Here is a 115,343-nt window from a genome sequence, read left to right on the forward strand (position 1 = left end):
GCTCGTTGCGATTGTGGTAAGTGCCTATGTTCCGGGGCTTGGTACATCCTTGGGGTTCGCAGAAGGCACGTTCGCGGTTGGTTCGCTAAACGCATTTGGTAATTCTGTCTTGGTTGGTTCTGTTGACGGCTTTGTGTCAGGTGAGTTCGATCTCGGAGAAATCCTTGAAACCGCGGCGTTTTCGGGCGCCACCGCTGGGCTCACAGCAAGCATCAATTTGGATGACTTTATCGGCGAAATCCCCAAAGATAGCCCGCTCAATTATGCACTGATCAATGGGTTCGGAAATGATGACGTTGCCCAACTGACCATGGGTGGCATTTTGGAAGGCGCCTTGGATGGAGCGATTTCTTCCGGTTTGAGTTCAACCGTCTACGGAACCGATTTTGCGGATGGGTTCTCAGCGAGCCTGCTTCAGACTGTCACTCACTTTGCTTTGGCAGATGCTCAGTTTGAGATCGGTGATTTGGGTAAAGGTATCGAAAACTGGGAAGGATCAGCGGGCCATATGCTGCTCCATGCGCTTGCTGGCTGTGCCGCTGCTGAGACACAAGGTGCTGATTGCGCAGCGGGCGCAGTGGGCGGAATCGCGCAGAGCGTTTATTCAGGAACGCTGGGAGACTTGCCTCCGGAGGAGAGGGCGCAGGCGCTTGCAAACTCTGAAGTCATTGGTGCGTTGGCGGGGTTTGCCTTCTCAGGTGGTGAAGCAGACAACGTAGCGGTGGCTTCAAGCGTTGCGCGAAGTGGTCTGAAAAACAACTACCTATCCCACGATCAATGGGCTGAACTCACTGCGAAAATAGAGAGCTGTGAGGGTGATGCCTCCTGTGTGGAGGAGCAGCTGCTCGAGTATACCGCCACATCAATGGCGCAGAACCTAGAGCTGAGCAGCTGTATCAGCAACAGCGACATTGCCTGCGTCCAGGGTATACTGGATGATTTGCGAGATTTGAGATCAGTTTCCGCTGACACCTTCAATAGATTTGAAGAAGCTCTGTTGGACGCGGGCTTTGATGTAAGAGACAACGCACTCGTCGAAGGTCTGCTCGGCCTGGATGATCAGGGCCTTTATCAAGGCTACGTCATTTCCTTCAACAAGGGTAACTTTGATGGCACCTTGTTGGGTGACTATCACGAGTTTGCGGCAGCAAATTGCTCCGTCGGCACGGATTGCCTGAGATCGTTTTCCAAACACAGACAAGAGGAGTTTGAAAACGGCGCAACGGCACTGATGATCGCAGGCGCGGCCCCAGCGCTGGTTGGTGCTGCAATTATTGCAGGGCCAGAAGTTGTTGCAGCACTCGCAGCTTGCTCGTCCAATCCGCTCTGCTTCACCAATCTGACCGCGGCCGCTGGTGAAGTCGGGCTGGGCTTAAGCGGTGCCACCGCAGGCCAGACCTTCTTCACAGCAGCAGGTAGTACAGTTGCAGCGACGGGTGGGCGCCTGATGTTGCAACATGGCGATCAAATCATCGCAGTGTTTGATGATGTCGGAAACATCTTCAGACCGGTAGCGCAGAAAGCGGATGACAACGGACGCTTCTTGGTCACAAATATTGATGGAGCCATTGGGTACCTTGACGACGGAAGCCAGTTTGTACCTAGCGCTACAAATAATGCACCAACCGGTGGTTTCGGACCTATGCGGCGTTCGGTCGACGATCCCAACTTGGATGCAATTTTGGACTCAAACTACGGAAACGTATCTATAAATGGTGCTCGTGTTGGAAACGGCGGCACTGCCGATGCACTCAGATATGAGAATGCAACTGGAGAGCTGCTGTCTCCAAGTGGACATCGCCAAAAAGCGATAGAGCTCAGAACTCGGCTTCAAACCTATGTAAGGAGAGCGACTAATAGTCCCAATCCAAATAGTGCGGGAACCACGTTCACACAAAGGGACATCGATTATGCCAATGAGCTGATAAGGGACTTGGACAATGCAATCGGAAACTAAAGCTTTTTCACATTTCATCGAACTTTTGAAGTCGAGCGGCGTTTTGTCTGCCGATGAGGTTGATGAAGCATTGGCCTTCTTAGACGGCGTTTGTGGGGTAGTTTCCGAAGGAACATATACTTTGGGTTATGAAGGGCTAGCACGATGCATCGCCAAAAAACTGTCATTTGACGAACAAAGGGCATTTATCGAAAGGCACTTTGAAGAATTGGCGAAAGATGCTGATGCTAGGTACTTTTTTGCACAATCACTTGTTGATAGTCCGACCTTGCAACAAAATGAGCGCATAGAATTGATAGGTTTGATGCCTAGCAACTATCAACCGTTTTTGCTCAAGCGCTTCTCTCTATAAGCAGCATGGGTTTTCTTCGTCATATCATTGGTTTGATCATTGCACTGCTGTTCTCTGCTTTGGGCGCAGTAGCCATGCCAATGATGCCAGCAGCATTGCATCAGGCTGAGTTTTTCCCGCATCAAAAAACTGTCGTAGCAGACCATTCTGATGTTCACTTTGCAGCGCGTGCACCGCCAGTGGCGGTGGCTAATATCGTATTCATAGGCGCTTCTGTTGCTGAACATGGCAACAGTGTCGTCACGCATGGGCATGAAGCTCATGTGGTGAGCTTGGATTTTATTGCGGATTTTGAAGCTACAAATAGGGGACCGCGTATCTCGATCCGCGATCACTATGAGCATCACAACGCGATGCGTACAGATGTGGTCGGTCAGTTGGAAGGACAGGGCTAAACGGTTTCTCGTCGCGAGGTTTCATTTGGTAGTTCTTGCGGTTCGGGGCGCTGCCGTCCTGATATTATCTATGAAGCTCCCGATGGTACGGTTGGTATCATTGAGATTAAGACTGGGAATGCAGACCTAACGATCCGACAGAGTGAAATATATCCGCAAATTCGAAATGGTGATGCTATACCTCGTGGGAAGGTGGCAGAAGCCTTTGGTTTGGACGTGGGTATCCCGCTCAAAGATCAGGGTTACCCGAACGGTATTCCAATTGAGATTCGAACTTTTCCAGGGGCTGGGCAGTGAAAACTACTGAAGCTACGAAAATTCTAAAGAAACTGGGCTGGTCAGCCAATACGGATGAGGTGGGTGACAAGTACACGCTATATCGCCTGCCAGACCGTTCAGTTCAAATCGTCTATGGCATTCGCAAAGGTGGACAAGAACAGGAGTTCGAGTCGACGCTATCACTAACTACAGAAGCCTTTTCGAATATCTGTTCAAGCATTCGCGTTCGTGGCGGGAGTTACACTCCCCTCGTTCGTAGCAGAAAGGGATTGTATTATCATTTTCCCGAAATCCTTGAAGAGCATGTGCGTCAGGCTTCAGAGGAAGCCATTGCATGGGCGAAGGAGCAAGACTTGGATCGAGCGTTGCAAGAGTATGCAACATTGCCGACGACTGCGCCGGGTGCGCGGCCTGTCTGGCATCTGGGGGCGTTGTCTGTGCTTGGTGATGTTGAACGGTTGAAGTTCTATCAAGCGAGTTTTGAGTCCGGTGATCGCCTTGGTTTTGTGAATTATGTGACCAAGGATTACTTTGATCGTGCTGTCGTTTTGGCTGAGCAAAGCGCGGCAGGTGTTTGATCACTCCGCCGCCGGTTCCTCTTGTTCCACGTAGCTTGGCATGTGGATTGCACAGAATTTGCTGCCTGACTGGCTGTTGATGATTTGTCCGTCTGCTTGGCCGCACTAATAGGCGTCATCGTCTTGGGTGCTGAGGTGGACTGAGCGGTCGAAATCATTTGCTCTGATCTGGCCTGCTGCCACAAATAGTTCAGATGACTTCTTAAAAAGCTTTGATCGTAGTAAGTACCGTTTCTTTGAAGCTGATGGCGCAGTCGAACACTTCGATAAACACGGATCGGAGTTGACGGGCGTGTTTGGCAGATCATCGTACAATATGAAGAACTTCTTGGATGATGCACATCACACCATACAGAATGGAACTTACGTGCCTGAAATGAATGGCTTTGTCCGATTGATTGGTGGCGAAGGAAGCGCAAAATACGCGTTTGTCTGATTGGACAGAGCTACTGGTAATTTGACAACGTTCCATGTCAAAACAGCAAGAGAGCTAGCCAAAAAAGCTCCAAGCTTAGGGATAACCAAATGAGGATCGTTTCAGAGGAATGGCTGTCAGAGCCGTCAAAAGAAGCGGTTGTAACACTGCAATCAGACGACCTATTCGTTGCAGCTTTTTCTCACCCCTATACAATGACGCTCGGTGTTACGGTATCTGATCCGTTGCATGTTTTTGATCCACTATCTGTTGTCAGATCAGATACGCACGAGCCATCAATAACTCGACAAAGCGATAGTTTGGCGCATGAACTAACGGCCAAAATCGAAGATAGGGAAAAGGGTCTGATTTCAGTAGGCGGCTTCAAGTTTGAAATTGAGGAACCACTACCATCTGATTTGTGCAATGGCGAAATGGTCGACATCGTCTGCAGACGCATTGATCTTTGGTAGGCTTCTGGTCACCGTTCCAACTCCTTTACCACGTTGATCAGCTCCAGTTCGATGGTCACGCGTTCAACCAAATCTTGGAGTTCTTCGTGGGCATTGTTGAGGTTGACTGCATGGCTTTTGCCGAAGTGGGAGGTGCTGATGAAGCTGGTGAAGATAGTTGTTGTGACCGCTAAATACTAGGCAAACACACGGGCTTTCTGCGTCTTATCATCAGCTTGATCGCTGTATTTCTGTTCTCAGCCTTGAGCGTAGTAGCCATCGCGATGTGCCACGGATCACCGAGCGCTGGCTTTCCGAGCTCGAAATAAACGTGCCCTCGCGCGTTTTTGACAACAACGCTTTGTATCCGCACCATGTCTGGTTCCCAAATAGCACTGCTCTCACCACTAACCGTTACAAAAGATCGGCGTGCAGCCTCAATGCAGTCCTTGAGAACGCCGTTTTCCGAGGAAACGGCGCTCCACAAAGCGCAGCGTAACGCGCGAACACTGGATGATCTCTTGCATAACTTGAGCAAGATATCTGTCCAGCAAAAGCACGTGTCCTCGCATTCCAGTCAGCGAAACGACTCGAATTGCAGCAATCGTAAGTGCGTGGCATCCCAGTTTTGAATTAACGGAGCAAACGCAAACAAAGGCTCAATACAAAAAAATGAAAAGTTGTTTTTTGCAGGCCTTCTATGTTTCGATGGCTCTCGCACTTACAGCAACATCAGTGCAGGCTAGGTCAATAATACTTGGAGCCGGTTATGCTGATTATTCAAACAGCAATGGCAACGATCAGGCTATTTTCTCGCTGGAATACCAGCATCATCCGTTCTATGAGAACACCCAATTTAGCGCTGGCTGGGGCACTGCTCTGACTTTTGACGTCGATGGGGACACCCATATCGGTCTGGGCCTTGTGGGCGTCTACTCAATCTCGGACCGTTGGGTTGCAGAGCTCAGTGTGATGCCGGGCTATTACAACGCTTCGAATGATGACAACGAATTGGGAGGTAATTTCCAAATTCGCAGCCTTTTTGGAGTAGGTTTCGTTCTGACTAACGGAAACAAGATTTCCCTAGCCGTGGCCCACAAGTCAAATGCTAGTACCAAAAGCTTCAACCCGGGTGTCAACACCATGTTCCTACGCTATCACCTCGGCTTCTAGCACGAAACCAACCATCGATAATAAGCAGTAAAAACATCGACTATTTCAAAGATACGCAGGCAAACAGATTTCTCGAATTCAGCCACGCTTTGGATCAAACGCGTATCAATTTGAAATTAATCATTCACAGATTGAAGCTCTTTGGACGAGACCACCCGTTCTACGGTTAACTCTTAACTCTCAGGCCAGTAGTAAGGTTCAGATAGCCCATATGCCTCAATCGCAGCCTCGGCATTCGGTACAGCAGACAGGAGGTTGCATCGCTGAAAAGTTGCTGTGGGGTTCTTGCTCAGTATTCCAGCGATGATCGCTACAGGTTTTCCCTGTTGGTAAGAGGTGAGCAAATAAAAATCTTCCCATGGAGACCACTCAGGGTCGGTAATGTCTTTCAGCAGTAAAACCGACGACGTTGAAGGAAGAGCTTTGGCCTTGTCATCAGGGATCAAGGCCCCATTTCCAGTTATACCCTTTGTCTTAGCTCGCCCTTCTGACCACGATGCTGGACTCTGAAGTTCTATCAGGATCAGCTCGACAACGCTGGGACACCCTGTCCCACCAATTTTGGCGGGCTCCAGAGCCAATGATTTGGCAATATGATCCGGGCTTTCTCCTTGCTTGAGCCGCCTGGACAAGGTGATACAGATACCCTCAATCTGATGTTCAAGTTCACTTCCCTGGCTCAGACCTCCCCAGTAGGATATCTCACACGGAATGAGTGGTTGTTTCCACGTATAACCTACTGAAACGTCAAATAGACACTCGTTGTTTACTTGCAGACGTCTTATTTCACAGAGCCGTTGTGACGAGAGTTCTTTCTGTCCTAAGCTCACTCCATCACCTTCACTACTGCAAATTGTCCGAACCAGTCATCTCATGCCCTGTTTCCGCTGGAACAACTATAAATGCCCAGGACTGTTGGGCTTTTTTCGCCCGTCGCCGCAAGGCGTTCGCTTGGCGAAGCGACCCGCTCCAAGCCCAGGATCGGCCGTCGGTGGTCCCCATTCCCGACATATGCAGGAAAAGTCGGCTGCCTGGATCGTAGAGGCGAACGCGGCTTTGAGAACTTCTATTGAAACCGGACATACGCGTGGCGTTTTTTCCTGGCTGCATCACTGTTCACTCCAGCCTATCCTATTCAAAACATCTGACCCTGAAACGAACCAATCAGACCGGGCTCCGTGTCTCTGCATTCAATTCTCCCTTCAGTGATCGCAGTATCCAGGTAGGTAAGACTAACTGCTGGTTTGTTCCCGAGAGGCAGATGCCAGTTGCCCACCACGGCGCTCGTATACGCAAGATATGCAATTGCACTAGCTGTACACTGTAGACCGCATTCCGACTTAATGGCTCCAAGACTCCACAGACACTCAGATCAAACAGAAAATTGCTTAGGCAAAGTCCGCAAATCTACAACTGTGTTTCAGTGGATGCCAAAAACTTGCGTAGTCCCGCTTAAGTGTGAGGCCACCGAGACGCATGAAAGAGTGCGCGCCGTAAGTGAGTTTCAATCGATTTTAATCGGAAAACCACACACCTGTACGCTATTAAGCATTACAACAGGTCTTCATTTTCCGCAGCTTTGACTAAACTCAAGCCCAAGGGGATGTTGGGTACTACTTCGACTATCAACTCGCCATCATTAGCCTTTAGGGTTTCATAATCCGCAAAACCTGCTGGGCGCGGTTGGATTGTTTGGTTTTAGACGACTCCACTGTTACATTCACGAACTGTAGCAGTGTTAGACGTTGATGATGCCAATGTCTGTTGGCCCATTTCGTTGAGTGGAATGGCGGTCTGCATCCTTCAAAATAACCACAACGTTGGGCCAAATTGGGCGGGCAGGATTTCAATCGGATTTTGTTATCCACACATGACATCTTCAGATATCGGCTTGTTGATATGCAACTTAGCTCGACATCGAGTTTACAAATGAGGAACGCTGCGTGACTAGATTGATATCCCGCTCTAGTTGCAGAGTGGCTCTTATTTCGCTGAGTGGTACAGCCCTGGTTTCATGGAAATTCCACGTGGGTTACGTTTCAACAAACAACCTAGGGTCGAGGCAAAGGGGCGTGTTTGGAGCGGCGAGCCGATACAAACTGTCAACAAGCCACACGAAAGCGGCATAGTCGCCGGCGAAGACTTTCAGTCAATCGCTCTGGAATTGAAAATGAGTACAAGCGTTCTAGTCTGATCGCTGCGCTCATGTTCACCATTTCCGAGAATAACAGTAAGGTGTTCTGCGTTGCAAAAGAACATAAGAAATCAATCACTGACTGTGTCAAAGTTTTTGAAAGTATTGGCACATGATGGGCGGTTTAGAACTCTGTGCTTTCTGATGAGCGGCGAAAAGTCAGTAACTGAGATTTGCGAAAAGCTATCCCTCAAACAAGCGAACGTGTCACAGCAGATTTCAAGACTGCGGAATGAGGGTCTGATATCTGGACGTCGCGAAGGTAGATCGATTTACTATAGTATCATCGACGACAGGACCCACCACATCGTCAGAACCGTTATTGAAGTGTTAAGTACTGAGAGTAACGGTAGTAATGAAATCTGATTAATCGCCGGTCTTGGTCCAGCCGGACCGCAGTTCAGATTCAAACAACAGTCCCTGCGTTAGTAAACTGATCGCAGTTCTTACGACAGAACTGATCAGAAAGCTCGAGAGCAACTGCAAGGTAACAGCGAATTGCACCCGCGAGTTCTGCAATTTCTCCTGAAAGTTAAACTTTAGCACTCGCTACCCAAGCGAATGCCCTGCTACAACATCATAGATGGTAACATGCTCGTCTGGATCGAGGTCATACTTACTGTCTTCGGGATAAAGCACCGCGCGTTCGAGGTCAGGGCCCGAATAGGCTCTTGCTGCATCGCGAGAGCACCAGAAAGTTACCAGTACAATCTCCACCGCATCTTCAAGTGGTCGTCGATAGACATGTGAACCCAAAAACCCTTCTACATCTTTAGTATCCGACACACCTGTGACATCAAGATATGCGAGAAATCCGTCAGCTTTGTCATGAGGACATCTCGCTTTCCATTCGCGAGCGATCATTGGCTTCAACTTTCTTATTGCGGTATGTGCACAAGAGCATCAGAAGCAAAGTTCCAATACCCTAGCAATTCAGTATCCGAAAAAGGCTGGAAACTTCTGTTGGTAACAGTGCAATCCATTGAACCTTCTCCAACGACGCTATCGGGACAACGGCATGTTTCAATTCTTTTCAAACCGGTCCCAAGCGTCATCTAGTTAGTTCGATTCTTTCGATTGATTGCCGAGCTTACCCTGCGCCTTCGAACAGATAAGTTGCAAAAAACGGCAGTCGAAAGTGTCGCCTTCAGAGCTATTGATCGAAATGCGCTTTGACAATTGGCGCGATCTGCTGCGCATGAGTCTTACCAATGTCGTGATCGCCGCCATCTACGACGTGGAGGACAGACTTGGAAATCAACCGCTGTAGATAGCTTCCAACAGATACCGGACTGATCGGATCATTGTCTCCCCAGAATAACAGAGTTGGTATTTCCAATGCTTTCACTTCATCGATTAGGTTTAGTCTTACATCCTCTATCCACAATACAGCTTCCGGGAAGGCTTCCCGGTACTCAGTTCTCCAGTTACTGGCTCCGAAATCCTCCATTGGAACACCAGCAGACGTCACAAAAAGTGCTAAACGTTCTACAATCCCAGGGTTGTTTGCAGCGAGTAAGATAGCGATAGCGCCGCCTACTGACTGAGCAACAATATTTACCGGCCCGTCGATATGACCCTGCGCAAGAGCAACTAAATCCTGAAAGTTCTGTACCTTTTCATCGTGAGGCTCATTTCCCAACCCTGGCCACGACAAAAGAGTCTTCTTGCCATCCATTTCGTCAGCAAGTGGCTTCCAGAAATCTGAACTGCCGCTCGCGCCTGGCAAAAAAAGTGTGTGCATAAAATCCTCAGAAACAAAGGTAGTCCGACATGTACTGCATCACTTTTTTGTATGTTACGTTTCGATGCCCGCCGGTGCCGCGCAGGTATTGCAGGTCTTTTACAAATTGGCAAACGGTAGGATGCAGCCACTCATGTTGATCAAGTAACAAGCACTTGAACATCAATCATATTCAAGGCCCCCCAAGTCCCTCCCATCCAGCTTATGCAAAAACTTGATCGCCAACAACCTAAGAAAGCTCCTCGAACCGACACCCCCCGACACCTTCTATCGTCGCCTACCGATTTGGAGCACATTTCCAATAGGCATTAGACCACAATCAAGCGGGATTAAGCTTCTGAGACCCTTGGATCTTGCAGGAACTGGGCCCTGCTAAAATTTGGCGACAACTCAGCGGTGTGACTAATATCTATAAGCAGGACGCGCCCGATTCCATTAACGTTCATCGTTCAACTATTGGCATCTGTGGCACCAAAAAACAGCGCATCTAGAAATTCAAACCCAACCTGATTCACGCTGCAAAACGGTCTATTTTTTTATAATGTATTTTAAATGTGTTACGTGGAGCTGACCCAAGTCAATACTCTAATATTGAGCTGTGACAATAGCCAAGGATTGACTGCTTCCTCCCAAATTATGGCGCAATTTGGGTATTTTCATGATTTTTTGCTTTTCGTGTTTTTTAGGTACTTGGGCCGGGATACCTATTGCCAAATTGAACGCACGGAGAACTTGACTTGGAAATTATTGACTTTGGCAATTTCGAACTGGACCAACAACAATCCGGAGTAGCACTCTTGCGGGAGATATGTCGCAAGTTCGGGTTTCTCTATGCCAGCTATACACACATCGAAGTTTCGAAAAATGTCGTGCATGTTATTTCGACTTTCCCTACCGAGTGGCGGCGGCACTACATTAACCACAACTTGATGAAGGCGGATCCGATCATTCGATACGGAACGAATACCATTGTGCCTCTCGATTGGGCCATATTCTCAAACCAGCCAGAATATGCGTCTTTCTTCAAAGCAGCCGCAGACTTTGATGTGGGATCTAGAGCGCTTTCCATCCCGGTAATAGGCCCACAAGGCGGAAGGGGAATTGTCACCGTTACCGGAAACCACGAACTCAATGCATGGGATGCGCTAATTGCGTCAGCACTTTCCAAACTACGTCATGAGGCTCAAACCTTGCACTTGATGGCTCTTGAAACAATCGACACTGCAATCAGCTTCTACGACAAACCACTCTCATCGGACGAATTAAAGATTCTTCGCATTGTGGCCTCGGGCTATACTCCAAAAGAAACGTCAATCCGGCGTGACACTTCCCAACGCATCATAGATATCCAAATGGAATCGATCATGACTAAGCTGAAGAGTCGTTCGATGGCGCAAGCAGTTGGACGAGCTGTAGCTACAGGGCTGATCAACTGGACAGAACTTTTTACTCCCACAGACACAGAAGTTTTCAACCTCAATACAACATCTAAAGACACCCTTCCCGACGTAGGCGACTAGGGCCTCTGAACGCTGTCGCCATGATGTCTCTATGGCAATTTATCGGAAGGCTATTGAAATTTACCCTAATAAAACAAGAATATCTGCGTTTCGGTACTGCAGGTTCTGGAAGAAAACCCAATTGGGACCAATTCCCGCTCAAAGAGTATAAGCAGGTCTGTTTCTTGGTCTCAAAACCATTCAATGCGTGACCCTGCTAGTAAATCGTTAATCGAAAAGTGCAGCTCGGCCCACGCTAAGGTCCCACTAGACATAGCCATCACGATCTTGTTGAGAAACGCTGAAACGCAGGCAAAAAACCTCTTATTAATAACGTCTTCAAGAAAAAAACTCCTTAGAGCAAAGCGACAAGGGGACTGTCCAAGCTTCATCACAACGTTCGCAAAAAGTCCCAGCTAGTGTCCCTAGTTGAGCCTGGTCTTGCTCAGTCCCGCGCAAAAATGCAAATCAGTTTCACAATCGCCATAAAAAATGTGCACCTGCCATCCATCAAGGCAGGTGCACAGTTGGCGAAAGAAGTTCTTCGCAGCCTCACCAATTTTCGGTTTCCAAGAAATGCTCGAGGGGGTCGTGAGCTCTTGGTTGGCCTGGTGGTTCTTCTTCTTGGGAGCCTTGCCAGGCTCCAGGTCGGCTCTCGGCCTTCGTGAGTGGCTGGTTGTCTAGGCCAGGAGAGCCGCAGGTTCGCGTGGAGGAGAAAACTGAGATTGCCCGCGGTCTTGGATGCTGAAAATCAGCGCTAAACCATAGCAAACTCCATCATCGTTTGTTTGCCGTCGTATCTCGTTGCCGCCCGGTTTGATCCCATACAGTCATTGAAAGTCTTTCCAGATAAGTTGTTGCGCCTACAACCAGAACAAGAACTCCCGCAGCATGTGTATTCTTTGAGAACATACGGCTTCCTTTCATTTGCGACTCTCACCGAAGGAGAGGGTGCAAACAAAGACGAGACACCTGAGAAAAAAGTTTCACCCAAGGTCATTTTGTGACGACTACCCTGCCGTTCAGAAGCCCGGCGTGAAACTTTGCCCGCCCAGCCTGCGTACAGTCTGCAAATGAAAATGGAGTTTTTGACGATGTTTCTCCAATCCAACGAGCGCCGTTGGGTGCGGCGGCAGACACTGACCACGCGCATGACTCACTGGCTTTGGGCAATTTGTTTGTTTTTTCTTTTGCTAACAGGTTTGCAGATTTTTAACGCACACCCTGTGCTTTACTTGGGAGATCAGTCTGGGTTCGAGTTTGACAATTCTGTTCTCACAATTGGCGCGAAGGATGGCCGGGGGTACGTTGACATTCTTGGCCTGCAAATCGACACGACCGGAGTATTCGGTCTGACGGAAAGTGGTGCGCGCGCATTTCCAGAGTGGTCAACCATTCCAAGCCAAACGGATCTTGCAACTGGAAGGGTAATACACTTTTTCTTCGCATGGGTTTTCGTGCTGACGCTGATAATCTGGCTCATTGGGGCACTGATAACAGGTCACCTGAAACATGATCTCGTGCTACGTCGTTCTGATTGGAAGAAACTTAAAACTGATCTGCGCGACCATCTTCGCCTCCGCTTTAGGCATTCGGCCAGATACGGGCCATTGCAACGACTGAGCTATGGCGCGGTTCTCTTTGGGATGTTCCCTCTCATTATCGCAACCGGGCTCGCGATGTCCCCTGGCATGAACGCGGCTTTTCCCTGGCTTCCAGAGATACTGGGCGGACGCCAAACCGCACGCACAGTGCATTTCTTGGCCGCATTCGGTTTATGCGTTTTTTTTATCGTACATATCGCGATGGTTATTCTTGCAGGGCCATTGAATGAAGTGCGCGCCATCGTGACTGGCTGGTATCTGGCGGATACCGAGGAGAGCAAAAATGACACAGAGTAGACTGACACGACGCCGGCTAATTCGCTCCGGCGCAAGCATACTTGCAGCTGGGGGTTTGTCCGGGTGCCAGATCCTAGACGGTCTCAGCTCGTCGGACCACATACTGCGCCGCTTCATGGAGCGCGCAAACGACCTAACGTTCGCCATGCAGCGCGGGTTGTTGGATCGGGACGCTCTTGCAACAGAATTCAGCCGTGCCGACATTCGTCAACCGCAACGACCCAACGGTGTAACAAACCCGCAAGATGACGAATATATTAGCCTGAAGGAAAGTGGTTTTGCAGATTACCGCCTGCAGGTAACAGGGCTAGTAGATCGCCCAGCGACTTTTTCACTCGCTGATCTGCGCGAAATGCCAGTGCGGCACCAGATCACGCGCCATGATTGCGTAGAAGGCTGGAGCTGCATCGCTGAGTGGTCTGGCGTGCCACTGTCTCTCATTCTGGACAAGGTCGGTGTCGACAGGCGCGCCCGTTACGTCGTGTTTCACTGTTTTGACACGATAGAACGCACGCTTGCAGGCACGGTTCAATACTATGAAAGCATCGACATGATCGATGCCAGGCATCCACAGACGATTCTGGCTTGGGGAATGAACGGTTCGACTTTGCCGGTACCAAATGGCGCGCCACTCAGAGTACGGGTCGAGCGACAGTTAGGATACAAAATGGCAAAATACATTAAGTCTATAGAATTGGTAGACAACCTTTCGCCATACGGACGAGGAAAGGGTGGCTACTGGGAAGATCGCGGGTACGAATGGTATGCTGGCATCTGAGCAGCAACTAAGTCGCACCTTTTGCAACCTTCTCAGTACAACTTCCGTATTTTTCATAAACACAAAAACTCAGTGGTAAAAACAAAAAAGACGCATTTTATGAGATGGTTGTTACGATGCCTGCGGCGGGGGAAAAAACCCCCTAACCGATCGCCTGATGTCCCGGCGCTGGCGCCGCTTACGCATTTAATCGACTCAGCCGAACCTGCACCCGACCTTTTAGTGCAGATAGAAAAGCGCATTGACAAAAGCGAAATGAAGCGGCCCACCGCACGCAACCGCCTTCCTCTGATAGTCGCTGTTGTGGCGGTAGCAGTGCTATCTGTTGTAGGCACCTATATGCTTGGACCAAAGCGCCAAAGTATTGAAGTACGCTCACACTCCACGATGGAATGGGTGCCGTTGGGATCGGTTACGCTGCACGGAACAGCTTTGCGCTCTTTTGTGCGCGGAAAGTGTGAAGGACATACCCATTTCTTCATCACCATGCATGGTATTTCTGTTCTTGATACCGCCAACTCACCCGAAAAAGGCACTGCGCTTCTACGACCTGAAGAAAAAATTTTGATGGAGTGCAACTTTTGATGACCGGCGTCCGTTGTGATATAAAAGTCTATATGGAGAGGGCCTGTAGTGGAAGTTACCAAGCTGGTGCCCAAATCACAGCGAACCGGGGGCGTAAGAAAAAGAATGGGGACGGCCGAGCAGTCCCGGGTGATGGCGGAGCTTCTGGCAGGATGCGCAGAAGGAGATCGGCTTGCCTTTCGAAGGTTTTACGACCTCAGTGTGCGTTACGTGTTCGGTGTGGTTTTGGCGATCCTCAAGGATCGCGACATGGCCTCGGAAGTCGCCCAAGAGACATTTGTTAGAATTTGGAAACGTGCGGATCAGTTTCAGGCCGATAGCGGTAATCCGTTGTCTTGGGTCGGATCCATTGCCCGCAACTGCGCAATTGACCGACTGAGAGCCGAGCGCGCACGCGGCTTTGTCGAATACTCTGACGAAGTGCCCGATATTATTACAAACCCTGATCCTGCAGTTCAAACACTAGACAGCATGGTGATCAGACGTTTGTTACTGGACTTGCGACCGGAATACCGGCAAGCATTATTGCTGTGCTATTTCCAAGGATACACCTACATAGAGTTGGCTGGCATCCTTGACATTCCAGTGGGCACAGCCAAAAGCTGGGTCCGCCGTGGGCTCGCAGCAATGAAGGATGCCATGATATGAAGAAGACCGATGTGGCATTGTCAGATAAGGAGCTTGACGCATTGATTGATGGCGTGGATCTCATCCGCAGCATTCCCGGCACCCATCCCGAACTCGCCGATGAGACGGAAATGCTGAGTTCGCAAATGTTTGCCCCACTCCTAAGCGCTTTGCCCGAAGTCGATCCACCTGAAGATCTCTTCGACAGCATAGACGCCGAAATCGACGGCTTGCTCACCGCTCCCGTGAAAACACAGCGGGCGCATGAAGGTGTATGGGAGCAACGAACAGACAAGGTGTGGAAGAAGATATTGGCCGAAGATGCGAAAACCGGTCGAGCAATGTACTTATTGCGATGCCTTCCAGGCGCTAAGATAAAACCACACATTCATGAAAGAGCCGAGCACCTATTTATTATCGAAGGCGAATTCTGGATCGATGGGAAAGTCTACTCGGCAGGAGACACACAGTATGCCCCGGCTAATACGGAGCATGCTGAGATAACCATGCCCGGAGGATGCTTAGTATTGGTCAGCGCTTAGGCGCTGATCTACAGCACCCAGACGACCCAGAACTCTACGCCGAACTACAGCTGTAGCGTTATCTGACGACACCTGACCCACTCAGAACAGTTCGGCACAGAAATTGCAGCCATTTGAATTGCAATTACAAGACTGAGCCGGGCACCCAACAATGTTCAAGTGCCCTGTGATACCCGGCTCCTATCCTTCTCCTGCCACTCAGCAAAACAATCGGCAAGAATAGATGCCATAGCTTCAAAATGACGCTGAGATCTATGACCCTCGCGCACGTCACACCCAAGCACACACTGCTACACAATCCGCACGGATAGGCGATCACCCTGCGCTAGCCTTGCAGACGCAATTGTCTTGACCACCTACAGCCAGCCTCAACCCTAAAAGGCTATTTTGTAGAAGAAGATACGGAATTTTTCAGTATTCCATTGTAGCAGTGAAACTTTTTCCTCGGTCATTTCGTCTTGATTTACGCAGCTATTGATGGCTCCACTCACAAGCGTCATCGCATCAGGGCTGAAACACCATTGCCGTAAGGCTCTATCCGCAGAAGCACTCTGTTTTTGCGACCTGCGTCTTATTGCCAAAAAACGCTCTGGCGAGGACACTCTATGAAGACGAAGAACGCGTTGTCGATCAGTACCAAACTGTTAACAGCATTTGTGGCTGCCTCCAGGCAAGTCCAAATTTCGTCGGCATATTTGAAGTGTTTGCCTCTTCGCTGCACAGAAGGAGGAAACATGACATGACAAGTAACCTATCAGCTGCAAAAATTGCGGAACACAGCAAAACACTGATGGAACGGGGAATTGAAATTCCGGGGATTGCGAGAAACGATTGGAAGTGGCTTCCCCATTTCTTATCAGGTGAGTCAAACGCTGAGATCGCGAAAAGCGTAGGGAAGAACGAGCGGTTTATTCGACATCGGTTGATGCGTATAGGCATCTTGAACGGAGCAGTAGGCAGGCAAGATCTCCGTCGCAAAATTTTCACCATAGGGAATTTTGCTGTTTGACTGACCAAGTAGTGTGACCAGCCTCCTCTGGCTGGTCCACTTACTACCTCGAAGGCTCAAAGGAACTCTTTAAGCAGGCAAGTGTTTTCGCGGTATCATCATAGTACCTTAAATGCCCGCGTGGCTTTCATCACTTGCACAGATGTTACGTGAACTCACCTATCGTGCGAACGCGCGATGGCTTGGTCCGCAGTGATTGACGCTTTCAACCGATGCTGACCACTCACCCTGTAAAACCGTGGGAATTTTCGGGAACAACTTACCGCGACATCCACAAAACCTTCGGCGGCACTTTCTCCGCCAAACTAATCAACGTTCCAGTGAATCACCGCGCCTGAGACATTAGATTCCGCCCTGGTGGCGTTATGGTCCACTGACGGCTCACATCACTTCGCAAAAAACATAATGATCTAAGTGCAAAGACTTCACCAAGGGTCAGTGATCTTTCTTGGAATGCTTCTGGACAAGACTGAAAAGGCTTCAATCCCAGAGCAGAAAGGTGATGCAAATGAAGCAAGCTGATCTTCGCTGAAACTTTTTCCTCTGGTGTCACGTCTTAATTGGCAGTCCCGAGCGGGATTGAAACAACAGAGAAAAGGAAACCTTATGTTCTCAAAGAAAGCACATCTTGCTGGAGCGCTCGTTCTGGCTGTAAGCGCAACCAGTGCACTTGCTCAAAACCCGGATGTTGGCGGTGCTCCAATGTTTGCCGACAAAAATATTGTTGAAAACGCTGTTAACTCCGCGGATCACACCACTTTGGTAGCCGCAGTAAAAGCTGCAGGTCTTGTTGACGCGCTCATGAGTGAAGGTCCGTTCACCGTGTTCGCACCGGTCAACGATGCCTTCGATGCGCTGCCTGCCGGAACGGTTGAAACCCTGTTGAAACCAGAAAACAAGGACACTCTCACAAAAGTCCTGACCGCACATGTCGTAGCCGGAAAACTGTCTGGCGCGGACTTGAAGAAGATGGCAGCTAAGAGTTCCGACGGTTTCGCACATCTGGACACCCTTTCAGGTGACGCTCTGTCCGCTCAGGTACGCGGCAACACAGTCTATGTTTACGATGAAAGCGGCAATGCCGGTAAGATCACTATTTCCGATGTGAACCAATCAAATGGTGTCATTCACGTCGTAGACGCTGTTCTCGTGCCTAAGTAAAGGCTTCCTTGATTGGATGAAGGCCACCAGTGTCTTCATCCAATTTTCCGCGGTTTAAAATAATCGATTTGACCTCCGACCCCAGCTACTGAGTGACACAAAAAGAACAACGGTCAAGAGGTCAGATGGAAATCTCTCTATTCTCTGATCGATAAATCTGGCGATCAAATTTCGATTTCCAACTTCATTTAAACTGCAACGTTGTCAACGGTTTGAAGTCAGCATCGTTTCGGGGACTTATCGATTGGAGTCTGGAAATCCAGTGCATATCAAACTCGCATTAGCCTCAACACTTACGGCCGCTCTTCTAGTCGGTCAGTTTTTCTCACCATTCGGAACGAGGTGTGAAAAACCGACCCGAACACCCTCTGTCACCACAGCACCATGGTCGACAAAACCAGTGGCTGATCAGATTTCAAATGAGCAGATAAATTCATTTCTGCAAAGTATATACGACGCGTTTGGACTGACCGGGGAAGAAGCGGTCTATGAAAAGCTCGCAGAGGCGGCGCACGGCGACGCGCTGGAGTATCTTTATCTCGAGCGCAACAACGCGACGGCGGGCCGCAGTCTCTACGAAGCCGATCAAACTATCCATCAAATTGACATTTTAAAAAAACAAGTCGTTCAAACCGAATGCAGCTTCACAGTCGACTTGACATGGCTAGTCGTCGGAGCCGTTGACCATGGCGAACATCTTCACTTGCGTGAAAACGCTTATAGCGCCGCGCTTTCCATCGCTCAGATCGAAGATGCTTGGCGGATTACCGATTTCGACTTGCAGAATGTGAACCGGATCACTGGTGACGAGACTTACCTGACCGAGGAAACCAATTGATGATCCGGGTTGAAAATGTCTCAATGCAATACGGTACCGGCGGGTTTAAGTTGAACGTCCCCGAATTGGAACTGGAAGCATCAGAACGTAAGGCCATCGTGGGGCCAAGCGGCAGCGGTAAAACCACGCTGCTGAACCTGATTGCTGGAATCCTCAAACCTGATCACGGACGCATAAGTGTCGCTGGAACAGATGTCACCGAACTAACAGAGGCAAAGCGCCGCCAGTTTCGGGCGACCAATATCGGTTTTGTGTTTCAGGACTTCGCCCTACTCGACTACTTGTCTGCGCGGCAGAACATCCTTTATCCATACCGGATCACGCCAGCTCTGACTATAGATAAAGCAGCCCGAAATCGCGCCGAGGCGCTGGCTGAGTCCTGCGGCATTGGTGACAAACTTGACCGCCACCCAACCGCGCTAAGTCAGGGAGAACAACAGCGGGTCGCAATTTGCCGCGCGCTGGTAACACAACCCCGACTGATACTTTCTGATGAGGCCACAGGAAATCTGGATCCCGAAAGCAAGGGGCGGATTCTGGACTTGCTGTTCGACCAGGCCACGGAGGCCGGAGCTGCCCTATTAGCGGTCACCCACGACCATGAGCTTTTGCCACGTTTCGAGAGCGTGATCGATTTTGCACAATACCGCGAGGCTTTATAGCCATGAACGCAATGTATCTCGCCATTGCTTACTTGCGCTATAATTGGGCGCGAAGCCTTATCCTTGTGATTGCAACTGCGTTGATCCTGTTTGTACCGATCGCAACGCAAATCCTATTGTCCACCAGCCAAAACACTTTGGTAGCGCGAGGTGAAGCAACGCCGCTTTTACTTGGCAGCCGAGGATCGCAATTGGATCTGACAATGGCAGCCCTGTATTTTTCGGATGAGCGGCCTAACCCCATCCCAATGCAAGAGGTCGAAGAAATTTGGGATAGCGGCCTGGGCTTGCCAATCCCTTTGCACACAACGTTTTCATCCAATGGTTTCAGGATCGTTGGTACAACGCTGGATTACTTTGAATTTCGTGGATTTGAGTATTCTAATGGACGCAGCTTGTCATTGCTCGGCGATGCTGTGATTGGTGCCGAAGTCGCAGAAAAACTGGCGAAGGACGTCGGCGACACGCTGATTTCGGCACCAGAAAATCTGTTCGATCTGGACGGAGTTTACCCGCTTGAGTTACCGATTGTCGGCATCCTCGAGCGCACAAATACGCCGGATGACAACGCGATCTTTGTCGATATTAAAACATCTTGGGTGATCCAGGGTATTGGCCACGGTCACGAAAGTGCTGTGATGGCTGCGGACCCGAGCGCCGAAACTGACGCAGTGGCAAATGCCGCGATTGTTCAGTACCAACGCATTACGCCGGACAATATCGAGAGTTTTCATTTCCACGGATCAAAGGACTACTTCCCGGCCACCGCTGTGATCGTAGTACCCGTTGACACACGATCGGCAACCATCCTCAAGGGCCGATTTTTGGATAGTGAGCACCCAACCCAGCTAATTGAACCAGCGATTGTAATCCAGGGTTTGGTTGATCGGATTTTCCGGATCAAGTCCCTCCTGGACGTGGTCACGGCAATTATCGCAATTGCCGCTGTGACCGGCATAGGCCTTGCTATTTTCCTTAGCTACCGTTTGCGAGCACGTGAGATAGCGACCGCCGTCAAACTTGGCGCGCAGCGCGGCATGGTTCTGCGACTTCTGACAGCGGAGACAACGACCCTACTCCTTCTTTCAGCATGTATCGCGGTTGCTTGTACCGCGTTCGTCTCTCGAAATGCCGAGACCTGGGTGAGCTGGCTCCTCTCGCTCGGCACATAACAAAGGAAGAACCATGAACCCGAATTTTCTATTTGCAGTATTGGCAGGCAGCATCGCGGCCACCCCTGCGGTCGCGCACTATGGTATGATTATTCCGAGTGATCCGATGATCAGTCAGGAAGACGGACGCAACATTTCGCTGACTATGTCGTTTTCGCACCCGTTCGAAATGGACGGGATGACACTGGACCGTCCCGAAGCGTTTACCGTTACACATGAAGGCAAAACCACAGATTTGCTGGGCGGTCTTCAGGAATCCACCGTTATGGATGATCAGGGCTTTACCCTCGATTTCCCATTGGATCGCCCCGGCACCTATGTCTTTGCGATGGAACCAAAGCCATATTGGGAACCCGCCGAAGACGCGTTTATCATCCACTATACCAAAACCTATGTGACCGCTTATGGCGACGATGACGGCTGGGATACTGAACTAGGGCTCAAGACCGAGATCGTACCTCTGTCCAAACCATTCGGCCTGTGGGAACACAACGTTTTCCAGGGAATCGTGAAAGTCGACGGCAAAGCCGTACCCTTCGCCGAGGTCGAGGTCGAGTTTCTGAACAATGGAACCGGTGTTACGGTAGCCGATGAGCTGATGATCACTCAGACGGTCAAGGCCGATGCAAACGGCGTGTTTACCTATGCCGCACCGTCAAGTGGCTGGTGGGGTTTCGCTGCGCTTAATACGGCCGATTACGCCCTGCAACAGGACGGTGAAGACAAATCCGTTGAGCTGGGTGCTGTGATCTGGGTTCATTTCGAAGATTGGACGGGCCAGTGATCCGCGCGATAGCAATGACAGGCATTGTCGCCGTAACCCCGTTTACGGCGACGGCTCACAAACTCATTGTCTTCGCCTCGGTGGAATGTGACGCGGTGACCGTCGAGGCCAAATTCCCAAGCGGCAAAATGGCACATAAGGGTGAAGTCCGCGTCTACGACTCAGAAAACGCTCCATTGACGACCCTGCCGTTGGGCAGTGGCGGCACACTGCGTATTCCGTTGAGCGGCCTGGAGCACACACAAGGTCTGGTGATCGAGGTCGATACCGGCGGACATGACAATTACTGGATTGTCACTCCCGAAGACATCGCAAGAAAATGCAGGAGTTGACGATGATCAATCGACTGATTTGCTCGCTCGTGATCGCTTTTATCGCCGTCAATGCCACACTGGCCTCGGCCGAGGATCGGCTCAGAGTAGTTGTAGTCAATTACCCACTACAATATTTTGCCGAACGCCTTTTGGGAGATACTGCAGACATCGTATTTCCGGTGCCGCCAGATGTCGATCCCTCCTTCTGGCGGCCGTCGATTGCGGACATCAGTACGGTCCAGTCAGCGGATTTAATTCTTCTGAACGGCGCAGAATTTGCGGCTTGGGTGAACCGTGTATCGCTTCCAAAATCGCGGATCATCACCACCTCTGAACCAATCGATGACCAACTCATTTTCACCGAAAGCATAAGTCACAGCCACGGTGAAACGGGTGAGCATTCGCATGAGGGCATTGCTTCCTACGTCTGGCTTGACCCTACACTTGCGATTGAACAAGCTGAACACATTGCAGCTGAGGTAATCGCCCGTAACCTCGCGCCCGCCGACGAGGTTCAGCTTCGGCTAGGCTTACTCCGTTCCGAGTTAAAAGCGCTCGATCAAAAAGCCAACGCTTACACTGGGCGATTTCAAAAGGTCCCATTGATCGCAACCCATCCAAGGTACCAATATCTAGGGCGACGCTACGGTCTCGACATAAAATCACTAGATTGGGAAGCGGGAGAGGCGCCAAGTGACACGCAAATCAAAGAGCTGCAAAAGCTAGCGGAAGAAACCGGTGCTCAGGTTCTGATCTGGGAGGAACAGCCGCCTGCAGCGGCCATCGATAAAGTAGCACAGATTGGTCTTCAGAGCGCCATTTTTCCCACGCTAGTGCACCCACCCTTAGACGGTTCATTCTCGGATTCCTTCGGACGGGCGATCGTTTCGCTGTCAGCCGCGATGTGCCGCCAAGACGCCGTAAGTGTTCAAGATAAACAAAACCTAGATGGCGAAGCGTCATGTTGAATCGATCTCTTCAGTGCCTCATCGAGGGCTTTCGTTTCACTTATTTCGCGAACAACTACGCCATCCGAATGTTTGGCCTCGTAGCCCAATCAGTTGGAGATAGAAGAAACCGTCTAGTGTCGCGCCGGATCGATTTTTTCTGTGAAACCCCGCGAAATAAGACCGCACATCCAGGCTCGCAGTTTTCCGCCAATTTAGGCCAAGCCCAATCGAAGCAAGCATACAAACGGCGACTGGACGAATTAGCAATCAACGGTGAAGAGTTCTGCGTTTGCTGTGCCGCTGAATCGAATTGTGGAACTCTCGATAAGCTCGTTCAATCGCGCATGCAACGCCCTCGAGGCTATCGCTTTTTGCCGGTGGTGCACGCGATGAGACAATTCTCAAACACTATAATCCCAGGAACTTCACTCTTGTGCAAAAACCTAAGCCGGATTTCGTTTCGAAAGCTACGGGCAGACCGCTCAGCGATTTCGACTCAAAATAACCTGACAACGCAACCAAAGCTCTAGTCTCGTCATGCCCAACATCACTGGTACCAACGGTAACGACAGCATTGACGTCACAAACGACAGCGGGACGTTAAACGGCACACCACAAGGAACTCCGATCGACAATATTCGTGCGCGTGGTGGCGACGATACGATCTCCGTTACCGACAGTACTATCGCAAACGACCTACGCGGCAATGGTGGTTCCGACAACATCGCCTTTTCAGGCAGCACAGTAACTGGAGTTTTGAGTAGCGGCGCCGACGCGGACACGGTCAGCGTCTCCAGCTCGACTGTCGGAAACATCCGGCTGGGGGGAGGAAACGATACACTGAATTTCATAAGTACCTCCGTCACCGGGGACGTTCGCGGTGGCGGCGGGACCGACACGTTAAATCTTCCTGTCGGCACAATGGTCGATGACAATACCTTTGGAACATTCGCTGTGGCAGCAAACGTCAGCTACAGCTTGTCGAGTGGCACGTTCACGTTGCCTTCCGGAGCAATAGTTACCTACACGGCGTTCGAAAACGGGACCGGCTTTCCGTGCTTTACTCGAGGAACACACATCGAAACTTTAGAAGGAAAAAAAAGCGTAGAGCAGCTCAAAGTTGGCGACACAATAGTGACACAAGATCGAAAAAATCAGCAGATACGCTGGATCGGTTCTCGCAAATTTGACGCAATTGATTTTCAAACCAATCCCAAACTGCGACCAATCCGCATTTTGGCCGGCGCCTTGGGTAACGGGCTGCCAACACAAACTCTTTCTGTGTCGCGTCAACACCGAATGCTGGTGCGGTCAAAAATCGCCAAACGCATGTTCGGTGAAATAGAAGTGCTAGTTCCGGCGATTAAACTCACTGCCCTTCCCGGTATTTCCATCGATGAAAACACCGAGAGCGTAGAGTACTTCCATTTGCTCTTTGACAACCATGAAATCATTTTTGCGGAGAACGCTCCTACAGAAAGCCTGTTTATCGGCCCGGAGGCAGTTAAGTCTCTGAATGCCGAAGCCGTTGAAGAAATTCACGCTATTTTCCCGGAAGTTGCCGACTTGGACTACAAACAAAATCCTGTCCGGTTCATCCCGCCTGGAAAGCTGCAAAAGCAACTGATCGCTAGGCATCTCAAAAACAGTCAGCCCCTCATCCGCAACAACATCCAGAGGATCGACAAGAACAAATAAACGTCAAAGACGGACCCCTTTCTACGATCTTACGCCAAATTCTAAGACAATCCAGTTCCAACAAAACATGAGAGCTCTTGATGTAAGAGACGAACGAAGCCTCAGAGCCGCGTTGCAAGCTTTAACTATGAGTGATGAGGGTAAGCAGAACAACTCACCAAAACCAAAGAGATTGACGGAATGCTCTAGTCGACAGGCAGCAACCGTGCCTGGAGGGCGTCTCGTGCTTGTCAGCGTTCAGGTTCTGACCCGAACTACCCAGATGATCCAGAAAGCCCCAGCCAACCACGGGCCGAAAGCTATCCGTCGACGCTTGGTCAAAACAGAAAAGATCAGCGCTGAGAGCGCCGCCATTGCTATCAGCGTTGGAAGATCGCGCCAGCCGAGCCAGGCGCCCGCAGCACTCAGCAGCTTGGCATCTCCGAGCCCGAGTCCATCCTGTCCTGTTCGAGCAAAATAAGCGCCACCAAGCGCTGCAAAAACCCCATAGCCCAGAAGGGCGCCGAGAAGCGAAGCGCCTGGCGGGGTCACACCAAGCCATAAGCTACTCAGCAGTCCGAAACTGACCAGCGGCAGGCTTGCCGCATCTGGAATCCGAAAGCTGCGAATGTCTTCTATGCATATCCACAAAAGCAGAAGTGAAATCAGACAGGTTGCAGCCCACTCCGCAGGCGAAACTAACGTCAACATTTATTGGTAATCCTGGGTCCCAATGGCTGCGTTCTGACCAGAAGATACGAAGCAATTCAAAAATCCGTTGCAGCTGCGAAACTTTTTTCTTGGGAACTTCGTCTTGATCTACGCAGCCCCTGATAGCGTCACCAAAGTTGTCGCTACAGGGCTGAAAAACCGTTGCCGTAAGGCGCCTATCGCAGAAGTTTTTTGTGAAACGACGTCTGACCGAGCAATTTGAGAACTGACGAGGACACGATATGAAAATGAAAAATGCATTGTCGATCAGTACCGCACTGGTCGCAGCGCTTGCGACGGTCTCTGGGCCCGTTCTAGCGTCGTCGCATCGCGAGGCGCCGGGGATCACCAAACACCCCAAACTGGACGGCACGGACTTTTACATGTTCCGCAGCTACGAGCCCGGCCGCGAAGCCTATGTGACCATTCTAGCAAACTACCAGCCGCTGCAGGTCGCTTACGGTGGTCCAAACTATTACACCATGGATGAGGACGCTGTTTACGAGATTCACATCGACAATGACGGTGATGCGATTGAGGATCTTACATTTCAGTTCAATTTCGAAAACCAACTGGCGCTAGGTGGAGCGGGTATCGGACTGCCTATCGGTGGCGTGAACGTTGCCATCCCGTTGAGGAATAGCAATACCATTACCGGACCAGTAGACGGGGATCTGAATGAGTCAGAAACCTACACTCTTACGCTAATCGAAGGCGATCGCCGTGACGGCACGCGCAGTGCGATCACAGATGCTGCCACACAAAACGCAACTTTTTTCAAGCCTTTGGACAACATTGGGCAGAAAACCTTCGAAGGTCCTGAAGGCTACCAAAACTACGCTGAGCAATTCGAGTACAACTTCAACATGCAGGGCTGCAACCTTCCAGGTCGCGTCTTTGTTGGGCAGCGCGCTGAGGCCTTTGCCGTAAACCTTGGCGAAGTGTTCGATCTGATCAATCTTGTTCCAATCGAGGGAGTAGGCATCACTCAAGACCGTGCCAATGACGACGTGGCTGGTCGAGTGAATGTCACGACGCTAGCTCTGGAACTTCCGATTGAGTGCATTGCAACGGCTAGCGATCCAGTAATCGGAGGATGGACAACAGCAAGTATTCCGCAAGCAGAGCTTGAGAACCCGGACCCAACTTACGAGGACACTTCGCGCGTTGGTGGCGCATTGACGCAGAAATCCCGGTTGTCGATGCCATTGGTAAACGAACTCGTAATCGGTCTTCCTGACAAAGATCTGTTTAACGCGTCCGAGCCGTTCGACGATGGCGAAAACTTTTTGACCTACGTAACCAATCCTACGTTCCCGGCAATTGTCCAGTCTCAATTTGGTGAAAATGGAACAGCACCTACCAATTTTCCACGTAACGACCTGGTAGCTGCTTTCCTTACAGGGTTTGAAGATGTGAACATGCCTGGGGGTGAGAATTTCAGGGCCTCGGAAATGATGCGTCTGAACACAATGCTCCCCCCGACGCTTCAAGTCGATCAGCAAACTCTGGGGCTTTTGGCTGAGGACGTTGCAGGCTTCCCGAATGGACGCCGCCCTGGCGATGATGTCGTCGACATCGTCCTGCGGGTTGCGATGGGAAGACTGTGTCACAATGTTCCTCTGGGAGCCGAACTAGAAGTCCCAGGAGCTGTCGAAGACACGGACACGGATAACGTTAGCTTGCGGCTCTGCTCACCTAATCAGGCTGCTGTAGGACTCACAGAGTTCACTGATGGCGCTCCGATTTCTGCAGGCGATTTGCAGAATGAGTTCCCGTACCTCAACACACCGATTTCGGGTTCTCCGAACAACTCTGGTGCACCAGAGCCGCAATTGTGAAACCCACGTCCGGAGAATTAACAAAATGTCTCTGAAACAACTCAGAACCTCAGGCACAGGCCTTCGACTGGCGGTCGTCTCCGTTCTACTTTTGGGGCTCGCAGCGTGTGACGACAGTGACGGCCCAGACGGAGAGTTCCTTATTAGTGAGCTATTCGACAGGGCGTTCAATCAAAACGCCAACGACACCCCACTAGCGCTCGTCAACGACGGACTGATTGTTGACCTGGAAAATGATCCCTTCAGCGTTGAAGGAATTAGAACTCAAGGTCAAACACTTCAATGACAACACAGCCGCCGCCGGTCATCCGGCGGCGGCTATTCAGTTTCCGGGAATGATTTCGACTTCTCCGCTTTCGCCGTCACGTAAGATTACCCGTTTCACAACTACTTTCGAAATGCCTACTTCGGCTGTCGCCTCTACAGAAAATGCGTCCGAGCTAAACCCAGACAGAGGTGGGAGAACAAGACCAATCGCAGCTAGGTCTGACTGGTCAATACTTCCTTTTGCGCTCCTACGTGACAATAGACCGTCAGCAGCAACATCATTTCGGAACATTGCCGACATCACAGTTCTGTCGGCCGCATTTAGGTTCAGATTATGCCTTACAGGCAGAGCCGTTACATGCGGTTTCAGTTTTTCCACAGCTGTATCCGATATCCCTTTCTGCCGAAGATCTTCCGGAGACGCGAGAAGACCATCTGCAGCAATAATGCGGACAATTTCCGCACCCAGAACCTTTGGCAGATCCAATTGAACAAGTAGTTCTTCAAACACACTCAGTTGAGTGGGCCCTCCCGCCTCTAACGAATTGAGATCGAACCGTCCGCGCAAGTCTTCGATTTCAATAGCGAAGTTTCCAAATTCAAACTGAGCAATTTTCTGCGCAGCCTGCGCCCACTCCTCTCCTTGATGATCGCTGTCTGGCGCATCGATAAGATCCCGACGCAATGCAATTGCGACTGAAGTTATGCCACCTTCGGCCAATGCACGAGCTTGAGATAAGTCCCGGGCCGTGGACAATCGATCAAGTGCACGGCCCTGACTTGAAAGCATAACCTGAACCAACCCTGCCCCTGCTGCAACGACAACCAGAACATTCAGAAGGCTGACACCCTGATCTTTCTTCCGCTTCATTGCGTAACCGGAGCTGGGAGCGAGATCAAACGGACCAAGTCGTCATTAGGCAACTCAACGACCAAGCCCTGGTCTGTATTTGAATGAAGAGCAAATTGTGTAGCCTCTTCAAGAACGACTTGAACGATGCGTTCATCGTCTGGCCATACGAGCTCACGACGCAGCCCATTGTCATCCGCCCGCCAAATTACAACATAGCTCTGCTCGACCAACCGAAGGCTACCTTGGTCTGTCAGTCCGACGCTACGAGCGGAACTAGTGTCCAGGATTAGCAACTGAAACGCGCGATCAAGCACCATGATATTATCGATCCGGCCCTTCAATCTGGCATCTTGGCTGACAACCCCATCCAAAAGGGTGAAGCCGGCAATACCAATCATGGCAGAGACCGACAATGCAGCCAGCACTTCGATCATCGTGACGCCAGATTGGCTGCAACGCCGGTTCATGCGACCCGAACGACTTCGTCGCCATTTATCCGTAAAACAGCCAGGCTACGTGAACAGACTCTATTAGGCTCGAAACGTGCAGCGCCTAACAAACCATCAATAGGCTTGCGCTGCGTTAGATTTGCGCCGCTGCCCGCACCACGAGCATACGCGACCGCGTCAACTGCCAGCGCACCGATTATACCTAATTCATCGTCGAGCTGTGTTCGAAAGCTGGTCGAGAGCTGGTTGAATTTCTGTGGATCTGGTCCGGTGAAACAAGCTTTGTCCAAGCGAGAAAATTGTGTGTCTGAAAGACCCGACCATTGTACTGATCCAATTGTTGTCACACCTGTTTCAACTGCTGCGACCGCCTGCTCCAAAACTGCCGAACTCGCACCTGGCACGTAAATTATGTCGGGAAGCTCACCCCCCCCGGCACTGCGAAGGGCCTCACCCATTCTGGAGGGATTGGTGTTTGCCGGAACGACGGGTAGAAGGGTTGCTCGGGACCCTGCAGACAAAGCAGCCCGGGACCTAATACCCAGCGGACCATTGTCCTCCAGTGTTGCAATTCGTCTTGCGCCCGAGCCGGCCGCATAGTTAAGCACCGCTTGTGCCGACTGTTCAGGCGTTACGCCAAATACCCAGGCCCCCTGAGTTGCCAAGCTGTTATCGTTAGAGAGAGTAAGAACCGGAACGTCGCCAGCGGTTTTCAGAACTGCGCTTGTTTGCTCGCGAAACAGAGGCCCAACTATCACGTCAGATCCAGCGGCAACAGCCTGCGAAGCGGCAGCAGATGCCATCTGAGCAGAGTCACCGGAATCCAATATATTGGTACGTGCAGTTGAGACGCCCAAATCCTCAGACAACCAAACTGCTTTTGCCATCCTGCGACCCAGTTCTGCCCGCGGGCCTGAAAGCGGCAATAAAGCCGTAACCCTTCGTTGCCCATCCAGCTTACTAACGCCCTGAGAAGGTAGACTAGAAGCACAACCGGAAAGAACCGGCAGGCTTGCAAGTGTAAGACAGAAACGTCGACGATTCAGGTTTGCAGCTTCATTCATGTATCTCACTCCGGTTTGTACTCTGAACAGGTCCAGGTATCAGCCCACCAGCGTATTGAGGTTGACGATCGGCAGAAGGATCGCGAGCACCAGAAGCATTACGATTCCACCCATTGCCAGCAGAACCAGTGGTTCAACCAGCCCCACCATAGTTTTGATCCTAGCCTGCAGATTTTGCGATTGATCATTCCAGAATTGCCCGAGCATGAACGGCAATCGACCACTGGCTTCGCCACTTGCAACGATGGTGATCATCATCGGCGGAAACTCTGGATGGGCTGCAAGCGCTTGCGAAAGGGACACTCCCTCGTGAACGTCATCCGCGACCTGCATAAAGCATGAACGCGCCTGGAGATTTCCCACTGTTGCAGTTGCAGCTTTAAGGGCGTCAGTCAGTGCCACGCCGCTTTGTGTTAAGGTTGATAGTGTACCCGTGAATTGGACCAGAACGATTTGCCTGGCTAGACCTACCCGCCAAAGCACGCGATGCCACATCACACGCACCGCCGCATTGCGTGACAATGCAACAAAAACACCGATTAGAACCGCAACGGCCAAAAGGATCCAAACTCCGAATCTCGAAATCGCGTCGCTCAGTGCAATCATCGTTTTGGTAAGTGGCGGCAAGTCAGCACCGCGCGCGGCGAAAACCCGGACAATATCTGGCAAGACATAAACCAATAGCGCGAAAATGACTGCGACAGATACCGCAACCAAAATCGCAGGATAAATCAACGCTAAAACAACTGTCTGACGGTGACGCCGCGAGGCATCCATGTGATCGGCCAAGTGATCCAAAACGGCGCCAAGTCGACCAGATTGCTCTCCTGATCGTAGTGACGTTAGATAAAACCGGTCGAACTGAGCTTGTTGCTGTTCAAGTGCCTTGCTGAGACTGCCGCCGTTCAAAATCTCAGTCCGTGCGGCACGGCAAAGTGCTGAAATACGTGGCGTCGTTTGGGCTGCAATCGCAGCTAGAGCTGACTCAATCTGCACACCGCTTGATATCAGTGTCGCCATTTGGCGGGTGAAGACCGAAACCTCTGCTGCGCTCAAACGAGTTGATCCGGACCAAATACGCAGGTCACCCAATTCAGGGACAAAGCGTGCCTCACTCACTGATAACGCCAGAAGATTCTTCTCACGCAGGCGCTCCCGAGCGCCAGAAATGTCAGGGGCGTCCAATACACCCCGGCGTGTTGTGCCAGCCTGATCGACGGCGCGATAACGAAATCTGGTCATCCTACACCATCTGCACCAGGGTCAAGGACGACCCTGGCCACCTCGTTTGGCGTAGTCAAACCTTGCCGGATTTTGCCAACTCCGTCGCCCAGTAGGCCAGTAGACAATCCACCTGCGGCACTAGACAACTCAGCTTCGCTTGCACCGGATGCAATCAGTTTTTCCAAGTCGGGCGTTACTTCCACAAGATCGTAAAGCGCCACACGCCCGCGAAACCCACTGCCTTCGCAAGCTGCGCAGCCGATACCGACCAAAACTGTCTCATCGGCTGCCATTTCATCACCGAGCATCGTGATTTCGGCCGGAGTTATATCTCGTGGCCGAGCACAATCGGGACAGACCCGGCGCACCAGCCGCTGTGCAATCAACCCCCTAAGCATAGGTGCCAACAAGAACCGTTCGATCCCTAAATCAATAAGCCTCGCAACCGTTCCGATCGCGCTGTTCGTATGCAGCGTCGACATCACTAAGTGCCCAGTCATTGCGCTTTCAACAGCGATCCGGGCCGTTTCACCATCGCGGATTTCCCCAACCATGATCACGTTCGGGTCTTGCCGCAACAATGCCCTCAAACCGCGTGCAAAGGTCAGATCTGTCGCAGGGTTTACCTGCATTTGTGCAATGCCGGGCAAAGCATATTCTATCGGATCTTCGATAGTCATAATGTTTCTCTGCTTGTCATTGAGCAGATCGAGACCGGCATACAGCGTCGTCGTCTTTCCAGATCCAGTCGGACCGGTCACAAGTACCAGACCATCAGGTCTATGAAGCAACCGCTCAAATGTTGCGCGCATCTTATCGCTCATGCCCAACGTTTCCACACCAGTTCGAGTCTGGTTACGGTCGAGCAGACGCAGAACAACTCGTTCGCCATGTTGTGCCGGTATTGTCGAAATCCGGGCATCCATATGAAACTCACCAACTCGTATGGATACACGACCATCCTGAGGCTTGCGTTTTTCAGCGATATCCAATCGCCCTATCACTTTGATTCTACTAATTAATTGTGGCGCAAGCGCGCGATTGGTATTAAGTGCCTCGCGCAGAATACCGTCGACTCTAAAACGGACGACCAGAGCACTCTCTTCGACCTCGATATGAACATCCGATGCCTGTGATTGGATCGCTTCCAGCAACAACGCATTAATAAGTCGCACAACCGGAGCGTCGTCGCGCTGATCCAAGAGATCATCAACCTCAGCTGCACTATCGGCCAGAGCTTCAAGATCTGCGCCCCCCGAAACTCCGGAAGCTTGCTCGGCTGCACCTGCCGCAGCACTGGCGCTGTCACGGTACAACTCTTCAAGTGCCTCTGAAAGAGCATTGGCAGACACGCTTTGAACCTTCAACGCATGTCCATTTACACGCTGCGCTTCGGCAAATGCAGTGAGGCTTGTCGGCTCTGAAACAAGGCAAGCATCACCCTTTAGAGCAAGCCCATTGGTACGCGAAAAGGAATAGGGCAGCGTTGTCATTGCGCATCCTCCACAACGAAACGGCCGCTAACAATACCCGGTTCAGGACGACGCGCTAGTTCAGCGCTGAGTATACGCACCCTATTCGGGCCAGTAAGCTCATCCAGCCATCCGACCAAATTGACAAACGCAACTTCGTTTAGCGAAATCGTGAGCGCTGAACCCTGAGGATCGAGGCGTTGAATATCTACACCAATCCGACCAGCGGTTTCAGTGACCCTGATAGGCAAAGGTGGCAGGGATTCATTTGCGGTTTGAGCCTGAAAGCCGCCTGTCGAAAGCTGATCCAACAAACCGGAGATTGAGTTTAGCTGAGCAATTTGAGAGCGGCTGGCAGCACGCCACTCAATTGCCGGGGACCCCACAAGAGTCCAGATCAAGACTACAGATACAGCGAACCCAGTTATGCTGATCAACCACGTTTCTCGCTCGGTTAGGCGTCGCATTACGCGCCCCCCGCGATTACAATTTGCATTTCGGCACCAGCATCGCTGCGTGTTGCCGCCCCACCAGTTGTTGACAAGCCAGCTTGTTGGAAGGCCGTTTCAACAGATTGAAGCGCCGTTAGGTCGTTTGCTTCGATCAACAAAGCAAGATTGCCGGATACCGCATCATATCTGAGTTCGCGAACAGTTACAGAAAATGTCGAAGGTAATGCATCGATTGCTTGAACTAATGACGACAACAGCGGCTCCTGCCTTTCACCCTTTTGAGCATACTCTGCAAGCGTGGTCGCGATGGTCGACATTGGGGCATCAGGATCGATGTTTAAGCCAAGACCTGATATCCGGTCCTGAACCTGAACCAAACGATCTGCTGCGATACGTTCCAAGGCAACTGCATCAGCCCATAATAAGCCGGTGTGAGAAACCCCCGCGGCGAGAAGAACAATAGCCGCAAAGCGGGCCAGCGCGACAAACCGACGGTCCGATCCCCTGCGAGAAGAACCGACCAAATCAACCGATAGCACACCCGCATCCAGCGGCGGGATTGCTTCTGTTTTGAATGTGGCGGTAACGCCTACTGGCAGCGAACCATGATACAATTCGATTTCAGGCGATCCGAATGCTCGCCAAATGTCTCCAAAAAGGTCAGGCCTCGTCGCGAGTCCAGCCCCATTTGCACAGCGCAAATGGACAGTGTCTGTTCCACACCAAACCGCCCAGGCATCTGCCCTTGAGGGCAATGGAACCCCCAATGTATCGGGCAGAACAGGCCCGGTCACCTTTTCATGTTCAAGAATCCCGCTCAACCTGTCGTTATTTATTGCGACGCACAACCAATCACCGCTGGAGAGTTGCGGACCCAAAGCCAAAGTGACCTGCTCGACAGGTTCCGCCAAATAGGGCTCGACAGCAAAGGGAAGTGCAGAACGACGCTGGCGTGCGGATTTCACCGGCAGAGACACCGGGAAAATCAGCGTTGCAGCCCCTGGAATGAAAGTCGGGGAGAAGGCGTCAGAGGTAACCGCCCCCATCACCCGATCACGCAGAGTTGGGTCTACACCGGGACTGCCTGACGTTCCCGAAAGCGGCACCAAGGCCACAGACCGTTCTGGATGGCGCTCTTCATGGTTCACGCTAACCTCTTGTTTTAGCATACTTTTTTTCCTTTACGGAACGAGTGAACGCGCCTATGTACCCGAAGATACGAAAGCCAGACAGGAAAAGTTTCATGACTAGATTCGCATCCAGAACCCAAAACTCACGCAAAGCTGATGCTGGCGTAACGCTAATAGAAATGATGGTTGTGCTCGTCATAATTTCGGTGGTTGCCGCTTTGATTGTGCCCAATGTCATTGGTCGGCCGGACGAGGCGCGTGTGACCGTTGCGCAGACGGACATGCGCACCGTGGCTAATGCTCTTCAGCTGTATCGGCTGGACAACGGAACCTATCCAACAACAGTCCAAGGCCTTAACGCTTTGGCAGAGAGACCAGTCAGCCCGCCACTTCCCAGATCATGGCCCATAGGTGGCTACTTGGCGGATGTGCCGTTGGATCCGTGGGGAACACCTTATGTTTATCGCGCAGCTGCCGGGCAGTTCGAACTTGTTTCGCTGGGCGCTGATGCGGCTCCTGGAGGAAATGGTGTGGACGCAGACATCCCAATGCGCACAGGCGAGGCGCAAGCTGGCTCGTGACCTACTCCCGCGAACAACGCAGGTCTGAAACCGGTGTAACGCTGATAGAGATATTAGTCGTCCTGGCGTTGTTTGCAATCGTCGCCGGCGCGGCCATCCTCTCTGTGCCATCACGTCAAGCATCGACGGAAAGCGATCTTGAATTGCTGACGCTGCAATACCGACTTGATGCGGCCATCGATCAAGCGCTTTCCGGCGGAAAAAGTTTTGGCATCTGGCAAAACAATGAAGATATCGTCTTACTTCATTTGGTTGACGACGAAAAGTGGGAGCCTTCTCCGGACACCCGCCAAAACTCTCCGAAACTTTTTGCCCGGTATGCCCGTATCACTTTCCATGTGGACGAAGACAAGGTGTTCGCTGTGTCGCCGGCATTGGCGCCACAAAGCGGGCGCGCCTTGCGCATCGAAGTGACCGACGGAGCCGATCTAAGCTTCGACGGCCTGCGCTTGATGCAAATCGGAGAGGACAACAAGAGAAATGCGACGCAAGACCGATAGCGGATTTAGCTTGCTCGAGGCGCTCGTCGCCATGAGCATTCTGTCCGTATCCGCTGCGACGCTGCTTTCAGCAGTTGAGGAACATACACGCGCTATTGCGGCGTACTCTGACCGGGCAACGGCCCGTTGGATCGCGGAAAATCGGTTAGTCGAATTGGGTCTCGGCCTAAGCGATCTAACAGACATTGTACAATCGGACGGTCGCGATTGGTGGGTATCAACCGTACGTTCCAACACCTCTGACTCTGAACTGAGCCGGGTCGAAATATCTGTCAGTCCAGTCAGTGAGCGCAATTCGGCTCTTGTCCGGTTGACTGGGTTCATTGAAAACGCGGGCGGTGCAAAGTGAGGGCGATCGCAGAATTACTTTTGCGTCTGGCTCTGGTTGGGCTGGCAGTTGGTTCGCTGGTTTACGCTGCCGTACCTGTAGCACGTCATTCGATGGGAATCGTGGTTTTAGAATCCACGTCTCCTGCAAGGCCTCTAAGCATCCCGGCAACTGAACGCCCAAATCTTGAAGTTCTACTACAAAAGTCTCCTTTTGGCCGGACCAACCTATCAAACACTGCTGAAACAGTACCATCCGGCAACTTGCCAAAGTTCGTCCTGAGAGGCGTTGTCCTTTCTAGCCAGACGGGTTCAACGGCGTTTCTTGAGATTGATGGAACCGTTGGCCTTTTTCGTGAAGAGGAATCGGTGACACCCACATTTGCCTTGTCCGATGTGGCCGCGGATCACGTGCGCTTGACCGGCCAGAACCAGACACTGACATTGTTCCTGAACGACGAAGATACGGCTCTTGAAAGCGATGAATCCGAAAAGAAAACCGAAGATCAGATCGCGCAAAAGCCTCTAAAGTACGTAGTGCCAACCAAGCGCGTAAAGTCTGGGCCTCCCGAGACTACGTTGGAGTACATTGACTATTGGCGCAAACGTATCCGCAAGAACCCTGGTGCGGTACTGCGAGATATTGGCCTGAAGCCTACTGATGACGGCTATGTCATCGCAGAGCAGCATAACATCGGTGTCAAACTGGCCGGGTTACAATCGGGAGACCTGGTGCGTTCGGTCAATGGCCAAGCCGTAGGTAACCCCGACGACGACAGGCGATTTTACGACCGAATTGCCGCCTCTGGCCAAGCCCGTCTCGAAGTCGAGCGCAATGGTCGGATCCTCACTTTTTCCTTTCCACTAAGGTGACAACATATGCTGTTGCGTATTCTTGCACTATTGCTGGCTATTGCCGCATCTCCCCCAGCGCTCTGGGCGCAGGAGGAGCAATTCACGATAAACCTGCGGGATAGCGACATATCGCTCCTGACCGAACAGATCGCGGATATTACGGGCCGTACATTGATTGTACCCCCAGACCTAAGCGGCGAAATTACAGTGGTGTCGGCAGACCCCTTGGACCGCGACGGCGCGTGGGAGCTGTTCCAGTCGATCCTCCGGGCACGCGGTTTTCATGCCGTTCAAAGTGGTATCGTCTGGCAAATCGTGCCTCTCGACACCGCACGGGCTGCAGCAAAAAGCGGCCAAAATGCCGAGACAGCTGGAAGTCAGGACTTTGTGACACGACTGTTCAGACTTGGAAACCTGCCTGCGACCGAAGCTGCCCGGGTTTTGCAACCACTTGTGGCGGCATCCGGTTCCCTGGAAGCCCTAAGTGAGCCAAATGCAATTTTGGTCACAGACACCGCCGAACGAGTTGCCCGCATTTTGTCATTGGCCAACGGACTGGACCAAGAACAAAATCGCACTTCACGCGTCATCCAGTTCCGCAATACCCAAGCCGGCGTCGTGGGCGCAGCTATTGCAGAAGTTTTGGGACCCAACCCGACCGGTGCAAGGTTGTCGGTAGATCCAGGCTCGAACACTCTGCTTGTACGCGGAACAGTAGCCGAGATCGAAGAGGTGGACACTCTGGCCCGCGCAATGGACGTACCCCCCGTTCCAAATCCGCAGATTGAAGTCTTTACGCGTGTTTTTCCGTTGCGCTTCGGTGAGGCCGAACAAGTGGCAGGTATACTGAACACCGCTCTGTCTTCTGGGGGAAACATAACCACTAATGCCGTCGCGACCGATCTGGAGCAAAACGGGCTGGATACAACTCAGACAATTTCCAACGGGGAAGCGGTCACTATTGCTGCGGATACAGCTCAAAATGCGATTGTAGCCCGCGGAACAGACTCACAACTGAATGAAGTTGCTGGCCTGCTCCAGAAACTCGATAAAAAACGCGCGCAGGTACTGATAGAGGCTGCAATTGTTGAAGTTTCAGGCGATGTTGCAGACCGGTTGAGCGTTCAGCTTGGCCTGAATGAATTTGCCCCACCTGGCGGAATTGTAGCTACATCTTTCGGCAATGGAGGCGCTGCGCTTGGTACACTCCTTGCGGCCCTTGGTGGTGGGAATGCAGGACTCGCTCCGACTGGTGGTACTTTTTCAATAGGTAATAGTGACTTCGGAATTCTGATCCAGGCATTGAATCAGACAACTTCTGCAAATTTGCTATCCACGCCCTCGTTAATGACACTGGACAATCAAGAAGCCTCGATTGTCGTTGGCCAAAACGTGCCGTTTCGTACGGGAACATTCGCCACGGATGGAAATAGCGTCGAGCCATTTACGACGATCGAGCGGCAAGATGTCGGGCTAACAATGAATGTTCTGCCGCGCGTCAATACAGGCGACACTGTACGTTTGGATATAAGCCAGGAAGTTTCATCGCTGGTAAATGCCAATGTCGAAGGCGCGGCCGACTTAATCACCAACCGTCGAGCCATACAAACAAGTGTTTTGGCTCAAAGTGGATCAACTATCGTCCTAGGTGGGCTGATTACCCGCGACAATCTGAAATCGTTTCAGAAAGTACCGGGTGCAGCCGATATTCCGGTCCTTGGAAACCTGTTCAAATCACGCAGCAGTAACAGCACAAAACGAACACTGTTCGTATTCCTGAAACCGACGGTGATGCGTTCGAATGTTTCACTGAAAACGACGTATGAAGAACGACTTCGATCGCTGGACCGCGCTCGCGGCACCCTTCCCCTCGAAGAAGGAACTCAAACGCAAAGACGAAGTGGGTCTGCACCTGTGAATCTTGAGTTAGGAGGTGTGTATTGAATAAAATTTCCATCAAAACCCAAGCGTATGACTTGGACTACCTAATTATGCGTGTAGCATTGCGGGACCGAAAAGCCTTTGATGCGCTTTATGCTCAAACCTCCGGAAGACTCTTTGCTGTTGCAGTAAGGATAATGAAAAACCGCGCCGAAGCAGAAGATGTGCTCCAAGAAGCATTTATCCGGATATGGCAACGCGCAGATACCTTCCGACCCGGCCAATCTGGCGCAACATCTTGGTTAATCACGGTCACCCGCAACCTGGCCATAGATAAATTGCGCGCAAGAAAAGAACCGCCTGCGCCAATTGAAATGGCGCAGAATATCCCGGACGGCAATCTAACGCCGGAAGCCGCCACCGCTGTGTCCGAAGAAAGAAGCCAAATCGAAAACTGCTTGGAAGAACTGGATAATCAACGTGCCGAAGCCGTGCGATCTGCCTACCTGGAAGGTTATTCCTATCAGGATCTGGCCGATCGTTTCGACAAACCGATCAACACAATTCGGACATGGCTGCGTCGAAGTTTGATTAGCCTTCGTGACTGTTTGGAGCAATCTGCAAGATGACTGGATTTACCATAGAACCTGATGAGTATGACGCGCTGGCGGCAGAGTATGTGCTGGGCGTTCTCAATTGGGAAGATAGACAACGCGCCGAACAGCTAATGCGGTCCGATACTGTGTTTTCTGACCAGATAGAAAAGTGGCAGGCAAGGCTTAAAGGACTGAATGATAGTTTTGGCCATCTAATACCGCCATACCGCGTTAAGACCCGCATTGACCGAAGCCTGTTTAACACACGGCGTTCAACTTGGATTTTCTGGGGCCGGTTAACCGCCGCTTCCACGTCGCTGGCGCTGGTCTTGGCGCTACTCGGCTGGCAAATCACCAACAACATAACTCCTGATCAAGACTTAATGGCCGAACTCAGTGGCGAGAACGGCTCTGCAGTTGTCAGCGTTGACCGGGATCTAGCCCAGTTGAATATCGTGTCCGAGCTGGGTGATCTACCGAGCGGGTCAGTTTATGAGCTTTGGCTTCTGCAAAACGATACACAACCTGTGTCTTTGGGAACCTTTAGTGCCAATGATTCATTGCCGCTTCGCGAAGAGCTCACAAACGGCGCTAACCTGGCCGTTAGTATCGAAATGGCTGGCGGGTCTCCAACGGGCTTACCAACAGGCCCTGTCGTCGCACTGGGAGAGCTACAAGATGTTTAAGGTGCTTTCCTCCCTTCTATTGGTGTGCTTCAGTTCACTTCCGCTCACCGCCCATGAGTTTTGGATCGAAGCACCTCAAACTACATCGTCTGAAGGACAATATGTGACGCCGGCTGTCTTTGTCGGAGAAAAACTGGTGGGCAAGCAATTTACGTTTGATCCTTCGGGGTACGAGCTGGCTGTTTGGATCGGACCAGAGAATTCCCAAACTTTGAATTCACATTCTCTGGCTAATGGTCGGCTCGCCGCGTTAGGTGACGGCCTACATATTCTCGCAGTAAAGACCTTTCAACATAAACACGCATACAAATCTGAGAGTAGTTTTCTCGACTTTGTGCAGTCGGTCGGTCTGGATGGTCGAGTAAACACTGCCGAGCCCAGTGTAACTGAGAACGGATTTGTTTACGAAACGTATCGGCGTTACTCTAAAACACTCGTCCAATTTGATAGTAAGTTCCAGCCAGATAGAAGAGTCGGTTTGGAAAAGGAATGGGTACGCGAACAAGACGGGTTTAGACTGTACTCCGGATCAGACACCCTCGCGAAACAACCATCGTGGTTGTTTTGTCGCTCTTCGAACGACGACCAAGTCAATGTAACACCGTTAGAAACAAATGAAGATGGCCTGGTGCAACCAATACTGCCCGACAATACCGACTGTCTGCTGAATACAGTGACACTCCGTCGTCAGCTAAACGGCAGTTGGCATAGCGATTGGGTGTCGACGTACTTTACGACGACGTCGAAAAACCAAAACCCCAGATCAAAAGTTGAATAGTCAAGACACTCGAACCACTAAGAAAGTATGGAGTACGCGACAAACAAATTGTCGGAAACCAGACGCGAAGCTTTTTGACGATCCAACAGAACAGGATTCACAAACGTTTCCCTTCCCTCAGACAAAACTCGAGTTCTTTCGTAAGTGTGAGTCAATTTCTTCGGGGACCACCATCGTATCTAGGCTAAAGGTTCCACACTGTCTCACATCTTTTACGGTAACTTTGTCGTTTCCAATTTTTTCCATTCCGACAGGACTCGAGTAAATTTTCCGGTGACCATAATTAGATACACTTAGGAGAAACCCATTATAGACTTGATACTTTGTCAAATAGGATGGGTACAGGACCATCAAGCCCAGATTCATATTCGGCATTCCTTCACAATCCACATTAAAAAAGTAAATTCTCTCGCCAATGAGAGAAACCACACTGTCCAATGTATGGAAGTAACTTGAGTTACGATCAACGTGCGAAACTTTTTCAAACTCAATTGATTTAGCAATAAACACACTGTCAACATTTGCAATATTGACTAGTGTCTTAAGCACCTTGGTACTATCCCTCGGATCACGAATGTAAATGAAGTATTTTCCGCACATCGCCAACATGCGGTCGTTGGTTTTGTTTGACTCAACCATGACAGACTGAATAGCCTCATGGAGACTGGCGGGTAAAGCTATCTCATCCCTCTGATAATCGAAGAGACTCTTAAACTCCCGTTCGTCAAGGTACACATCACCTTCATCTATTTTATAGTGATCACAAATTGCCTTCAAAGACTTCAATGAAGGAAGAGATTTCCCGTTTAAGTATTTGTTAAGCTGTTGTCGATTAATCTGCAACTGCCGAGATGCCTCAGCGATTGAACCAGAAAGCTTAAAAAGAAATCTAAGGTTCGTTCGCATATTTTGAGCTGATACATTATCCATCAAGTTAACCTTGCTTCTCATTATGGAAACTGCAGCAAACACTTAAGTGAACCAAGGTACGTCGGGCTAGACGAACTTCATAAACTGCTGGTAGTTTCTTACGACTCTTAGTGACCAATTAACCTTTGCTTTGCCCTTGTCACCCCGAAGATCGCCTATCGGAAAGACTCCGTGAAAACCTTTTTTGGGTTTATCCGGATAAGAATTTCAGACAAAAGTTACAGTCATTTTCTGCCTCTCTGTTTTGCCTTCGAGTCGCAATAAATCGACTCGGTAAAGGAAAATATATATTAGTATGTTTTAAGAAATTTTTCAACAGAAGCATACAGATAAGCGAAAATATGAACGCATCATCCACAAGGTGTCACAATTAAATGCATAGAAGAAAAATCTTCGGCTCGGCGCTTAAAGTTACACTTTCTGCAAATACCGCACTTCAGTTTGACAGAAATAAAATTGGCAACCTCGTTCCCTCTCCCATTTGAGAAACCGCCTAGATAGTAACCCGCCGCCTCAAAAGTCAATTCATACGAGAGCTCAAGCTTGCCCCAGAATACGCTATCCAAGATATTATTAACGAAAAAGCAAGTAACATTCTAAATATTTTTCTACTTTAAGGTGTGCATTGAAAAGCGCTATTTTTTTGCGCTCCGATCGCATCTCTAGTGATTAGCCTCGCCATGCAGACGGAGGATTCAAGTTTATCAGCTTGTATTATTTAATTTCTTACTGATCATTGGGCAGGCACACCCCTCTTAACTGCGCAAGTATGCTTTCATTGTTTTCACATAACTTACGAGCAGTGTTCCTGTCACAAGGGCATTACAACCTCTCAAGTGCGCTTGCTGAGTTGTAAATTGGAGAAATAATATAACTCAGGACCGTAATTTGATCGGCTTCGAGCTCGGCCGTCAGATCCATGCCTGGGCGAAGAACAAGGTTTTTGCCTACCCAAATATCGCGGGATTGTGTCGAAATCTCCAGTTTAACCTGAAAACTTGGGGGTTCTTCGGGCAGATCCGAAGGGATTGTTGATGCGCTAATGTCAACGACGTTGGCTTCAAGTGTGCCATAAATGGAGAATTCATAAGACAGCAATTTCAAACGAGCGGGCATACCAACCTTGATAAAGGCTATATCTTGAGTTGAAACTCGTGCTTCAACGATGACGCCCCCACCGCTTGGAATAATCTCCAGCAGCGGCTCACCAGGTTCTACTACAGACCCCACCGTGTCGACCATGATCTGATTGATGAAGCCATTTGTTGGTGCGCGGATAGTCGTTCTCTCAAGCCGCTTCTCTGCACGTTTCAACACTTGTTCAACCGTCGCCAACTCAAGCACCGATTCAGAAAGTTGCTCGGCGATCTGCTGCTCTCGTTCTTCAATCACCTTGGACTTTTCGTGCAGAATTTTTGCAATAGTCGATTTCACATTGAGAAGTTGCAACTCAGGGGTGGCTTCAATTTCGACCAATGGTTCGAGAATTTCCAGCTCAGCTTGATGAATTTCTAACTGCTCTTCTATTGTCGAAACCTGAGAGGAAATGAAGCTAACCCGCTCGTCCAGCAAAGTCTGTTCTGCGACTAGAAGTTGATCCCAGTTTTCAACATTATAACGAGGTATTTTGATTTCCAGGCTATTGTTCAATTCAGCTTCAAGCCGAGCAATTCTAATTGTTAGCGATGCGACCTGTTGCTTCAATTCCTCTACGGTTGAACTGACTTCAGTGTCATCCAGCTTAAATAGGATTTCTCCTTCGGTCACCTGCCCCCCTTCGCTCACAAGAATATCTCGTATTATACCACCGTCGAGATGCTGAATCAGATATGTCTCTGAGTCCGGGACAAGCACCCCTGGAGCTACAACGACTTGATCCATCTTTGATGTGTAGACCCAGGCAAACAGAGAGCTAAACAAGACAACCAGTAGGATCAGAAGATTTGATGGAGCGAAGGACCGACTTGGGCGTTTTCTTAGATCAAGAGCCATAGGTCACCTCCATTTGTACAGATTGGGCTTGAGAACCAGTCCCTGCCTTTTTGTTTACTTCTTTCACGCCTTTTTTACTTTTAGGCGCCATAATTATTTCTGCAGCATCATCGGCGACGACTCTTCCTTCGTTTAAAACCACAATACGGTCGACAATTCTTAGGATTGCCGCTCTATGCGTTGCCACGACCAAAGTACGATTTGCTATCCAGCTATGAATATTTTGAACGACTTCATTCTCTAGTTTTGAATCAAAATTTGCAGTCGGTTCGTCCAACAAAACTATGCGCGGATTCGTGACAATCAGTCGGGCCAATCCTACGCTCTGCCGTTGACCGGTAGAAAGGCCAACACCACCGTCTGCAATTTCAAACTCCAAACCTTCAGGATGGATCCTTAGGAAGTCCTCCAGACCCGACAACTTAGCTGCTTCCAGAATATTGTCGTCAGTGTACGCAGGATCACCGAACGCTATGTTGTCACGTAATGTTCCCTTAAACAGTCGAACTTCAGCCGACAGCAAGCCGACGTTTTTTCTAATGTCCGTTATATCTATTTGCTTGAGATCAATCCCATCCAAAAACACGGAACCTTCGTCACTCAGAATTAAGCCTGATAGCAGTTTGAGTAGAGTAGATTTGCCAGAACCGTTTTTGCCGATAAGTGCGAGCCTCTCGCCTTCCTTAATTTCTAATCTGGAAATTTGAACAGCACTTCGCCCTTCTTCAACGTACTGAACCTTCGCCGCCTGAACTTCAAACGAACCACGAAACACTGATCGACGCAGCTTACCGCTGTTCACACTGTTTTCAGATTGGGCAGAAACAATACCGTCAAGGTTCTCAAGAGCCAGCTTAGCTTGATGATAACGCACTAAAATCGCACTCAAGCGCACCGCGGGATTCAAAGCACGAGATGTCAGAATCGACGTTGCAATAATAGCCCCAACACTAACTTCGTTTTGCAGTACTAACAAAACACACGTTGATATTGTGCCCGTAAACGCGATTTGTTGAGCAGTCGCGGACCACTGCCCCAAAAGCCCGGTAAATCTGCGTTGTTGAGAAGTCTCGTCCCCCGAGAGTTCTAGGATTTCCCTCCATTGACGCGAGAAGAAAGGTGCAGCGTTTGCTGACTTTATTGCTTCAAGCCCATACGATACTTCCGTAACGCAACGGCCCGTCGTCGACCTTACACTCGAAGAATCTTGTGTTTGGCGCACTAATCTTGCTCGAAATATTAAAGGAGGCAAACAAATCAATAGTATTCCCAGCACCGGGACATAAACAACGGGACCGGCAATAAGGAAAATCAAAACCAGAAAAATAACTGAAAAAGGAATATCCATCACCGCTCCAGCGGCAATCTCAGTGAAAAATTCACGTATTGCAGAAAAGTCCGTCAGTGCCTGTGCTATGAACCCAGCTGGTGGAGCGCCTTTGCCCATACGAATTTCCAGAGTGCGTTCTAACAAATCCTGCGAAGCATTCTTTTCAACTTCGCGCCCGGCCTGGTCAACCAGAGTTGATCTTATCACCCTAAAGATAGCCTCAAAAAGGATGCATCCGAGGGTGGCAACAAGCAAAACCCACATTGTTTCCAATGATTGGCTAGGTAAAACCCTATCGTATACTTGCAGTGTGTAAAGAGAGCTAACTGTGGCCAACAAATTGGCAAAAAAAGTGGCCAAAAGGACCTTCAGAAATCCGGGCTTTTCCTTGTAAACCCTATTCCAAAACCAATGTCTTTGGTTCCGACGCCCAAACCTCTCACTCGCTATTTGCGAAAGCGACTTGTCAATTTCCAAGGCTGTGGGGAAAACATGCTTTTTTAGAAATTTGGAATTGACGCGTACAAAGCTGCTTCCAGTCGGTGCTGTAAAATCCAAGAGCTCCAAGTACTTCCTTGAATACGCTAAGAGTACAACGAACCCGCCAGATTTAAGTTGCAACAAACATGGCGTAGGCACTTTCGAACGGTGCCCCAGGCTGTGCAAGGTTAACTTTAATGAAAACCGTTCTTCGAGGCGTCGATAAAAGTCATCTTCTGGTGTTGAACGACGAAGGTAGGCCAAGTCCTCAACGCTCAAAGCGATGCCTTTTAGTTTGGCCAACTCCGAAATTTTTTCATCCAAGCTACCTGCGAGATTGTCAAACTTATCCGTCTGCAAACTTCAGTCCCCATGTAATTAATCGCCCAGTAAGCTCCCCCTGACGGACAGCAAGAAACAGGTTCTGTGCCTCGAAGTCCGCTCTGTCCCGTTGAGAATCCAAGTATGTTCTTGCAACCGATACAAAATCCGAGTTTGATCTGGATCCGGCCAACAACTGCTTTTCAAATGTCTCAATTTGCGACAGTGCTTTTAACTCCAACTTCCGTTGGCGAAGGATCAACTTGGATATTCGTTGCTGTTCGGCCCCAAGTTCAAAAAGCTCCGTTCGGTATTCACGCTTCGTTCGAGCCAACAAAGCCTTGCGAGCAGCAACTTCAGACTTCGCTGCATCTTTGCGCTGAGGTCCCGACAAACCAAGGAAACTGTCTGCGTCTAGTGCCAGCGTTAAACCGGGCGAACCGCTGGAAAGCAGAAGCCCTTGCAGAACAACACTTGGAAACTGGAAAGACTCCAATAAGTCCAATTGGCTTTCGGCTATTTGAACACTGATTTCCGCGGCAAACACATCAGGCGAAATATCAGATTGGGCTTGAAACCTGGGTATAGTATAGACAGATGCATTCAAAGCTTCGATTAACGGTATCTGGCCGAGCGCATACTCTGAATTTATCAGCGCATTCAATTGGATAAGGCTCGCTTCAATTTGAGCTTCATCTTCAGCAATTTGTGTTTCCACCTCAGAACGAAATAAGTCCAGCAACAACAGCTCAGACTTGTCAGCAGCGCCAGCTTTCACCTGCGATTCCGCTTTTTCAAGGAACTCTGAGAGCAATTGAGTGGTTTCTTTGGAGTACAGTCTCTTTGCCCGTGTCGAGGATATCTCTATCACGTGCCCAAGCGAGTCAGAGACGACTTCGTTGTTCTCAGTCCAAAATTCCGCTGAAGCGAGCAGAAGTTCCATTTCCGCTTCCAAACGGCGAGACTTGATACGACCAAAATCGACGACTGGAACACTTGCAGCTAGTCCCAACACTCCAGAGCCAGACGATGAAACTGAACCTCGAGGACTCAATTCCAAGAATTCCGGAAGCCCAAGGGCTTCGCGTCGCCCGATTGCCGCCTGTATACGCGAAGGCCCTGAAGAAACACTTCCATTGAATCGAAATGCCCCATCTGCAATTTCAGCTAAGGTTGTCCTCGGGTCAATTGCGACACCCAGATTGACTATCTTATCATCAGAATGATGCGGAAATGCTATCCTATCTGCATTATTCTTGGTAATACTCTCCGATTCAATTTCGGAACACGCCGCTAATACTACTAGAAGGATTGAATAGCTCCACAGTCTCATTGGAAACCTACAACGCTTTGGCGTAACGAAAAAACAACGTCATCCCGGTCGACTTCAAATGGGAACAGTGCCCAAAGTCCCCGGTCCAGGTGATAGGGACAATTCCATTTGATTGCCGAGAGCAAGCCGAACTTATTCGAGACACCGGTCGAAGAAAAACCACTGTCTTTTCAGTTAGATATTCTGTCATCCGCAGCATTTCATCGTGTGCCTGTATCAACGGCCTTTAGTAGTACTCAGCCGATTTATATTATTTGCACTATATGTTGGCGGGATAAGGCTCGTTCGCAATTTCGCTACTTGCCGCCACAACCATCAAGCAGGCGCTAATCAAAGCCATCATGGACGCTTTTAAGCTTCTCTTTTTATGCAATTCAGCGGACATTCGGGCTCACAGTTCGCTATATGCTTAATTGCGTCCGAAAAAAGAAATCTGAAGCCCACTCTGCCTTTTTTCTAACATATTTTAAATGATTTTCAGCCGATCTGTTGACTAGTTCGAGTTAATCTTCGTTGTGCGATCGCAACAGTTTCCTTTCATCGAAAAAAGGCCAGATCAAAACAACGAACATTTCATGCCGCAAGGCACTCGTCTGTAGCCTTTTGACCTCATCGAAGAAGCTTGAAAACTTCACGAGAGCACAAATTGCGAAATACTCATGAATGCAAAATACACATATTTCAAAGCCCGATACCGTCTGATGATAAGTGTAACTGGAAATGGAATGGCAGATCTAACTTCTCCTACTTTTCGCGTATTGCGAGTGGCTGAGTTGGTAGCGGAAAAGGGCCCCATAACACTTTCTGAACTATGTGAAGAATTGCCGATCTCCAGAGCAGCAATCTGGCGCGCACTGAACGTACTGCGATCTTCTCAATGGGTCAGAATGAGGCTAGGTGATCATGCTTTTGAGATAAATTTTCAGCTTAGCGAACTGATCTCCGTTGCGCCGGCAAAGATTGAGTTTGCACAAAAATATTCTCCCTTGATGCAATACATAGACTCCACCGGAGTATTCTTTGCGAAGATGGGGATGTTCACGGATACAGGGAAATTTTCTGTTATTGAGTCTAACAGAGCGGACATGAGAAATTCATACACGCTCTCGATGGTGTTCGACGTGATGGCAATAGCAGCTCAAATTCCCCTGCCCGAAAAACAACTCAGAAGGCATCTGGAAGCGTTTCAGTTAGAAGCAACGGCAGACGAAACAGCCCTCATAATGTCAGGTGAACACTTAACTTGCCTCACGAATTTCGCGGAAAACGGAATCGTGTGGTCCATAGATTTGGACAGCTTTTCCTTTCCTGTCGGACACAAACAAGGGTTCGAAGGGGCAATAGAAGTGTCTCTAAAGCGATCTACATCTAAATCTAAAGCATTGCTGAAGCAGTATGCTGCGGAGCTACTGAAATTAGTTGAGCAGTATCCAGATGGGCATTTTAGTGGTTCCATACCTAAAAAATTTGGAGGCTTAAAGAATTAGGTCTACGCAGCCGCGCCGATCATATGATACTTCATACTCGCCTGATGCGAGCTCATCGAGATTTGGAGGCCGGGTTCAAAACGACAAGGCAATCAGCGGCTTGGAAGTAAGCGATGTATCCGGATCGTGACCTGCACACGGCGGTTTAACTACTTAGTTCAGCGGCAGGAATCGGCTTTGGGAACAAGCTACTAACCTGTATGGATGACTAGCCGCATTCGCACACCTTGATCTTACCTTGTTCAATTCTGATTTGACCGGTTCATCGCTCTAACTTTCTGATTTCTTACTCTGCGCCGCCTCCAATTTGTTCATTATGAGCAGCCCTACCTTCTCTTCTTCGCTTTACGTTGAGAAAGCTGGCGTCGAACAGAGTCAATATGGTCACTCTGCTTAGTTCCAACTCTATTGGTTGGATCAGAAACCAAAAAACGGGAACGCAACATTAACATGAATTGCCGAAAATTTCGGAACCCGCGCAGCACCCATAGCCTCGGCCAATGACAAGAGTGAGGCGTGGTTCTCAATGCTTCCAAAGCTCTTAGTCGCAGTACTCACTGGACACGGCGAGCGTCGCTATCGCCTCCTGACATCCCAACACAGGATTCGTGTTTGTTGACCTGCGCATCTCAGGAGCGTTGCGGGTCGAGCTACCACTCGACTATTACCGCCTGGGCACAAAAGCTATTAAGAGACTGATCATCGCTACAATAGATAGTGCCCACCCAAAGTAGTCTGAAAAAATCCAATACTGAGGCCAAATTAACTCGCGCTCAAAATCATAATAGTGCCCAGAACCAAAGCTCAGAAGTGGCGGGTCTTGATAGTGTCTTTTGGTGACACCCCAAAGCGCGAACAAAATGCCAAATGCGGCTGAAGTGAGTAACCAACCCTGCTCAACTGCAAAGAAATGCTCAAAGCAAATGAATGCAAGTGCGATAAGAAGAAAACAGATCAGAAAGTAAAAAAGACCGACCACTCCCATGACTTTTATCAGCATCCACGCCAAGACTAAGACGATCCCAATAATTGTGATGCGCGCAAACCATTCAAACACATCATCTTGCATTCTCAGATTGTCCCAAACTTTCTTAACTTATTGATTCCACAAAGCTTCAATGGAAATCAGCGGTGCACCCTATAGACGTTTTTTAGCCTCCACCAAGCTTGAAGCAGACTGATCTTTGAACTTGCAGCGACGGGTCGACGCAGCCAATAAATCGATCGATGCCAAGTGGAAGACGAAGGCATTGAACGATCCTTAGTAAAGCTCGAGAAAACTTGTACCTGCTTAAGTCGAGTTCTTCATCAACCCCATTCCGTTCAGCGAGATGAGGGAGGCGCAACTTCATGTCTGGCACCGGGTCAAAAACAACAAATCAATCACAAGTGTAGGAATAAGCGGAGCCCGCGGCTCCCGACATGCGTAAAACGTTCCCATAGTCAGCTCGAAAAAAGGAATGGGCTTTGGGAAAATGAAACCAGCCGAACATGATTCCAACGTTGCTCGTGAGACCTGGGCTCAGGACCTATTGATTTTCGATTGGTTGCGTGGTTCACGGGTCGATAGACGAACGGTGAAGATGTCTGGTCTAATCTGGTTGAGTCTCGCGCAGATGGCACGGCTTGCGCCTTACTTTCCGAAGACCAATGGCAAGCCCCGTGTTGACGGTAAGCGCGTGCCGAGCGGAATTGTCTTCGTCAATCGCATTGCACCAAGCAGTAACCTTCATGATGAACCGTTGCCGATCGACATGGCTGAGAATGTGGGAAGCCCAGCTTGCGCAGCGTCGCGGTCGGAATATCGCGATGGTCGCCATCGCGCGCCATCGCTGCCATTCTTCACCCGATTTGGATCGATACACGGCCTTCCAGCCGAATGCCGCGGCGAACCTTGCCTGACCGGATGACCGGTCACCCATTGCCTGCTTGATCGCAAGCAGTCGGGGTCCCGCAGTGACGTGGTTTCGATGATGCCGTGGTCAGGACTGTCACTGACAAAAGTCAAGCAAACCAATGAGATGGGCACATCCGAATTACATCGAACCAGCATCATGTTGGCAGCCGCCGCTCCGACCACGAACCGAAAGCATGTACCCAAAGAACCTCAGCCGAAGGCGGCTAGAAAGCAGAGGCAGGCGAACCCGATCCGAGCGAACCGGCTTGGCCAATCTATTTGACTGCGTAAAATATTGACTTCGATAACCTTGTTATCGAAGTCCTGAGCTTAGTCCGTGCACGCTAAAATCGATTTTTTGCGGATCCTTCACACACTCAAAACCCGCCCCTCACTTCACATGGCGACAAGGTGACCGTTTTCCATCAGAGTATCCAGCAGGTCATCGAAGTACGCTACACTCTCCAGGGTGATTTTGACCGCCTGGGCCATCATGATCGATGATCAGGAACGTATTGCTAACCATCGCCGAGAGACATGTCGGCAACAGCTCTGAATTCTCCGCCCTCACTTGCCATCGCGATCAAATCGATCGTCCCGTCCCGATTAAGGTCAATCTCAATCGTGGAGCCGGGCTCCACCATCAATTGACCGATCTTGGAATGAAGTTTCTTGATCTGGGCCTCTGACGCGCGCGTCTCATCGGATTTGCCACGTTCAAAGGCACTGGGTGATGTTGGCAATCTCTGCACGCTTCCAGGCGCTGATCATGTTGGGATGCAAGCCTTACTTCTTCGACAGCTCTGCCAAGGTCATTTCCTTACGGATAGCTTCAAGCGCGGCCTTGGCTTTGAATTCAGGCGAGTGGTTCATTCTCTTAGCCATTCTGGATCGTCTCTTTCGTCACGGGACCCACCTTAAACTCTGGTCCGATTTTCTCCGACCATCTCTGCAACCAGGGTGGAACCTCTTCACTGCCATCCGGTAGAAGAACAGCTTCATCTGCCGCCGGAGCCTCGCCTGTATTGGTGTCCTGGTTGTAGTAGTTCTCGATCACCAGCATTGCGCCATGCTCTAGGCGCACGATCACGTCGTCGCCCCGGCGCTCTGTCCCTGTCACCTCATTGGAGCCATCCACAAAGATCCGGCTGCCCTGGCCGGTGCCAACACCCCCGAAGAACCCCTCAAGCACAGTGGTGCCACCACCGCTGGAGGTCACAACAAGATCTTCACCAATGCGCACAAGGCTCTCAACCGAGCCGACATTGAGCCCCAAATGGACATCAGACGGCCCGGACAGCTCGACGACACCTCCGGCCTGAACCACGGACAGCTCTGCCCCAGATGCGCGATCCACAACTTTCACAACCATCTCAATCTACCTGCCCGGTCACCAAAAGAGTTCTTCAAAAACAGGAAACGACCCATTGCCTCAAAAAGTTTCGGCCTTTCCCATTCCCTCCTGTGATCGAGTCAGCTTGATCCCATCACAGCCCCTCCCAATCCGTACCCATGCAAGCACAGAGTTTCTGGAGACCCGTTCCACTCGGCGAGATGGATTGGTTGCCAAAACTTGCTTTGGAAAAGCTTTCTGTTTTGCCCGATCAAATCTGTGAAAAAGGAATGAAACGTCTACGGGCAAACCCGCGCTGGCACATCGAGTCCAGCGGGGACGTCTACGGTTCTGATGCGAAGTCTTGGTTGGATGACAAGAACACGCGATCTGAATGCACTATTCGATTAAATATCCACTGCAAAAAAATCCGCTGGTGAGGCAATTCTTCAGGTGGGACATGGAAACCAGAAAAAGTACACACCAGTTGTGTTTTTAGCAAGCCTGTCTTGCCCCAAGATCTTCCGCCGAAGATCACTGAACGCCGTTTCTTGTTTGCACCCACTTAACCGCTCGCGAGGATATCGCGGACCACTGTTGAAAGCAGGTGGTAGAAACACAAATAATGCGCGACCTGCGGAGCCTTTGCTCGAACCGAAGATCGAAGTTGGTGTCGCATCCAGCCTATTGAAGAACATTATGGGTTGCATAACGTTGAAAGGTGACACGAACCATAACTCAACTCGACGTTTGGTACGAATGAATGGAAACACTCGTTGTCATCGCGGAAGCCCAACTGTTAGCGGCGATTGCGGCCGAGTCACGTTCATTCTGCTCGCCCCTGGCTGAAGGTCAGCGACATTATCAAATCATCGACCTTTACGCCGTTGAAGTTTCCGCTGCCAATTCTGGCGAGGGCCATCCCAGATTAGGTGAAACCTGTAGCCTTCAATTCACTGTTGGCAACTTTCGGACCCCCGAAGGCACTAGATCGCATTGTCCCGGAAGTTGCCGTCAAACACAGGCGGGACAATTGACCCGACTGCTTTGGGTTGCGATCAATTGCTGTTACGGCCAAGAACCTGCTTCAGATAGCCTGTCGAATGCCATGTCTGGCTTGCGCAGAAGACCCCAGCACAGCCCTTGAGTGTCAGACTGTTTCGATCCGTTTTCCGGATAGATCCCCGAAACGTCCGCCCAGTCGCGGGGTCGCGAAGCGCACCTTCCCACACGCCTTTGTTTATAGTGAGGTTCGTTAGGATCACATCGCCAATTCGTGCATGAGGAGCCTCCTCCTGATCCCACATCCACACGAGGCGACCGCATTTGGTGGCTTCGTCTGCCGCACAGGTTTCGAACCTGACGATAACGCCAAGTCCTGGCGATGCGTAACTACCGGCAAGCTCAAAGGCGTTGCCCCGGTCTGCCAAACAAGCACCGAATAGGACAAAGACCAGAGCCCCGGATTTGAGACGACTTTTTGAAACACGGGGGGCGGTCTTGGCAAATGCGTCCAAGTATCGCGGATGCTCGGTCTTCATGAGGCGGTCCCACCATGAGAAGTAGAGGCCAAGATTATAACCTGCACAAGCGTGGTGCAGATCATGATGAGTAACTGTTGTCATCCAGCCAAATACGGGACGGCCTGTTGCAGTTGCAGGAAAGACCTCGACCCCACAATGGCCCAAGGCATTGCGCAACATCATGTGAGTCACAAAAATGAAAAGCGCCGCGGGATGAGCTGGCAACAAGATCAGGACCAAAGGCAAATAGACGGCATTTACCACCGCCTCACCCACATCGAAGCTGTAGGACGTGAACGGCGTCGGCTGATGCGACCTGTGGTGCAGCCGGTGAAACCGCCGAAAGAGCGGAGGATAATGAATCACGCGATGGGTCCAGTAGAACCACGCATCATGCAGGACGATCAGTAGGGCCGTGCTAAGCAGGAGATAGCCCCATCCATAGGCCGAAACGTCTTGGTATATGGTCAGCAGACCGGCATTGGCCCCAAATGCTATCGACGTTCCCGCAGCGGCAAAAATCAAAACGGTGCGCAGGCTGGCCAATATCTCTCGCCTGATCTGGCCTGAGGGAGGTTCCGTGGTCCTGATCTTCTGATCGCGCAGGCAGCGGGACAGAAAAACGCAGATCACGAGATACGTGCCGCCCGCGCCCACAACATATCGCAGCAGATCCGCGCCAAAGATATCAACATAGATGGACAATATATCTAAAAGAGGGGTCATGTTTCGCTCCGTCATCAAATTGGACATGGACGAAAGACTCGTGGCCGCGGTGGGCGTTAGCGCACCGATTTCGAAACTCGGCGCGGATTCTTCAAGATCGGCAAGGATTTTTCACAATCGGCAGGTGTGCGTCGTTGACCTGCGCTGGAAACAGGAATTTGCTTGTGACCACAATGCAAGACCTTTCAATCCTTGATCTCTTCCTCAGGGGAAGCGCCTTCGGTACGCTCGTCCTGTGTGCATTTGTTTTTTTGACAAACGGCGCGCAAACACGGAAAAGCGCTTCGGTTGCATCGCTATGCCTGTGTCTGGGTCCCTACCTTATCGTTTCATCCCCAAGTATCGAACTGCCCTCAGCGGCGCAGTCAGCACTTGTCATCGTGGCGTCGACCATCCCTGTATTGGTGTATTGGGCGGCCATCGAACTGTTTCAGGACAACGTGCGGATCAGGCTCTGGCAAATACTTGTGGCGGTCATCCTTGTTGGTGCGGCGTGGCTGGCCCATTTGAACTTTCCAACGGACATCATTCGCGGCGCCTGTGCGCTTGTGCTCTTTTTGCACGTCCTTGTTGTTGTCATCAAAGGTGATGCGGACGATCTGGTAGCGACCCGCCGCCAATTCAGGCGCTGGTTCCTGGCTTGGATTCTCGGCCTTGGCATCATCATAACAATTCTTGAGGTCACGCACCTGGACAGCACCCTTCCGTACTGGGCCCACGTGTCACAAGCCGCGCTTATTTTCCTGTCGGCTGGCGCATTCCTGATGTGGTCGGTGCGCTTGCGATCGGACGTCTGGATCATCCGGCCACCCGGGCAAAGAGATGACGCTGCGCTCAATCCTGCTGAAACCGCGCTAATCAGAAGGATCGAGAAGGCAATGTCCGAAGGGCTTTGGCGTGAAGAAGGTCTGACAGTCACGCAGATGGCCGCACATCTTGACGTGCCCGAACACCGTATCAGGGCCGCAATAAATCAAGGCATGGGTTACCGAAACTTTCCCAGCTACGTGAATAACTTTCGTATAGAAGAAGCTCAGAAATTATTGAGTGCACCGGAAATGGAGTTAAGCACCGTGTTGAGTATCGCCTTTGATGTGGGCTTCGCATCGCTCGGTCCATTTAACCGGGCGTTTCGGGAGAGAACGGGCATGACCCCGACTGACTTTCGAAAGAAGCATGCATCTAAACGAGGTTTTGGTGCAAAGACTTGAGCCCGTTGAGTTGCTTCAGAAATCGCATGTGAGTCAGGTGGCGAGCTCAGCGAACTGCTGAAATGGGCAGAGTCAAGGCGTGAGTTGTTCATTGCGGATCATGTGCGACACTTCGATTCCGTCGAGCGTTGCCGCCGCCGAAGCAAAGGCCTTGAACCCCAGCATTGGCCGCGAGCGTCTCTTGATGAAACGATGGTCCTGATCCACGATATTGTTCAAGCACTTCCGCCTTACCATCTCAATTGGGATCGGGCAGCCAAAGTCCAAACAGTCAGGTCCTGGTATCTGAATAACCTGATCGAACAGGATCATCGATTTATCAAGCGCCGCGTATGACACATGTGTGGGTTCAAATCCGCATCGACCGCTTTGGGCCGGGCGTGTAGCCTTAGATTGGAGGTACGGCACGCACGGCGACCAACTGTCTGGTCGCCACCCTTTCGCGATGTATCATATACAGCCCCGCACCGATGATGATGGCAATGCCAAGCAGGCTAAGTGTGTTCGGGAAGTCATTGAAGACAAGATAGCCGAACAAGGTCGCGACCGGCAGCTCAAAATACTGCAGCGGTGCCAGCGTGACCGAAGGCGCAAAAGACAGCGCATAGGTCATCATCATGTGGCTCACCGTCGCGAAAAAGCCAGCGCCCAAAAGCCACAACAAAGCGATGTCCGTCGGCCAAACGGGATCAAACAAATCAGAGCCGGAACCTTGCGCAACAATTAGAGCTGGAATGCAAAACAGGCTGGCGATCAGACCGGTGTGGAATTGCAGGGTCACAGGGTGCACCAGACGCGACAACCCCCGGGTCAAAAGAATGTAGAAAGCAAAGGCAACTGCCGTACCAAGCGGAATAATGGCAACCGCGCCGAAGGCTGCGAAACTGGGCTGAATGACGAACAACACCCCGACAAACCCCACAAGCGCCGCGCCGACGCGACGCGGGCCGACATCTTCACCAAAATAGAACTTGCCGACCAACAAGACGATGAACGGGGCCACGAACACGATTGCCAGCGCATCGGCAAGGGGCATCACCCGGATCGCGGCAATGAAGCAAAATGTTGCGAATACCAGCAGCAATGAGCGGAAAACCAGCACCATCAACTGATCTTTCGCCACGCGCAAGGACAGTCCCATTATCCAGATGAAAGGCGCCATCAGCGCGCATTGCACCACAAACCGAGCAGCCGTAATTTGCCCAACCGGCACACTGGTCGACGCGAGTTTCGCGGACACGTCCAGCAAAGGAGCGGTTAGGCAAAACCCCAGCATCAGCGCAACGCCGACAAGGGTGCGATCCGGAGATTGAGGTATGGGTTCAGCAGAGGTCATCGTTTCATTTACAGATGTCGCCAAATGCGTGTCTGTTCTCAATACGACCACAGGCAAAAGCTCCGCAATCCACGAGTTCGGGTTGAATTGGATATAGCGCTCGCGGCGAATGTCTCCTCTGAAGGCTTAAATGGCCCGAACGCGCAAAAGCGGCCAAAATCTATAACTATCCAAGAACAATAAAGAGTAACGGACTCTCGCTGCTCAGCAGCTTGAACAGGTAAGATGCGAGACATCACTGCCGTAGGGTGTCATTTCTGGAACGGTTGCTGTTAGCGCGCTGGCTGAGCCACCTCTAGACATCGCTGTGCGGCAATGAAGGGTGAGCTGCGGACCGGAATCCCTGTTTCCTTAAGCGTGCTCTCCGCCACACGCATCGATGCCTGTGCCAAAACAATGCTTTTTACGTCCGGCTCCTCCTGTATTTTCGACTTAATAGATTCAGCTATCGAAGTCGCGTAAGCTTCCATATCTCCAGCTTCAAAAAATGCCCACGCATCACGGCAGATCACGACGACAGGGGTTACATTTTGACCCGCTTTTTTCGCGCAATCATTGAGCAAATCCAGCGTCGCTTCGCGTGTGCTGTCTAAGCACAGAGCTACCAAGATTTTTTCACCATCCGCGCATGCCTGCTGCATCAATGGTCGGTCAATTCGGATGATGTTTTTTGATGATTTTGCTGCATCATCCGCCAATGGTCCTAAAGTGGAGCAGGTGCAAAGCACGGCATCGGCTGCGCTCAGGTCTTTGAGCAATGTTTCTACCTCCACACGAACTCCTTCGATGCCTTCCTGTCGCGCTCTATCAAGCAGCGTTGCATCAACATGATGGTCGAGTTGAACATTGCTATCGAGGCTGTCAAAAATCTGATCGAAGGTCGCAACGTGAACGTCAGCGGTATGAAGAAAGGCAATACGCATTGGTTATCTCATGAATTAGTGGAGAGTGGACCTTGTCCGCAAAAAGCTCGAATGTCAGCATCTATTGTCGAGATATAAACGGAAACTAGGTGACAAAGGCGGAGCAGCATTTCACGCCCACGGCGATTACTACGCAGTCACTCGCGGCCCAAAGCCGACATTCGCCATCTTCCGGAAATCACTGGCTGGCTTCCCAAGAGCAGTCATTCGAGGAGAGCGCAGCATTTTTTCTATAACTGCTCAGCGGGGCGATGCTGCTTTTCCTTGTCTTGCGCCCAATAACTAATTCAGCTCAAGGCCAACAGGAGTATTCAGTGCCTTGGATCGTCAGAGGGTTTTCGCTGTTTTCACGGAAACCCGCCCCGTCGTTCAATAGTCGTAGTCCGCGGCTACTCAGTCGAAGCGGAGTAACCGCAGATCTCGTTTAGCCGATGAATGACAGCACGTGATCCGTCACTTCACGCGGGGCGTCTTCAGGGCTGTAGTGGCCAGCACCCGGCAGGCGCTGAATTTTGCCATTCGGAAACACGGCCTCGAACAGTGGAAGAAAGTGCTTTGCATGCAGCGTGCGGTCTTCTTCCCCCCAGATCGCGAGTGCTGGTTTCGCACTGATCGCCTTTCGGGCCGCCGCGTCCGGTTCTTCGAACTTATGCGCCCCGGTCGCAAACCCCTTAGCCCATCCAATAGCACCGGCAGCTTCTGCCGGGGTTGGGAATGGCGCCCGATAGGCTTTGAGCCAAGCGTCCGTGACGATTGAGGCGTCTTCGAAACCGTTCAGCTTCAGTGTGGACAGGATCGTGTAGTCAAGCTGGCCCAGAAGCGGTTCCAGAGTGCCGTCATCTTGCGCTTTCAGGATCCACTGAAACCAGGGGGCCTCGCCAGCATTTGCAACCAACCGGTCAACGAGGTCAGCCTGACCGAACGGCGTTGGCCCGTTGACAGAGACAATCCGCTTTATCCGGTCCGGATGGCGGATTGCGAACCCCATACCCGCCGGCCCGCCAAAGTCATGCATCACAAGGGTTACGTCGCGCAGGTCGAGGGCAAGAGCGACCGCCTCCAAATTGTCGATATGGTCCTGCAGCCAGTAGGTCCGGTCGCCTGGCGTGGCGCTTTTGCCAAAGCCCATATGGTCAATCGCCACGACCCGATGATGGCGCGACCACGTGGCGATTTGGTGCCGGAAAAGATAGCTCCAGGTGGGCTCGCCATGCAGCAGAAGCAGAGTCTCGGGCCCCTCGCCGACATCAATATAGTGGGCGGCGTAACCCGGCGCGTCGGTGTAGCGAGCGGGAAAAGGCCAGGTGCCATCAAAGGTAGCATCGGCCGGTACGGCAGGTTTCGGGTGGGTCATGTTGGGTTCTCCAAAGCTCGGGGATGGTCGAAGGCCTGCGCTGAACGCGCCTGCCACGGTCAACTGCAGCATTGTGCGGCGTGTGACTTGGCTCTTATATGCGGACGGCTTGCGTATGCTCATCACTGCCTCTTTCCCTCGCACACACGGTATTCGACCTCTGTGTTGAAGTTTCCGGCCCCTTGATTGGTGGACCGCCAGCGCCCGTGGAACCGGCGCGCAAATTCTTCGGAAGCCTGGTCAGCGGTGTCTTGGACAGCGCGATCAATATCGCTCGGTTCCAAGCCAATGTCGCGCAAACGAACGCGTTCGAGACCCTCCAGTGCCCGTCGGGTCTTGCGAGTTGTCAAGGCGTGGAAACCCGCAACGACAATGCCTGGAAACAGGCTGAGTTCGACAGGCGCGTTAAACTTGTCTGCCGCAGGCCCGCGATCGGCGGGATCTGAAAACAGGCCCTTCTGGCCGTGCGTTGGGCGGTTATCACGTCGCGCTTTAGTCATGGCGTGCTCCTTTCGGTTACAAGGAGGAACGTAATTTGGCGCTTGGATTCTTACCAATTCGAAGGAGTCGCATATCTGATCGGCTAAATAGATCGCTTGATGATAAGGCTCAAAATCCGGTTTCCACGAGAGCCTCGGTGAGCCAGTCAGCGAATAGCGACATTGCTCGGGTGAAAGGCCGACCTTCAGCGCTTACCAGCCAATAGCCGAGGTCTTCGTCTACTATCTCAGGTTCCGCGAGCCAAGTGAGCCGACCTTCACGCACGAGCGTTTCAACGAGTAACTGACGACCGATTGCCACACCTCCGCCATCGATCGCGGCCTGGATCACCACATTATAGTCGTTGAGCGGCATCCGTTTCACGCCCGCTATATCAATTCCGTGCGACTCTGCCCAAGACTGCCATTCCTGCTCCTTGCGGCTCATGAGAAGTTGATCGTCAGACAGGCCTGTGAGCGGAAGGGTTCGCTCGGAATGTGCAACGGGGGCAATCTTTTCGACATGCAACAGCCGGGCATCCACACCCTTCCACGGGCCGGTTCCGAACCTCACGCCCAGATCAGCCTCGTCGCGAGCAAAGCTGACAATCTCGAGTGTCGGGTCCAGTTCAATGTCAATCCCTGGATGCACATCCGAAAAAGAGGCAAGACGCGACATGAGCCACATTGAGCAGAAGGACGGCAGCGCCGTGACGCGAAGCGTCTCCCGCCCAGCTTCGGCCCGAAGCTCTGCGGTCGCATCCGTGATTGTCCGGAATGCGGCGTTGATTTCTACGAGATAACGTTCCCCCTCAGGAGTTAACGAGATGCTGCGGGCATGCCGTGCGAAAAGCGGCGTTCCGAGCATCGTTTCGAGCTGCCGAATGTGATGGCTGACCGTGCTTTGCGATATCAGCAATTCATCCGCGGCCTTTCGAAAACTTAAGAGTCTCGCAACAGCTAAAAAAGCGCGAAGCGACAGAAGCGGAGGAAGGTTCGGGCTTGAGCGCAAACAGTTGGCCTCACATTTCTCGGGGAGAGTACCTTCAAGCAGTACAGCGCGTTATGGACAAGTCCGCAAGCCCATGCGGTTCTTAGCTGCCCTCGCCTACGGCCCTTATCTGTCATTGGCCTATGCATAACACCGCTGCACTGCAGCCAGTAAATCCGGACCTTCGTTGTATGCGCGCGATTCAGGAAAAGCTGAATGGAAAATCTACGAGACAACCCGTCACTCAAGCCGCTGTCGGCAGTAACTCTTTGAGCAATCAGGTTGTGCCCTATCCCGTTTCGAAATCCTGAAGAAGTGTGGGGATCAGTTTCTCAGCCAGCGATGCGACCGCGTCGACGCGCGCGATGCGCCGCGTTCCCGGGCGATAGGTCAAAAAAACCGAATATGGCCGCGAAACGTGGTCAGGAAGACATCTGATCAGCCGACCATCGATCAGCGCGTCCGCCAGCATAAACTCTGGCAGAAAAGCATAGCCTTGTCCGGCCACAGCCAGGTCGAACAACACCGGGAAGCTCCGGGTTGCGAAGGGTCCGCTGACCTGTACCGGAGAAACACCCTTCGGCGAGAAAAATGTCCAGGTGGTCTCTGCAACATCACTGCGGAATGTCAGGCAGGGTTTGTCGCTAAGGTCGCTTGGCGTGTTTGCCGGGGAACGTGCCGCGAGCTCCGGCGCAGCAACCAGCCAGCAATTGAAACTGCCAAGTTCTTTTGCAACCAACCGGTCGTCGTCAAACGTGCCTATACGAAAGGCCAGATCCGTACTTGGGTCTTGCATATCTTCAAAATCATAAGCCGAACGCATGACCAAAGTGAGATCGGGAAATCTCTCTCTCACCGACGGAAGCAGCGTCGAGGCGATGAGCGACCCGAATTCAGCGGTAGCAGCGATATTGACCTGTCCCGAAACATCCCCGGTTTCTTCGCGCGCAATGTCATCGAGAAGATCAATGTCGGCCAGAATGGATTGAATGCGCTGATGCAGCCGGATGCCTGTAGGGGTCAGCTTGACTGACCTGCCACTGCGTTCGACCAGTTTGACACCAAAATGCTCTTCGAGCCGCGAGATGTGTCGGCTGACCCCGGATTTCGCCATGTTCAGATGGTCGGCTGCAACACTGATACCCCCCAGACGCGCGACGGTATGAAAGCTGATAAGGGCGGGCATGCCAACCGTTCTAATATTCGCAACCATTTGTTCATATTGATACGTCTGTTGCTTTTCATTGGCAATACTTAACTTCGGCTCATCAGATGGTCCCAGACCGGGATCACATGCAGGAGAAAGCAAATGAAAATTCTCGTCACAGGGGCCAGCAGCGGGTTTGGTAATCTGATCGTGGCTGATTTGATCAAGGCCGGGCATCGCGTCGCCGGAACAGTCCGCGATCCGGAAGGACGCAACCAAGATGCAGCACAGGCGTTGCGTGAGATCGGCGTCGAAGTGGTCGATATCGACGTAACCGACCACACGTCGGTCGAAGCAGGTGTTGCCGCGGCTGAGGTTGCCTTTGGCCATGTCGACGTTCTGGTCAACAATGCGGGCGCCGGTGCACATGGCCTGCAGGAAAACTTCTCTGGGGAAGACTTTCAACGCATCTTCGACGTCAACGTCTTTGGGGTTCAACGCATGACGCGCGCAGTTCTGCCTAAGATGAGAGAGCGGCGATCCGGGCTGATCTTGAATGTCACCAGCCTTCTTGGCCGTATCACCGTTCCCTTCCTTGGGCCGTATAATGCAGCAAAATGGGCGGTTGAGGCCCTAAGCGAGAATTATCGCTGGGAGTTGAGCCAGTTCGGTGTCGATGTGGCCGTGATCGAGCCGGGTGGTTTCCCGACGAATTTCTTCGCCAACCTTATTGCTCCGGCGTCGCGCGACCGTGACGCAAGCTATGGCGAGTTCGCTGGTGCACCTGAGGCCATGCTTCAAGGCATGGGAGACTCCCTCGCTAACAATCCCTTGCAGGTGCCGCAAATTGTGGCGGACGCGGTACTGGAGGTCATCCATACGCCTGCAGGTGAACGCAAATTCCGCAACGAAGTGGACAAAAGCGGTATGGCCGAGCCTGTTATTCCGATGAACGAGCAGGCGGAGGCGGCCACCAAGGCGCTCTTTACTGCCTATGGGATGGACGGCATGATGACGTTAAACACCACCGTCGCTGACGCAGCCTGACACGCGCGGCAGGCCCGGGTAAACGTCCGGGCTTGCCGCCTGAATTTCTCAATAGAAAAGGTGCACCGAATGACCCATCCCGCATTCCATTCCGACTCTGTTGCAGTCATCACAGGTGGGGCGTCCGGCATCGGTCTCGCCGCCGCATTAAAATTCGCTCAGATGGGCATGCGAGTGGTTGTCGTTGATCGGGATGCAGCGAAGCTGTCCACCGCCGCAGACATGATCAGGGCCGCCGGTGCCGCTGATGTGATGACCGCCGAGGTCGACGTCAGTGATCGCGCAAAAGTGGAAACGCTTGAAAAGCAGGTAGCAGACCGTTTTGGCCGCACGAATATCTTGATGAACAATGCCGGTGTGGGCGGCAAGTCATCCACATTGGACACCGCGGAACCATGGGAGAAAATGCTGGGCGTCAATCTGTGGGGGCCGATCCACGGCACGCAGGTCTTTGCCCCAAATATGATCGCCAGAGACAGGCCGGGCGCAATCATAAACACCGGCTCAAAACAGGGTATTACCGCCCCGCCCGGAAACCCGGCCTACAATGTTTCAAAAGCAGCTTTGAAGGCCTTTACCGAGGCGTTGTCACACGAGTTGAGAACCGGTCCGGGACACAAAATCACCGCCCATTTGCTGGTTCCCGGCTTTGTCTACACCGGCATGATCTCTGCACCGGAAAAACCCGCCTCTGCCTGGACCGCTGAGCAAACTGTTGATTTTTTCATTGACAGTGTGAACCGGGGTGACTTTTACATCCTGTGCCCGGACAACGACGTGACGCGGGATATCGACGAAAAGCGCATCGCATGGAACTTGGCGGACGTGATCGAAAATCGCCCCGCGCTTAGCCGCTGGCATCCGAACTACAAGGACGCTTTTGACTCTTACATGAATAGCGAGGACTGACGGCATTAGTCGACACTCCAAGGGCAAAAATTCACTTTGCGATCAACAAAGACTCGAGCGGCCCATTGCTGACATCCAACAGCCAGCCGAGATGCTGCGGGCGCACCCACTTAGCGGCCATTCGCGGCAGCTGCGCAATCGCCGACCAGTCGAACTCAAAGTCAGCGGACAAAGCGCCAATTCCCTGCATTTGCGCCAATGGCGGCTTTTGGTTCGCGGCCGATTGACTCATGCACCCCCTTTCAGCACGCTTTCTATATTTAGTTCGGGGCTTCAGAATGACTAAAGTAATTGTCCGGCTTGCAAGCTGCGAAGACGATTTTGAGGCGGCACGTATGCTCTGCCGAGAATGGTTGAAGTGGCACTGGGAAAACTACCCTTCCGATTGGCCTAGGGGTGACGATCACCCAATGGACCCAAAAAGCTTCGAGGTCATTTTGAAGGAACTACCCGTTCTGCACGAGCGACCATTGGGCGGAATTATCGTTGTATCGGCGGATGGCAAACCGATGGGGTGCGTCATGTACAGTGAAGCCCGTCCCGGCATCGCCGAGTTCAATCGAATGTTTGTAAGTCAGGCAGGACGCGGCCTCGGACTTGGCCGCAGACTGCTGAACGAAATGTTCGAGCAGATGGCAGCAGATGGGTACAGTCACGTCTTCTTCTCTTCAGCTACGTTTCTGACACATGCCCGGGCGATGTATGAGGAGGCTGGCTTTGTTCCCATGCCGCAACCAGAAAACTTCCCGGAAAAGTGGCAAGACAAGGTCTACTTCATGGAGCGTTCGCTCGCCTAGCTGCGCAAGGTTCGCGACCTTACCCGTGTCCATGTCGTGCAAAGCGGATTTTCTCCCGTCGCGCAGCATCTTTGAAAATGGGCTCGCTCCTGACCTTAGCTGCAAAGCTAATCAATGGCGGCAGGACGGGAAAGAGCGAGTATAGGATCTGCTCGACTGAACGGTAGCTTTCAAGGCTCGCTCCCGTCAGAAACCTAGGATTGGCGAACAAACTTTCGGCGCAGTCCTAGAAAGGTTGTTCGGTTGAGGTACCACAAAAAGTAACCAATTGCGTTATTGCGGGCGTCGGTTTGGGGCAACGAGCCGCGTGACATTCGGTTCATTTGCCAAGCATAGTATTCGACTCGTGATACAGTGTTAACTAGATTGACGAACCAGTTTTGGGCATTCACCCCGAACTGCCCGCGCCCGATAACCAGACCATCTTCTTCAATGCCAATCCTTTCGATGGACCCGTCAAGCATCTCCGTCACCGCGCCCGGATGAACACACAGAGGGCGCGCAAGGCCGATCATGTCGATCCCCTCGTTAACAATCGCGCGTTTCATCGCAGTGACGCTACGAAACCCGCCTGTAACCATAAGGGGTACAGTTACCGCACGACGCACCTCACGTGCGTACTCCAAAAAATATGCCTCGCGTTTAACTGTACTGTCGCGCTGCTTTCCCTCGGTGCCATTGACAAAGCTCATCTGTTCGTAGGTTCCGCCGGACAATTCTATTAGATCGATGCCGTCTTGTTCGAGCCAATGCGCAACCTGACAGCTTTCTTCAATTGTAAATCCACCTTTCTGAAAATCTGCAGAGTTCAACTTGACGGCAACAGGATAGTCCTTGCCCACGGCGGCGCGCGTCGCTTTATAAACCGCCCTCAAAAACCTCGCCCGGTTTTCAAGCGGCCCGCCCCATTCGTCCGTGCGACGGTTGGTGATGGGCGATAGGAACTGACTGACGAGATATCCGTGCGCGGCATGCAACTGCACGCCATCAAATCCTGCTTTCTTTGCGATCGCGGCGGTCCTGGCATATCGCTGGATAGCGTCCAGAATATCTTCTGAACTCATCGCCCTGGGTTTTCCGAACAGGCCAAGAATACGCAGCTTTTCTGCCGATGGGGACAATGGCCGTGTATTCACCACAATAGGACATTGGCGTCCCGGATGGCTGATTTGCATCCAAATTTGGCTGCCACCGGATTTCGCGGCGGTCGCCCATTCTCGCAGAGAATCCAATATGCCCTCGTCTTCAACAACAACATTTCCGGGCCGCTCAAGGTATCGTTTATCGACCATGACATTGCCAGTTACTTGCATGGCCATGCCACCGTTGGACCAACGCTTATAGAGAGTCTGATGGCCTTCGGTTGGAGCATCATGAACATCTGCGAGCGCTTCGGTCATGGCACTTCGCGAGAAGCGGTTTTTCAACCTCACACCGCATGGAAGGTCGAGATGTTCCGAAAAACCTAGTTCTTTCATTGCTTTTCGCCCCAATCAAACAGTTGTGACCAATAATGAGTCGCCGACGTCCGTTTAGGTTGCACCACCACAATCCATTTGAGCAAACGCTAAAGCGGATCTTGGAGTTGTTTCATACAAGTGCTGTTTGTTCCGCGGCTTGGGAATTGCCCGATCCGTCTTCTCTGCACGAACCATCAGTGGCTGGTTTTTCTGCCACACAGAGGTATCCCGCGCCGCACACATAGCAATTCTTTCGCTGCAAGTGCGCGCAGCATGAAATCGACTTGACCGGGATGGGCTCGCAGCCGATCCTAGCCGCCGTGTCAATGAATGGCGGCTATCACTATTGGGTCAGAAATGCTTGACGTTTGGGTTAGAATTGAATGACGTGATTAACCGGTTTATTGAGGTTTTGGCTGTCGATTGAGTCAAATATCAGTGACGTTCCACAGAACTGTCATGGGGTCGGAGCGGCGAAAAAATGGGAGGGACCCGCGCGCTTGCGGGTGGGAGGAACCGGGTTTTTTCACGTGGAGACGACGCGCGCAGCGCGGCGCTTGCCCCTTGACCGGGCCGACGCAGGATGCGGGCGGATTAGAGCGTGTTCGGATCGACTTTCGTTGGTTATCGGACTCCGCGTTCGAGCCAGAGGCGAGAGGCAGCGGAGTTTGATACAATAGAACCGAATGCGATCGGGATGGTGTGACCGGCTTGCCGGTCGCAACAGCCCCACTAATGGAAAATGTCAGAGCTGGGGTGAGCGCGCTTTAGCGCGTCGAGTCCCCTGCCCTGTCTAATATTCAATGTGAGCCGCGCGCCTCGCGCGGATCTCCAAAGTCTCATGCGAAAGGCCGAGAGAAACGAGGGAATCGCGTTACCCTTTATGGGCCGAAACAACTTGATGCAGGCGACTTGTGGCCGCGGTTAAAGCTGGCTCGGATGAGACAGATTTCACCGCTCCTGGGCCGCAGGGAGATCGCGTCTGGTTGGTTCGGGTCGGATGCCGGTGCAGCCAGCATCCGAGTAGCGACCGGTCCCGCTGCCTGTGGCGGCGGGATTTGTGCGGGCAATACTAGATATTCTCCCGCAGCTCATCCAAATCTGGGAGATGCCCACCCAAAGAATTCACTTGGCATCGCTCATATCCTGCTCACGGGCGAATACAGGTGGAAGAATCCGAGCGGTCACCGTGGCCCGGCTGGGCGCTGGAGCATGGAAAAAGGCGGCTTTTGCCGCCCTGCCCTTCCTTACTCGGTTACGCCGTCGTTGTCGTTGCGATTTGGTGAATACCATCGAAACCGACGAACCGGGTCCGGATGAGCCGTTCAAGGTTCTGATCCTGCTCGATGAGTTTCAGCGCCTTGGCAAACTTGATCGCGTGGTTGAAGCGTATGACACCATGCGATCGTTCGGTGGCCGGATCATTGTAATCTCGCAGACACTTTCACGCCTGCAAGAAATCTACCGACCTGAAGGCGTTCGCGCGATGCTGGCAAACGCGGGCACGCAGATGTTTGCAGCCTCAGAGGATTCAGAGGTGCGTGAACACGTGTCGAGGTCCATCGGAGATAAAACTGTCTTGAGCAAGTCCAAGTCTCGGGCAATTGCCAAAATCGAAATGGGCAGCATGTCGGAACGCGAAGAAGGCATTCGTTTGCTCCGTCCAGAACATGTTGGCCGGTTGCCAGAAGACGAGGTTGTGTTGCTTCGAGAAGGCAAGATGCCGGTCATTGCAAACAAGATACGATACTTCGAAGATCCTTACTTCATGCAGTTCCTTGGTGGCGATACTCCGAGCATCAAGGGGACACACAAGGATCTCTCTGAAGAACAAGCCCAGGACACGGCAAAGGCGCTGGATGAGGCGAAACCGGCCCCTGCCCCGCCACAAGAGGTTTCCCAAAAAGACATGGAACTTCAGGCGGCTTTTGACGCACAGAAAGTGATCGCTAAACGCAAAAGCGAAACAGCCAAAGAAATGATGGCAAAGAAAATGAAGACGGCGAAGTCAGGAAACGGCGCCCCGGTTTGACGGGACGCGGCTACCTAGCGGTCTCATGTTCCACTCCGATAATGTCCATTTGTTCGCTAATGGACATTATCCATCACTAACGACCACCGTCAGTGCGGGCAGACCGAACGGTTACGCCTGAGTGCACAACCAAATCACATCACAAGCATTCTTAATCAACTTGGCAATACCGCTGGGAAGGCTCGTCAACGAAGAGGGAGAGCCGCTGGCGGAGGAGGGTTATCAAGGACAAATACGTCTGTAAATTTGCACTGTGGATAAACCCAAGTCTCCCAATTTTCCTTTAACCAACTCGCGCTCACCAAACGGGAGCTACCCCCTGCGCCTGCACTCAACGGAAGGAGTTGTACGAACAAACCAGCTTTGTACCCAGAAAGAACAATAAGGCCTAAGGATGTGTCGGCAGATTGAACGTCAACCAACATAAACTCCACAATATGTTCATAAGGCTTCTCGGCAGGGAATCTGAAGACAGTACCCCTACCAAAGTTCTCACTGTCCTTTAGCTCGGACAATCGCCGCCACTGCTCGATCATTTTGTTCTCAAATCATGGCCGCCGGAAGGATCAGGTGCCTTGGTAGAAACACCGTCAATATCGATTTCACCGAGGTGACGACCTCTCTTGTTTGTTACTTCGAAACGTCCATGCAGACTATCTACCGCAAAAAGGTTACCACTTTGTGAGTCTCTGTAAACATCACGCCCATTTAATCGTGACAGGCGTGCGTCTTTGCTCCAACCATTGCTTTCGGCGACTTCAGATAGCTTTGTACGAACGACTGCAACTCTTTCTCCGGGTGGCAAACGAACAAGCCCCCGTTCGAAACTATTGGCGCAATTGTTATGCACCCACACCGGCGCGGCGTTCTCATTGGCTGCAACGAAGTATGTGTGGAACTCAGCAACGGTGAGATTAAACGCTGTCAGTGGTTCCACTTCTATTTCAATGCTAACGATCTCAGCCCAAGTGCCATCGTCATTAAGTAGACGATCACCCGCTTGCAGTTCTGCCGCATCCACCCAATGTCCGTTTTCAAGCGGGCCTTCGTAAACATGACCCTCCGATGAATTCGCCACAGCACGTGCTGTTTGCACGAAGTACGGGTGAATACGGTTTGAAACTATTGTCTGTTCAGCGCCGGTTTCGACATCACGCATGCTGACCGAAACCGTCTCATCGTAAGGGTTTGAATACTTTGCTTTAACTGACTGCCATGCCATGTCGCCATTAGCTGGATTACGCGACCAAACCGACATGTTGGTGTTCACATCACTGATTGGGAGCAAGCCACCATCGGTCAGCACCAATGTATCAGCGTGGAACGAGCAAACTCCATTATTTGGTACTGCTTTGCCCGCTAGGGCTGCTGCTCCCGCAGCAATGTCTAACGCCGTCGCAATCGATACCTTCGTATCGAGGTAGCTCTGAGAGAGTGCGCGATACTTTGGGTCGCCAGAATTTCCTGCCAACTCATTAAGGGTGAACTTTCCTTTTTGGAGAGCAACTAGATGAGCACGGTGACCGCGAAGGGTATCAGCATCGTTTTCAAGGGCCAGCCCATGTAGTATTTTGTCAGTATCATTGGATGCGAGAAGTGCCTCCGCACGCAAACGAAGGCGTTCTTCTTCTTTTGCCAAGCCATCAGCAGCTGCCAACACCTGATCTTTGGTTGCATAACTTGGAAGTTCAGAAGCGGCCCGAACATACACCAAATCGACGGCAGTGCGCGTTCCGCCTTCTCGCAGGCTCCCTCCAGAGACCAGGGAATAGAAGCTTCTGTTGGTCTCAACGTCCCCAATGTTTAGGTACGAATTCCTGTATTCATCGGCTGTTCTGTCGAGCTCAGCAAACAGTGATTGATTGTCGTGTGTTTGTCCGGCCTCTGCCAAACTATTTAGAAACGCGCGCGCTTCCTCGTCTCTGGGGAGAAAGGCGAAATCGTCCGATACCCCTCTAAGCGTTTCAGCGGTAAGCCGTTCCTTTGCTGAATTCAAACATGCTTGCTCTGTCCCACAGATTTGCTCAGCAAATTCATCTGAATACTTCTCAATATACTCAACTTCTTTGATATGCAGGTTGCGGTTGTTTAAAATTGCTGAGCGCCCCACAAACCCAGCAGTTGATACGTTGTTTCCTTCGCCTCTTGAGAATAAGAAACCTGCTGCCGCGGAAGCCAGTTCGGCTAGCCTTCCTTCGTATTCAAGTCGTGAGATTTCCTGATCTGTAGCACTGGCATCCTGATTGGTGGTGAACGGGTTTCTTTCCAGATAACCAGAAAGTATAGACCCGGCGATTCCTCCTGCCGCCCCAGCGGCGCAATCAGCCCCCTGCGCTTCCGCCGCCGCACACCCTGCGAGACCGTGAAGGATAGCGTGACCCGCTGACCCTTCCCAGTTCGCAATGCCATCTCCAAGTTCACCGATCTCAAACTGAGCGTCAGCCAGAGCGAGGTTGGTGACTGTCTGTACAAGGCTTGCTGAGAACCCATCAGCGAAGTCAGTCCCATAGACGGCTGAACTCAGACCAGAGGAAATTGAACCATCCAATGCCCCTTCCAGAACGCGGGCCACAGTGAGTTGTGGACCTTGCGGATTACCAAGACCATTGATCAGCGCATCATTCAGGGGGCTGCGCTCAGGGATTTTCAGATTGATGCCCGATGTGAGTCCCGCTGAGACACCGGAGAACGTGGCGGTTTCCAAGATCGCACCAAGGTCGAGATCTCCGGCGACGACACCATCCATCGTTTCGACAAGTGCCGTTGAGGTGAAGGCAGTCGCGCCGTTGTAAATACCCGTCGTAAGTGCCGTGGCACCCTCTGCTGCTGCGGCAGTTGTAAGCTCTGGAAGTAAACTCCCAACGAGATTGGGCGCGACATACGCCGCCACAACAATCGCAACGAGTGCTTTGAACGCGGGCGAGAGCTGGGTCTGCTCTTCATAGAAGTACTCATCCGCCAGTTCCTGGTTGATCAGTTCCAGCCCGTCTATGGCCAGAAGTTCCTCGGGGTAGAGATCTTCCGGGTTCGGCGCATCGACACTTGCGGTCTGGTACAGGACCAACTCAGCATCGCCACCGATGTCAAAACTCATACCTTGCCCGGCCAGCAATTCGGTCAGTTGGGCCGTCTCTGTAAAGCTGGTCTCGGTGATCGTGGTCATGGTGACCAGACCCATGTCGGTCTCGAAGAATTCGGAGCGGTGGCTGTCGATGGCAGCCTGAACTGAGAAGTCACCACCGGTTGTGATGTTCAGGTTTTGACCAGCAGACAGCGTCGCTCCGACGAGCGTTGTGTCCGTGCCGGACACGATGCTCAGATCCAATGCCGCCAGTGCATCCGTGCCAGTATTGATGTGGTCAACCGTGTGCAATTGGCTGGATTTGCTCAGCAGCCCACCAAGGTAGCTCTTTTCTTTGATATGTGTCTCTTCAAACACATCGGTGTAGGTGCCAACGAGGATGTTGCCCTCAGTCGCAGTGAGGTTGACATCACCTGATGCGCTTGCGAACTCTGTTCCTGCAGTGGTCAGGTCACCTGTCTCGGCGATCACATCGATATCGCCGCCCGCTGTGATCCCGACGCCTCTATTGGTGATGGCAAGCGTGGACCGTGTCTCCTTTTTCTTAGACAGGAATCCGCTGCTGGTCTTGCGGGTTTCCGATTTGGCTATTTCTTGCGCGGCAGCCAGAACGACATCGCCAGCCGCTGCCAGATGTGCCTTTCCGCCCGCATCAATCTGTGTACCGATCAAAACCGCGTCTCCGCCTGCATTTGCGATGAAGTCACCACCTGTAGACAGTTGCGCAACCTGGGCGGTCAGGGTCAGGCGATCGGTCCCGTTCTTTGCATCGCCATCACTGTATTGCACGCCGGATTGCTCGGCGAGCAGGTAAAGGCTGCCACCTGCTGTGAGCCGTGTATCCCCTGTGACCTGGGCCTGAACACCGGCGAGTGTCATGTCAGCAGAGGAGATGATCGACAGGTTTCCCCCTGTCTCAAACCGGGACGCGAGGTTCTCCGTGATCCTCGTTACGCTGGTGTTGGTGTAGTATTCTTCTGTCTGCGCCAGACCTTCGATCGTAACGTTGCCTGCTGCAAATATGGAGGTGTCAGAAGTCGATCTGATCACCAGCGCTTTGCCAGAGAAATCCCCACCCGTGATGATGTCGACCAGGTGGCCACCAAGTTCGGTGTCTTCGAAATTGATGTCACGGAACGACGTTAAAGACAGGGAGCCGTCTTCTGCAATCAGCGACCCACCAGAACCGGTAATCTGACCGGCAACGATTGTCAGGTCCCCGCTGGTCGATGTGTTGGCTTTGTCCAGTGAGGCGAGCAAGCCCGTCCCTGACACACCGAACCGGTCACCAAAGCCATTGAATCCTGTATCCGGGATCTGGACTGCGCTTTCACCGTCAAAGCTTACGCCGTCGCTTTGATATCCGTTCCATTCGGTGGGCCGGTTGATATTCTCGAACAGCTCGTTCTGAATCTGCAACCGATCCAAAAAATAGCCTGAGGAGAGCAGGTCCTCAAAGGAAACTTGCGCTGTTCCAAAGCTTGTCCGCCCCTCACCTATCAACGCGTCCAGATTTGGAGATGATTGAAGTGTGGGTCGCACTGGCTCCAGAGACGGGACGTTCACCACGTCCGGCTGAACAGGGGCCAGTGCCGGCAAGTCCAGTACACCCGGCCGTATCGGTGTCAAAGATGATCCCGGCACAATCAGGTCGGGCAGCGTCAGGTTGGCTACTGCAGAATTCTCACGCGGAGAAACAACACTCGCGGTTCCAGAGCGGATATCTCCGTCTGCCACCACCGACGTGCTGTTGATGTTGACAGCGCCTCCCGCGAGGATTTCGCCAGTCACTGAACCTGCGCCGTCGGCGGCGGTTCGTTCGACTTGAGAATAAATGACTGTTTCTGTCCTGCGTGTCAAGCACCCGCAACCATTGTCTCCGCCTAAGTTCTCCTCAACCGTTTCCTGGCGGGTGTAGGTGGCTGTGTGCGTTACCTTGTCGTCTTCATATGCCTTGTTCTCAAAGCGGTGACTTTCAATTTCCACACCAGCTTTGGCAGAGATCAGCCCCGCATCGTTAATGACCGCGTCCGCATCGATCGAAATGCCTGCACCGGATAGGATTTCAGGAGCAGGGCCGGAGGTGGTGACTGTATTGCCCGTACTCCATGTCACACCGCCGATATTTGATCTGATTCCGCCAAAATTGAAGATTGTCGCGCAACTCGCCCCGAGAGTGGCACCTGAGTTATTTTGGCGGCTCTGACTACAGCTGGAAAGTTTCAGATCAGCCGGGTCAATAAACTGGGTTTGAGTACGGGTCTTGTTGTCCGGAGCCCCGGAAAATATCTCGACGCCCGATTGTGAGGGTTCCGTCACAATACTATCGAAACGGTTGTTAAATGTTTCCGCCTCGATGGCCAAGCCACCGTCTGCTTCAATGCTCCCGGACTGGTTCAGTACTGTTCCATTGCGCGCCACCAGCTGCATTGTCTCGCCGGATTTAAACAAACCACCGCGGTTGTTTAGATCAGAGCCACTGCGCAACTGGAGGTCACCGCTCGCTTTGATCGTACCCCGGTTCTCCAGGTCACCATCCAGATCGAGCAGAAGATCCCCATCAAATTCAACCTGTTCTGATGCAGCGACAGTAAGTCCACCGGTTTCCAACGTGATTGCAAGACCATCGCCCGCACGCAACTGGTCGAAATGGGACGCTCGTAGCCCGCCGCCCAGGGAACGCGACTGAAGCTCCAGTACCGATTGCCCCATCGCCAGCGCCTCCGCGCCAAGGCTGGTTTGTCCGGAGACTGCAATACTAGTGTTGCTGGCGTTTATCTGCCCTTGAAGATCCAGGTCTCCAGCCGTCACGGACAGATCGGCCTGTTGGCCTGCAATCATAGTGCCGTCAATGAGCGCCCGATCCGTGGCTGTTACCTGCACATCTGCAATGGCTGCAATTTGCGAGTTCTCTCCGGTTTGCACATGATCACCGGACAGGGTGACGGACTGCCCACGAACTCGGCCGGAATGCTCCAAAGAGCCGTCACGAGCTTCGATGGAAACACTGTCCTGTGCTTCGGCTTGCCCCTCGATCTGAGCCGTGGCTCCGGAGAAAGCAATGGATCCGGCCACAAGCTCGGATGTGTCTCCGGTTGTGAGTGAGGTTCCGGCCCTGAGTTCGGCTCGGTTCTGAACAGCAGCATGTCCGTTTAGCGCCACTTGGGTCTGAGCGTCTATGTCGAGCGTATCCGCCACCAGTTCGGCACCATCCTCGATGGTTGCCGATGCCCTAGTCGATGTGATTGCAAGCTCTGCCCCCGAGGCGAGTTCGCCATTAAGGAGGATCTGATCTGTTGCCGTCACAGTAAGGCCATCAACCGCAGCGATCTGGGATGTATCGCCAGTCTCGACAGTGTTGCCAATTATTGAAACATTCTGTCCACGAGACACGCCGCTATGCTCAACCGCGCCATCTGTTGCGGCGATTGTCAGTCCTTCAATGGCCCGGACCTCACCAGACAGCTGCGCAGATTCCCCGGTGAGCGCCACGCTGTCGGCCAGCAGCTCTGAATCCGCCCCTGTGGCCAGCTCGGTTCCAGCTGACAAGGAAGCTGTCTCAAAAGCGGCAGCCTTGCCATCAAAATCAATACGAGTCTGTGCCTCTATATTCAGGGATTCAGCCAGCACTTCGGCATTTGCTTCAACGGTTATCCCGGCTGCTGTGGATTTGAGCGTCAGTCCCTTCCCGGCGACTAGTTCTCCGCCGATCTTTGACTGCTCCGCGGCGGTTACGCTCAGATCACCTACTGCAGCGATCTGCGATGCCTCGCTCGTTTGAACGTCGTAACCTGTTATTGTGACAGTTTGTCCGCGAGACGTGCCCCTGTGGTCGACATTCCCGTCCGTCGCCTCAATGGTCAGGTCTTCAAGTGCTTGCACCTGGCCTTCTATCCAAGCGTCACCCCCGGTGAGAGCCGCAGATTCCGCGACCAGTTCTGAGTTGGCACCTGTTTTGAGCTCTGTTCCCGCTGTCAGCGAAGCTGTTTCAAGACCAGCAGCCTTGCCGTCGAAAGTCAGCTGTGTCAGCGCATCAACATTAATGGATTGCGCGAACACCTCGGAGTTGCCGTTCAGCGCAACAGAAGCACCGGTTGATGCTGCCTCAAAGGCCTCACGCGCAACAATCGCGCCGGAGATGTTTAGCATACCGGCGCTTTCCAGACGGATTGCACCGCCCGCTGCCTGACCGTTGAAGGTCAGGTCGCCATTGCTGGTTCTGATATCGATCAGATCATCGCTCTCGGAGGTGATCGCACCTTCCAGAAGGATCGGACCCTGGTTGCGGACCTGGACGCGCCCGCCCGCCCGGATCTGCGGTGTATGACCACCAGCAGGAGCGCCCAGCGTAAGCTGCCCATCAGCCCGCAGCGCAATGTTGGTTGAGGACGCCATATCCCCATTCAGACGCACGCCCACGCCATTCTCGGTGGCAATCAAACGGATCGCATTGGCATACATGCCACCAAGAGCGGCGACGTCCACAGCCAATGCAGGGGCTGCACCTTCACCCGCCTGTTCGGTGATCCCAGTCACTGCGCCTGTTTCCGGGTCGTAGGACCAGTTGTAGTCCACCTGGTTGGCACCGGCGATGACATTGAGTTGTTCCGCCCGCATTTTCCCGTAAATCGCGGCCGCTCGCGCAATCACATCGACGCGGCTGGTATCGGTCAGACCTATCCGATTTTCCGGGTTCAGACCTCCGGCCCCGATTGTAACCGTGCCCCGCCGTACGTCGAACCCGGTGAGCGCACCATTGCCGGCAAATTGCGGCTTTCCGGTTGTCAGGGTCGCACGGCCCGTGTTGATGAAACCGCAACCGTTGCAGGTGATGCCAAACTCGTTGGCGACCACCACATCCATGCGCTTACCGGCCACTTCCAGAATGCCGCCCAGCTGGGTCTGATTTCCACCAACAACCTCACCGACCCAAAGATTGGCCTCTAGTCCCGGCGTCAGGTTGCTGTTGCCTTCGATCACCCCGCCCAACTGCGTATTGGTGATCGTGGCCGAGTTATTCAGGATCAGATCATCCGCCTGAAAGTCGGTGTAGACATCGTGACTGACGCCCGCGCCATTCGGGGTCGAGATATTGACTACGGTGGTGCCATTCAGAGACTGGTCGACATGCGGGCGCGGACCTGTATTTGGGTTCACAGGCTGGATGCTCTGCGCATGAAGCAGCGCGGGTTGTATCGTGAGCGCCAGTGCCAGGACCGAAGAAACAACTTTCTCAAAAACACGACTACGCATGGTTAGAACTGCGTCGCCAAATGCGGCCCTCGAAATGCCATTCCGTAACCTTCTGTTTATTCATGTGATTTCCGGCTAGCAAAGGTCACAGCACACGTTAAGCAGAAAAACCCACCCAGGCTTCACAAAATGGTTAGGCAAGAGCTGCCTGCGGCTGAAACATGGCAAAATACGTTTCAGACCGAGTCGAGTGGGCAGCTTATCGGCACATTTTATTCTTCGCGTGCCGAGGCCAGGCTTTGTAAGGCATGTCAATTGCTGCTGGACGGGTGAGTGTTCATAACAAGCGACAACCGTCTGTGTGGCTTTGAATCTCGCTTGCTACTCCCAGAAACAATCCAACATGCACAAGGGCATTATTAGCGCTGTGCTGTCAAAAACCGTAACAACGGCGTGCGGAGGTGGCTTCGGCCGCTCGCGGCTCTAAGGTGACCAATCTCCTTTATTTAGCCGGGCAAAAAGCAGACATCCAAGTGCAAGACAGCGCCGAAAGGAAGGCCACCAAGCTGACATTCGCGGCAGGTGCGAAAAAGCTACTGCATACGCAATGTGATCCGTCGAAAGGGCGAGAATTTAGAGGTCTCATGTGCTGAAATCTGGCCTCGGCCATTTTTTACACCCAACTGCAACTATAGCGTGCGCCGCGACGTATAGTTACTCTATAAGTAGCGAGATTTTTCGAAAGGGGTTTTGATTTGAAGCACAAGACGATTGATTTGTCATCCGAAGTCAAACGTGCAGTTCTTCCAGATGGTCTGCAAGGTTTCTTGTTTCCCATGTACGAAGCCATTTGGAACGCAATTCATTCTATTGAAGAGCGTTTTGAAGATGAGTTGGAAGAAAAGGGCAGGATTGACGTAACCTTCGACGCATTAACGTGCGAGGTTCGTATCGTGGACAATGGGAATGGATTTGATGAAGTCAATCTGTCAGCATTTCTTACCCCGTTGACTGGGAACAAGTATGAACGAGGGGGGAAAGGATTTGGCCGGTTCATGGCGTTCAAGGTGTATAGCCGTGTCTTCTATTCGTCAGGGCAAAAACAAGCCGACGGGATACTGACAAAGAGGTGTTACCAATACGATCCTTTTTCGGACGACGACAACTTGATTACTGTCACGGAAGCCAAAGGTGCAGGTGCGCACCAGCATGATACGGGCGTAACAGTGCTTATGAAGTCGCCCAAAGCCGACTTTGAAGATTACTTTGTTATTGAAGGTAAAAATCGAAGGCACAATCACACTGCAGAAGACATTGTATCCGCTGTACTGGATCACTTCCTTATTGAGTTTATCCAGCGAAAAATCCCCAGGCACTTTATATTGAGAATCGAAGGTGCTGACTTCAACCTTTACAATTATTTCCATGAATCATTGGCGGTTGGCGGTAAGCGAAGCGAAAACCTTAGAATTGGGACTGAAACCGTCGATTTCACCTTTGACTACTTCAAGGTTGGCGAAGAGCACGCTAAGAAGCATCGGCTATATTTTTACGCTAACAATCGCGCCGCGAGTGAACTTGAAAACATCTCATCGGGACTGAATGCCAAGCCCTTCGTTGAAAAGAAAGGGGACGACGAAGAGCGGTACTACTACCTTGTGGCTGTTTCCAGTGACTTCTTCAAATCGTCGCAATCACGGGATCGGATCATCAACCTGCATGGTAAAGTTGAACACAATAAGAAAAAGAAGACGGTCAAAGAGCATCTGATAGCCTTCGCCAAAGCCCACATTTTAGAGCTTGAAAAATCGTACACCTCCGGTCGTCGAGCTAAAATGAAGGAACAGGTTGACCACCTTATTGCGATTGACCCGCTTTTAAGGCGTGGTTTGGCGGGCAAGAGTACCGAAGAGTTTGTCCAAAAGCGGGGGATTACTGAGACGCGCGAGCAACTTGCACAAGACTTGTTTGTAGAGCGTTTCCGGCAAAAATTTGACTTCACGAAATTAAGTGAAGACACAAGTATCGAGGACCTTGTGCATGTGGTACGAAACAAAATACCTGAGGATGCTAAGGAGGCGCTGGCTGTATACGTTGCCTACCGCAATCACGTGATCAAAGTTTTCAGGGAAATGTTGAACAGAAATGAAGACGGTCTTGCGACGGAAGATAAAGTTCATCAGTTGATTTACCCCCGCTACAGGGACAGCGAGCAGATAGACTATTCCTCACATAATCTTTGGTTGATTGACGACGACTTGGCCTATGCCAGATACATTTCCAGCGACCGAACACCGGAAGGTACCGCGCGAAAGAAGGGCCAATTTGCCCACGACTTACTTATCAACAATGAAAATGAATTGATGGTGGTTGAAATGAAGCGTCCTCAAAAGACGGACTACGACAGTTCAAAGGAAGCTGACACCAAGAACCCGGTGGATCAACTAAAAAACCAAATCATGGATATCCGTGAGCGCGGCAAGATCATAGACTCAGGCGGCCGAGAAAGGATCATTGAAGAAACATCAATGGTTCGCGGCTACATCTTGGCTGATTGGAACTCTAAACTTGAACGATATCTGAAGATTGAGGATTTCATTTTGACAAACTTCGGTGGTCAAATGGCTTACCGGTACTACAAAGAGCTGAATCTTATAATAGAGGTTTTGGCATTCGACAGGTTGATAGATCGAGCAAGCAATCGGAATGAGTCTTTTGTAAAGATATTAGACGGTCAGTCGAGCTACGATCTGAAGCCCACAAGCACTCTTTCAGCCGCTGAGTGAACCCAAAAAAAACCGTCTTCCTCAAACTTTGAGACTGTGGAAGTCGGTTTTCCTAAATCTGCGTGGTGGCCACTAACGGAGTGAACAGCGAATTCATATGCGAATAAGTCGTGTGCGACTTGCTATAAATGAGAAAGTGAATCTCTACCAAGTGTGCGAGGATACGAAATACACTGCATATCCAGCCACAGAGACGCCAAGGGTAATCGCAAACAGTCGGTGATCCAGCTATACTCAGGAAATTTCGACGCACTACGTTTCAGATGGTTTTGTAAGCAACGAACAGAAAGTGCAACGCACACAAGAACGAATGACAGACTTTATCAATTTCTTCTCATTTTGGGGGGCTGGTCTTTCCACATTGCTCGGCACAATCAAGCTCTGGGAATTTAGCACTAAGGACCGTATTCGTCTGGCTTCAACTTTTGCCTTCCGAAGCCTCGCACAACTTGATGACGAGATCATAATTTCAATCTTGTCATCAAAGCCTGTACAGGTTTCCCATTGGAGTCTGGAATGGCGTCCCCGATGGAATTCCAAAAGCACCACAATCCCAATAACATTTGAAGACGATGATCTACGGGTGCTTTCTATCGACGGCTATGGCACCAAGAAACTAACATTCTCAGGAGAGAACAAAATACCCTTTGGCCACAATGTGCAGACTGGGCGAAAAGCTGATTTCTTTGAAGTAGCTTCGCTTGAAAGAGGCTTGGCTAACGGTGACTTGGAAGAGCAGACCCCGTGCAATGGCCAAGTCTTTCTCCGCGTGCGAAATGGCCTTTGCACGTCGCCACACACCCCTCGCAAGATAAAGCGCGTGATGGGTTGCTGAATTTTCCTGCCTGGCAAAGCTACTCGGTTCTGGACAAGGCGAAGCTCATCACGCCCCAAAATGGCCGTTGCCACTAGTTCTTACCGTCGGCACGGCGCATTCTGCGGATACACCTGTTCATAATTGTAGTGCGTTCAGCTCGCAGATCCTTCAGAGCCTGCTCTTTGCGCGCGATCCGAACGTGCAGCTTTGCCAAGCGAGCTATCTCTCTGGATTCTGCGAAACGCAACCACGCTGCCCGCAACCCGAAAACGTTGTTGGGTGACGGCCTCATGACCTTTTCAGGCGGCGGATTGTTGTGGCCAATGTGTGCAGCTGGACGCACTGCACACTGGCTTTGATTTCCTGACAACATCATCCCTCTCCTCGGTTAAAGGCTGTGGCCGTCGTCCTCGCCGCGACCTTGCAAGAGCGGGTGTGTCGCTCGGGCGTGAACGTGAGAAAGTTCTTCGGAGATTGCGATGATCCTGGCGGAAGCCATCTGGTGCAGCTCATCGACAACTGCCTCTACGCGGTCATGGCTGTCCGACAATCCTTGCGCCCGGAAGTGGGCCGCTGCGGTGGAGATGTCATCGCTGCGCCATTCCATTGTTGTGCCCATCATGACGTTGTGATGATCACCAAAGCGTGCCACGAACGCCTCACCATCGAGGCCGTAGCTGCTGGCTGTGTCGGTGACTTCCTTTCGGATCGCGGCCCACCTGCCCGCCTCGGCATAATCCAAGGCGTCCATTTCGGCGGTGTTCATCATCGTTGAATAGCGTGTGTCTTCGATGATGAAAGCTTGCAGGTAAGGATCGTTGGGCCGCATATCGGCTACACCACTTTTCAGCTCACCTATCTGAATATCCATTGAGACGCGCAGGTGCGGATCTTCGACCTCGCGTGCCAGTCCCTCCAATTGCTCGATGGACTCCAGAATATTATTGGACGTCGTCAACCAATTGTCGTTGGCATCCTCACCCAAGGTCTCCTGCATATAGACCTCGTAGCGACGTGGAGCTGATTCATACTCCGGGGACGCCTGGAACTCTTCATCACCAACGATGTCCGCCAGAGCGGAGAGGTGGGGATGGCTCTGCTCGTTGTCCCGAACGTCGTTGATATGAGCAACAACCTGCGCCTTAAGCTCTGGTGAAATTGTGTCCTCAAACCCACCAAGTTCGATGTGGCGTTGTAGGTTATTCATGACTTCGGGTGACACATAAGAGGGGTCTCCCGGCTCGCCATAATCATCAAAGTGACGGGCTTGATCCAACAGATGTTCCATCCTCGAAACCATGTGCTCTTCTCCTTCAACCAGTTTGACGGCGAACTCTTCGATCCGCTCTTTGACGGCGCTCGCCTGCTCGTCAAAAAGATCGGACATTCTTGCGATGGACAGGGTCATCACGTCAGCAGCCCTGTCGCGGGCAACTGCTTCGACCTCTGGGGTGTTCTCGACTACCGAAACTCCGTCCTGAACTTTCCACGTGTCGGTCTCGACTTCCTGCCGCAAACCGCGTTCAAGACGGGTCGTCGCAGTCAGCTCGATCCCGTGTTCCTCGGCCACTTCAGCCTGGATGGACCGCTGCACGTCGATGTTCATTTCGCTACTCATTCCCATAGCGAGCCACCGCTCATTCTCGACGCCTCGGCAGTTCACAACGATGTGGACATGGGGGTTATCTGTGTCGGCATGAAACACCGTCAGATAGTCCCACCTGTCGCCAAAATCACCGCTCCCAAACAGCCGATCTGCGAACTCCAAACCGGCCTGATGAGCGGCCTCCGGATAGGTGCCTTCAGGGAAGGAAACGATCATATGGCGGGTGTAACCGTAGTTGGTTTTTCCCGTGAAACCGGTGTCCCATTCTTCGATCAAATCCGAGACTTCCTCGGCATTCATCGGGGTCACGCCATTCTCTCGAATGTCTAAAATACCCTCTGCCCTATCGGTCAAATAGTCGATCTGGCGGCGCAGCTCTTTCGCGTTTCTCACCCCGCCTTTGCGGACGTGTTTCACAACAGCCTCGGGCTTTCCGACCACGGCGCCAAGCCGCGCCTTGACGGATGACCCCCGCGAGACCATGAACTTCATGCGCCTTGCGGCTTGCAACTGCTGGTTGATTCTCTTGGAGCGATCAGCACCCTTCTGAGCGTCGCGAAACGCAAGCTCAAGCAGCTCTCCGGCCGTCAAATCTTTCGCTGCTGCTGTCATTGCTCAGGCTCCCAACTGTCATCTTTCAGAAGCCGTCGAATAGCCGAGTCAGGTTGACGGTTCGCACGAGCCGCAACGATCAGTGCTTTCAGATCGCGCCGATGTTCGATGATTGCGCGATGGAGATTTTCAACATCGCGACGGTCATCATCTGTCCAGATTACGGTGCCGCGTTTGGCAGATTTCGCCAACTGATTGAGGTTGGTGTATCCGCCCTGAATCTGGCGCAGATGCTTCTGCCACAGATCGACCAATGCAGGGTCTGGGTCGAGGTATCCGATCAGACGATAGATGAGACGATGGATGACCTGGTTACGGCTTCGCAGTCCCAGAGACTTCCAGGCAACGTCGAGTTTCGCCAAGGCATCGGACGTCAGCCGGACGGAAAAGACGGTGGTGTCGCTGGTTTTACTCATGTCTTAGAAAATAGCAAACGGCATTTTGTATTACAATCACCTTATCCTGTCAGTTCTCCAAGAGTAAACCGATGGGATTTGAGAAATTCGTTTCTCCAATCGTGATCGGAGCAGCTTTACTCTTGGAGGCAATGTCCACGCCGGGAAAAGGGTCACGTCCCTTTTCCAATCAGCAGGCGTGGGTGCCGGTGGACTGGCGCAGGGCAATCACGCAAAGCGTGGGCTGCCCGAACAGCGCCCGTCACTTTCCGGCACGTTAAATGCAATCTGCATTTTTCGCGCGCTCAAGCGCGCTCCGCATTCCGCCGCCTGGGCGGCGGGCACCAAAGGGTTGGCGTTGGCTCTGCCGGTTAGGTCAGAGCACCAACAAATCGGCTGGGCTGCAGCCGCGCGACCCGACGAGCTGACCGGCTGTCTCACGTCAGGTTAGGGTATCGCGGTCGGGATCGTAGCACGGTGGCAGTCGCGCGGCTTCGGCTCAAAAGACGCGAACGAAGACGGAGCAATCCGACTTCATACTGGCTCTGAACACGACCGCCGGATATACAATGAAAACTGAATGGGTCGGGTTTTTCAGCCGCACCAAAATCACACACCCTGAGGTTGTATTCCGTGAGGGCTTGGGATTACCCGTTTGATCTGGTCCGGATAGACTGTACTGCCTGCGGGCGGTACGGGCAGTATTCCAAAAAGCGGTTTATAGAACTGGTCGGCGCGGACACGCCCCTGCCCTCCGCCCTGAAGATCATCGCCAAAACATGCGACCGTGAATAGGACGGGTTGGCCATGCACAATCGATGTGGCGCAGGCTATCCGGATCTCGTCCGGTTCAAGGATGGAAAGAAGAAAGAGCAACGCTGATTGCTTGCGCAATCAGCGGCTCAATGACGTTGAAAGGTTTCTGCTTTGTTGGCATTTCATGCGTCGACGCTTGCGCGTTGGTCAACAGACCAAACCAGTGCGACAGCAAGCGCTGCCAAGAGGGCAACTGCAATGTCGATGTCCATTGCGGTTTGAACAAAACGCTCAGTCATTTGCTCCCCCCTTTCTCAAGGTTTTGGTGATTGGCTGGTTTGGCGGTTGGTTGCAGCGTCTGTCGCTCGACGATTTGTATTCGCGAGCAACACACGCCTTGCAGGATAGGTTCTGAGCTGATTCTATCGTTAGTTGAGGTATCGGGTTTACTGACAATCTCTCCTGTCTCGCTGAACGGAATGTGTCACCGAAAACCTTGGGCCGGAACGGATATAGGTTAGGAGGGATATAGTGATTCGAGGTGACAGGGCAGGTAGGTAGAGATGGTTGATAAGATTATTGATCGCGCGTCGGGCTCAGAGTTGGACGTTGTAGAGACCGATGGTGTCGTTGAACTGACAGGATCATCTGATGTGCATCTGGGTGTCAGCGTCGATTCAGTCGAAAGCCTCGCGCGCAGCGGTAATGACCTTGTTGTAGTCTCCGAGGGTGGAGGCACTACTGTCATTGGGGATTTCTTCGTTGGCTCAGGCAACGGTCAGGGCAGCCGTATATTTTTGAATGGAACAACCGAGGTGAGTGGCACGCAGCGCCGGGGCGACGACATGATCGTACGCCTTGAAAACGGCGACGTGCTGGTGATCGAGGGGTTTTACAACAAAAACACAGGTGTCGGCGAAGGGAATGCAGTTGCTGGCGAAGGGTCCGTGTTGGAATTGGCCGATGAGAGCAGTTTGCTGTCGGGTGGCGGTGCAGCTGTGCCGCCGTGGGCGCTCCTTGCAGGTGGCGTTACCGGGACAGCGGCAGTCGCAGCTGCGGCGGGCGAATTTGGTGGCGGGTCGTCTGACGGGGATGGGTCGTCTGACGGGAGCGACACCGCAGCGTCCACGCCGCTTGTTGCGACACTTCCGCCTCCTGTGATTGACCCTACGAATGGAAGTGTGATCAGCGGCACGGCGGTGCCCGGGTCCACGATTGAGGTCGACGTTGATGGGGACGAGGTAGCGGATTTCACCACGACTGCTGATCCGGACACCGGAGCATTCCGCATTGATCTCGACCCTGCTCTTGATGATGGTCAGCTCACCACAGCGACTGTGAGGGATGCAGACGGGAACTTCAGCCTGGCTGCGACGGTAACCGTGGATGCGACACCCCCCCCTATTCCTGTCATTAACCCGACGAACGGAAGCGTGATCAGCGGCACAGCGGAGGCTGGATCTACGGTCGAAGTTGACGTCAGCGGGGACGGATCGAGGATTTTGACCACGATCGCTGATGGGGACGGAGCTTGGAGCGTCGATCTCCGTTCTGCTCCTCTTGCAGATGGTCAGGCAGTCAGTGTGACCGTGACGGATGCAGCCGGGAACACCAGCCTGGCTGCGACGGCAACGGTAGATGCAACTGCACCCGGATCTCCTGTCGTTAACCAAGCGAATGGAACGGCTATTGCCGGTACGGCGGAGGCCGGATCCACAATTACGATTGACTTTGAGGATGCCGCGTTGGCGGATCTCACCACGACGGTTGATGAGACCGGCGCGTGGAGCATTGATGTCACGTCCGTTGATTTCTTAGGCATTCAGCTTCCGAGGTTCGGCGCGACCGCAACGGACGCGGCGGGAAACACAAGCCAGGCTGTGTCGGGAAGGCTGGACCCTGTTTCTAATGCGACAGTTTTTGCCACAGACGGAACCGTGATCTACGGCACAGCGGAAACCTTCCTCGCGGTTATTGATGTTGACGTTGATGCCGATGGTACGACAGATTATACTTTTACCACTACTGGCGACAGTTCCTGGGCCATTGATTTAGACCCTGATCTTCTAATTGGTCAGGATGTCAGAGTGACCGTAACGGATGCAGCCGGGAACATCGCGTCTACGACGGTAACGGTGGGCGCGGTCACTGGTATAAGCGCTTTCAGTTTCTCTACAGGCAGCGCCGGTGGCACCGCAAAGCCTGGGTCCACGGTTGAGCTAGACGTTGATGGGGACGGAGTGACGGATTTCACCCCCGTGGTTGGTACTCAGGGAATCTGGAACGTTAACTTCCCTATCGCCCTTGCAGAGGGTCAGGTAATCACGGCGTTCTCCAGGGATGCAGCCGGGAATACCAGCCCGACTGTGACGGCAAGGGCGGGTGAAGGTACAGCCGGCACCAGCGGGGAAATTAGGCTCACTCCCATCCAGGGGCCTGGTCCGTCCAGCTCCACGGAAAGTGACATCTCTGCAGCGAACGGGACGTTGAATGACGCCTCGCTGTCGCAGTTGGATACGTTCGCCGACGCGACAGTCGGGGACAACACAACCGAAGATGTGCTGGACTTCAGCGCTCTGGTCACCCCCCAGATCGTCAATGGGGGCGGTGCACCGAACTTCACCATGGGGGCGGAGCACAATGTAGATTGGAGCGCTGATCCCAAGCCAGCTGTTGCAAATGGCCAGTTTATCACTACGCCCCTGACGGATGCGGCCGGGAACACCAGCCAGGCCGAGACGGTAACGGTTGATACCGTTGCACCATCGCTAAGGGTTGGTGCCACGGATGGAACCACGCTCAGTGGTTTGACGGAAGCGTTCGCCAGGGTTGATGTTGACGTTGATGGGACCATTTTCACCAAGTCGGCGGGTGACAACGGAGACTGGCATATTGATCTCAGCTCTGTCCCTCTTTCGAACGGTCAGGAAGTTACCGTGTGACCGTGACGGATCGCTAAGGGTTGGTGCCACGAACCACGCTCAGTGGTTTGACGGAAGCGGCCAGGGTTGATGTTGACGTTGATGGGACCATTTTCACCAAGTCGGCGGGTGACAACGGAGATTGGCACATTGACCTTAGCTCTGTTCCTCTTTCGAACGGTCAGTGTGACCGTGACGGATGCGGCCGGGAACACCAGCCAGGCCGAGACGGTAACGGTTGATACCGTTGCACCATCGCTAAGGGTTGGTGCCACGGATGGAACCACGCTCAGTGGTTTGACGGAAGCGTTCGCCAGGGTTGATGTTGACGTTGATGGGACCATTTTCACCAAGTCGGCGGGTGACAACGGAGATTGGCACATTGACCTTAGCTCTGTTCCTCTTTCGAACGGTCAGGAAGTTAGTGTGACCGTGACGGATGCGGCCGGGAACACCAGCCAGGCCGAGACGGTAACGGTTGATACCGTTGCACCATCGCTAAGGGTTGGTGCCACGGATGGAACCACGCTCAGTGGTTTGACGGAAGCGTTCGCCAGGGTTGATGTTGACGTTGATGGGACCATTTTCACCAAGTCGGCGGGTGACAACGGAGACTGGCATATTGATCTGCGGCCGGGAACACCAGCCAGGCCGAGACGGTAACGGTTGATACCGTTGCACCATCGCTAAGGGTTGGTGCACACGGTGTCCCTCTTTCGAACGGTCAGGAAGTTAGTGTGACCGTGACGGATGCGGCCGGGAACACCAGCCAGGCCGAGACGGTAACGGTTGATACCGTTGCACCATCGCTAAGGGTTGGTGCCACGGATGGAACCACGCTCAGTGGTTTGACGGAAGCGTTCGCCAGGGTTGATGTTGACGTTGATGGGACCATTTTCACCAAGTCGGCGGGTGACAACGGAGATTGGCACATTGACCTTAGCTCTGTTCCTCTTTCGAACGGTCAGGAAGTTAGTGTGACCGTGACGGATGCGGCCGGGAACACCAGCCAGGCCGAGACGGTAACGGTTGATACCGTTGCACCATCGCTAAGGGTTGGTGCCACGGATGGAACCACGCTCAGTGGTTTGACGGAAGCGTTCGCCAGGGTTGATGTTGACGTTGATGGGACCATTTTCACCAAGTCGGCGGGTGACAACGGAGATTGGCATATTGACCTTAGCTCTGTTCCTCTTTCGAACGGTCAGGAAGTTAGTGTGACCGTGACGGATGCGGCCGGGAACACCAGCCAGGCCGAGACGGTAACGGTTGATACCGTTGCACCATCGCTAAGGGTTGGTGCCACGGATGGAACCACGCTCAGTGGTTTGACGGAAGCGTTCGCCAGGGTTGATGTTGACGTTGATGGGACCATTTTCACCAAGTCGGCGGGTGACAACGGAGAGCTCTGTTCCTCTTTGGCATATGTGACCGTGACGGATGCGGCCGGGAACACCAGCCAGGCCGAGACGGTAACGGTTGATACCGTTGCACCATCTTTCGCCAGGGTTGATGTTGACGATATTGATCTCAGCTCTGTCCCTCTTTCGAATGGTCAGGAAGTTAGTGTGACCGTGACGGATGCGGCCGGGAACACAAGCCAGGCAGAGACGGTAACGGTTGACACCGTTGCGCCGTCGCTGAGGGTTGGTGCCACGGATGGAACCACGCTCAGTGGTTTGACGGAAGCGTTCGCCAGGGTTGATGTTGATGTTGATGGGACCATTTTCACCCAGTTGGCGGGTGACAGCGGAGATTGGAGCATTAACTTCGGCTCTGTTCCTCTTTCGAACGGTCAGGAAGTTAGTGTGACCGTGACGGATGCGGCCGGGAACACAAGCCAGGCAGAGACGGTAACGGTTGATACCGTTGCGCCCGCGATGGCGGCAACTGGTTATTGGGGCGAAACGGGGGAAACTACGCTCACCGGCGGGCTCGGCCGCGATACGTTCGGCTATGGTTCCGAAAACGCAGGCGACGATACCATCACCGACTTCACGAAAGGCATGGGTGGTGACATCATCGACATCAGTGATCTGCTGATCGGATTTGGCAATGAACCCACCGATATCTCGAACGACATCTCCGACTTCGTCACTTCGAGCGATGACGGCTCGGGCAATGCGGTCCTGACCATCGATCATGATGGCGGAGGTCCGCAGTCAGACGGGGTCACAATCACCCCGGAGAATATAGCGCAATCCAATGACCTGCTGGATACCCTGATCCCAGACTTCAACCACGTTGTTGGGTGAGCCGGAGAGGCAGGTTTAGGTTTCGTTTTTGAGAAGGATGGCAGGGCGCTGTTTCTGATCCGACCAGGAACGTAACCCCCCGTCCACTCCGCTATCCTTCTCGGAGAGAAAGGACCAGGCGCACAGCGAACCCAAGTGCAGTGTTGACTGCTTCTCGCAATCCCCGGCTCAATGACGTCGGAAGAGTTCTGCTCGGTTGGCTTTCCATGCGTCAACGCTTGCGCGTTGATCGACATACCAAACCAGTGCAACAGCAAGCGCAACCAAGAGGGCAACGGCAATGCCGATGTCCATGACGTTTTGAATAACTCGCACTATCATTTCCTTCCCCCTTTCCGACGGTTTTGGTGATTGAATGGTTTCGGGCTTCGCCCGGCTTAGTGGCTCCAGTGGTCCCGGCCGTACTTGCGGCCGCGGACTGTAATCCGGTTTTGGGCGTCGATTGGCACATCCTCGTGTGCCAGCTGCCCAGACCGGCAAGCGCGATAGATGGAGGCGTAGAAGTCGCCAAAGCTATGAATGGTGAACTGCCATTCGCCTCGGCCTTGTTCGCGGCTTTGGAAGTAGCAATGAAAGTTCCGGCACTCCCAAGAACCCTGCCACCAGCTTGCGCCGGGGGTGCCTTTGTCGGCCGGGGTCATTGGGATCAGCTCCAGCTGTGTCATGATCGGACTCCGTCAGAAAATGGCGGGGGCCGCTTTCGCGGCCTCCCGACGTTTTCCAATTCAGCAATTGGTGAAGGACCAGCCCCCACCGCCTCCGGCGCTTTCTTTTCCGCCGCCACCGCACTTAAGGGCTTCGACCTCGATGCCCAGTTGATTGCGGGCCCATGCCTCGGCTTTCTTTCCGGTTTCATCAAAGACGATGGAGCTGGTCAGGCCCGGCGCGCGGCCAACCTGGTACACGGTCTTTGTTCCTCCGTGCGTGATGCGCACGCCTGGAACAGTGCCACTGATCGAGCTGTCATAAGCGTTCCAGATTTGGACCTTCGCGCTGTGGTCAATCACTTTGTCAAACGCGAGTGCCGAAGTGGCAGTAACGACTGTGATTGCTACACCAAGGATGCTGCTCTTGTTCAGGTTCATTGGTTTTTCCTTCCTTCAATTGGCTCACAAAAGGGGGGACCGTCTGCGTTGAGCCACGACGCAGGCGGATCGGTGACGCGCTGCCGGTTTCGGCAGGCGCGTTGTTCTTCAGGCTGCGAGGCGTTCGCCCTTGATGACGTTCTCCTGCCGGACATTCCCAACGGTCCACAGATCGGAAAGACGGTCAGCGTTGCGGCGGGATTTGAGCAGGGCATCAGCCTGAACCGGCGCTGGCTTGGCGTCCTCTTTGTGCGCCTCTGGAAAGCGCAGCTCGTGCACGACGTCCGCGAACACTTTGCGCTCGGCTTCGTTCAGCGTGATCCCTTTGAAGGCTTCAACCTGCTCGGCCACCTGTGGGGCATCTTCCAGAACGGAGAACGCTCCTTCGATGACCTCATGGATGGCGTTGCCCGAATGACGAACTTTCACCTCGTTGAAACTGTCACCGACCATCAGGCCGTTGGCGCAGACAAACCGAAAGAACCCCGGCACCATCTGGTAGGACGATGTTCCGTCGTTGGCGTTGACGAGGATGATTTCAAAGGCTTCGCCTTCGGCATTGGTGATAGAGCGGTGACGCAGGCGCAGCATGTGCTTGGTGAACTCGGCCTTACCTTCAATGCGAGTGTTCGCCTGTTGCGCAAAGAACGGGTCAAACCCTTCCTTACTCGGTTACGCCGTCGTTGTCGTTGCGATTTGGGAAGGCCACCATTTCGACGCCGGGGAACATATCGTGTCTGACTTGGATCGAGGTGATGTTGCCGTGATCGTCGGTGTTTACGAATGCGACACCGCAGCGGTTCCAGAAATTCTTGCCATCTTTTTCACCGGATTTGACGTTCAGTTTCAGAATTTGAGTTGCCATTGTTTGATCCTCGTTTTTGAGTGTTTCGATGAACATGGAGAAAGCGGGCACTAAGGGGACGTCAGCGGCTATTTTGCTTCGCGATGCAAAGCCGGGCCTGCTCGGCGGCGGAAAATAGTCGTTGAAGCTGCCGATCTTTACACAGATCGGCAGCGGCTTCCCCGACTGCCCGCTTATGTTCATCAATAAGAAACACGTGAACGAGGATCTTCACTGGCAACGGGTTTGAGGCTGTCATGACCAGTGAAAGGCAAGAATTTCTGGAGCCGATGCGCGCGGAACGATGGAACGGTGATAAACCGCAAAAGACGGCAACATCACCTCGATCCGACACAAGCGCTGTGCGCGGATCCGCGAGCTGGTGGCCTTCCCAAAACGGAATGACCTGCGCAACAGAGATTCAAGGCGGCACAAACCGCCCTTTTCCATCGGCGGAAGCGAACAGCGGGCCAGGGGGAACGGAGAGATTTCGCGGAAAAGACGGCGGCCAATCTCAATCAGCCCGGGTGTTACCTGGCGCCGTGCGGGACGGATGCGTTGGCCGCTTTGGCGGCCCCAAGCGGAGCGACCAGTCGTGCAGGTGCGTGGGGCGTAAGCCCCAGGCGCCAAGGGACAACAACGGCATCCTCATCCACCGAGCGTTTAACGAACAAGGTCCGGTGTGCGGACTTTGACAAAGTTGAAATTTTATCGTTAGCAGAACCGAAACAACGCTCAGCAAAAGAGGGCTTGGCCTACTCTATGGCGCAATTCGAAGTTCGACTAATGTTTGAGTGGGGAGGGCCCTGTTTGTGGGGCATGAATGAAGCAACTCAATCCGCATTTGGGGGTTATTCAGACCTGGAGAGTTCCTTGCCTCTATCAATCAGAACAAAGGCGAAGCTGACTGAACTCATAACTGCTCACGATACAGCTCTAGATTGGGCAGATCCGGGTGGGCCTAGTCCTTGGTCGAAGGATGAATTTGACAAGTTCGAAGTCGAAGCGCGCGCTATTCTCAAAACAATTCAAACCGAACTCGGTGACCAGTTCTTAGTTTGGTACAATCCGGTTGGAACAGCAGACGAGGGGTAGCTTTGGGCTCCATGCGTCGTTCGCTGTTTGCTTTGCGGACAAAGTGTGAATTCGCTGCGACTGCGACAATAGTCGCTTTCGGGAGTACTCGACATACGGTCATTTTATGAAGTTACGCCTCAAAAACGGCATGCACGGTGTAACATATGGTCTTGGCATAGCTTTCGGATGCGGGTCAGGGGATTCCTGTTTAGCGCTTTCGCATTTGGGCTTTTATCGATCGACACACATCTAGCAATCCACAAGCTCAAGCCACAAGTCAGCATCTGCTTGACCTAAACCCACGACGTCGTCGCGCTCGCCATTGTCTGGAATCCCCGGTGCGGAGAAAGATAGCAATAAATCGCGACATACACCTCTTTGTGTATCTTTTCTAAGTGGGTGGTTTGCCGGAAGTGCAACGTTAACGGGCGGTGTTTCGTAGCCGCAACAAACGAACCTCAAAGGCTCCATGCCGTAGGCCGAAACCAAAACTTGTTGAACATCTAACACTCGGCTTGCAGGAACTATGAACGCCGCCTTGACGACTGTTTGGGAACCTGTTGGTCTTTCACAATGGTTTAATGGGATATCTCGAATATCTTTAGGCAAAAACTGGATGAGAAATTCGCAGCTTTCTTCCATCGAAGGTTCATCTGCGCTGGCGGCTGTGCCACCAACCAGCGCAATGCACACTAGGGCCACAGAAGTAAGTGCCGTAGGTTTCATGGAGTAAATCCCGATTGGAAGCCGAGTGGTTGTTGAACGCTTTAGCGCAAATCGTAATAGCAGACGTTAGCTGGATTGCGGAAATTCTGTCAATAAGGCTGGCGTTCAAGCTAAGCTCAGCATAGGTCGTAAATGTACTCAGGTCGAAACCGCGCATAGTTCGCGGGATGATGAGTGTGTCCGCGGACACAACTCCATTCACCTGTATCAAAGTGATGCTCGGTTACTGATCAATAATGATAACATCAACCGTTTCACCGAGTGCCCTGTGACAAGCCTCGTAATTGAAAGTTTCATCCTTATTGCGAAGCTCTGAGATAGATGTTTTGAGCCCAAACCCAGCATCCCAACGTGCAATAGCATCTTTGAGGATACGAAATACCTTTTTGTGGTTTCCTTGCGACATGAAGAACAGAGCGATGCCACCCATAAGGATGTTGCCACCGCCGGGAAGAAGTCTAATGCCCTTCCATGGCGTGGGTTGCCACATGGCTTCAAGTTCTTCGACGCTTTGGTCGGTTGGGGCAGGGGCAACGGGGCTTTCTACCCCCATGAAGTCAGCAAAAGTTCGGAGCTCGGGATTAAACAGCGGTGTGTCTTCACCAGCAAAGTACAAGCTGATCGTGGATTGTGGATCAGAGTCAATGACACCGACCTCAGTCCATAAACCAGGCGCATATACTGTGCTAAATGCGCGGCAGTTAAGGACTTACCTGTCTCACCCTTTTTTGCCCCAACACAGGCAACTTTGGGCTCGGAGTGGACATTCGAGTCAACGATACTTGTCGAATGACGGTTGTGCGGACGAAACAGTCGTTCAACTTTGTAGGTTCGAAGGCACGCAACTGTCAGAAACTATGGAGGAGTGGTTCACCTTCATCAGGTGGCCCGCTCTAACTGACGGTTCGGTGACTTTCGCTTTGAAGTGCTTGTGCAGAAATCGCATAGAATTTCACGTGCTTCCATTCGTAGCAACGACGAGCCGAGATTGACGCCAAATGGTTGACCACTTGGAGGGTTCTGGGTAGGCAGTAATCAACGTCCGCCAAGCTCTTGCCCCAACTTCAAGTAATACCACCTGAATGACAGTGAACACCGCAATGAAACAAGTCCCGACGCCGCATCCGTTCTATACTTTCGGCCTCTGGGCCGTGGTTGCCGGCGGTCTCGGTGTTATCGCCGTGTTCATGCACATCGTCTATCCGAGCCTTCAGCCCGCTCCCTCCGTGGGAAGCCAGATCGGCGAGATTGCAGGCGACATAGGGAGATCTGCTTGGTTCAGCCTGCGTGGATTGGAAGACACTTTGCCTGTCGAGGAAGAAACAAACTACTGGATTTACCTAGCCGTAGTCGGCCCGGTACTAGGCGTTGTGGCTCTGGTGCGGTCGCTAATCTCCGGTCTGCGCCAGGAGAATTGGCGCTATCCAGCCTATGGCGCAAGCCTTGGGTTCGCGGCTATCACGTTCCAGTTCTTCTGGCTGATCGCGGCACTGATCGCCGGTGTGGTGCTCCTCGCCGCAATCATAGAGAATATAGGGGACATCTTCAGCTGGCCCTTTGGCGGCTAGGTAACCAGAAACCCGGATACTGTTCCTCTTGCTGAATGATGCAGGTTCTTGGCTCTTGGAGTACAACAGAAAAACTGGACGAGACCCTAATAGAAGCTTTCGGGGATGTAAAGCCAGGCCTCTTCTTTAATCTGTGGTCAGCACTCTTCCCGCACACGGACATAAATTGCCCTGGAATCTCAAATGCAAAAACCGGTGAAGCCGCATGAAACAGGCTCCAATCGGTCCGCTTAGCGACGGCGGTTCTTGGCTCAAACCAAACATTCACTGGTTTCAGCTCGGCTCTCGTTCACGCAAGAAAAAAGGCCCGCCGGAGCAGACCAGTTTCTCTCGCCATGAGAGGAAATTCAAAGAGGTTCGTTAACGCTATCGGTTGCGCATCCGATCTACAACGCCATCGTAGGTGATCGCAGTTATTCGATCCTCAGAGCGGCGGGTCATCTCGATCCCGTCACCGGTCATTGTGGATTCTGCGTACTCAGTCCATTTGAAGATACTGCCATCCGCTTCAACGTGGGTTTCATCTTCAGCGGCACGGCGTTTAATTGAACCGTCGTGGTGGATTTGGATAACGGTGTTGTCGGCCATCCGGACGGTCACGGAATGATCATCGACGGCGACGCCTTGCCACCAGATTTCAGCATCACGACGCACAACAATACGACCGGGGTGCAGCTTGATTTGCACGTCCTGAGTATCCTCCGGGTCAGCGGCTTTGACGACAACAATAGCCTCCTGCTCAGCAGGATCACCATGCAGGAATGCGCTGCCGTTCTTCGGCGGCCAGAACTTCGGTTCGTTGCGCTGCCGTTTGTTCTGGTCCTTGTGAAAGGTGATATACATCTGCGCGGATTTCCAGACACGGCGAATGGTCTTTTCGACTGTCGAAGGAGCTGCATCGGTAGACATGGCCGTTTGCCTTCTTAAAGGATTAACTCACGTGCATTTTCGGGGTGAGAGTCACACCCACAGCACTCAGCACTTTCAGCACTGTGCCAAATTCGGGATTGCCGTTTTCGCTAAGTGCGCGATAGAGGCTTTCCCGAGACAGGCCAGATTTGTCGGCCACGTTCGACATCCCTTTAGCCTTGGCAACATCGCCAAGCGCCGCTGCGATCAGGGCCGTGTCATTGGTTTCAAAAGCCGCTTCAAGATAGGCTTGAATAGCTTCGGGGCTGTCCAGATAATCAGCCGCTTCAAACTTCGTTGTTTTGACACCCATGTTTTTCACTCCAACTCTTTTGCCATCGCTTTGGCTGTTTTGATGTCCGCTTGCTGGGATGACTTGTCTCCCCCGCATAGCAAAATGATCAAAACGTCGCCGCGCGACACGTAGTAAACGCGATACCCTTTACCTTCAGAGACACGCAGTTCACTCACACCTTCACCAACCGGCTTCACGTCACCGGGATTGCCTAGGCTCAACCGCGTGATGCGAACCAAAATCTTGGCCTTCGCCCTTTGGTCCTTCAAGTTCTTGAGCCACTTGTCAAACAGGTCAGTCTTACGAATTTCTATCATATCTAAATGTAGCCTACAAGCTACAGCTTTTCAAGCGGAAACGATGTAAAGCGATGAATTAAAAGTACAAAACACCGATGAGAGGTAGGGCGCTTAGCGCCCTACCCGATGGATTTAGAAGCAATCAGGAACCCAACCGTCGATCCGGGCTTTCTGTTCAGGGGTAACGCGCAAAGCCTTTTGATGCTCTGGGTCGTTGAACAGCTTGTGCATCGCTTCGTTTTTCTCGCCCTTCTTGGACTTGCTGAACGCGCGGTAGTCGTCGGTATCCAAGTGCAAATCCAGAAGGTCTTTGTACAGTTCATCCAACTGTACACCTTTGAGCCGTTTGAAGCAGTTTGCCGCTGAGGACGTCCAGATCGAGCACATGTCTGCGCCAACATCAGCCGCGATTTCCGCCATAAATTCGGGCTTCTGGGTTGTGAAACGACGGGCAAGATACGTCGTAACTTCACCGTTGCGGGTCTTCTTACCCAGATCGCGGAACGCTTTGAAAGCTTCGACGCTGCCTTTGCGCGCCATTTCCTGGAACTGGTCATAGGCGTCCTCTGCGACCTCATCACGCTCACCACCAAGGCCCGGATCAAGATGGAATTGATTGGTTCGGGGCGTAAGCCGCTGCAACGGTGATGATGAACGCAGTCCTGGCCGAATGGCTCAGGATTTTCCCTAATCGTTCATACTCAAACTGACAAGAAACAAACCGGCAAGCAACGCAGAGCAACTAAACTCGACTTCCAAAAAACCGTCATTTCTCAACAGGTCTGATGCCATGTCACTTCTTGAAAGGAACGGAAGACACGAAGTCGATATGGAGTTTCAAGTGTTGGCAGTCGCTACAGCGCGCGCAGGACGAGAGATGGACGATCTCTAGGGCGTATACGCAAACGAGCTGTAGCGACTAACCTTGGTTGTCAGACCACAAGCTGACACACGCATTAGTAGAGTTATCTGAGATTGAAAACAAGCTAACCGGGGGCACGGTAAAGTCACGTCTTCGTGTGCGAAACCACAGGCTGGGCGCTGGAGCACAGAAAAGGGCGGCTTTCGCCGCCCTGCCCTTGTTTACTCTGCGACACCGTCGTCGTTGCGTTTTGGGAAGGCCACCATTTCGACGCCGGGGAACATATCGTGTTTGACCTGGATCGAGGTGATGTTGCCGTGATCGTCGGTGTTTACAAAGGCGACACCGCAGCGGTTCCAGAAATTCTTGCCATCTTTTTCACCGGATTTGACGTTCAGTTTCAGAATTTGAGTTGCCATTGTTTGATCCTCGTTTTTGAGTGTTTCGATGAACATGGAAGAAGCGGGCATAAAGGGGGTGTCAGCACGTAATTTGTTGCGCGAGGAATGCGCGATCAGCGCAGGGGAAATTACGTGTTGAAGCGGAGCGCCCGGCACGGGGGCTGCGCGTCTGCCCCGACTGCCCGCTTATGTTCATCAATAAGAAACACGTGAACGAGGATTTTCACTGGCAACGGATTTAGGCTGTCAGGGCCCATGAAAGGCAAGAATTTCTGGAGCCGATGCGCGCGGAACGTTTGAACGGTGGTAAACCGCAAAAGACGGCAACATCACCTCGATCCGACACAAGCGCGGCGTGTAGATCCGCGAGCTGGTGGCCTTCCCAAAACGGAATGACCTGCGCAACAGAGATTCAGGGCGGCACAAACCGCCCTTTTCCATCGGCGGAAGCGAACAGCCGGGCCGGGGGAACTGAGAAGGTTGCGCGGAAAAGGTTGCGACCAGTCTCAATCAGCCCGGTTGTTCCCTGGCGCAGTGCGTGACGGATGTGTCGGCCGCCTTGGCGGCCCCAAGCGGAGCGACCAGTCGTGCAGGCGCGTGGGGCGCAAACCCCAGGCACCAAGGGATGACAACGGCACCTACTCCCATGGCGCAATTCGGTAAGGCCCGGAGTTTCCCCTCGCATTTGTCAGATCACCAATGTTGCCGAACCGAAGTTCTATTTTACACAATCCGAAGAATTTAAAATGAAAAGAAAGCGGGAGGATAGAAAGCATAACGTCGGCCTCCCCTTCATCTTGGAAATACGCTGGTGTTTGGCTACTGACGGTTTTTCTTTGCAATATAGTTACGAGTATTATCGCAAACTTGCTCTACTCGGGTGCGTGCACGTTGGACGACCTCGTTAACCTTATGGCAATTGCAATTCCGTTGGAAACAATGGCAATCGCAGCGATTGATATTGTTGCATACTCGTTTTTTTCTTCGCTAAACATGTCTGCTGTTTTCCCATGGATGGCAGGACTCATTTTCTTCGGCGTAGTGGTGAATATGAGAATACTTGCAAGTTCAGGGTTTGTTAGCTGAGTGTACCCGTACCAAATCGTTAGTTCGGCAGCGATGCTCTACGGAATAAGAGATTACTTCAAATCTGAAGGCCGCATCATGTGAAGCATTGGATCAAAAGGGCTGATTTCGGACATATGAGTCAACGAAAGTTGTCGAATGTCGGTTAAGCGGACAAAGCGCCAATTCGTTGCTGTTGCAGGCAGGTCAGCTTTGGACGCTTCGGCAGTGTCAAAAACAGTCCCCTTTCGCCTCGGCCACCACTTCATTCGCTCGCCTAATCTACAATCGAGAGGCTGTAAACTACGCTCTTTTGGGTCATGTCGGCTATACCCTTGAATTCCTGGCCTGCGATGGTGGGGTAGTCAGCGGCTATCTCGATCTCAAATGAAACATCCTCAAAGCTATGAACATAATTACCATTCATAAGAGCCGACATCTCACCACCAAACAATTCTTTGAGGTCTTCTTCAGAGACAACTGCGCGGGCATCTCCGATGATTGAAAGACCTACTCCTGCAAGTGTTAGAAACGGGCTACAAGTAAACGCCAGTTGAGGATTCTGTTCTAGAAGGCCTCGGATAGGAGCAGGCGAAAATTCTGCTGAGATACCAAATTTCGATAGATTCATTTCCAGCGTCAGAGTGTCGGGTTTGTTATCATCATCGACTTTCGAAATATTTACACTGATGGATGTGTCTTGGGGAGGTATTCTGATATCTGCTTCGTAGAAAACTTTACCTGGGAACGGGCATGTGAGGACATGTCCAATATCAAGCGGAACAAAATCAAGGCCAACTTTGACATCAGAAGATGCAGAAACTGTGGTCGTCAAAGACGCGGATCGTAGATCATCTCCCAAACTCAATGCCACACTTCCTAGCTCAGCATTACCGTTGGCTCTAACATCGCCTTTGATGTTGGCAATATCACCAATTTCAGCCAGTAGGTTCACGAAACCTTTGCCAGCTTCACAGCCGATATTCTCTTGGGCTTTAAGGCGTTCGCAATCGAGTTCGCGTGCTTCCTGTCTTACTTCGCATTCAAGTTTCCTCTGCTCCTTGAGGCGTTCACAGTCCAGGCGAGCACCTTCTTTCCGAAGTTGACAAGCTGGGTCTTGACCTTGCTGAATACACTGGCCGCCGCTACAGCTTCCGAACACACAAACTCTAGGGGCGCGTATAAGGCAAGCGCGACAGTCTCCACTCTGCCGACAATCGTTTGTTTGGCGGCAATCTTCAGTTCGACTGCAATCGCGCCCGCTGTTGCAGCTATAGCTTGGGCGTTCGGCAAGACCGATTTTCACTGATTCTGATTCCGCTCTAAGCTTCTCAAATTCATACGAGATATCGGGCAGAAATTGAGACCAAGCCACATTAATAAAGCTTGAAAGAGCATCGTTCCCTACGTGGAGAACGGTGTCAGTGTCTTTAACCTCACCAAATGAATTTGTAACAACGCTCAAATAGGACGAACGGAAATCGTTGAAGCCAATCTCAGCCGTATTTTCATCTCGTCCTAGGCTGTCCTCTCCTTCACGAAATCCAGAAAATTCCAAATCACCAAGGACGTACAATCCAGCGTCATCGAGCAGCACAGCAATCGTAGAGGTTGAGATCATTGGGGAAATGATTTTTGCAGGAGAGAAAACCAGATCGTCAGTTTGGCTAAGATCAATGGAGAACGGTTCGACCTGTGGTATTTTCACTTCGATGACAGGGAGCAGCGAGTTTCCCTCGCTGAGAAGCGCAGATAGGAACGCGTCAAGGGCTTTGGCTATTATTTCTGCAAGAATGTCGCCACCGCCGTTGAGTTCGATACTTATAATCTCGATCTCATCTACAAATGGAAGCAATTCCACATTGCTACCAACAATAGATGTTGCAAAAACTCCAACCATTCGAAATTTAACAGTGATTCCAGGGTCATCAAAATCGGCTTTGGCAGCAATTGTAGCCACGGCTTCTTGATTCCCTAGTGAAATGTCACTCTCATCGATAGATAACGAAATCCCCTCAGAGGGAGAGAAGCTCTTGAAGCTTTTCTCGACTTCTAAGGAGACTATGGTCTTTATGATGTCACTTGGGATGTGTAATCCGACATCTGGGCCAGAAAGATTCTGAAGGGCGCTTTCGCTTTGGGTAATAGCTATTGAACGTCTTTGTTCCCGGTCGTTACCCTTCACCGTCAATCCAGTGAAATTTTCGAATACTTCCTTGACAGATGGAATGCCTGATAGTTGAGCATCCGAGGGGGTAGCGTATGTGAGAGAGATAAGGACAATCAAGGATAGGCGAAGTATATAGAGCAGCATACTGTAAATCCTGTTTTGGACATTATTCATAAAATTGCATGTGATGGAATTCCATCATGATGACGTTTTATGCCGCCGGTGATTCAGCATTCTATGATGTTCCCAAATAGCTGAAAACTTTCTGCAGCTGTGGCGTTGTCACTGACCGCAAGGGCGGATTCTCGGCTAATAAACCGGCGCGCAGCTCGGCGTATTTTAAGGGGAGATTTGCTTCTATCGCGGCGTTGTCACAAACTTACCAGGGGTCAGAGTTAACACCCATGATGATCCACCATAGCTTTATGCAATCATCTCCTGTGCCGCCATCAATACTGATGTGGATGTCGGCATTTACATTCCACCCGTCCCAGACGGTTTTGATTTGACCAGGTTGCGCAATCTTAATTTGATGACTCTGGCAGAAAGCAAGACAAGGAAAAGAAGAAACGAGAACAGAAGCCAGAAATCTAATAGTAGCGGTCAAGGGAACACCGCACCGAGATGGACCCGTTGGATAGTAGGACTAATCGTCCGTCTCGCAAAGAGTTTTCTGCGCGCAGTCGTTGTTTGTCACTCATCGCATCTTGATCGAAATCGTTGAAAGATCATGTGCCACAAGCCCTTGGCAAGACTGCTTTTGACTTAGTTACGTTTTAGGCTGGACTATTTTGTCCAGCACGATGCCATGCTGACCGACCGCGCGCAAAGCCAATACCTGCGACCTGAAATTCTCACAACAACTTCATCGAGATGCCAAGCATCGCCTGGGCGGTCCTGTCGCTGTCGCAAGTTTCGAGCGGTCAGCGGTGCAAACTTGATGACCCAACGCCGGACAGTCTCGTAAGACGTGTCGATCCCGCGTTTCAGCAGTACCTCTTCAACTTCCCACAAGCTCAGATTGAAACGAGCGTACAGCCACACCGAGTGGGCGACGATCAGAGGAGAAAACCGGTAGCGCTTGTAGCTGATTAACGATCACTCCATCGATGTCACCTATGTCCATTTTAGGGCATAAGCAATCAAACGACGAGTTAACGTGACTTAGTACAGCTGAATTTGCAAGCCTACGCTTTCGTTAACCTACCGTTCGCCAGCGAAACCGGTCCGACTTCGGCACGAAGATAAGCTAGCGAGAAAATACTGGCACATAGAGCAATTAAGAAGGAACCCATGACTTTTTTTGTGACGGACCAAGAAGCATTGGTGACTGTCATCTCAGCGAAGGTCTCCGGCACCTGCGGAGCCAATCCAGTCAGAGTAAGAAAAGCCACTAGAGGAAACCAAATAGTGCCTAAAAAAGCCGGTCCGACCAAAAGTCTCCAGAAAACGAACCAATAATTTCTGCGAGACCGTTTCAAAGCGGCTTTGAAACCAACTGATTTCTTCGCGACTGCCGCCGGTATCATAGTTCCAAAACAGGGCAGCAAAAACAACGGAAGTATTAAAGAAATCAACTCAGATGCCGACAATATGACATCGAGCGTCATATCGCCGGAGGTATGCGTCGAGTGGATCAAAATTGAAATGCCTAAAATCGCGCCCACCAGTGAAACGAACGGAAACAAGTAAGCTATCCAAAAGTGCCAATTCAGCTTGATTATAGTGTCCGAGCCCCATGTCTCCTGATGAAAGTCTTTGAGCAGTGACCTGTGAAAAATAAAAGCTAAATACCCGTAACCCAGCAGGGACGGAAAAGCAGAGGAAATAATGCCCGCAGCGTAAAGGTCGAACACAAACAGCAAAGTGGATACCAAAAGTATCTTGGACCAATGACATCGCAATAAACAAAATGCACATTTGAACATTTGATTAATACATGCTCCAGCTACTAAGAGGCGATTGATATGACCTCGAAGGCCTACTCTTCATGAGATAACCGTAAGGAAACACAGCTAGATGCAAAAGCCAGCCGATTTCGACGAACGATATGCCAACTCTGCATGAACAGTCGATCGCGCTGGATATTGGTTCCAATATCAATCTAACTGGACCATTTAGCGAACATCCGAGCCAACGAAACTTGTCGAATGTCGGTTCCACGCGGTGGATATCGGCGAAGTATACGGTTGGTATTTTCATTGGAGCCGATGTGCGCGGAACGTTTGAACGGTGGCAACCCGCAAAAGACGGCGACATCACCTCGATCCGACACAAGCGCGGCGGGTAGATCCGCGAGCTGATGGCCTTTCCAAAACGGAATGACCTGCGCAACAGAGCCTCAGGGCGATACACACCGCCCTTTTCTACCGGCGGAAGCGAACAGCCGGGCCACGGGGAACTGAAAAGGTTGCGACCAGTCTCAATCAGACCAGTTGCTTCCTGGCGCCGTGCGGGACGGATGCGTTGGCCGCCTTGGCGGCCCCAAGCGGAGCGACCAGTCGTGCAGGTGCGTGGGGCGTAAGCCCCAGACGCCAAGGGACAACAACGGCATCCTCACCTACCTAGCGTTTGACGAACACGGTCCGGAAAGCGGCCGAAGTGTGAATTCGCTGCAACTGCACGAATGCCAACTTCCTACCGCCCCTGGTTACAATTCCAAGATGAGAGGGCAGTGATCCGAGACCTCCGGATCATAGATAACATCGAAGCCCTTCACCTCTTCCTCTCTATTGATCAGCATATAGTCGGCATACCGTCCCGGTTTCTTATATTGCGAGTTTCGAGTGCTATTGAAGCCTCGTCCCGTTACCAACTCTGAAAGACCCGCCTCCGAAAGGATCGACAGCGTTTGGCTGTCCGGCTCGACATTGAAGTCACCGCAAATAATCATCAGGTCGTCCGGCTCAGAAACCTGACGTGAAAGATTGATCAATTTCTGCGCCTGCGCCACGCGCTCCGGCGTGTCCATCTTCCCATTCAGATCGCGGAGACCATGCATGTGCGTAACACTGACGGGGCGATCCATTTTTTGATCGTAGATACGTACGGCATGGGCACTTCGCGATCTTGGATGATCACCATAGCCATTCGGTCCGTAAGTTTTGTGCACGAACCCCTGCGCCTGTCCAATAACGGGATAGGATTTGTGTACGAATGTCGCCAGTCCCCATTGAGAGGGAACGGAAGTGTCGTCGTCCCATAAAACGCCTTGGGCGGCCGGACAGAAGATCGCGACGTGATCTGGCAGCGCAATGCAAACATCCCGGAAGAAATTCGCCCTCTGAGGCAACACATGATCGCCATCCCGATAGGTCAACCACTCTTTGTCACTGGCAGGGCTATGTACAACCTCTTGCAAGCACAAAACATCCGGGGAAGCGACGGTAATATACGGGAGGAGTACATCGTGAAGCTTGCCGCCCCACCCATTGAGACACATGATTTGCACAGTTCGAACCCCTACCATTTTTTTGAAATCGGACATTCGTTGCGATTGCCGCGAAGTGCAAGATCGGCTCAATGCGGTCATTCGCTACGTAGTGCATCAGTGACCGTTATGCGGGACAAAGTGGACCTTAGCCAGTGTACCTTGAACGTCCGCTTTTTTGAGTAAGGCCTCAGCTCGGTTTCAATGAATAAGTGAAGAGAGTCGTTCTACAGCACCGCGCACCTCTTCTTCCGTGTTATAGTAGTGGGGCGCGATACGCAGCAGCGTTGGTAAACTACGACGTTCCGAGTCGATCCGAGTGCTCGAGGGAGCTGACGCTCCGATGATAAAACCCGACGCTGCCATTTGGTTGACGACCGACTGGGCTTCAAACCCCTCAATCGAGAAACTGACAATACCGCAAGGAGATTGACCCAAATCTCGCACTGTTACAGCCGACACATCCGAGAGAGCTTTTCGCGCTTCATCGGCTAGAAAAGTAACACGATCATGGATTTGATCGATCCCGATCTGGTCGGCATAGTCGATTGCTGCTCCAAGTCCTGCGCGTAAAGCGTATGAGTTTTCCCAGGTTTCAAACCGCCTGGCGTCGTCACGCAGTTCATACTTGTCTCGAGCCACCCAAGGTGCACCAAAGTGGTCGATCATCGCAGGTTCCAAGCAGTCCAACCATTTGTCTTTGATATAAAGAAACCCTGTCCCCCGCGGCCCGCGCAGGTATTTTCGACCTGTGGCTGACAGAAAATCGCATCCGAGTTCTTCAACATCGATCCGCATCTGGCCCGCTGCTTGACATGCATCCAAAAGGTAGGGAACGCCGTGCGCATTTGCGATACGACCAACTTCGACGGCCGGGTTCACCAAGCCACCGTTCGTAGGGATCCAAGTGATTGCAACAACACCGACATCATCCCCCATCGCTTCCTCAAACGCGGCCAGATCCAACGCTCCGTTTTCATCAGACGGTATGACTTCGATTTTCAAGTTGTCGTGTTTTGCTCTTTGGAGAAATGCGACATAGTTGGCCGCATATTCCGCTTCACAGGTCAGAATCCGCGAACCCGGCTTTAGCGGGAGGGCATAGAACGCATGGCACCAAGCGACCGTTGCGTTCTCCATCAAGGCTATTTCCTGAGCAGCAGCACCGACATGTCCGGCCACCGAACGATAGACTTTGTCCAAAAGTTCGGCCTGACTGGCTTGTGCCTCATACCCACCGATTTGCGCTTCAAGCTGAGTATGCGCAACGACGGCCTCTACAACGCACGTGGGCATGAGCGCTGAGCCACAGGCCAATAGGTGAGTTGAATGTCCAACACCTTGCGTGTCAGCGCGAACTTGATCCACATCGATCATATAGAACTTCCCCAATAGACTGCTTGAAGGCAGACATTGGCTGCAATGCAGTAAGGAAGCAAGTCGGGCTCAAACCAGACATTCATTGGTTTCGGCTGGGCTCTCGTTCACGTAAGAAAAAAGGCCCGCCGAAGCTGACCAGTTTCTCTCGCCATGAGAGGAAATTCAAAGAGGTTCGTTGCGCTGCCGTTTGTTCTGGTCCTTGTGAAAAGCGATATACATCTGCGCGGACTTCCAGACGCGGCGAATTGCGCTCTCTGGTGCGGCAGGGGTGGTGGCTTTTGTCATTCGTCCAGTCCTTCAATCGGATGTCTGCATCAACATCAAAACGCGTCTGGCATGCAAAGAGTGAACAATCCGGGGAGACGATCAGTTTCTCGGCTTCAAATCCAACGATCAAGGTAGAAAGTGTTCAACGTCTTCTATAATCGACCCATGCATCCCTAACTTTTGATGAAAACGCCTCGGAAGCTTGACCAAGGTAAGAACTGTCGGCCGATTTGATAGTTTTGATGTCATCGGGAAAGTAGGCCGTGGCCTGTTCGAAAAGGCAGACCCATTGGCTTTTAGCATCCAGGCCCATAAGCCCTTTCTCTTCATCTGGAACGACAAGGGCATTGTTGTTCTTCCAAGAGATTTTTTTTTCGCTATGCGTGATAGCTAGCGCTAAGACGCCAATTTTCTCAATACCACCGCGTGGGCCGACTTGCGACATGATTACAATCCCAGGGTGGTTGATTTTAGCCGAGCCACCAAATGGGAAAAAAAATCCGTAAACCGACCCAATCGGAACCGGCTTCAGAGTGCAGTTATGAGTGGGCTTCGTTTCATCGGTTGCCTTCGCAACCGGTCGTCCAGATGGCAATGGATTATTTCTCCAAGCCGAAGAATGCGAGATCCTCTTCCGGCATGTCTTTCGGGTCTCCGAACCACATGTCGTCGCTCTCCAGAGCGGCAAGGTCCGGATAAAGCTCATGCTCTGGAGTTATCCGGTTTCCCGCGCCATCAGCCACTGTACGCGCCTGGTCCATCGGGGCAATCGCCGTTTCCGCAGAAGACTCAACCACCACGAGATCGCCAATGGGTCGGCGCTTTTTACGGCTAAATTTTTTGATGTTCGAAAGCTCGGCATCCAAGTCCGTTACAAAACTTGCAGAGACCGTTTTACCCACCTTTTGTAAGAACTTTCCGCCACGCGCGTCACGACCCCGCCTTTTCGGCGTCGCATCCATAAATCCGACTGTGGTATTTTTGCTGCTTCTGGTCACACTTTTTCCTCTGACATCAACATAAGCAGCGGCACACATCGAGTCAATCTACGGCCGAGCGTAGGGCTTTGAAACTTTTCATGAAATCAACTTATGCGAGCCGCGCTTCGCGCGGGTCTCCAAAGTTTATTACTAAAGCAGGCTTTGCCGGAAGGGCCGAAACAAGCATGTCCTGGCGACCAGTTGGCCGCGGCTAGACTGGCTCAGCACGAGACGGGTCACAGCATCTGGCCGAATAGCGCAGAATTTGCCCTGACAAAATTCGCGTAACACCCTATGTAGATGCACCTGTTTGTCGAAGCAAAATGGAACGAGACTTGCGCTGCCTGACGTTTTTTCCCTTGTCGCACTCGTCGCCTGTCAGACTGATGAAGCGTCAGTTTTGTCTGTGCCGGTTGTTTCGACAAGAGATATCGGCACAACGTGGGTTTTGGAAAATTTGGAATTGTTTGAAGTCGAAGGTGCTGATGACCAGCATGTAAGCCGCTTCTTGAGCGAGTTTCGACTAGATGGACCGATCGGGGTAGTGGAATACGCGGTTAAGCGAGAATCAGTTGGAAATGAGGTTGTGTACAATGCCACTGCGATCTTTGACGCTGTGCCACAAGATGACTCGATTTCAGGCTACCGGTACGATTTCAAGTTGGCTGGGAGCAATGGTTCTAAGCTGGAATTAGTTCGAGCGCGAGAAAGCTGGCGATGTTGGGACGGCAGAGGGCACAGGAGTTTTAGTATTGAGAAATACTACTGACCAAACGATCCTCCACAAGCCCGCTCCAACAGACGCGATTTGCCGGGGAGCCTGAGCTTGATTGACGGATCAGTCCGATATCTCCTGCGGCCGGGCATAGTCAAACCAAGAAGAAGCAAAGGCACAAGCGACTGCCGGTGAACAAACTCGGGTCGCAAACGGACAACAAGAGCACTCTCATCCAACGTGCGCGGGCTGCTTAATTCACACACAACTGAAACCGGAGCCGAGGCCGCAACGTAATTCTTTTTCGTAAGAACAGGAGTTTACGACGTGAGATTAATACTTGCCGCCCTTCCAGTCATTGCACTTTGTGCTGCCTGTGCGAAGACACCCTCTTCAATAGCACCCGTTGCAGTTTCCAGCGCCGAATACTCAGGTGTGTCTTGCAAAGCCCTTCAGCAAGAGTTCAATACCGTTTCTGCCAAATTGGAAGACGCCGAAGAAAAACAACGGGGCAAAGTTGCAGGGGATGCGGCAGGTGTACTCCTAGTTTTGATACCTCCATCAGCGTTTACGGGCGACCACGAGGCTGATGTTGCGCTATACAAAGGTGAAAAAATTGCCATCGAGAGAGAAATCTCAAATAAGAAATGCTGAGAGATCTCAGACGGTACTACAGGTTTGTATGACGCAGTTTATGCTGTCACTTGGCCTGTATTCGGTAACATAAGAAAAAAGGCCCGCTAAAGCGGGCCAGTATCTCTCACCATGAGAGGGAAACCAAAGGAGTGCGTTAACGCTGTCGGCTGCGCGCGAGTAGACAGCCTTTGGCTATGGTTGGCGTGGTGGTCTTGCCAAAGAACAGCGGTTCACAAGCCTTGTATTTATACAGATCGACCGGCCATCCGAATTACCTTCGACCATGGCAGTCAACTCGCGCACAGTTCAACGCTCCATTTCCCGGTGGGGAACATGAACAGTTGTCAATGCCGGACTAACTATTTCAGCAAGCTCAATATCATCAAAGCCCGTTACCGAGACTTGCTCAGGTACACTTATTCCTAGCCTTCTCGCCTCACTCAGAGCTCCCGCTGGCAGTACGTCGTCCCGCACATAACAACCGTCGGTCTCGGAGAAAGCGACATGAGCTGCTGAAAAGCCTCGACACCCTTTTCAATCTCATAACCCGTTTCAATCAGCGCCAGGGAATTTGCGTCCAGACCGCTTTCTGCCATGGTCTGCCTGACGCCATCCACACGGCTTTGTGCCTGGTCGTTACCCGTTGTCCGACCCGAAATCATCGAGATACGCTCGTGGCCAGTGAAAATGGCAGCGTGCGCCAGCCTTCCCATGGCATCCGTGTTGTCGAAACAAGGCCAACCTGGCAGATCAAAGTGAGCTTTCGCAGTAACTACATCAACGGCGGCTTTCGGATTTTCAAGTCAAAAACGTTCGTAGTCGCCGATGGTAGAAATGGTTAAGTTTTGACCGATCCGGAGACTTGACCCAGTCGACCCCGCTGCGTCTGCGCTCGATTCGGTTGACTCGGTCAGAAGGCGATTCAAGCATGGCTTAGTGAATACTCGGACCATTTTCTTCGGATGTGTATCAATGCGTGCATTCAGTAAATTGATTTCAATAACCCTACTTGCGGTCTCTATCCCCGCGCCCTCTCTTACACAGCAAACGATAAACCGAGACGACGCTTCGAGAGCCGCCAGATGGTGCGCAACAAAAAATGTGACCGGCACCTTGGAACAGTTCGCGATTTGCACAGCGGGGGCAGTCAGTGACGCTGAGCTGAAGCGATGCGCACGCGGCCAATCATGCTTTGGGATCAACCGTGATGCGATCCTGAAATACGGTGGATGCGGTGGCCGAAATAGCCTTGCTAGGCGGATACTGGGCAACGGTATTTGTGGCGGCGACCCGTGCCGTGGTAAAGTGTCTGTAGTATCGTACTGGAACGAGACAATTAACGATATCAAACCCAAGATAAAGGGCCAATGTGACTCTAAAGAGGCCCGCGATACGTCCCCGCCAGGTACGTATATGGAGTGGCGGGATACCGGGGAGTCACATTTCTGGGCATGGAGCGGTGGGGTTTCTCTCCCCAAGAATGACTGTGGAGGCAGGCAGGCACGTGATCTTACTGGTGTTGGTGGCGGCAAATACGGGGAAAAACCTAGAGCGGGCAAATGGAAACTACTGACTGGAAGGGTCTACGAGTTTCGGTCAGTGAGGGGCTGTACGATCCCTTTCGATGTAACTCCGGTCTACCGACGTTAAGGATATCCGTTTGACCGACGAGTCGCCACTTGATCCTGCGTGGACCTGGGTAGTCTCAGGAACATTGTCTTTGGCTTGCGCAGCAGCACTTATTGTGCGCGGCGGTGGTCCGTTTCCAGTAGGAGGCGGTGAGTTACAAAACGACTTCGTTGCGACCGTGGGCTATTGGGGTTCACTTATCTGCCTAGCAGGCGCGTCCGCAGCGGGTTTCTTGATCAACATGTACTTCAAAAATAGGTCAGAGAACTCAGTATACGCTTGGCCTAGGCTACAATTTCTAGAGGGCACGAAACGGGTAAAGTCTATCGCCTACACAGCGTTCTGTTCCGTCGTTTTTCTCTGGATGGGATCTCTCTATATTTGCCTGTCCGCATATCTGTCGCTTAGTAGGATTTCTCTTTGGAATGAGAAGTCGCCTCTAGAAAATAGCTTCATAGGAAGTCGCGTTGCGGCAATAAACCATGAGTGCGCTGCTAACCCTTGTTTTCGCTTCCACGCCTTGGATGGAGTGGCTCCTTTTGCACACGAATGGTTTTTGCTTTCGGATGTTGCTCTTGCTGGGTTTACTATTCTTGCGATTTCCAGCTGGTCCGCTTTCGTCCTCCGCATATTGTTTCGCGCGTAGGTTTAAGGTAGTTCCGCCTATCTAATTGAGGCAAAATCTCTAACTAAAGCACATGATTACAAAACCGCGGTGTTCGCCGGTATAGAAATGTGTGAGATTAGCCACCAAGGAACCCTTAGCACTTCCGAAGAAGCGCAGGCCATAGTCGGCAACGTCAAGGCGCACAGGCCTTCCCTGCAAAAATCCTGCGGTTAAAGTTTGATCTGCTTACCGAATGCATGGCGCTCTCGGGGGGCATGGCCTCCGTCGAAGCGAACCCCGCCAATAAGCATGAGTTGCGACGCCGAGAGGCACAAGAAATGCGGAACGCCATAAATGAGCATGTATGTTTGGTTCGAGAATGGAAGCGGCTTTTCACGTGTCGCGACCAGCATGGCAGTATTGCTTCCAACTTGGTCCAAAGTGTTTACGCGCGTCTCGCTGAAATCCTCGACCTATAGCATCCGTGCCTGCACCGAGCTTATCAGGTTTTCATTTCGGCGACATTTGCAGTACAATAACACCTTAATTGATGTTCGATAGATTATCCCATTAGTGATTTTTTCTTTTATAGGAAAGGATAATAGATGAACCGCTACGAGGACAAAAATCACCCAGACTGTTGGATTGAGTGTGCGGGATCTGGCACTGCAATTTATGCAGACCCACCGGGGCAATGCTTCACTAGTTGCGGTGAGGAAGGTCTAGCTTTTTGCCTAGGAGGAGCATTGGATTACCTAATCGACGACAGAGAATTTACCTTGTCCACCTCAATTCCTTTCTCAGGAATCCACGACATTCTTCTGCTGCGCTTTGAGGACTACGTTCAATATGCAAGGTATAATTCCGTGCTTGATAGGCTTAACAACGTCATTGACACTGAGCAAGTTGATAACTTTGAATTCACGGGTGAAACAACGCTTCTGCAACTGCTCAATGCTATAGCTGACCACTTTGCAGGTGAGCAATTGGCTGAAGCATAGCAATGGCTTGTTTGCTCAACAGCATCCCGCGCGATTGGAACACAATAAATACAGTTCGCTCGTCTTTCGTTAGCCAAGCGCTCGCTGCAGCGTCGATATCAATTATAATACTACCCAAGGCAGGTTTTATTGAGTTGGTTTTTGGAGACGATTGGCGGTACTACGTCACTCTTGTCGGCGCTCTAGCATTCCTTTTGGGCTATTTACTACCTTTCTTCATTGCCACTCCAGAATTTCGCCAGCCGCGTCAGAGAAGTGATTATTTGGAATACTGGAAGTCCGTCGCTACTAAAGATTTTTTTGATAGCCGCCGTGGCCTGATGAAAAATCTTTTGGATCGACTTGCTGAGAAAACTCCACCGGACCTCCCTGAGCCTACGACAGTCAATGCGCAATCCAAATTGCGTGCGGCAATGGCCCTCAACCAACTTACAGGTTGGCGCTTGATTCAAGGGGGGATGTACGATGCGGACTTAGTCCTTCGCGCCTATGATCAGCATTTATCGCGTTGCGTTGTATCGTTTCTCCTCTACGTTGGCATAGCAACCATTGTTTCGCCCAGACTGGTGGATTTAATCATTTATCTCGTAAATTGCAGTTAAAGCTCGTTATGTGAACACTAACGAATAGGTTCCGCAGCACCCACCCCAGTGGATCTGCAACTCAACAGTCGTGGTCCCCAAAAGACTGAAGCGCTTGGGCTTGAGTGTGCCGTTACAAATAGTGATATGAACAAGCTATCGGTATGATATCATGCTCAACTGTTAGATTTTTCTTGTCCGCCAACATCTACACCATCAAATAGCAGCCACAGCACCAACGTCGATCTGAACGGCGACCAACAACGCCGTATGATCCAGCAAGGCCAAGGTCTATGTCCTCGAGCCGAAATTCTGTTGATGGGGTTTCACAATGCCTGCACCTGCCACCAGAGTGCCTTTGACAATCCAAAGCGTTTCCCGCCGAAATTATCAGCGACTAGTCCTTTCCGTTGTCATGGAAGCCCGCCTTGAATTCACCGGGAAATCTCACTTGGTGGTGGCGCCATTCTACCCCAATGTTCGTTTTTTCCCTCCTTTTGTTCTTGCTTTTTGGGGGTAACTGACACCGCCAAACCCGATAGAAAAGGAGGCCAACGATGCAATAGCAATCAACTTGGACCAGTCAGATGAGGCTGCTCAGGAATTGGCCGAATTGCCAGATTCAACGATTCATGCCAAAATACTGGAATTTCAGAGACATTTCATGCCCCGTAAAGTTCTCATAAGACGTCCTAAAGCCCCAGACACCTCCACTATTGATCGAATTAATGAGCTATCCAAAACCGCGCGTACCAATTGGTTTGCGCTGCTGGCTTATTTGTCTTTCGCTGGTGTTACGTTGTTGGGGGTACAAGACGCCGACTTCTTCATTGAAAGCAGGCAAACCAAGCTGCCACTCGTAGGCGTCGAAATTCCTACACGAGACTTTTTTGTCTTTGGTCCAATTCTTGGTACAGCTCTGTTTGTTTATCTGCACTTATATCTTCTAAAACTGTGGGAAGCGCTGGCCGCGGCCCCACCACGGCCTAAAGGTGAGGCATTATCGCTTCAGGTAACACCCTGGCTAGTTAACGATCTCGGCCTTGCTCTACGTCGAGACAACGCTTTCCACCGGCGCCCAATGGATTGGTTGTCTCATCTTGTTACCTTCCTACTGGTCTTTGCCGTAGGCCCAATTGTAGTCGGTTACTTCTGTGTACGATACTGGCCAGCGCACGAGCTTGGGTACTCAGTCTTCAACGCTTTTCTCTTCACACTTACGATAATGACCATGCTGTCTAGTCTGTTCACAGCCATAACGCGACTGAGATATGGCTGGGTCTACCGAGGTGGTTTGTGGCATTTTCTGGCTGTAGCACCGACTTTGTTTGTCCTGATCCCGTCAATTGCCTTAACTGTGGCGAAAACCGATGGGCCCGAGCGCCTGGGTGCGTTTCGCAACGCGACGGAAAGCGTCTATTCGGCAACCTATCGCGCTTTGGTGGCGATCAAGGTTCTTGATGGACGTCCTGATTTCGTAAACGACCCGAACTTTTATTCGCTCAGGATTGCTTCCGCCGACTTGAGAGAAGTCGAATTTGTTCAACTTCCAACCGACTGGCTTGACCACGATGCACACCGGCGACACTTTCGCGTTCAATGGTGCGCCCGTGAGGGCCTTGACCCTGTGACATGTGGTCCATCAAAGACCGACGGCATTCTCAAATTACACAATGAAACTGCGCGCGAAAAATGGTGTGGCAACAATGGCCACGACACAGAGGACAGATGTTCCGAGCATTTTGCTGAACTTGAATTGCAATTCGATCAAGCATGGAAGGCCGATCGATTAAGAAAGATTAGATCCTTGGGAAGTTGGTCCCCGCGAAACTCTGACTTTCGCAACGCTGATATGACTAATGCAGTGATTGTAGGGGCGGATCTACGAGGCGCGCGGATGGACGGGGCGATCATGACTGCGGCTCAGATGGAGGGGGCGGATCTATCCGAAGCACAGATGCAAGGGGCAGATCTTTTCGAGGCGCAGCTGCAATGGGCGAATCTAAGTGAGGCGTGGTTACAAGAAGCGGATCTAAGCGAGGCGCAGCTACAAGGGGTGGATTTCGTCAAGGCCCAAATGCAACGGGCGGATCTAAGCCTAGCGCAGATACAGGGCGCGATTTTTGCCGGCGCGTGGATGCAAGAAGCGGATCTATCCGAGGCACAGATGCAAGGGGCGAATTTTCTCTACGCACTGATGCAAAATGCGTATCTCAGCGGGGCGCAGATGCAGGGTGCGATTTTTGAAGAGGCGATTATGGAAGGGGCGGATTTGAGCTGGGCGCAGATGCAAGGCGTAGATCTAAGCGGGGCGCGGATGCAAGGGGTGAATCTAACTGAGGCGCAGATGGAAGGGGCGAACCTGCGCGGGGCGCAAATGGATGGGGCAATGCTGAATGGAGCGCAGATGAAATCTGCAGAATGGGCTAGTAAATCATGGCCCGCGTCAGCCCATTCTGCAGACTTGAGAGAAAGTGTTGGATTGACACAAGCGCACCTGTCGTCGCTCATAGGAAACCCGTACACTTTGCTGCCCAATTTCCCGGATCCCTATTCGGGAGATGCTCTCTTTATTCCATCTTGCTGGGCGACAGAGCCAAAATCGTGGCCGATGTTACTTGAAACAATTAATTCCATTTATCTCTTCGAGGATGAGGAACACGAGCTTTACCTTTGCCAAGATGGCACTGTCCCACAGAAGACTGGCACAGTTTGGCCTCTGGATAAACCGCCGCCGTGGGAAACCGATCCTAACTGGAAACCAGCCGATCGGGGGCCAGTGACTGAGTATGTTGGTCCACGCTAGTTGTGCTATCTGCTCGTGACGCGACAGAAAAAGTCAGGCATATTAACCGTTCGATTTTTAAGTCGTAAATCACGTCGCTATTGGGACGCAATGGGTCCTGACCCCAAGCAAAGATCCAATACCCTTTACTTCAATTGTATGTGCTACACTGATGCTTGTGACGACAGTTTTTTGATGTGTCAAATTTGAGTATTTCATCGAAAGGTATACAAAATGCCACGCTATAAGATATTTACAAAAGACAAGCTTGATTCAACAATAGCGGTCGAACGGAGCTATCCAGCTTTCAAAGTCATCGAAGTCGCTGAAGATATTGCTGCTGAGCTCGCGAAATCCTACCCTCTTCAGAAAATCCCAGAAGTTACGGAACCTAAACTCGCAGCGCCGCTTTCAACACTCGCTGCTGCCAATGATGATCGTCGAGGAAGGCGGGATGTCATAGTCCAGTTCAAGTATCCGGTTGGCCCAGAAACTATAGCCAGCATAGAGAGTTTGGGCGCAAGCATCATAGGACACACCGGAAATTCGCGCCTCATAGCTGCAGTCCCTAACAAACGTGTTTTAACTACACTGAAGCAGAATGAACATGTTGCAGGGGTCACACCACATCGCGCATCGATCAACATAGATCCTTTGTTCTTCCAACAACTCATGGAGCAGAACGTTCCTGACAATCTCGAAGATGCTTTTGCGATACAGGAAGCGATGCCTCAAACGGCTCCAACTCGCAATCTGTCCGTACCAGGTGTTTTGGTGGTTGAATTTTTTACGGAGGAGGATGCTGAGCGCGGCCTGCGTCGACTGAAGCGAGAAAAGGCAGGAAAGGTAAATCTCATAGCTGACAATCGCTTGCTGGTCGATCTAACAGAAAGTAGCGATGTTCAAACAGACGCTTTGGCAATCTTCAAATGCGTCGGACTGAAGAGAGTATCCGAAAAGAAGGTCAAGCAGCTGTGTAATGATCGAGCCCGTCAAGTGATTGGCGATAGCATCGTAACCCAAGCGCCCCACAACAATCGTTTGACGGGCAGTGGCGAAATTGTTGGTGTTGCAGACTCGGGCCTGGATACTGGTGTCGCTGCCACGATCCACCCTGATTTCAGAGGAAGAGTTACGCACATCGAAAGCTGGCCAATTGCTCCGTCTTTCAGTCCATTTGTGATCAATGACGGGGCAAATGATGGCGCAAGTGATGATTTTTCCGGGCACGGCACCCACGTGGCCGGATCGGTGCTAGGAGATGGAAGTCGTTCAGTCACACTCGGGCTACCTCCGATTGAAGGTGTGGCGCCGGCCGCACAGCTCGTATTTCAAGCTATTGAACAACGACCGCAATGGACGCAGGCTCAAACCATACAATTTCTGATCAACGGTCAACAACCTCCAGCAAGCGGCCTTTATGGAATACCAGACGATCTACGAGTATTGTTTCAGAGTGCGCACACAGCGGGAGCGCGGATCCACAACAATTCATGGGGGGGAGGCGTACCCGGGGCGTATGACGAGCAATGCGAAGACTTGGATCAATTTGTTTGGGACAACAAAGAATTTCTGGTGATCGTCGCGGCCGGGAATTCGGGCACTGATCAGCAGGTTCCTCATGGACATATTGATCCGTCGAGCGTCGATTCACCCGCAACCGCGAAGAACTGTCTGACTGTAGGGGCTTGCGAGAACGAACGCAGCGATGAATTCTCTGACAGGTACTCTGAGTGGTGGCCTGATGACTTCCCCCACCCAAGTATTAGCGGCGATCGCATGGCCGACAGCAACGATGACGTCGTGGCGTTTTCAAGCAGAGGCCCTACAAATACAGGACGGCGTAAGCCTGACGTCGTGGCACCGGGGACATTTATCCTTTCAACACGCTCTTCCATGATGCCCCCTAATAACTTCGCATGGGGCGCGTTTAACGCAGCAAAGAACGATTATATGTACATGGGAGGCACTTCGATGGCTGCCCCCTTGGCGGCCGGCAGCGCGGCATTGCTTCGTCAATATCTGCGAGAGAACCAAGGTTTCCCCACACCTTCTGCGGCTCTTTTGAAGGCTGGCATCATTCATTCCGCACAGTATCTTGCCTATCGTTTTGCGGCCCCTGATGCACAGACACCAGCTGACAACGAGCAAGGCTGGGGTCGAATAACGTTATCCAATGCAATTGACTTGGAGAACCCTGGGAACGTCTTTTATCACGATGAAATGGTCGGCCTCCAAACCGGACAGGATCGCACATTCACAGCCTCTCTTTCATCGCCGGGTGAATTGAGAATAACCATGGTATACAGTGATTTCCCCGGTGAGCAGCTTGTGAACAATTTGAACCTTCTCGTGTTCGACCCGAACGGAAATGCGCGAATTGGAAATGATTTTTCAAACACTGGTATGTTTGACGATTTGAACAACGTCGAAGGGGTGCTAGAAGCCAATGCAATGGCCGGTGATTGGACCATTTCTGTGGTCGCTTCGGATGTATCGGTCGGACCGCAGGACTTCGCACTAGTGATCACCGCTGGAAACGAGGTTTCGGTAACATGAGCTTTCCGCAGACTGTAATCACATGCCCAAACAACGGGATCTTTCCGAGTCCAAACGCTGCGCTGCTCAGGCAGCGCAGCCTGTGAACACACCAAATTAGCTCATTCCAATTAAAAGACAGCGATGTAACTAATTGGCTTAAGTCACTTTATCCACCGGTTCAATTTTCTCGCAGCGTATCGACAAATCGCGGACGAGCATGTTTGGGTTATCATCTGCCAACTGCTGCGCATCTCTATATTCAGATGCGAATTCTCTATCGAACGGATAGCCCATTGGTCGTGTATCAGGATAGCGATCCCGCGC

At 51.9% G+C, this 115,343-nt stretch carries 105 protein-coding genes and 4 pseudogenes (1 of these 109 running past the window's edge); 53 read left to right on the plus strand and 56 right to left on the minus strand.

Annotated elements, in window-relative coordinates; genetic code table 11:
• From ACXAGD_RS22255 to ACXAGD_RS22280, 6 genes are all read left to right on the plus strand, one after another.
• Positions 1 to 1,957: DUF637 domain-containing protein (locus ACXAGD_RS22255; RefSeq protein WP_475214187.1), on the plus strand; the 1,957-nt coding region annotated here is incomplete at its 5' end.
• Positions 1,941 to 2,309: a hypothetical protein gene (locus ACXAGD_RS22260; RefSeq protein ID WP_475214189.1), complete on the plus strand. Its 369-nt coding sequence runs from the start codon at positions 1,941 to 1,943 to the stop codon at positions 2,307 to 2,309. The genes ACXAGD_RS22255 and ACXAGD_RS22260, both read left to right, overlap by 17 nt.
• Positions 2,310 to 2,314: 5 nt before the next feature.
• On the plus strand, positions 2,315 to 2,704 hold the full coding sequence (locus ACXAGD_RS22265; protein ID WP_475214190.1) for a hypothetical protein: 390 nt from the start codon (positions 2,315 to 2,317) through the stop codon (positions 2,702 to 2,704).
• Positions 2,705 to 2,997: 293 nt separating this feature from the next.
• A complete protein-coding gene (locus ACXAGD_RS22270) occupies positions 2,998 to 3,561 on the plus strand; it encodes a DUF6990 domain-containing protein (RefSeq protein WP_475214192.1) in 564 nt (187 codons plus the stop codon).
• Between the two features lie 525 nt (positions 3,562 to 4,086).
• Positions 4,087 to 4,449 carry a hypothetical protein gene (locus tag ACXAGD_RS22275; protein WP_475214194.1) on the plus strand — a complete coding sequence of 121 codons (363 nt, stop codon included), beginning with the start codon at positions 4,087 to 4,089 and terminating at the stop codon, positions 4,447 to 4,449.
• A gap of 687 nt (positions 4,450 to 5,136) precedes the next feature.
• Positions 5,137 to 5,601: an acyloxyacyl hydrolase gene (locus ACXAGD_RS22280; RefSeq protein ID WP_475214197.1), complete on the plus strand. Its 465-nt coding sequence runs from the start codon at positions 5,137 to 5,139 to the stop codon at positions 5,599 to 5,601.
• A gap of 173 nt (positions 5,602 to 5,774) precedes the next feature.
• On the opposite strand, the gene ACXAGD_RS22285 is transcribed toward ACXAGD_RS22280, so the two are convergent.
• On the minus strand, positions 5,775 to 6,431 hold the full coding sequence (locus ACXAGD_RS22285; RefSeq protein ID WP_475214198.1) for a hypothetical protein: 657 nt from the start codon (positions 6,429 to 6,431) through the stop codon (positions 5,775 to 5,777).
• A gap of 1,448 nt (positions 6,432 to 7,879) precedes the next feature.
• On the opposite strand from ACXAGD_RS22285, the gene ACXAGD_RS22290 reads away from it, so the two are divergent.
• Positions 7,880 to 8,161, plus strand: coding sequence for an ArsR/SmtB family transcription factor (locus ACXAGD_RS22290; protein ID WP_475214200.1), 282 nt, complete (start codon positions 7,880 to 7,882; stop codon positions 8,159 to 8,161).
• Between the two features lie 183 nt (positions 8,162 to 8,344).
• Here the strand turns inward: ACXAGD_RS22290 and ACXAGD_RS22295 are convergent, their stop codons facing one another.
• Positions 8,345 to 8,659: an antibiotic biosynthesis monooxygenase gene (locus ACXAGD_RS22295; RefSeq protein WP_475214202.1), complete on the minus strand. Its 315-nt coding sequence runs from the start codon at positions 8,657 to 8,659 to the stop codon at positions 8,345 to 8,347.
• A gap of 289 nt (positions 8,660 to 8,948) precedes the next feature.
• Positions 8,949 to 9,539, minus strand: coding sequence for an alpha/beta fold hydrolase (locus ACXAGD_RS22300; protein ID WP_475214204.1), 591 nt, complete (start codon positions 9,537 to 9,539; stop codon positions 8,949 to 8,951).
• A 737-nt stretch (positions 9,540 to 10,276) separates the two neighbouring features.
• Between ACXAGD_RS22300 and ACXAGD_RS22305 the strand changes: the two genes are divergently transcribed.
• From ACXAGD_RS22305 to ACXAGD_RS22375, 15 genes are all read left to right on the plus strand, one after another.
• On the plus strand, positions 10,277 to 11,059 hold the full coding sequence (locus ACXAGD_RS22305) for a helix-turn-helix transcriptional regulator (RefSeq protein WP_475214206.1): 783 nt from the start codon (positions 10,277 to 10,279) through the stop codon (positions 11,057 to 11,059).
• A 1,058-nt stretch (positions 11,060 to 12,117) separates the two neighbouring features.
• Entirely contained in the window at positions 12,118 to 12,939 is an 822-nt protein-coding gene (locus tag ACXAGD_RS22310; protein ID WP_475214208.1) for a cytochrome b/b6 domain-containing protein, read from the plus strand.
• 115 nt (positions 12,940 to 13,054) lie between these two features.
• Entirely contained in the window at positions 13,055 to 13,717 is a 663-nt protein-coding gene (locus ACXAGD_RS22315) for a molybdopterin-binding protein (RefSeq protein WP_475214210.1), read from the plus strand.
• Positions 13,718 to 13,972: 255 nt separating this feature from the next.
• Positions 13,973 to 14,302: a hypothetical protein gene (locus ACXAGD_RS22320; RefSeq protein ID WP_475214212.1), complete on the plus strand. Its 330-nt coding sequence runs from the start codon at positions 13,973 to 13,975 to the stop codon at positions 14,300 to 14,302.
• Between the two features lie 48 nt (positions 14,303 to 14,350).
• Complete coding sequence (locus tag ACXAGD_RS22325) at positions 14,351 to 14,950, plus strand: RNA polymerase sigma factor (protein ID WP_475214214.1); 600 nt, start codon at positions 14,351 to 14,353, stop codon at positions 14,948 to 14,950.
• Positions 14,947 to 15,471, plus strand: coding sequence for a cupin domain-containing protein (locus ACXAGD_RS22330; protein ID WP_475214216.1), 525 nt, complete (start codon positions 14,947 to 14,949; stop codon positions 15,469 to 15,471). Before ACXAGD_RS22325 ends, ACXAGD_RS22330 begins: the two co-directional genes overlap by 4 nt.
• 739 nt (positions 15,472 to 16,210) lie before the next feature.
• Positions 16,211 to 16,480, plus strand: coding sequence for a hypothetical protein (locus ACXAGD_RS22335; protein WP_475214218.1), 270 nt, complete (start codon positions 16,211 to 16,213; stop codon positions 16,478 to 16,480).
• 606 nt (positions 16,481 to 17,086) lie between these two features.
• Positions 17,087 to 17,641 (plus strand): fasciclin domain-containing protein, encoded by a 555-nt coding sequence (locus tag ACXAGD_RS22340; RefSeq protein WP_475214220.1) that lies wholly within the window; start codon positions 17,087 to 17,089, stop codon positions 17,639 to 17,641.
• 400 nt (positions 17,642 to 18,041) lie between these two features.
• Positions 18,042 to 18,479: a hypothetical protein gene (locus ACXAGD_RS22345; RefSeq protein ID WP_475214222.1), complete on the plus strand. Its 438-nt coding sequence runs from the start codon at positions 18,042 to 18,044 to the stop codon at positions 18,477 to 18,479.
• Positions 18,479 to 19,141 carry an ABC transporter ATP-binding protein gene (locus ACXAGD_RS22350; protein ID WP_475214224.1) on the plus strand — a complete coding sequence of 221 codons (663 nt, stop codon included), beginning with the start codon at positions 18,479 to 18,481 and terminating at the stop codon, positions 19,139 to 19,141. The genes ACXAGD_RS22345 and ACXAGD_RS22350 overlap by 1 nt, the downstream gene beginning before the upstream one ends.
• Before the next feature lie 11 nt (positions 19,142 to 19,152).
• Entirely contained in the window at positions 19,153 to 20,313 is a 1,161-nt protein-coding gene (locus tag ACXAGD_RS22355) for an ABC transporter permease (protein ID WP_475214226.1), read from the plus strand.
• Positions 20,314 to 20,326: 13 nt separating this feature from the next.
• Positions 20,327 to 21,097: a DUF4198 domain-containing protein gene (locus ACXAGD_RS22360; RefSeq protein WP_475214228.1), complete on the plus strand. Its 771-nt coding sequence runs from the start codon at positions 20,327 to 20,329 to the stop codon at positions 21,095 to 21,097.
• Positions 21,094 to 21,429 carry a hypothetical protein gene (locus ACXAGD_RS22365; RefSeq protein WP_475214230.1) on the plus strand — a complete coding sequence of 112 codons (336 nt, stop codon included), beginning with the start codon at positions 21,094 to 21,096 and terminating at the stop codon, positions 21,427 to 21,429. Before ACXAGD_RS22360 ends, ACXAGD_RS22365 begins: the two co-directional genes overlap by 4 nt.
• Before the next feature lie 2 nt (positions 21,430 to 21,431).
• Complete coding sequence (locus ACXAGD_RS22370; protein WP_475214232.1) at positions 21,432 to 22,379, plus strand: metal ABC transporter substrate-binding protein; 948 nt, start codon at positions 21,432 to 21,434, stop codon at positions 22,377 to 22,379.
• Between the two features lie 519 nt (positions 22,380 to 22,898).
• Positions 22,899 to 24,059, plus strand: coding sequence for a Hint domain-containing protein (locus ACXAGD_RS22375; RefSeq protein ID WP_475214234.1), 1,161 nt, complete (start codon positions 22,899 to 22,901; stop codon positions 24,057 to 24,059).
• Positions 24,060 to 24,296: 237 nt separating this feature from the next.
• On the opposite strand, the gene ACXAGD_RS22380 is transcribed toward ACXAGD_RS22375, so the two are convergent.
• On the minus strand, positions 24,297 to 24,749 hold the full coding sequence (locus ACXAGD_RS22380; protein ID WP_475214236.1) for a prepilin peptidase: 453 nt from the start codon (positions 24,747 to 24,749) through the stop codon (positions 24,297 to 24,299).
• A gap of 248 nt (positions 24,750 to 24,997) precedes the next feature.
• Between ACXAGD_RS22380 and ACXAGD_RS22385 the strand changes: the two genes are divergently transcribed.
• A complete protein-coding gene (locus ACXAGD_RS22385; RefSeq protein ID WP_475214616.1) occupies positions 24,998 to 26,590 on the plus strand; it encodes a DUF4331 domain-containing protein in 1,593 nt (530 codons plus the stop codon).
• Positions 26,591 to 26,912: 322 nt separating this feature from the next.
• On the opposite strand, the gene ACXAGD_RS22390 is transcribed toward ACXAGD_RS22385, so the two are convergent.
• From ACXAGD_RS22390 to gspL, 7 genes are read right to left on the minus strand one after another with little or no spacing between them, the layout of a single operon-like run.
• The gene (locus ACXAGD_RS22390) at positions 26,913 to 27,728 is read right to left on the minus strand and encodes a type II secretion system minor pseudopilin (protein WP_475214238.1); all 816 of its coding nucleotides are present in this window, start codon (positions 27,726 to 27,728) and stop codon (positions 26,913 to 26,915) included.
• Entirely contained in the window at positions 27,725 to 28,144 is a 420-nt protein-coding gene (locus tag ACXAGD_RS22395; protein WP_475214240.1) for a PulJ/GspJ family protein, read from the minus strand. The genes ACXAGD_RS22390 and ACXAGD_RS22395 overlap by 4 nt, the downstream gene beginning before the upstream one ends.
• Before the next feature lie 29 nt (positions 28,145 to 28,173).
• Positions 28,174 to 29,223, minus strand: coding sequence for a penicillin-binding protein activator (locus ACXAGD_RS22400; protein WP_475214242.1), 1,050 nt, complete (start codon positions 29,221 to 29,223; stop codon positions 28,174 to 28,176).
• A gap of 39 nt (positions 29,224 to 29,262) precedes the next feature.
• Positions 29,263 to 30,465, minus strand: coding sequence for a type II secretion system F family protein (locus ACXAGD_RS22405; protein WP_475214244.1), 1,203 nt, complete (start codon positions 30,463 to 30,465; stop codon positions 29,263 to 29,265).
• Complete coding sequence (locus ACXAGD_RS22410) at positions 30,462 to 31,940, minus strand: GspE/PulE family protein (protein ID WP_475214246.1); 1,479 nt, start codon at positions 31,938 to 31,940, stop codon at positions 30,462 to 30,464. Before ACXAGD_RS22410 ends, ACXAGD_RS22405 begins: the two co-directional genes overlap by 4 nt.
• Entirely contained in the window at positions 31,937 to 32,386 is a 450-nt protein-coding gene (gspM, locus tag ACXAGD_RS22415; protein WP_475214248.1) for a type II secretion system protein GspM, read from the minus strand. Before gspM ends, ACXAGD_RS22410 begins: the two co-directional genes overlap by 4 nt.
• Positions 32,386 to 33,540, minus strand: coding sequence for a type II secretion system protein GspL (gene gspL / locus ACXAGD_RS22420; protein WP_475214250.1), 1,155 nt, complete (start codon positions 33,538 to 33,540; stop codon positions 32,386 to 32,388). Before gspL ends, gspM begins: the two co-directional genes overlap by 1 nt.
• A 74-nt stretch (positions 33,541 to 33,614) precedes the next feature.
• Between gspL and gspG the strand changes: the two genes are divergently transcribed.
• From gspG to ACXAGD_RS22460, 8 genes are read left to right on the plus strand one after another with little or no spacing between them, the layout of a single operon-like run.
• Positions 33,615 to 34,082, plus strand: a complete 468-nt coding sequence (gene gspG / locus ACXAGD_RS22425; RefSeq protein WP_475214252.1) for a type II secretion system major pseudopilin GspG — start codon at positions 33,615 to 33,617, stop codon at positions 34,080 to 34,082.
• Positions 34,079 to 34,582: a type II secretion system protein gene (locus ACXAGD_RS22430; RefSeq protein ID WP_475214254.1), complete on the plus strand. Its 504-nt coding sequence runs from the start codon at positions 34,079 to 34,081 to the stop codon at positions 34,580 to 34,582. Before gspG ends, ACXAGD_RS22430 begins: the two co-directional genes overlap by 4 nt.
• The gene (gspI, locus tag ACXAGD_RS22435) at positions 34,563 to 34,931 is read left to right on the plus strand and encodes a type II secretion system minor pseudopilin GspI (protein ID WP_475214257.1); all 369 of its coding nucleotides are present in this window, start codon (positions 34,563 to 34,565) and stop codon (positions 34,929 to 34,931) included. The genes ACXAGD_RS22430 and gspI overlap by 20 nt, the downstream gene beginning before the upstream one ends.
• Complete coding sequence (locus ACXAGD_RS22440) at positions 34,928 to 35,782, plus strand: type II secretion system protein N (RefSeq protein WP_475214259.1); 855 nt, start codon at positions 34,928 to 34,930, stop codon at positions 35,780 to 35,782. The genes gspI and ACXAGD_RS22440 overlap by 4 nt, the downstream gene beginning before the upstream one ends.
• A gap of 6 nt (positions 35,783 to 35,788) precedes the next feature.
• The gene (gspD, locus tag ACXAGD_RS22445) at positions 35,789 to 37,708 is read left to right on the plus strand and encodes a type II secretion system secretin GspD (RefSeq protein ID WP_475214261.1); all 1,920 of its coding nucleotides are present in this window, start codon (positions 35,789 to 35,791) and stop codon (positions 37,706 to 37,708) included.
• Positions 37,705 to 38,274, plus strand: coding sequence for a sigma-70 family RNA polymerase sigma factor (locus ACXAGD_RS22450; RefSeq protein WP_475214263.1), 570 nt, complete (start codon positions 37,705 to 37,707; stop codon positions 38,272 to 38,274). The genes gspD and ACXAGD_RS22450 overlap by 4 nt, the downstream gene beginning before the upstream one ends.
• On the plus strand, positions 38,271 to 38,927 hold the full coding sequence (locus tag ACXAGD_RS22455) for an anti-sigma factor (protein ID WP_475214265.1): 657 nt from the start codon (positions 38,271 to 38,273) through the stop codon (positions 38,925 to 38,927). The genes ACXAGD_RS22450 and ACXAGD_RS22455 overlap by 4 nt, the downstream gene beginning before the upstream one ends.
• Positions 38,920 to 39,705: a hypothetical protein gene (locus ACXAGD_RS22460; RefSeq protein ID WP_475214267.1), complete on the plus strand. Its 786-nt coding sequence runs from the start codon at positions 38,920 to 38,922 to the stop codon at positions 39,703 to 39,705. Before ACXAGD_RS22455 ends, ACXAGD_RS22460 begins: the two co-directional genes overlap by 8 nt.
• 117 nt (positions 39,706 to 39,822) lie before the next feature.
• On the opposite strand, the gene ACXAGD_RS22465 is transcribed toward ACXAGD_RS22460, so the two are convergent.
• The 4 genes from ACXAGD_RS22465 to ACXAGD_RS22480 all read right to left on the minus strand — a co-directional run bounded on the left by ACXAGD_RS22465 (position 39,823) and on the right by ACXAGD_RS22480 (position 46,091).
• Positions 39,823 to 40,635: a helix-turn-helix domain-containing protein gene (locus ACXAGD_RS22465; RefSeq protein WP_475214269.1), complete on the minus strand. Its 813-nt coding sequence runs from the start codon at positions 40,633 to 40,635 to the stop codon at positions 39,823 to 39,825.
• Between the two features lie 822 nt (positions 40,636 to 41,457).
• Positions 41,458 to 42,627, minus strand: a complete 1,170-nt coding sequence (locus ACXAGD_RS22470; protein ID WP_475214271.1) for a beta-barrel domain-containing protein — start codon at positions 42,625 to 42,627, stop codon at positions 41,458 to 41,460.
• Entirely contained in the window at positions 42,617 to 44,797 is a 2,181-nt protein-coding gene (locus tag ACXAGD_RS22475) for an ATP-binding cassette domain-containing protein (RefSeq protein WP_475214273.1), read from the minus strand. Before ACXAGD_RS22475 ends, ACXAGD_RS22470 begins: the two co-directional genes overlap by 11 nt.
• Positions 44,784 to 46,091: a TolC family protein gene (locus tag ACXAGD_RS22480; RefSeq protein WP_475214275.1), complete on the minus strand. Its 1,308-nt coding sequence runs from the start codon at positions 46,089 to 46,091 to the stop codon at positions 44,784 to 44,786. The genes ACXAGD_RS22475 and ACXAGD_RS22480 overlap by 14 nt, the downstream gene beginning before the upstream one ends.
• Positions 46,092 to 46,816: 725 nt before the next feature.
• On the opposite strand from ACXAGD_RS22480, the gene ACXAGD_RS22485 reads away from it, so the two are divergent.
• Entirely contained in the window at positions 46,817 to 47,578 is a 762-nt protein-coding gene (locus tag ACXAGD_RS22485) for an HTH domain-containing protein (RefSeq protein WP_475214277.1), read from the plus strand.
• A 664-nt stretch (positions 47,579 to 48,242) separates the two neighbouring features.
• Here the strand turns inward: ACXAGD_RS22485 and ACXAGD_RS22490 are convergent.
• Positions 48,243 to 48,647 (minus strand): hypothetical protein, encoded by a 405-nt coding sequence (locus tag ACXAGD_RS22490; RefSeq protein ID WP_475214279.1) that lies wholly within the window; start codon positions 48,645 to 48,647, stop codon positions 48,243 to 48,245.
• A gap of 514 nt (positions 48,648 to 49,161) precedes the next feature.
• Here ACXAGD_RS22490 and ACXAGD_RS22495 point away from each other — a divergent pair.
• Positions 49,162 to 49,287, plus strand: a pseudogene (locus ACXAGD_RS22495) (IS5/IS1182 family transposase); the annotation flags it as partial.
• Between the two features lie 706 nt (positions 49,288 to 49,993).
• Here ACXAGD_RS22495 and ACXAGD_RS22500 read toward each other — a convergent pair.
• From ACXAGD_RS22500 to ACXAGD_RS22510, 3 genes are all read right to left on the minus strand, one after another.
• Positions 49,994 to 50,218, minus strand: a complete 225-nt coding sequence (locus ACXAGD_RS22500) for a hypothetical protein (protein ID WP_475214281.1) — start codon at positions 50,216 to 50,218, stop codon at positions 49,994 to 49,996.
• A gap of 134 nt (positions 50,219 to 50,352) precedes the next feature.
• A complete protein-coding gene (locus ACXAGD_RS22505; RefSeq protein WP_475214283.1) occupies positions 50,353 to 50,847 on the minus strand; it encodes a BapA prefix-like domain-containing protein in 495 nt (164 codons plus the stop codon).
• A 1,019-nt stretch (positions 50,848 to 51,866) separates the two neighbouring features.
• A complete protein-coding gene (locus tag ACXAGD_RS22510; protein ID WP_475214285.1) occupies positions 51,867 to 53,057 on the minus strand; it encodes a sterol desaturase family protein in 1,191 nt (396 codons plus the stop codon).
• A 173-nt stretch (positions 53,058 to 53,230) separates the two neighbouring features.
• On the opposite strand from ACXAGD_RS22510, the gene ACXAGD_RS22515 reads away from it, so the two are divergent.
• Positions 53,231 to 54,268 carry a helix-turn-helix domain-containing protein gene (locus tag ACXAGD_RS22515; protein WP_475214287.1) on the plus strand — a complete coding sequence of 346 codons (1,038 nt, stop codon included), beginning with the start codon at positions 53,231 to 53,233 and terminating at the stop codon, positions 54,266 to 54,268.
• Positions 54,269 to 54,340: 72 nt separating this feature from the next.
• Here ACXAGD_RS22515 and ACXAGD_RS22520 read toward each other — a convergent pair.
• The 7 genes and pseudogenes from ACXAGD_RS22520 to ACXAGD_RS22550 form a co-directional block, all read right to left on the minus strand.
• Positions 54,341 to 54,529, minus strand: a pseudogene (locus ACXAGD_RS22520) (DDE-type integrase/transposase/recombinase); the annotation flags it as partial.
• 127 nt (positions 54,530 to 54,656) lie between these two features.
• On the minus strand, positions 54,657 to 55,604 hold the full coding sequence (locus ACXAGD_RS22525) for a DMT family transporter (RefSeq protein ID WP_475214289.1): 948 nt from the start codon (positions 55,602 to 55,604) through the stop codon (positions 54,657 to 54,659).
• Positions 55,605 to 55,876: 272 nt separating this feature from the next.
• Positions 55,877 to 56,527 (minus strand): aspartate/glutamate racemase family protein, encoded by a 651-nt coding sequence (locus ACXAGD_RS22530; protein ID WP_475214291.1) that lies wholly within the window; start codon positions 56,525 to 56,527, stop codon positions 55,877 to 55,879.
• Positions 56,528 to 56,951: 424 nt separating this feature from the next.
• Entirely contained in the window at positions 56,952 to 58,004 is a 1,053-nt protein-coding gene (locus tag ACXAGD_RS22535) for an alpha/beta fold hydrolase (protein ID WP_475214293.1), read from the minus strand.
• Entirely contained in the window at positions 58,004 to 58,381 is a 378-nt protein-coding gene (locus ACXAGD_RS22540) for a hypothetical protein (protein WP_475214295.1), read from the minus strand. Before ACXAGD_RS22540 ends, ACXAGD_RS22535 begins: the two co-directional genes overlap by 1 nt.
• 109 nt (positions 58,382 to 58,490) lie before the next feature.
• The gene (locus ACXAGD_RS22545) at positions 58,491 to 59,372 is read right to left on the minus strand and encodes a LysR substrate-binding domain-containing protein (RefSeq protein ID WP_475214297.1); all 882 of its coding nucleotides are present in this window, start codon (positions 59,370 to 59,372) and stop codon (positions 58,491 to 58,493) included.
• Between the two features lie 268 nt (positions 59,373 to 59,640).
• Positions 59,641 to 60,735: a LysR family transcriptional regulator gene (locus tag ACXAGD_RS22550; RefSeq protein ID WP_475214299.1), complete on the minus strand. Its 1,095-nt coding sequence runs from the start codon at positions 60,733 to 60,735 to the stop codon at positions 59,641 to 59,643.
• On the opposite strand from ACXAGD_RS22550, the gene ACXAGD_RS22555 reads away from it, so the two are divergent.
• Both ACXAGD_RS22555 and ACXAGD_RS22560 read left to right on the plus strand, forming a co-directional pair.
• Positions 60,661 to 61,545, plus strand: a complete 885-nt coding sequence (locus ACXAGD_RS22555) for an SDR family oxidoreductase (RefSeq protein ID WP_475214301.1) — start codon at positions 60,661 to 60,663, stop codon at positions 61,543 to 61,545. The genes ACXAGD_RS22550 and ACXAGD_RS22555 overlap by 75 nt on opposite strands.
• Positions 61,546 to 61,614: 69 nt before the next feature.
• Positions 61,615 to 62,454 (plus strand): SDR family NAD(P)-dependent oxidoreductase, encoded by an 840-nt coding sequence (locus ACXAGD_RS22560; protein WP_475214304.1) that lies wholly within the window; start codon positions 61,615 to 61,617, stop codon positions 62,452 to 62,454.
• A gap of 31 nt (positions 62,455 to 62,485) precedes the next feature.
• Here the strand turns inward: ACXAGD_RS22560 and ACXAGD_RS22565 are convergent, their stop codons facing one another.
• The gene (locus ACXAGD_RS22565) at positions 62,486 to 62,686 is read right to left on the minus strand and encodes a hypothetical protein (protein ID WP_475214306.1); all 201 of its coding nucleotides are present in this window, start codon (positions 62,684 to 62,686) and stop codon (positions 62,486 to 62,488) included.
• Positions 62,687 to 62,732: 46 nt separating this feature from the next.
• Between ACXAGD_RS22565 and ACXAGD_RS22570 the strand changes: the two genes are divergently transcribed.
• Positions 62,733 to 63,251, plus strand: a complete 519-nt coding sequence (locus ACXAGD_RS22570) for a GNAT family N-acetyltransferase (protein ID WP_475214308.1) — start codon at positions 62,733 to 62,735, stop codon at positions 63,249 to 63,251.
• A 194-nt stretch (positions 63,252 to 63,445) separates the two neighbouring features.
• Here ACXAGD_RS22570 and ACXAGD_RS22575 read toward each other — a convergent pair whose 3' ends face one another.
• Entirely contained in the window at positions 63,446 to 64,729 is a 1,284-nt protein-coding gene (locus ACXAGD_RS22575) for an NADH:flavin oxidoreductase/NADH oxidase family protein (protein ID WP_475214311.1), read from the minus strand.
• Between the two features lie 1,042 nt (positions 64,730 to 65,771).
• On the opposite strand from ACXAGD_RS22575, the gene ACXAGD_RS22580 reads away from it, so the two are divergent.
• On the plus strand, positions 65,772 to 66,743 hold the full coding sequence (locus tag ACXAGD_RS22580; RefSeq protein WP_475214313.1) for a type IV secretory system conjugative DNA transfer family protein: 972 nt from the start codon (positions 65,772 to 65,774) through the stop codon (positions 66,741 to 66,743).
• Between the two features lie 185 nt (positions 66,744 to 66,928).
• Here ACXAGD_RS22580 and imm45 read toward each other — a convergent pair whose 3' ends face one another.
• Positions 66,929 to 67,279 (minus strand): Imm45 family immunity protein, encoded by a 351-nt coding sequence (imm45, locus tag ACXAGD_RS22585; protein WP_475214315.1) that lies wholly within the window; start codon positions 67,277 to 67,279, stop codon positions 66,929 to 66,931.
• Positions 67,276 to 75,078 (minus strand): two-partner secretion domain-containing protein, encoded by a 7,803-nt coding sequence (locus ACXAGD_RS22590; protein ID WP_475214317.1) that lies wholly within the window; start codon positions 75,076 to 75,078, stop codon positions 67,276 to 67,278. Before ACXAGD_RS22590 ends, imm45 begins: the two co-directional genes overlap by 4 nt.
• A 695-nt stretch (positions 75,079 to 75,773) precedes the next feature.
• Between ACXAGD_RS22590 and ACXAGD_RS22595 the strand changes: the two genes are divergently transcribed.
• Both ACXAGD_RS22595 and ACXAGD_RS22600 read left to right on the plus strand, forming a co-directional pair.
• Positions 75,774 to 77,804, plus strand: coding sequence for an ATP-binding protein (locus ACXAGD_RS22595; protein WP_475214319.1), 2,031 nt, complete (start codon positions 75,774 to 75,776; stop codon positions 77,802 to 77,804).
• 310 nt (positions 77,805 to 78,114) lie between these two features.
• Entirely contained in the window at positions 78,115 to 78,639 is a 525-nt protein-coding gene (locus ACXAGD_RS22600) for a hypothetical protein (protein WP_475214321.1), read from the plus strand.
• Between the two features lie 370 nt (positions 78,640 to 79,009).
• Here ACXAGD_RS22600 and ACXAGD_RS22605 read toward each other — a convergent pair whose 3' ends face one another.
• The 3 genes from ACXAGD_RS22605 to ACXAGD_RS22615 form a co-directional block, all read right to left on the minus strand.
• Positions 79,010 to 80,839: a relaxase/mobilization nuclease domain-containing protein gene (locus ACXAGD_RS22605; protein ID WP_475214324.1), complete on the minus strand. Its 1,830-nt coding sequence runs from the start codon at positions 80,837 to 80,839 to the stop codon at positions 79,010 to 79,012.
• Positions 80,836 to 81,255 (minus strand): hypothetical protein, encoded by a 420-nt coding sequence (locus tag ACXAGD_RS22610; protein WP_475214326.1) that lies wholly within the window; start codon positions 81,253 to 81,255, stop codon positions 80,836 to 80,838. The genes ACXAGD_RS22605 and ACXAGD_RS22610 overlap by 4 nt, the downstream gene beginning before the upstream one ends.
• Before the next feature lie 829 nt (positions 81,256 to 82,084).
• Positions 82,085 to 82,249 carry a hypothetical protein gene (locus tag ACXAGD_RS22615; protein WP_475214328.1) on the minus strand — a complete coding sequence of 55 codons (165 nt, stop codon included), beginning with the start codon at positions 82,247 to 82,249 and terminating at the stop codon, positions 82,085 to 82,087.
• A 304-nt stretch (positions 82,250 to 82,553) separates the two neighbouring features.
• On the opposite strand from ACXAGD_RS22615, the gene ACXAGD_RS22620 reads away from it, so the two are divergent.
• The 3 genes from ACXAGD_RS22620 to ACXAGD_RS22630 all read left to right on the plus strand — a co-directional run bounded on the left by ACXAGD_RS22620 (position 82,554) and on the right by ACXAGD_RS22630 (position 87,166).
• Positions 82,554 to 84,932, plus strand: a complete 2,379-nt coding sequence (locus tag ACXAGD_RS22620) for a beta strand repeat-containing protein (RefSeq protein WP_475214330.1) — start codon at positions 82,554 to 82,556, stop codon at positions 84,930 to 84,932.
• Positions 84,933 to 85,040: 108 nt separating this feature from the next.
• A complete protein-coding gene (locus tag ACXAGD_RS22625) occupies positions 85,041 to 85,574 on the plus strand; it encodes an Ig-like domain-containing protein (RefSeq protein WP_475214332.1) in 534 nt (177 codons plus the stop codon).
• 74 nt (positions 85,575 to 85,648) lie between these two features.
• On the plus strand, positions 85,649 to 87,166 hold the full coding sequence (locus ACXAGD_RS22630; protein WP_475214334.1) for an Ig-like domain-containing protein: 1,518 nt from the start codon (positions 85,649 to 85,651) through the stop codon (positions 87,164 to 87,166).
• A 168-nt stretch (positions 87,167 to 87,334) separates the two neighbouring features.
• Here ACXAGD_RS22630 and ACXAGD_RS22635 read toward each other — a convergent pair whose 3' ends face one another.
• From ACXAGD_RS22635 to ACXAGD_RS22665, 7 genes and pseudogenes are all read right to left on the minus strand, one after another.
• Positions 87,335 to 87,460, minus strand: a complete 126-nt coding sequence (locus tag ACXAGD_RS22635; protein WP_475214336.1) for a hypothetical protein — start codon at positions 87,458 to 87,460, stop codon at positions 87,335 to 87,337.
• Positions 87,461 to 87,543: 83 nt separating this feature from the next.
• Positions 87,544 to 87,831, minus strand: coding sequence for a hypothetical protein (locus ACXAGD_RS22640; protein WP_475214338.1), 288 nt, complete (start codon positions 87,829 to 87,831; stop codon positions 87,544 to 87,546).
• Between the two features lie 60 nt (positions 87,832 to 87,891).
• Positions 87,892 to 88,251: a hypothetical protein gene (locus ACXAGD_RS22645; protein WP_475214340.1), complete on the minus strand. Its 360-nt coding sequence runs from the start codon at positions 88,249 to 88,251 to the stop codon at positions 87,892 to 87,894.
• 108 nt (positions 88,252 to 88,359) lie between these two features.
• Positions 88,360 to 88,905: pseudogene (locus ACXAGD_RS22650) on the minus strand (DUF932 domain-containing protein); the annotation flags it as partial.
• Positions 88,906 to 88,915: 10 nt separating this feature from the next.
• The gene (locus tag ACXAGD_RS22655; RefSeq protein ID WP_475214342.1) at positions 88,916 to 89,116 is read right to left on the minus strand and encodes a hypothetical protein; all 201 of its coding nucleotides are present in this window, start codon (positions 89,114 to 89,116) and stop codon (positions 88,916 to 88,918) included.
• Between the two features lie 1,305 nt (positions 89,117 to 90,421).
• Positions 90,422 to 90,898 (minus strand): hypothetical protein, encoded by a 477-nt coding sequence (locus tag ACXAGD_RS22660; protein WP_475214344.1) that lies wholly within the window; start codon positions 90,896 to 90,898, stop codon positions 90,422 to 90,424.
• 223 nt (positions 90,899 to 91,121) lie between these two features.
• On the minus strand, positions 91,122 to 91,514 hold the full coding sequence (locus tag ACXAGD_RS22665; RefSeq protein WP_475214346.1) for a hypothetical protein: 393 nt from the start codon (positions 91,512 to 91,514) through the stop codon (positions 91,122 to 91,124).
• Between the two features lie 484 nt (positions 91,515 to 91,998).
• On the opposite strand from ACXAGD_RS22665, the gene ACXAGD_RS22670 reads away from it, so the two are divergent.
• Together ACXAGD_RS22670 and ACXAGD_RS22675 are read left to right on the plus strand one after the other, a co-directional pair.
• Positions 91,999 to 92,466, plus strand: coding sequence for a hypothetical protein (locus tag ACXAGD_RS22670; RefSeq protein WP_475214348.1), 468 nt, complete (start codon positions 91,999 to 92,001; stop codon positions 92,464 to 92,466).
• Between the two features lie 205 nt (positions 92,467 to 92,671).
• On the plus strand, positions 92,672 to 92,830 hold the full coding sequence (locus ACXAGD_RS22675) for a hypothetical protein (protein ID WP_475214350.1): 159 nt from the start codon (positions 92,672 to 92,674) through the stop codon (positions 92,828 to 92,830).
• 2 nt (positions 92,831 to 92,832) lie between these two features.
• Here the strand turns inward: ACXAGD_RS22675 and ACXAGD_RS22680 are convergent, their stop codons facing one another.
• From ACXAGD_RS22680 to ACXAGD_RS22700, 5 genes are all read right to left on the minus strand, one after another.
• Positions 92,833 to 93,375 carry a hypothetical protein gene (locus ACXAGD_RS22680; protein WP_475214352.1) on the minus strand — a complete coding sequence of 181 codons (543 nt, stop codon included), beginning with the start codon at positions 93,373 to 93,375 and terminating at the stop codon, positions 92,833 to 92,835.
• Positions 93,376 to 93,397: 22 nt separating this feature from the next.
• The gene (locus tag ACXAGD_RS22685) at positions 93,398 to 93,688 is read right to left on the minus strand and encodes an addiction module antidote protein (protein ID WP_475214354.1); all 291 of its coding nucleotides are present in this window, start codon (positions 93,686 to 93,688) and stop codon (positions 93,398 to 93,400) included.
• 5 nt (positions 93,689 to 93,693) lie between these two features.
• The gene (locus ACXAGD_RS22690) at positions 93,694 to 93,987 is read right to left on the minus strand and encodes a type II toxin-antitoxin system RelE/ParE family toxin (RefSeq protein WP_475214356.1); all 294 of its coding nucleotides are present in this window, start codon (positions 93,985 to 93,987) and stop codon (positions 93,694 to 93,696) included.
• 114 nt (positions 93,988 to 94,101) lie between these two features.
• The gene (locus ACXAGD_RS22695) at positions 94,102 to 94,611 is read right to left on the minus strand and encodes a hypothetical protein (protein WP_475214358.1); all 510 of its coding nucleotides are present in this window, start codon (positions 94,609 to 94,611) and stop codon (positions 94,102 to 94,104) included.
• 441 nt (positions 94,612 to 95,052) lie between these two features.
• The gene (locus ACXAGD_RS22700) at positions 95,053 to 95,250 is read right to left on the minus strand and encodes a hypothetical protein (protein ID WP_475214360.1); all 198 of its coding nucleotides are present in this window, start codon (positions 95,248 to 95,250) and stop codon (positions 95,053 to 95,055) included.
• 894 nt (positions 95,251 to 96,144) lie between these two features.
• On the opposite strand from ACXAGD_RS22700, the gene ACXAGD_RS22705 reads away from it, so the two are divergent.
• Positions 96,145 to 96,318: a hypothetical protein gene (locus ACXAGD_RS22705; RefSeq protein WP_475214362.1), complete on the plus strand. Its 174-nt coding sequence runs from the start codon at positions 96,145 to 96,147 to the stop codon at positions 96,316 to 96,318.
• Between the two features lie 256 nt (positions 96,319 to 96,574).
• On the opposite strand, the gene ACXAGD_RS22710 is transcribed toward ACXAGD_RS22705, so the two are convergent.
• The 3 genes and pseudogenes from ACXAGD_RS22710 to ACXAGD_RS22720 all read right to left on the minus strand — a co-directional run bounded on the left by ACXAGD_RS22710 (position 96,575) and on the right by ACXAGD_RS22720 (position 100,323).
• Positions 96,575 to 98,611, minus strand: a complete 2,037-nt coding sequence (locus ACXAGD_RS22710; protein WP_475214364.1) for a hypothetical protein — start codon at positions 98,609 to 98,611, stop codon at positions 96,575 to 96,577.
• 631 nt (positions 98,612 to 99,242) lie between these two features.
• Positions 99,243 to 99,559: pseudogene (locus ACXAGD_RS22715) on the minus strand (DDE-type integrase/transposase/recombinase); the annotation flags it as partial.
• Positions 99,560 to 99,654: 95 nt separating this feature from the next.
• Positions 99,655 to 100,323, minus strand: coding sequence for a hypothetical protein (locus tag ACXAGD_RS22720; protein ID WP_475214366.1), 669 nt, complete (start codon positions 100,321 to 100,323; stop codon positions 99,655 to 99,657).
• A gap of 194 nt (positions 100,324 to 100,517) precedes the next feature.
• Here ACXAGD_RS22720 and ACXAGD_RS22725 point away from each other — a divergent pair, with 194 nt between their 5' ends.
• Complete coding sequence (locus ACXAGD_RS22725; RefSeq protein WP_475214368.1) at positions 100,518 to 100,757, plus strand: hypothetical protein; 240 nt, start codon at positions 100,518 to 100,520, stop codon at positions 100,755 to 100,757.
• Positions 100,758 to 101,117: 360 nt separating this feature from the next.
• Here the strand turns inward: ACXAGD_RS22725 and ACXAGD_RS22730 are convergent, their stop codons facing one another.
• The 5 genes from ACXAGD_RS22730 to ACXAGD_RS22750 all read right to left on the minus strand — a co-directional run bounded on the left by ACXAGD_RS22730 (position 101,118) and on the right by ACXAGD_RS22750 (position 104,542).
• The gene (locus ACXAGD_RS22730) at positions 101,118 to 101,954 is read right to left on the minus strand and encodes an endonuclease/exonuclease/phosphatase family protein (RefSeq protein WP_475214370.1); all 837 of its coding nucleotides are present in this window, start codon (positions 101,952 to 101,954) and stop codon (positions 101,118 to 101,120) included.
• A gap of 144 nt (positions 101,955 to 102,098) precedes the next feature.
• Positions 102,099 to 103,274, minus strand: coding sequence for an aminotransferase class V-fold PLP-dependent enzyme (locus tag ACXAGD_RS22735; protein WP_475214372.1), 1,176 nt, complete (start codon positions 103,272 to 103,274; stop codon positions 102,099 to 102,101).
• A gap of 165 nt (positions 103,275 to 103,439) precedes the next feature.
• The gene (locus tag ACXAGD_RS22740; protein ID WP_475214374.1) at positions 103,440 to 103,562 is read right to left on the minus strand and encodes a hypothetical protein; all 123 of its coding nucleotides are present in this window, start codon (positions 103,560 to 103,562) and stop codon (positions 103,440 to 103,442) included.
• A gap of 124 nt (positions 103,563 to 103,686) precedes the next feature.
• Positions 103,687 to 103,989, minus strand: a complete 303-nt coding sequence (locus tag ACXAGD_RS22745) for a hypothetical protein (RefSeq protein ID WP_475214376.1) — start codon at positions 103,987 to 103,989, stop codon at positions 103,687 to 103,689.
• 154 nt (positions 103,990 to 104,143) lie between these two features.
• Positions 104,144 to 104,542, minus strand: coding sequence for a hypothetical protein (locus tag ACXAGD_RS22750; protein ID WP_475214378.1), 399 nt, complete (start codon positions 104,540 to 104,542; stop codon positions 104,144 to 104,146).
• Between the two features lie 292 nt (positions 104,543 to 104,834).
• Here ACXAGD_RS22750 and ACXAGD_RS22755 point away from each other — a divergent pair, with 292 nt between their 5' ends.
• Both ACXAGD_RS22755 and ACXAGD_RS22760 read left to right on the plus strand, forming a co-directional pair.
• On the plus strand, positions 104,835 to 105,293 hold the full coding sequence (locus tag ACXAGD_RS22755; protein ID WP_475214380.1) for a hypothetical protein: 459 nt from the start codon (positions 104,835 to 104,837) through the stop codon (positions 105,291 to 105,293).
• A 273-nt stretch (positions 105,294 to 105,566) separates the two neighbouring features.
• On the plus strand, positions 105,567 to 105,893 hold the full coding sequence (locus ACXAGD_RS22760) for a hypothetical protein (RefSeq protein ID WP_475214382.1): 327 nt from the start codon (positions 105,567 to 105,569) through the stop codon (positions 105,891 to 105,893).
• A 288-nt stretch (positions 105,894 to 106,181) separates the two neighbouring features.
• Here the strand turns inward: ACXAGD_RS22760 and ACXAGD_RS22765 are convergent, their stop codons facing one another.
• Positions 106,182 to 106,349 (minus strand): substrate-binding domain-containing protein, encoded by a 168-nt coding sequence (locus tag ACXAGD_RS22765; protein WP_475214384.1) that lies wholly within the window; start codon positions 106,347 to 106,349, stop codon positions 106,182 to 106,184.
• A complete protein-coding gene (locus ACXAGD_RS22770) occupies positions 106,316 to 106,624 on the minus strand; it encodes a hypothetical protein (protein WP_475214618.1) in 309 nt (102 codons plus the stop codon). Before ACXAGD_RS22770 ends, ACXAGD_RS22765 begins: the two co-directional genes overlap by 34 nt.
• A gap of 2,092 nt (positions 106,625 to 108,716) precedes the next feature.
• Between ACXAGD_RS22770 and ACXAGD_RS22775 the strand changes: the two genes are divergently transcribed.
• The 4 genes from ACXAGD_RS22775 (at position 108,717) to ACXAGD_RS22790 (ending at position 115,037) form a co-directional block, all read left to right on the plus strand.
• Positions 108,717 to 109,112 (plus strand): hypothetical protein, encoded by a 396-nt coding sequence (locus ACXAGD_RS22775; protein WP_475214386.1) that lies wholly within the window; start codon positions 108,717 to 108,719, stop codon positions 109,110 to 109,112.
• Positions 109,113 to 109,114: 2 nt separating this feature from the next.
• Positions 109,115 to 109,714, plus strand: a complete 600-nt coding sequence (locus ACXAGD_RS22780; RefSeq protein ID WP_475214388.1) for a hypothetical protein — start codon at positions 109,115 to 109,117, stop codon at positions 109,712 to 109,714.
• 553 nt (positions 109,715 to 110,267) lie between these two features.
• The gene (locus ACXAGD_RS22785) at positions 110,268 to 112,499 is read left to right on the plus strand and encodes a pentapeptide repeat-containing protein (RefSeq protein WP_475214390.1); all 2,232 of its coding nucleotides are present in this window, start codon (positions 110,268 to 110,270) and stop codon (positions 112,497 to 112,499) included.
• 213 nt (positions 112,500 to 112,712) lie between these two features.
• A complete protein-coding gene (locus tag ACXAGD_RS22790; RefSeq protein ID WP_475214393.1) occupies positions 112,713 to 115,037 on the plus strand; it encodes a S8 family serine peptidase in 2,325 nt (774 codons plus the stop codon).
• Between the two features lie 138 nt (positions 115,038 to 115,175).
• On the opposite strand, the gene ACXAGD_RS22795 is transcribed toward ACXAGD_RS22790, so the two are convergent.
• A protein-coding gene (locus tag ACXAGD_RS22795) for a hypothetical protein (RefSeq protein ID WP_475214395.1) crosses the window boundary here: on the minus strand, positions 115,176 to 115,343 show its 3' portion. It continues 1,839 nt past the right edge of the window; the window shows 168 of its 2,007 coding nt (coding positions 1,840-2,007); the start codon falls outside the window, past its right edge; the stop codon is at positions 115,176 to 115,178.

It is taken from the genome of Ruegeria sp. ABF4_144, from assembly GCF_056160045.1.

What these genes read in the sequence shown, in the direction of transcription:
- ACXAGD_RS22705 (WP_475214362.1), top strand. Translation starts at nt 96,145, where the DNA reads ATGGCAATTGCAATTCCGTTGGAAACAATGGCAATCGCAGCGATTGAT.
- ACXAGD_RS22675 (WP_475214350.1), top strand. Translation starts at nt 92,672, where the DNA reads ATGAAACAGGCTCCAATCGGTCCGCTTAGCGACGGCGGTTCTTGGCTC.
- ACXAGD_RS22510 (WP_475214285.1), bottom strand. Translation starts at nt 53,057, where the DNA reads ATGACCCCTCTTTTAGATATATTGTCCATCTATGTTGATATCTTTGGC.
- ACXAGD_RS22335 (WP_475214218.1), top strand. Translation starts at nt 16,211, where the DNA reads ATGACAAGTAACCTATCAGCTGCAAAAATTGCGGAACACAGCAAAACA.
- ACXAGD_RS22680 (WP_475214352.1), bottom strand. Translation starts at nt 93,375, where the DNA reads ATGTCTACCGATGCAGCTCCTTCGACAGTCGAAAAGACCATTCGCCGT.
- ACXAGD_RS22780 (WP_475214388.1), top strand. Translation starts at nt 109,115, where the DNA reads ATGGCTTGTTTGCTCAACAGCATCCCGCGCGATTGGAACACAATAAAT.
- gspD (WP_475214261.1), top strand. Translation starts at nt 35,789, where the DNA reads ATGCTGTTGCGTATTCTTGCACTATTGCTGGCTATTGCCGCATCTCCC.
- ACXAGD_RS22535 (WP_475214293.1), bottom strand. Translation starts at nt 58,004, where the DNA reads ATGAGCATACGCAAGCCGTCCGCATATAAGAGCCAAGTCACACGCCGC.
- ACXAGD_RS22530 (WP_475214291.1), bottom strand. Translation starts at nt 56,527, where the DNA reads ATGCGTATTGCCTTTCTTCATACCGCTGACGTTCACGTTGCGACCTTC.
- ACXAGD_RS22700 (WP_475214360.1), bottom strand. Translation starts at nt 95,250, where the DNA reads ATGGCAACTCAAATTCTGAAACTGAACGTCAAATCCGGTGAAAAAGAT.
- ACXAGD_RS22300 (WP_475214204.1), bottom strand. Translation starts at nt 9,539, where the DNA reads ATGCACACACTTTTTTTGCCAGGCGCGAGCGGCAGTTCAGATTTCTGG.
- ACXAGD_RS22655 (WP_475214342.1), bottom strand. Translation starts at nt 89,116, where the DNA reads ATGGCAACTCAAATTCTGAAACTGAACGTCAAATCCGGTGAAAAAGAT.
- ACXAGD_RS22645 (WP_475214340.1), bottom strand. Translation starts at nt 88,251, where the DNA reads ATGAACCTGAACAAGAGCAGCATCCTTGGTGTAGCAATCACAGTCGTT.
- ACXAGD_RS22505 (WP_475214283.1), bottom strand. Translation starts at nt 50,847, where the DNA reads ATGGTTGTGAAAGTTGTGGATCGCGCATCTGGGGCAGAGCTGTCCGTG.
- ACXAGD_RS22265 (WP_475214190.1), top strand. Translation starts at nt 2,315, where the DNA reads ATGGGTTTTCTTCGTCATATCATTGGTTTGATCATTGCACTGCTGTTC.
- ACXAGD_RS22620 (WP_475214330.1), top strand. Translation starts at nt 82,554, where the DNA reads ATGGTTGATAAGATTATTGATCGCGCGTCGGGCTCAGAGTTGGACGTT.
- ACXAGD_RS22740 (WP_475214374.1), bottom strand. Translation starts at nt 103,562, where the DNA reads ATGACAAAAGCCACCACCCCTGCCGCACCAGAGAGCGCAATTCGCCGC.
- ACXAGD_RS22745 (WP_475214376.1), bottom strand. Translation starts at nt 103,989, where the DNA reads ATGTCGCAAGTCGGCCCACGCGGTGGTATTGAGAAAATTGGCGTCTTA.
- ACXAGD_RS22410 (WP_475214246.1), bottom strand. Translation starts at nt 31,940, where the DNA reads ATGACAACGCTGCCCTATTCCTTTTCGCGTACCAATGGGCTTGCTCTA.
- ACXAGD_RS22310 (WP_475214208.1), top strand. Translation starts at nt 12,118, where the DNA reads ATGGAGTTTTTGACGATGTTTCTCCAATCCAACGAGCGCCGTTGGGTG.
- ACXAGD_RS22390 (WP_475214238.1), bottom strand. Translation starts at nt 27,728, where the DNA reads ATGAAGCGGAAGAAAGATCAGGGTGTCAGCCTTCTGAATGTTCTGGTT.
- gspL (WP_475214250.1), bottom strand. Translation starts at nt 33,540, where the DNA reads ATGCTAAAACAAGAGGTTAGCGTGAACCATGAAGAGCGCCATCCAGAA.
- ACXAGD_RS22455 (WP_475214265.1), top strand. Translation starts at nt 38,271, where the DNA reads ATGACTGGATTTACCATAGAACCTGATGAGTATGACGCGCTGGCGGCA.
- ACXAGD_RS22275 (WP_475214194.1), top strand. Translation starts at nt 4,087, where the DNA reads ATGAGGATCGTTTCAGAGGAATGGCTGTCAGAGCCGTCAAAAGAAGCG.
- ACXAGD_RS22315 (WP_475214210.1), top strand. Translation starts at nt 13,055, where the DNA reads ATGGAGCGCGCAAACGACCTAACGTTCGCCATGCAGCGCGGGTTGTTG.
- gspM (WP_475214248.1), bottom strand. Translation starts at nt 32,386, where the DNA reads ATGCGACGCCTAACCGAGCGAGAAACGTGGTTGATCAGCATAACTGGG.
- ACXAGD_RS22570 (WP_475214308.1), top strand. Translation starts at nt 62,733, where the DNA reads ATGACTAAAGTAATTGTCCGGCTTGCAAGCTGCGAAGACGATTTTGAG.
- ACXAGD_RS22565 (WP_475214306.1), bottom strand. Translation starts at nt 62,686, where the DNA reads ATGAGTCAATCGGCCGCGAACCAAAAGCCGCCATTGGCGCAAATGCAG.
- ACXAGD_RS22550 (WP_475214299.1), bottom strand. Translation starts at nt 60,735, where the DNA reads ATGCCCGGCCTTGATCAAATCAGCCACGATCAGATTACCAAACCCGCT.
- ACXAGD_RS22560 (WP_475214304.1), top strand. Translation starts at nt 61,615, where the DNA reads ATGACCCATCCCGCATTCCATTCCGACTCTGTTGCAGTCATCACAGGT.
- ACXAGD_RS22480 (WP_475214275.1), bottom strand. Translation starts at nt 46,091, where the DNA reads ATGAGACTGTGGAGCTATTCAATCCTTCTAGTAGTATTAGCGGCGTGT.
- ACXAGD_RS22540 (WP_475214295.1), bottom strand. Translation starts at nt 58,381, where the DNA reads ATGACTAAAGCGCGACGTGATAACCGCCCAACGCACGGCCAGAAGGGC.
- ACXAGD_RS22485 (WP_475214277.1), top strand. Translation starts at nt 46,817, where the DNA reads ATGGCAGATCTAACTTCTCCTACTTTTCGCGTATTGCGAGTGGCTGAG.
- ACXAGD_RS22525 (WP_475214289.1), bottom strand. Translation starts at nt 55,604, where the DNA reads ATGACCTCTGCTGAACCCATACCTCAATCTCCGGATCGCACCCTTGTC.
- ACXAGD_RS22725 (WP_475214368.1), top strand. Translation starts at nt 100,518, where the DNA reads ATGCCAACTCTGCATGAACAGTCGATCGCGCTGGATATTGGTTCCAAT.
- ACXAGD_RS22260 (WP_475214189.1), top strand. Translation starts at nt 1,941, where the DNA reads ATGCAATCGGAAACTAAAGCTTTTTCACATTTCATCGAACTTTTGAAG.
- ACXAGD_RS22460 (WP_475214267.1), top strand. Translation starts at nt 38,920, where the DNA reads ATGTTTAAGGTGCTTTCCTCCCTTCTATTGGTGTGCTTCAGTTCACTT.
- ACXAGD_RS22470 (WP_475214271.1), bottom strand. Translation starts at nt 42,627, where the DNA reads ATGGCTCTTGATCTAAGAAAACGCCCAAGTCGGTCCTTCGCTCCATCA.
- ACXAGD_RS22375 (WP_475214234.1), top strand. Translation starts at nt 22,899, where the DNA reads ATGCCCAACATCACTGGTACCAACGGTAACGACAGCATTGACGTCACA.
- ACXAGD_RS22395 (WP_475214240.1), bottom strand. Translation starts at nt 28,144, where the DNA reads ATGATCGAAGTGCTGGCTGCATTGTCGGTCTCTGCCATGATTGGTATT.
- ACXAGD_RS22350 (WP_475214224.1), top strand. Translation starts at nt 18,479, where the DNA reads ATGATCCGGGTTGAAAATGTCTCAATGCAATACGGTACCGGCGGGTTT.
- ACXAGD_RS22790 (WP_475214393.1), top strand. Translation starts at nt 112,713, where the DNA reads ATGCCACGCTATAAGATATTTACAAAAGACAAGCTTGATTCAACAATA.
- gspG (WP_475214252.1), top strand. Translation starts at nt 33,615, where the DNA reads ATGACTAGATTCGCATCCAGAACCCAAAACTCACGCAAAGCTGATGCT.
- ACXAGD_RS22670 (WP_475214348.1), top strand. Translation starts at nt 91,999, where the DNA reads ATGAAACAAGTCCCGACGCCGCATCCGTTCTATACTTTCGGCCTCTGG.
- ACXAGD_RS22320 (WP_475214212.1), top strand. Translation starts at nt 13,973, where the DNA reads ATGAAGCGGCCCACCGCACGCAACCGCCTTCCTCTGATAGTCGCTGTT.
- ACXAGD_RS22355 (WP_475214226.1), top strand. Translation starts at nt 19,153, where the DNA reads ATGTATCTCGCCATTGCTTACTTGCGCTATAATTGGGCGCGAAGCCTT.
- ACXAGD_RS22635 (WP_475214336.1), bottom strand. Translation starts at nt 87,460, where the DNA reads ATGGACATCGGCATTGCCGTTGCCCTCTTGGTTGCGCTTGCTGTTGCA.
- ACXAGD_RS22590 (WP_475214317.1), bottom strand. Translation starts at nt 75,078, where the DNA reads ATGCGTAGTCGTGTTTTTGAGAAAGTTGTTTCTTCGGTCCTGGCACTG.
- ACXAGD_RS22280 (WP_475214197.1), top strand. Translation starts at nt 5,137, where the DNA reads ATGGCTCTCGCACTTACAGCAACATCAGTGCAGGCTAGGTCAATAATA.
- ACXAGD_RS22685 (WP_475214354.1), bottom strand. Translation starts at nt 93,688, where the DNA reads ATGGGTGTCAAAACAACGAAGTTTGAAGCGGCTGATTATCTGGACAGC.
- ACXAGD_RS22295 (WP_475214202.1), bottom strand. Translation starts at nt 8,659, where the DNA reads ATGATCGCTCGCGAATGGAAAGCGAGATGTCCTCATGACAAAGCTGAC.
- imm45 (WP_475214315.1), bottom strand. Translation starts at nt 67,279, where the DNA reads ATGATCGAGCAGTGGCGGCGATTGTCCGAGCTAAAGGACAGTGAGAAC.
- ACXAGD_RS22660 (WP_475214344.1), bottom strand. Translation starts at nt 90,898, where the DNA reads ATGAAACCTACGGCACTTACTTCTGTGGCCCTAGTGTGCATTGCGCTG.
- gspI (WP_475214257.1), top strand. Translation starts at nt 34,563, where the DNA reads ATGCGACGCAAGACCGATAGCGGATTTAGCTTGCTCGAGGCGCTCGTC.
- ACXAGD_RS22730 (WP_475214370.1), bottom strand. Translation starts at nt 101,954, where the DNA reads ATGTCCGATTTCAAAAAAATGGTAGGGGTTCGAACTGTGCAAATCATG.
- ACXAGD_RS22775 (WP_475214386.1), top strand. Translation starts at nt 108,717, where the DNA reads ATGAACCGCTACGAGGACAAAAATCACCCAGACTGTTGGATTGAGTGT.
- ACXAGD_RS22360 (WP_475214228.1), top strand. Translation starts at nt 20,327, where the DNA reads ATGAACCCGAATTTTCTATTTGCAGTATTGGCAGGCAGCATCGCGGCC.
- ACXAGD_RS22605 (WP_475214324.1), bottom strand. Translation starts at nt 80,839, where the DNA reads ATGACAGCAGCAGCGAAAGATTTGACGGCCGGAGAGCTGCTTGAGCTT.
- ACXAGD_RS22690 (WP_475214356.1), bottom strand. Translation starts at nt 93,987, where the DNA reads ATGATAGAAATTCGTAAGACTGACCTGTTTGACAAGTGGCTCAAGAAC.
- ACXAGD_RS22735 (WP_475214372.1), bottom strand. Translation starts at nt 103,274, where the DNA reads ATGATCGATGTGGATCAAGTTCGCGCTGACACGCAAGGTGTTGGACAT.
- ACXAGD_RS22405 (WP_475214244.1), bottom strand. Translation starts at nt 30,465, where the DNA reads ATGACCAGATTTCGTTATCGCGCCGTCGATCAGGCTGGCACAACACGC.
- ACXAGD_RS22385 (WP_475214616.1), top strand. Translation starts at nt 24,998, where the DNA reads ATGAAAAATGCATTGTCGATCAGTACCGCACTGGTCGCAGCGCTTGCG.
- ACXAGD_RS22600 (WP_475214321.1), top strand. Translation starts at nt 78,115, where the DNA reads ATGACAGACTTTATCAATTTCTTCTCATTTTGGGGGGCTGGTCTTTCC.
- ACXAGD_RS22515 (WP_475214287.1), top strand. Translation starts at nt 53,231, where the DNA reads ATGCAAGACCTTTCAATCCTTGATCTCTTCCTCAGGGGAAGCGCCTTC.
- ACXAGD_RS22340 (WP_475214220.1), top strand. Translation starts at nt 17,087, where the DNA reads ATGTTCTCAAAGAAAGCACATCTTGCTGGAGCGCTCGTTCTGGCTGTA.
- ACXAGD_RS22610 (WP_475214326.1), bottom strand. Translation starts at nt 81,255, where the DNA reads ATGAGTAAAACCAGCGACACCACCGTCTTTTCCGTCCGGCTGACGTCC.
- ACXAGD_RS22555 (WP_475214301.1), top strand. Translation starts at nt 60,661, where the DNA reads ATGAAAATTCTCGTCACAGGGGCCAGCAGCGGGTTTGGTAATCTGATC.
- ACXAGD_RS22400 (WP_475214242.1), bottom strand. Translation starts at nt 29,223, where the DNA reads ATGAATGAAGCTGCAAACCTGAATCGTCGACGTTTCTGTCTTACACTT.
- ACXAGD_RS22575 (WP_475214311.1), bottom strand. Translation starts at nt 64,729, where the DNA reads ATGAAAGAACTAGGTTTTTCGGAACATCTCGACCTTCCATGCGGTGTG.
- ACXAGD_RS22330 (WP_475214216.1), top strand. Translation starts at nt 14,947, where the DNA reads ATGAAGAAGACCGATGTGGCATTGTCAGATAAGGAGCTTGACGCATTG.
- ACXAGD_RS22490 (WP_475214279.1), bottom strand. Translation starts at nt 48,647, where the DNA reads ATGCAAGATGATGTGTTTGAATGGTTTGCGCGCATCACAATTATTGGG.
- ACXAGD_RS22710 (WP_475214364.1), bottom strand. Translation starts at nt 98,611, where the DNA reads ATGCTGCTCTATATACTTCGCCTATCCTTGATTGTCCTTATCTCTCTC.
- ACXAGD_RS22465 (WP_475214269.1), bottom strand. Translation starts at nt 40,635, where the DNA reads ATGGATAATGTATCAGCTCAAAATATGCGAACGAACCTTAGATTTCTT.
- ACXAGD_RS22380 (WP_475214236.1), bottom strand. Translation starts at nt 24,749, where the DNA reads ATGTTGACGTTAGTTTCGCCTGCGGAGTGGGCTGCAACCTGTCTGATT.
- ACXAGD_RS22640 (WP_475214338.1), bottom strand. Translation starts at nt 87,831, where the DNA reads ATGACACAGCTGGAGCTGATCCCAATGACCCCGGCCGACAAAGGCACC.
- ACXAGD_RS22370 (WP_475214232.1), top strand. Translation starts at nt 21,432, where the DNA reads ATGATCAATCGACTGATTTGCTCGCTCGTGATCGCTTTTATCGCCGTC.